The sequence below is a fragment of the Marinobacter sp. EVN1 genome, assembly GCF_000475375.1.
Lineage (GTDB): Bacteria > Pseudomonadota > Gammaproteobacteria > Pseudomonadales > Oleiphilaceae > Marinobacter > Marinobacter nauticus.
This window is the reverse complement of the sequence record NZ_AXCB01000020.1, coordinates 1-112489: the sequence shown is the minus strand read 5'-3', so window position 1 is coordinate 112489 and position 112489 is coordinate 1. Positions and strand designations below refer to the sequence as shown.

112 protein-coding genes, 2 tRNA genes and 1 pseudogene (1 of these 115 cut by a window edge) are annotated in these 112489 nt (G+C 57.7%); 66 read left to right on the top strand and 49 right to left on the bottom strand.

What is annotated here, in order from left to right:
• From rnr to alr, 8 genes are all read left to right on the top strand, one after another.
• Positions 1-979, top strand: the 3' portion of a protein-coding gene (rnr, locus tag Q674_RS30915) for a ribonuclease R (protein WP_023008882.1). It extends 1469 nt beyond the left edge of the window; the window shows 979 of its 2448 coding nt (coding positions 1470-2448); the start codon falls outside the window, past its left edge; the stop codon is at positions 977-979.
• Positions 980-1004: 25 nt separating this feature from the next.
• Positions 1005-1742: a 23S rRNA (guanosine(2251)-2'-O)-methyltransferase RlmB gene (gene rlmB / locus Q674_RS30910; protein WP_011785850.1), complete on the top strand. Its 738-nt coding sequence runs from the start codon at positions 1005-1007 to the stop codon at positions 1740-1742.
• A 245-nt stretch (positions 1743-1987) separates the two neighbouring features.
• Positions 1988-2401: a 30S ribosomal protein S6 gene (gene rpsF, locus Q674_RS30905; RefSeq protein WP_011785849.1), complete on the top strand. Its 414-nt coding sequence runs from the start codon at positions 1988-1990 to the stop codon at positions 2399-2401.
• A 24-nt stretch (positions 2402-2425) separates the two neighbouring features.
• Positions 2426-2656 (top strand): 30S ribosomal protein S18, encoded by a 231-nt coding sequence (rpsR, locus tag Q674_RS30900; protein WP_011785848.1) that lies wholly within the window; start codon positions 2426-2428, stop codon positions 2654-2656.
• 25 nt (positions 2657-2681) lie between these two features.
• Positions 2682-3545, top strand: coding sequence for a hypothetical protein (locus tag Q674_RS30895; RefSeq protein WP_014420682.1), 864 nt, complete (start codon positions 2682-2684; stop codon positions 3543-3545).
• Between the two features lie 20 nt (positions 3546-3565).
• Positions 3566-4012 carry a 50S ribosomal protein L9 gene (rplI, locus tag Q674_RS30890; RefSeq protein WP_011785846.1) on the top strand — a complete coding sequence of 149 codons (447 nt, stop codon included), beginning with the start codon at positions 3566-3568 and terminating at the stop codon, positions 4010-4012.
• A gap of 149 nt (positions 4013-4161) precedes the next feature.
• Complete coding sequence (dnaB, locus tag Q674_RS30885; RefSeq protein WP_014420683.1) at positions 4162-5568, top strand: replicative DNA helicase; 1407 nt, start codon at positions 4162-4164, stop codon at positions 5566-5568.
• Complete coding sequence (alr, locus tag Q674_RS30880; protein WP_023008880.1) at positions 5568-6641, top strand: alanine racemase; 1074 nt, start codon at positions 5568-5570, stop codon at positions 6639-6641. The genes dnaB and alr overlap by 1 nt, the downstream gene beginning before the upstream one ends.
• On the opposite strand, the gene Q674_RS30875 is transcribed toward alr, so the two are convergent.
• A complete protein-coding gene (locus tag Q674_RS30875; RefSeq protein WP_022991953.1) occupies positions 6610-6972 on the bottom strand; it encodes a hypothetical protein in 363 nt (120 codons plus the stop codon). The genes alr and Q674_RS30875 overlap by 32 nt on opposite strands.
• Before the next feature lie 169 nt (positions 6973-7141).
• On the opposite strand from Q674_RS30875, the gene Q674_RS30870 reads away from it, so the two are divergent.
• Entirely contained in the window at positions 7142-8014 is an 873-nt protein-coding gene (locus Q674_RS30870) for an SDR family oxidoreductase (RefSeq protein WP_023008879.1), read from the top strand.
• A 30-nt stretch (positions 8015-8044) separates the two neighbouring features.
• On the opposite strand, the gene fnr is transcribed toward Q674_RS30870, so the two are convergent.
• Positions 8045-8791: a fumarate/nitrate reduction transcriptional regulator Fnr gene (gene fnr / locus Q674_RS30865; RefSeq protein ID WP_011785841.1), complete on the bottom strand. Its 747-nt coding sequence runs from the start codon at positions 8789-8791 to the stop codon at positions 8045-8047.
• A 267-nt stretch (positions 8792-9058) separates the two neighbouring features.
• A complete protein-coding gene (gene ylqF / locus Q674_RS30860; RefSeq protein ID WP_023008878.1) occupies positions 9059-9979 on the bottom strand; it encodes a ribosome biogenesis GTPase YlqF in 921 nt (306 codons plus the stop codon).
• Between the two features lie 236 nt (positions 9980-10215).
• Between ylqF and Q674_RS30855 the strand changes: the two genes are divergently transcribed.
• A complete protein-coding gene (locus tag Q674_RS30855; protein WP_014420689.1) occupies positions 10216-10665 on the top strand; it encodes a Spy/CpxP family protein refolding chaperone in 450 nt (149 codons plus the stop codon).
• A gap of 62 nt (positions 10666-10727) precedes the next feature.
• On the opposite strand, the gene Q674_RS30850 is transcribed toward Q674_RS30855, so the two are convergent.
• The 5 genes from Q674_RS30850 to Q674_RS30830 all read right to left on the bottom strand — a co-directional run bounded on the left by Q674_RS30850 (position 10728) and on the right by Q674_RS30830 (position 18168).
• Entirely contained in the window at positions 10728-13205 is a 2478-nt protein-coding gene (locus Q674_RS30850) for an efflux RND transporter permease subunit (protein ID WP_023008876.1), read from the bottom strand.
• Between the two features lie 48 nt (positions 13206-13253).
• On the bottom strand, positions 13254-14474 hold the full coding sequence (locus Q674_RS30845) for a methyl-accepting chemotaxis protein (protein ID WP_023008875.1): 1221 nt from the start codon (positions 14472-14474) through the stop codon (positions 13254-13256).
• A gap of 9 nt (positions 14475-14483) precedes the next feature.
• Positions 14484-15530, bottom strand: a complete 1047-nt coding sequence (gene lipA / locus Q674_RS30840; protein ID WP_011785836.1) for a lipoyl synthase — start codon at positions 15528-15530, stop codon at positions 14484-14486.
• Positions 15531-15660: 130 nt separating this feature from the next.
• A complete protein-coding gene (locus Q674_RS30835) occupies positions 15661-16938 on the bottom strand; it encodes an O-acetylhomoserine aminocarboxypropyltransferase/cysteine synthase family protein (protein WP_023008874.1) in 1278 nt (425 codons plus the stop codon).
• Between the two features lie 117 nt (positions 16939-17055).
• Positions 17056-18168, bottom strand: a complete 1113-nt coding sequence (locus Q674_RS30830; RefSeq protein ID WP_022991946.1) for a serine hydrolase domain-containing protein — start codon at positions 18166-18168, stop codon at positions 17056-17058.
• On the opposite strand from Q674_RS30830, the gene Q674_RS30825 reads away from it, so the two are divergent.
• Positions 18145-19071, top strand: coding sequence for a substrate-binding periplasmic protein (locus Q674_RS30825; protein ID WP_227501212.1), 927 nt, complete (start codon positions 18145-18147; stop codon positions 19069-19071). The genes Q674_RS30830 and Q674_RS30825 overlap by 24 nt on opposite strands.
• A gap of 25 nt (positions 19072-19096) precedes the next feature.
• On the opposite strand, the gene Q674_RS30820 is transcribed toward Q674_RS30825, so the two are convergent.
• Complete coding sequence (locus tag Q674_RS30820) at positions 19097-19279, bottom strand: hypothetical protein (protein ID WP_022991944.1); 183 nt, start codon at positions 19277-19279, stop codon at positions 19097-19099.
• Between the two features lie 74 nt (positions 19280-19353).
• On the opposite strand from Q674_RS30820, the gene Q674_RS30815 reads away from it, so the two are divergent.
• Complete coding sequence (locus Q674_RS30815; protein ID WP_227501211.1) at positions 19354-20256, top strand: hypothetical protein; 903 nt, start codon at positions 19354-19356, stop codon at positions 20254-20256.
• 207 nt (positions 20257-20463) lie between these two features.
• On the top strand, positions 20464-22104 hold the full coding sequence (locus tag Q674_RS30810; RefSeq protein WP_022991942.1) for a methyl-accepting chemotaxis protein: 1641 nt from the start codon (positions 20464-20466) through the stop codon (positions 22102-22104).
• A 126-nt stretch (positions 22105-22230) separates the two neighbouring features.
• Here Q674_RS30810 and Q674_RS41325 read toward each other — a convergent pair whose 3' ends face one another.
• The 10 genes from Q674_RS41325 to Q674_RS30760 form a co-directional block, all read right to left on the bottom strand.
• On the bottom strand, positions 22231-22533 hold the full coding sequence (locus tag Q674_RS41325) for an excalibur calcium-binding domain-containing protein (protein ID WP_031210121.1): 303 nt from the start codon (positions 22531-22533) through the stop codon (positions 22231-22233).
• Positions 22534-22731: 198 nt separating this feature from the next.
• Positions 22732-22808, bottom strand: a tRNA-Met gene (locus Q674_RS30800).
• A gap of 91 nt (positions 22809-22899) precedes the next feature.
• Positions 22900-23991 (bottom strand): redox-regulated ATPase YchF, encoded by a 1092-nt coding sequence (ychF, locus tag Q674_RS30795; protein ID WP_022991940.1) that lies wholly within the window; start codon positions 23989-23991, stop codon positions 22900-22902.
• Positions 23992-24074: 83 nt separating this feature from the next.
• Positions 24075-24665 (bottom strand): aminoacyl-tRNA hydrolase, encoded by a 591-nt coding sequence (gene pth, locus Q674_RS30790; RefSeq protein WP_022991939.1) that lies wholly within the window; start codon positions 24663-24665, stop codon positions 24075-24077.
• Positions 24666-24686: 21 nt separating this feature from the next.
• A complete protein-coding gene (locus Q674_RS30785) occupies positions 24687-25325 on the bottom strand; it encodes a 50S ribosomal protein L25/general stress protein Ctc (protein ID WP_011785829.1) in 639 nt (212 codons plus the stop codon).
• A 165-nt stretch (positions 25326-25490) separates the two neighbouring features.
• Complete coding sequence (locus Q674_RS30780; RefSeq protein ID WP_011785828.1) at positions 25491-26441, bottom strand: ribose-phosphate diphosphokinase; 951 nt, start codon at positions 26439-26441, stop codon at positions 25491-25493.
• A gap of 52 nt (positions 26442-26493) precedes the next feature.
• A tRNA-Gln gene (locus tag Q674_RS30775) sits at positions 26494-26568 on the bottom strand.
• 22 nt (positions 26569-26590) lie between these two features.
• The gene (ispE, locus tag Q674_RS30770) at positions 26591-27454 is read right to left on the bottom strand and encodes a 4-(cytidine 5'-diphospho)-2-C-methyl-D-erythritol kinase (protein ID WP_023008872.1); all 864 of its coding nucleotides are present in this window, start codon (positions 27452-27454) and stop codon (positions 26591-26593) included.
• Between the two features lie 3 nt (positions 27455-27457).
• Positions 27458-28084: a lipoprotein insertase outer membrane protein LolB gene (gene lolB, locus Q674_RS30765; RefSeq protein WP_022991936.1), complete on the bottom strand. Its 627-nt coding sequence runs from the start codon at positions 28082-28084 to the stop codon at positions 27458-27460.
• Entirely contained in the window at positions 28081-29838 is a 1758-nt protein-coding gene (locus tag Q674_RS30760) for a tetratricopeptide repeat protein (RefSeq protein WP_023008871.1), read from the bottom strand. Before Q674_RS30760 ends, lolB begins: the two co-directional genes overlap by 4 nt.
• A 234-nt stretch (positions 29839-30072) precedes the next feature.
• Here Q674_RS30760 and hemA point away from each other — a divergent pair, with 234 nt between their 5' ends.
• The 4 genes from hemA to Q674_RS30740 are packed head-to-tail and all read left to right on the top strand — an operon-like array spanning position 30073 to position 34052.
• Positions 30073-31362, top strand: a complete 1290-nt coding sequence (gene hemA, locus Q674_RS30755; protein WP_014420702.1) for a glutamyl-tRNA reductase — start codon at positions 30073-30075, stop codon at positions 31360-31362.
• Positions 31359-32450 carry a peptide chain release factor 1 gene (prfA, locus tag Q674_RS30750; protein WP_014420703.1) on the top strand — a complete coding sequence of 364 codons (1092 nt, stop codon included), beginning with the start codon at positions 31359-31361 and terminating at the stop codon, positions 32448-32450. Before hemA ends, prfA begins: the two co-directional genes overlap by 4 nt.
• Positions 32437-33294: a peptide chain release factor N(5)-glutamine methyltransferase gene (gene prmC, locus Q674_RS30745; RefSeq protein WP_022991933.1), complete on the top strand. Its 858-nt coding sequence runs from the start codon at positions 32437-32439 to the stop codon at positions 33292-33294. The genes prfA and prmC overlap by 14 nt, the downstream gene beginning before the upstream one ends.
• An 11-nt stretch (positions 33295-33305) precedes the next feature.
• On the top strand, positions 33306-34052 hold the full coding sequence (locus Q674_RS30740; RefSeq protein WP_022991932.1) for a HesA/MoeB/ThiF family protein: 747 nt from the start codon (positions 33306-33308) through the stop codon (positions 34050-34052).
• Positions 34053-34195: 143 nt separating this feature from the next.
• Here Q674_RS30740 and phrB read toward each other — a convergent pair whose 3' ends face one another.
• The gene (phrB, locus tag Q674_RS30735) at positions 34196-35587 is read right to left on the bottom strand and encodes a deoxyribodipyrimidine photo-lyase (protein ID WP_023008870.1); all 1392 of its coding nucleotides are present in this window, start codon (positions 35585-35587) and stop codon (positions 34196-34198) included.
• Between the two features lie 151 nt (positions 35588-35738).
• Here phrB and Q674_RS30730 point away from each other — a divergent pair, with 151 nt between their 5' ends.
• The 11 genes from Q674_RS30730 to Q674_RS30680 all read left to right on the top strand — a co-directional run bounded on the left by Q674_RS30730 (position 35739) and on the right by Q674_RS30680 (position 48951).
• Positions 35739-36551 carry a hypothetical protein gene (locus tag Q674_RS30730; RefSeq protein ID WP_023008869.1) on the top strand — a complete coding sequence of 271 codons (813 nt, stop codon included), beginning with the start codon at positions 35739-35741 and terminating at the stop codon, positions 36549-36551.
• A gap of 20 nt (positions 36552-36571) precedes the next feature.
• Positions 36572-37459, top strand: coding sequence for a mechanosensitive ion channel family protein (locus Q674_RS30725; RefSeq protein WP_023008868.1), 888 nt, complete (start codon positions 36572-36574; stop codon positions 37457-37459).
• Positions 37440-37931 (top strand): ATP-dependent zinc protease, encoded by a 492-nt coding sequence (locus Q674_RS30720; protein WP_011785817.1) that lies wholly within the window; start codon positions 37440-37442, stop codon positions 37929-37931. The genes Q674_RS30725 and Q674_RS30720 overlap by 20 nt, the downstream gene beginning before the upstream one ends.
• A gap of 2 nt (positions 37932-37933) precedes the next feature.
• Entirely contained in the window at positions 37934-38839 is a 906-nt protein-coding gene (rimK, locus tag Q674_RS30715) for a 30S ribosomal protein S6--L-glutamate ligase (RefSeq protein WP_011785816.1), read from the top strand.
• A gap of 6 nt (positions 38840-38845) precedes the next feature.
• Complete coding sequence (locus tag Q674_RS30710) at positions 38846-39913, top strand: succinylglutamate desuccinylase/aspartoacylase family protein (RefSeq protein WP_011785815.1); 1068 nt, start codon at positions 38846-38848, stop codon at positions 39911-39913.
• A gap of 18 nt (positions 39914-39931) precedes the next feature.
• Positions 39932-40357, top strand: a complete 426-nt coding sequence (locus Q674_RS30705; protein ID WP_014420709.1) for a secondary thiamine-phosphate synthase enzyme YjbQ — start codon at positions 39932-39934, stop codon at positions 40355-40357.
• Between the two features lie 222 nt (positions 40358-40579).
• Positions 40580-41557, top strand: coding sequence for a TAXI family TRAP transporter solute-binding subunit (locus tag Q674_RS30700; RefSeq protein WP_011785813.1), 978 nt, complete (start codon positions 40580-40582; stop codon positions 41555-41557).
• Positions 41558-41641: 84 nt separating this feature from the next.
• On the top strand, positions 41642-43837 hold the full coding sequence (locus Q674_RS30695) for a TRAP transporter permease (RefSeq protein WP_023008867.1): 2196 nt from the start codon (positions 41642-41644) through the stop codon (positions 43835-43837).
• 107 nt (positions 43838-43944) lie between these two features.
• A complete protein-coding gene (locus Q674_RS30690) occupies positions 43945-45759 on the top strand; it encodes a sensor histidine kinase (protein ID WP_023008866.1) in 1815 nt (604 codons plus the stop codon).
• Positions 45756-47108 carry a sigma-54-dependent transcriptional regulator gene (locus Q674_RS30685; protein WP_011785810.1) on the top strand — a complete coding sequence of 451 codons (1353 nt, stop codon included), beginning with the start codon at positions 45756-45758 and terminating at the stop codon, positions 47106-47108. The genes Q674_RS30690 and Q674_RS30685 overlap by 4 nt, the downstream gene beginning before the upstream one ends.
• A 148-nt stretch (positions 47109-47256) precedes the next feature.
• Entirely contained in the window at positions 47257-48951 is a 1695-nt protein-coding gene (locus Q674_RS30680; protein ID WP_023008865.1) for a methyl-accepting chemotaxis protein, read from the top strand.
• 71 nt (positions 48952-49022) lie between these two features.
• Here Q674_RS30680 and Q674_RS30675 read toward each other — a convergent pair whose 3' ends face one another.
• Genes Q674_RS30675 through Q674_RS30665 form a run of 3 tightly spaced genes read right to left on the bottom strand, consistent with a single transcriptional unit; the run spans position 49023 to position 53483 of the window.
• Positions 49023-50681, bottom strand: coding sequence for an acetolactate synthase large subunit (locus Q674_RS30675; protein ID WP_023008864.1), 1659 nt, complete (start codon positions 50679-50681; stop codon positions 49023-49025).
• Entirely contained in the window at positions 50678-51865 is a 1188-nt protein-coding gene (locus Q674_RS30670; RefSeq protein WP_023008863.1) for an L-lactate dehydrogenase, read from the bottom strand. The genes Q674_RS30675 and Q674_RS30670 overlap by 4 nt, the downstream gene beginning before the upstream one ends.
• Before the next feature lie 4 nt (positions 51866-51869).
• Positions 51870-53483, bottom strand: a complete 1614-nt coding sequence (locus Q674_RS30665) for an FAD-binding dehydrogenase (RefSeq protein WP_023008862.1) — start codon at positions 53481-53483, stop codon at positions 51870-51872.
• Between the two features lie 90 nt (positions 53484-53573).
• Here Q674_RS30665 and Q674_RS30660 point away from each other — a divergent pair, with 90 nt between their 5' ends.
• Positions 53574-54581 (top strand): AraC family transcriptional regulator, encoded by a 1008-nt coding sequence (locus Q674_RS30660; protein ID WP_031210119.1) that lies wholly within the window; start codon positions 53574-53576, stop codon positions 54579-54581.
• 3 nt (positions 54582-54584) lie between these two features.
• Here Q674_RS30660 and Q674_RS30655 read toward each other — a convergent pair whose 3' ends face one another.
• The 3 genes from Q674_RS30655 to Q674_RS30645 all read right to left on the bottom strand — a co-directional run bounded on the left by Q674_RS30655 (position 54585) and on the right by Q674_RS30645 (position 57295).
• On the bottom strand, positions 54585-55970 hold the full coding sequence (locus tag Q674_RS30655) for a PhoH family protein (RefSeq protein WP_011785804.1): 1386 nt from the start codon (positions 55968-55970) through the stop codon (positions 54585-54587).
• Between the two features lie 24 nt (positions 55971-55994).
• Positions 55995-56486, bottom strand: coding sequence for an HPP family protein (locus tag Q674_RS30650; protein ID WP_014420722.1), 492 nt, complete (start codon positions 56484-56486; stop codon positions 55995-55997).
• Positions 56487-56569: 83 nt separating this feature from the next.
• Positions 56570-57295 (bottom strand): START domain-containing protein, encoded by a 726-nt coding sequence (locus tag Q674_RS30645; RefSeq protein ID WP_011785802.1) that lies wholly within the window; start codon positions 57293-57295, stop codon positions 56570-56572.
• Positions 57296-57432: 137 nt separating this feature from the next.
• Between Q674_RS30645 and Q674_RS30640 the strand changes: the two genes are divergently transcribed.
• On the top strand, positions 57433-58440 hold the full coding sequence (locus tag Q674_RS30640) for a DUF2804 domain-containing protein (RefSeq protein WP_011785801.1): 1008 nt from the start codon (positions 57433-57435) through the stop codon (positions 58438-58440).
• A gap of 14 nt (positions 58441-58454) precedes the next feature.
• Here the strand turns inward: Q674_RS30640 and minE are convergent, their stop codons facing one another.
• From minE to Q674_RS30615, 5 genes are all read right to left on the bottom strand, one after another.
• On the bottom strand, positions 58455-58706 hold the full coding sequence (gene minE, locus Q674_RS30635) for a cell division topological specificity factor MinE (RefSeq protein ID WP_011785800.1): 252 nt from the start codon (positions 58704-58706) through the stop codon (positions 58455-58457).
• Between the two features lie 3 nt (positions 58707-58709).
• On the bottom strand, positions 58710-59522 hold the full coding sequence (gene minD, locus Q674_RS30630) for a septum site-determining protein MinD (protein ID WP_011785799.1): 813 nt from the start codon (positions 59520-59522) through the stop codon (positions 58710-58712).
• Between the two features lie 65 nt (positions 59523-59587).
• Positions 59588-60337 carry a septum site-determining protein MinC gene (gene minC, locus Q674_RS30625; RefSeq protein ID WP_022991017.1) on the bottom strand — a complete coding sequence of 250 codons (750 nt, stop codon included), beginning with the start codon at positions 60335-60337 and terminating at the stop codon, positions 59588-59590.
• Positions 60334-60723, bottom strand: a complete 390-nt coding sequence (locus tag Q674_RS30620; RefSeq protein ID WP_011785797.1) for a HopJ type III effector protein — start codon at positions 60721-60723, stop codon at positions 60334-60336. The genes minC and Q674_RS30620 overlap by 4 nt, the downstream gene beginning before the upstream one ends.
• Positions 60723-61001: a DUF1244 domain-containing protein gene (locus Q674_RS30615; protein ID WP_011785796.1), complete on the bottom strand. Its 279-nt coding sequence runs from the start codon at positions 60999-61001 to the stop codon at positions 60723-60725. Before Q674_RS30615 ends, Q674_RS30620 begins: the two co-directional genes overlap by 1 nt.
• 112 nt (positions 61002-61113) lie before the next feature.
• On the opposite strand from Q674_RS30615, the gene dinB reads away from it, so the two are divergent.
• Entirely contained in the window at positions 61114-62175 is a 1062-nt protein-coding gene (gene dinB / locus Q674_RS30610) for a DNA polymerase IV (RefSeq protein WP_023008860.1), read from the top strand.
• Between the two features lie 161 nt (positions 62176-62336).
• Entirely contained in the window at positions 62337-63746 is a 1410-nt protein-coding gene (locus Q674_RS30605) for a pectin acetylesterase-family hydrolase (RefSeq protein WP_022991020.1), read from the top strand.
• On the opposite strand, the gene Q674_RS30600 is transcribed toward Q674_RS30605, so the two are convergent.
• From Q674_RS30600 to Q674_RS30590, 3 genes are all read right to left on the bottom strand, one after another.
• The gene (locus Q674_RS30600; RefSeq protein ID WP_023008859.1) at positions 63734-64396 is read right to left on the bottom strand and encodes a hypothetical protein; all 663 of its coding nucleotides are present in this window, start codon (positions 64394-64396) and stop codon (positions 63734-63736) included. The genes Q674_RS30605 and Q674_RS30600 overlap by 13 nt on opposite strands.
• Positions 64397-64462: 66 nt before the next feature.
• The gene (locus tag Q674_RS30595) at positions 64463-65011 is read right to left on the bottom strand and encodes a phosphatase PAP2 family protein (RefSeq protein WP_031210116.1); all 549 of its coding nucleotides are present in this window, start codon (positions 65009-65011) and stop codon (positions 64463-64465) included.
• Positions 64977-66224, bottom strand: coding sequence for a glycosyltransferase family 4 protein (locus tag Q674_RS30590; protein ID WP_081432101.1), 1248 nt, complete (start codon positions 66222-66224; stop codon positions 64977-64979). Before Q674_RS30590 ends, Q674_RS30595 begins: the two co-directional genes overlap by 35 nt.
• Positions 66225-66328: 104 nt before the next feature.
• Between Q674_RS30590 and Q674_RS30585 the strand changes: the two genes are divergently transcribed.
• From Q674_RS30585 to Q674_RS30570, 4 genes are all read left to right on the top strand, one after another.
• Positions 66329-67366, top strand: a complete 1038-nt coding sequence (locus tag Q674_RS30585; protein ID WP_023008856.1) for an NADP(H)-dependent aldo-keto reductase — start codon at positions 66329-66331, stop codon at positions 67364-67366.
• A gap of 233 nt (positions 67367-67599) precedes the next feature.
• Positions 67600-67953 (top strand): hypothetical protein, encoded by a 354-nt coding sequence (locus tag Q674_RS30580; RefSeq protein WP_011785789.1) that lies wholly within the window; start codon positions 67600-67602, stop codon positions 67951-67953.
• A 141-nt stretch (positions 67954-68094) separates the two neighbouring features.
• Complete coding sequence (locus Q674_RS30575; protein WP_023008855.1) at positions 68095-70308, top strand: acetyl-CoA hydrolase/transferase C-terminal domain-containing protein; 2214 nt, start codon at positions 68095-68097, stop codon at positions 70306-70308.
• Positions 70308-70784 carry an FKBP-type peptidyl-prolyl cis-trans isomerase gene (locus tag Q674_RS30570; RefSeq protein ID WP_011785787.1) on the top strand — a complete coding sequence of 159 codons (477 nt, stop codon included), beginning with the start codon at positions 70308-70310 and terminating at the stop codon, positions 70782-70784. Before Q674_RS30575 ends, Q674_RS30570 begins: the two co-directional genes overlap by 1 nt.
• On the opposite strand, the gene Q674_RS30565 is transcribed toward Q674_RS30570, so the two are convergent.
• Both Q674_RS30565 and Q674_RS30560 read right to left on the bottom strand, forming a co-directional pair.
• Positions 70744-71562 carry a lysophospholipid acyltransferase family protein gene (locus tag Q674_RS30565; RefSeq protein ID WP_031210115.1) on the bottom strand — a complete coding sequence of 273 codons (819 nt, stop codon included), beginning with the start codon at positions 71560-71562 and terminating at the stop codon, positions 70744-70746. The genes Q674_RS30570 and Q674_RS30565 overlap by 41 nt on opposite strands.
• Before the next feature lie 15 nt (positions 71563-71577).
• The gene (locus Q674_RS30560) at positions 71578-72339 is read right to left on the bottom strand and encodes a GNAT family N-acetyltransferase (protein ID WP_022991028.1); all 762 of its coding nucleotides are present in this window, start codon (positions 72337-72339) and stop codon (positions 71578-71580) included.
• 242 nt (positions 72340-72581) lie between these two features.
• Here Q674_RS30560 and Q674_RS30555 point away from each other — a divergent pair, with 242 nt between their 5' ends.
• From Q674_RS30555 to glpK, 3 genes are all read left to right on the top strand, one after another.
• Positions 72582-73316, top strand: coding sequence for a response regulator (locus tag Q674_RS30555; RefSeq protein ID WP_011785784.1), 735 nt, complete (start codon positions 72582-72584; stop codon positions 73314-73316).
• Between the two features lie 58 nt (positions 73317-73374).
• On the top strand, positions 73375-74946 hold the full coding sequence (locus Q674_RS30550) for an ATP-binding protein (protein ID WP_023008853.1): 1572 nt from the start codon (positions 73375-73377) through the stop codon (positions 74944-74946).
• Positions 74947-75190: 244 nt separating this feature from the next.
• Positions 75191-76672 (top strand): glycerol kinase GlpK, encoded by a 1482-nt coding sequence (gene glpK, locus Q674_RS30545; protein ID WP_023008852.1) that lies wholly within the window; start codon positions 75191-75193, stop codon positions 76670-76672.
• Between the two features lie 3 nt (positions 76673-76675).
• Here the strand turns inward: glpK and Q674_RS30540 are convergent, their stop codons facing one another.
• Together Q674_RS30540 and argF are read right to left on the bottom strand one after the other, a co-directional pair.
• On the bottom strand, positions 76676-77752 hold the full coding sequence (locus tag Q674_RS30540; RefSeq protein WP_023008851.1) for an ABC transporter ATP-binding protein: 1077 nt from the start codon (positions 77750-77752) through the stop codon (positions 76676-76678).
• A gap of 3 nt (positions 77753-77755) precedes the next feature.
• Positions 77756-78670 carry an ornithine carbamoyltransferase gene (gene argF, locus Q674_RS30535; protein WP_023008850.1) on the bottom strand — a complete coding sequence of 305 codons (915 nt, stop codon included), beginning with the start codon at positions 78668-78670 and terminating at the stop codon, positions 77756-77758.
• A gap of 200 nt (positions 78671-78870) precedes the next feature.
• Here argF and grxD point away from each other — a divergent pair, with 200 nt between their 5' ends.
• Complete coding sequence (gene grxD / locus Q674_RS0120745) at positions 78871-79197, top strand: Grx4 family monothiol glutaredoxin (protein WP_014420735.1); 327 nt, start codon at positions 78871-78873, stop codon at positions 79195-79197.
• Between the two features lie 8 nt (positions 79198-79205).
• Here the strand turns inward: grxD and Q674_RS30530 are convergent, their stop codons facing one another.
• The 4 genes from Q674_RS30530 to Q674_RS30515 all read right to left on the bottom strand — a co-directional run bounded on the left by Q674_RS30530 (position 79206) and on the right by Q674_RS30515 (position 84491).
• Positions 79206-79940, bottom strand: a complete 735-nt coding sequence (locus tag Q674_RS30530) for a TonB C-terminal domain-containing protein (protein WP_023008848.1) — start codon at positions 79938-79940, stop codon at positions 79206-79208.
• Positions 79941-79975: 35 nt separating this feature from the next.
• On the bottom strand, positions 79976-82183 hold the full coding sequence (locus tag Q674_RS30525) for a DUF1631 domain-containing protein (protein ID WP_023008847.1): 2208 nt from the start codon (positions 82181-82183) through the stop codon (positions 79976-79978).
• Positions 82184-82311: 128 nt separating this feature from the next.
• Positions 82312-83592 (bottom strand): HlyC/CorC family transporter, encoded by a 1281-nt coding sequence (locus tag Q674_RS30520; protein ID WP_023008846.1) that lies wholly within the window; start codon positions 83590-83592, stop codon positions 82312-82314.
• A 92-nt stretch (positions 83593-83684) separates the two neighbouring features.
• Positions 83685-84491: an inner membrane protein YpjD gene (locus Q674_RS30515; protein ID WP_014420738.1), complete on the bottom strand. Its 807-nt coding sequence runs from the start codon at positions 84489-84491 to the stop codon at positions 83685-83687.
• 161 nt (positions 84492-84652) lie between these two features.
• Between Q674_RS30515 and ffh the strand changes: the two genes are divergently transcribed.
• The 13 genes from ffh to ung all read left to right on the top strand — a co-directional run bounded on the left by ffh (position 84653) and on the right by ung (position 98066).
• Positions 84653-86038, top strand: a complete 1386-nt coding sequence (gene ffh / locus Q674_RS30510; RefSeq protein ID WP_014420740.1) for a signal recognition particle protein — start codon at positions 84653-84655, stop codon at positions 86036-86038.
• Positions 86039-86203: 165 nt separating this feature from the next.
• Complete coding sequence (gene rpsP, locus Q674_RS30505; RefSeq protein WP_011785745.1) at positions 86204-86443, top strand: 30S ribosomal protein S16; 240 nt, start codon at positions 86204-86206, stop codon at positions 86441-86443.
• Between the two features lie 30 nt (positions 86444-86473).
• A complete protein-coding gene (gene rimM / locus Q674_RS30500) occupies positions 86474-87001 on the top strand; it encodes a ribosome maturation factor RimM (protein ID WP_011785744.1) in 528 nt (175 codons plus the stop codon).
• Between the two features lie 3 nt (positions 87002-87004).
• Complete coding sequence (gene trmD / locus Q674_RS30495) at positions 87005-87763, top strand: tRNA (guanosine(37)-N1)-methyltransferase TrmD (RefSeq protein WP_014420741.1); 759 nt, start codon at positions 87005-87007, stop codon at positions 87761-87763.
• Positions 87764-87788: 25 nt separating this feature from the next.
• Positions 87789-88145 (top strand): 50S ribosomal protein L19, encoded by a 357-nt coding sequence (gene rplS, locus Q674_RS30490; RefSeq protein ID WP_011785742.1) that lies wholly within the window; start codon positions 87789-87791, stop codon positions 88143-88145.
• A gap of 97 nt (positions 88146-88242) precedes the next feature.
• On the top strand, positions 88243-89148 hold the full coding sequence (gene xerD, locus Q674_RS30485) for a site-specific tyrosine recombinase XerD (protein ID WP_011785741.1): 906 nt from the start codon (positions 88243-88245) through the stop codon (positions 89146-89148).
• Between the two features lie 83 nt (positions 89149-89231).
• Positions 89232-89966, top strand: coding sequence for a DsbC family protein (locus Q674_RS30480; RefSeq protein ID WP_031210113.1), 735 nt, complete (start codon positions 89232-89234; stop codon positions 89964-89966).
• Positions 89967-90106: 140 nt separating this feature from the next.
• Positions 90107-91408, top strand: coding sequence for a homoserine dehydrogenase (locus Q674_RS30475; protein ID WP_031210112.1), 1302 nt, complete (start codon positions 90107-90109; stop codon positions 91406-91408).
• An 11-nt stretch (positions 91409-91419) separates the two neighbouring features.
• The gene (thrC, locus tag Q674_RS30470) at positions 91420-92820 is read left to right on the top strand and encodes a threonine synthase (protein WP_011785738.1); all 1401 of its coding nucleotides are present in this window, start codon (positions 91420-91422) and stop codon (positions 92818-92820) included.
• A gap of 6 nt (positions 92821-92826) precedes the next feature.
• Positions 92827-94560, top strand: coding sequence for a single-stranded-DNA-specific exonuclease RecJ (recJ, locus tag Q674_RS30465; protein ID WP_023008843.1), 1734 nt, complete (start codon positions 92827-92829; stop codon positions 94558-94560).
• Positions 94561-94646: 86 nt separating this feature from the next.
• Positions 94647-95742 (top strand): peptide chain release factor 2 gene (gene prfB, locus Q674_RS30460; protein ID WP_113879872.1). Its coding sequence is split into 2 segments (ribosomal slippage): positions 94647-94718 and positions 94720-95742, totalling 1095 coding nucleotides; the frame shifts between segments, so codons are not numbered across the junction.
• Between the two features lie 52 nt (positions 95743-95794).
• Entirely contained in the window at positions 95795-97330 is a 1536-nt protein-coding gene (gene lysS / locus Q674_RS30455) for a lysine--tRNA ligase (protein WP_014420746.1), read from the top strand.
• Positions 97331-97334: 4 nt separating this feature from the next.
• Positions 97335-98066 carry a uracil-DNA glycosylase gene (gene ung, locus Q674_RS30450; RefSeq protein WP_023008842.1) on the top strand — a complete coding sequence of 244 codons (732 nt, stop codon included), beginning with the start codon at positions 97335-97337 and terminating at the stop codon, positions 98064-98066.
• Positions 98067-98108: 42 nt separating this feature from the next.
• Here the strand turns inward: ung and Q674_RS30445 are convergent, their stop codons facing one another.
• The 5 genes from Q674_RS30445 to nadB all read right to left on the bottom strand — a co-directional run bounded on the left by Q674_RS30445 (position 98109) and on the right by nadB (position 102413).
• Positions 98109-98942, bottom strand: a complete 834-nt coding sequence (locus tag Q674_RS30445; RefSeq protein ID WP_011785733.1) for an HDOD domain-containing protein — start codon at positions 98940-98942, stop codon at positions 98109-98111.
• 100 nt (positions 98943-99042) lie between these two features.
• Positions 99043-100023 carry a YgfZ/GcvT domain-containing protein gene (locus tag Q674_RS30440; RefSeq protein ID WP_023008841.1) on the bottom strand — a complete coding sequence of 327 codons (981 nt, stop codon included), beginning with the start codon at positions 100021-100023 and terminating at the stop codon, positions 99043-99045.
• Positions 100024-100049: 26 nt separating this feature from the next.
• Positions 100050-100511 (bottom strand): hypothetical protein, encoded by a 462-nt coding sequence (locus tag Q674_RS30435; protein ID WP_023008840.1) that lies wholly within the window; start codon positions 100509-100511, stop codon positions 100050-100052.
• Positions 100495-100767 (bottom strand): succinate dehydrogenase assembly factor 2, encoded by a 273-nt coding sequence (locus Q674_RS30430; protein WP_011785730.1) that lies wholly within the window; start codon positions 100765-100767, stop codon positions 100495-100497. The genes Q674_RS30435 and Q674_RS30430 overlap by 17 nt, the downstream gene beginning before the upstream one ends.
• 38 nt (positions 100768-100805) lie before the next feature.
• Complete coding sequence (gene nadB, locus Q674_RS30425; protein ID WP_183580615.1) at positions 100806-102413, bottom strand: L-aspartate oxidase; 1608 nt, start codon at positions 102411-102413, stop codon at positions 100806-100808.
• 208 nt (positions 102414-102621) lie between these two features.
• On the opposite strand from nadB, the gene rpoE reads away from it, so the two are divergent.
• From rpoE to Q674_RS30400, 5 genes are all read left to right on the top strand, one after another.
• Positions 102622-103239 (top strand): RNA polymerase sigma factor RpoE, encoded by a 618-nt coding sequence (gene rpoE / locus Q674_RS30420; RefSeq protein WP_023008839.1) that lies wholly within the window; start codon positions 102622-102624, stop codon positions 103237-103239.
• Positions 103240-103254: 15 nt separating this feature from the next.
• On the top strand, positions 103255-103821 hold the full coding sequence (locus Q674_RS30415) for a sigma-E factor negative regulatory protein (protein ID WP_014420752.1): 567 nt from the start codon (positions 103255-103257) through the stop codon (positions 103819-103821).
• A gap of 17 nt (positions 103822-103838) precedes the next feature.
• Positions 103839-104882, top strand: coding sequence for a MucB/RseB C-terminal domain-containing protein (locus tag Q674_RS30410; protein ID WP_023008838.1), 1044 nt, complete (start codon positions 103839-103841; stop codon positions 104880-104882).
• Positions 104879-105328, top strand: a complete 450-nt coding sequence (locus Q674_RS30405) for a SoxR reducing system RseC family protein (protein WP_023008837.1) — start codon at positions 104879-104881, stop codon at positions 105326-105328. The genes Q674_RS30410 and Q674_RS30405 overlap by 4 nt, the downstream gene beginning before the upstream one ends.
• A 112-nt stretch (positions 105329-105440) precedes the next feature.
• Positions 105441-106889, top strand: coding sequence for a DegQ family serine endoprotease (locus Q674_RS30400; RefSeq protein WP_152526069.1), 1449 nt, complete (start codon positions 105441-105443; stop codon positions 106887-106889).
• Positions 106890-107140: 251 nt separating this feature from the next.
• Here the strand turns inward: Q674_RS30400 and Q674_RS41670 are convergent.
• Both Q674_RS41670 and Q674_RS40875 read right to left on the bottom strand, forming a co-directional pair.
• Positions 107141-107314: pseudogene (locus Q674_RS41670) on the bottom strand (tyrosine-type recombinase/integrase); the annotation flags it as partial.
• Complete coding sequence (locus tag Q674_RS40875; protein WP_023008835.1) at positions 107278-107616, bottom strand: site-specific integrase; 339 nt, start codon at positions 107614-107616, stop codon at positions 107278-107280. The gene Q674_RS40875 and the pseudogene Q674_RS41670, both read right to left, overlap by 37 nt.
• Positions 107617-107971: 355 nt before the next feature.
• Between Q674_RS40875 and Q674_RS30390 the strand changes: the two genes are divergently transcribed.
• The 8 genes from Q674_RS30390 (at position 107972) to Q674_RS30355 (ending at position 112368) form a co-directional block, all read left to right on the top strand.
• Positions 107972-108403, top strand: coding sequence for a hypothetical protein (locus tag Q674_RS30390; protein WP_152526068.1), 432 nt, complete (start codon positions 107972-107974; stop codon positions 108401-108403).
• A gap of 103 nt (positions 108404-108506) precedes the next feature.
• Positions 108507-109040, top strand: a complete 534-nt coding sequence (locus Q674_RS30385; protein WP_023008833.1) for a hypothetical protein — start codon at positions 108507-108509, stop codon at positions 109038-109040.
• Positions 109041-109132: 92 nt separating this feature from the next.
• Entirely contained in the window at positions 109133-109456 is a 324-nt protein-coding gene (locus tag Q674_RS30380; RefSeq protein ID WP_023008832.1) for a barstar family protein, read from the top strand.
• 108 nt (positions 109457-109564) lie between these two features.
• Positions 109565-109792: a hypothetical protein gene (locus Q674_RS30375; RefSeq protein WP_023008831.1), complete on the top strand. Its 228-nt coding sequence runs from the start codon at positions 109565-109567 to the stop codon at positions 109790-109792.
• A 72-nt stretch (positions 109793-109864) separates the two neighbouring features.
• Complete coding sequence (locus Q674_RS30370; protein ID WP_081698934.1) at positions 109865-110566, top strand: DUF4145 domain-containing protein; 702 nt, start codon at positions 109865-109867, stop codon at positions 110564-110566.
• A 100-nt stretch (positions 110567-110666) separates the two neighbouring features.
• A complete protein-coding gene (locus Q674_RS30365; RefSeq protein WP_023008830.1) occupies positions 110667-111443 on the top strand; it encodes an FRG domain-containing protein in 777 nt (258 codons plus the stop codon).
• 106 nt (positions 111444-111549) lie between these two features.
• A complete protein-coding gene (locus tag Q674_RS30360) occupies positions 111550-111921 on the top strand; it encodes a hypothetical protein (protein ID WP_023008829.1) in 372 nt (123 codons plus the stop codon).
• A gap of 102 nt (positions 111922-112023) precedes the next feature.
• Entirely contained in the window at positions 112024-112368 is a 345-nt protein-coding gene (locus Q674_RS30355) for a hypothetical protein (protein ID WP_031210109.1), read from the top strand.
• The last annotated feature ends 121 nt before the right edge of the window (positions 112369-112489 follow it).

The window sequence follows — 112489 nt, the reverse complement described above, 5'->3', positions numbered from 1 at the left end:
TCCGGCGCTTTACCGGGTGCACGACGGGCCTTCGGAAGAGCGTTTGGGCAATCTCCGCTTGTTCCTGGGTGAGCTGGGATTGCAGCTGGGCGGCGGCGACAAGCCATCATCGGCGGATTACCAGGCCTTGCTGGGTCAGGTGGCCGACCGCCCGGATGCCAATGTCATCCAGATGGTGATGCTGCGCTCTCTGAGCCAGGCAGTGTACAGTCCTGAAGAAGCCGGGCATTTTGGTCTTGGCTTTGCCAGTTATACCCACTTCACCTCGCCAATTCGACGTTACCCGGACCTGATTGTGCATCGGGCCATCAAGTCCCGGATCCATAATCCCGAGGCGACCAAAGATCTGGTGTCCCCGAAGGTGCACGATCCCGAATTGGCTGAGTATCCCTACGATTATGCCCGTATGGAGCAGTTGGGTGAGCATTGCTCCATGACCGAACGCCGGGCCGACGATGCCACGCGGGATGTCATGGCCTGGCTCAAGTGCGAGTTCCTGCGCGATCACGTGGGCGAGGAGTACGATGGCATTATCGGCGCGGTGGTGCCGTTTGGCTTCTTTGTTGAGTTGTCCGATATCTACATCGAAGGTCTGGTACACGTGTCCACGCTCAGTGGTGACTACTTCCATCACGATGCCGTCAAGCATCGTCTGATTGGTGAGCGCACGGCCGTCAGCTTCCGTCTGGGTGACGAAGTGCGAGTCCGCGTGGTGCGTGTCGATCTGGAAGACCGCAAAATCGATCTTGAGCTGGTAAGTACCCCCAGGCGCCGGAAGGCAGACCGCGATGCGCTGGAAGTGTCCAAGCGCGAGCCGCGGGGCAAAGGCAAGGGTGATCGCTCCGGTAAAGGGCGAAAAACCGGTAAGCCGGCCAGCGCCAAGGAAAAGCTGGCCGCAGAGGCTGCCCGGGAGGCCCGGTCCAAATCGGTCAAAGGTAAACCGTCAGGCTCGGGCCGTAAGCGCAAGAGTCGCAAATAACACGTTACGCAGGAATTGATTGTCAGTGTCTCAGGAATATGTATTCGGCTGGCATGCCGTAGATGCCGTGCTGAAAAGAGAGCCGGAGCGGTTGCAAAGGGTCTGGATTCAGACCGGTCGTCAGGACAAGCGGGTGAAGTCGGTTACCGATGCCCTTGACGGTCTGGGGGTGCCCTGGAAAGTGGTGCACCGGAAAGAGTTGGATGAGCGGGTGTCCGGTGTCCACCAGGGTGTTGTTGCTGCCGTTGCGGAAAGCCGGGAGTGGACCGAGGATGATCTTCTTGCCCAGTTGGCCGCCAGCGACAAGCCGCCATTCCTGCTGGTGCTGGATGGCGTGACGGATCCCCATAATCTGGGTGCGTGCATGCGCACCGCCGATGCGGCGGGAGTGCAGGCCGTGATTGTGCCCAAGGATAAATCTGCCTCGTTGACGCCGGTTGCCCGAAAGGTCGCCTGTGGGGCGGCAGAAACGGTGCCGTTTGTCCGGGTGACCAATCTCGCCCGTTTTCTAAGGGAGTTGAAGGATCAGGGCGTGTGGTTAATTGGTACGGCAGGTGAGGCGGATGCCACCTTGTATCAGGCTGATTTCAAGGGGCCGGTTGCTCTGGTGATGGGCGCCGAAGGTAAAGGCATGCGCCGTCTGACCCGTGAGCATTGTGACCAGTTGATCAACATTCCGATGCTCGGCCACGTCGACAGTCTGAATGTGTCGGTGGCGACCGGTGTCTGTCTGTACGAGGCACTGCGCCAGCGCCTCGGTTAAACCTTGCACAAACAGGCCTGCGGGCCTAGAATACGTCACCCCTTTTTCAAGGGGTGGTTTTTTATTGCCTGTTACATGGCAATAATGAGCTTCGCTTTTGATCAAGCCTTTCTTGTAAAGCCTTATTGATAAAGCAAAAAAGAAACCGGCAGCACTTGCTGTCACCTCCTTGCTTTCATGCTCCGGCCACAACCACTGGTATGGCCACCGGGAGAAGGAAGCTGTTTAAACCGTAGGGAGAACTCATGCGTCACTACGAAATCGTTTTCATGGTACATCCGGATCAGAGCGAGCAGGTGCCCGCGATGATCGAGCGTTATACCAGTGTCATCACTGAAGATGGCGGCAAGGTACATCGCCTGGAAGATTGGGGCCGTCGTCACCTGGCTTACCCGATCAACAAGATCCACAAGGCTCACTACGTGCTGATGAACATCGAATGTTCACAGGCCGCGATGGACGAGCTGACTCACAACTTCCGGTTCAACGACGCCATCATCCGCGACCTGATTCTGCGTCGCGACGAGGCCGTTACCGACCTGTCTCCGATGAAAGCCGCTGAGTCCCGTGAGGACCGTCGTTCCGGCGGAGACGATCGTCCACGTCGTTCAGCTGACTCTGAAGAGCGTCAGAGCGCATCCCAGGACGAAGAAGAGTAATTAACCGGAGTTAGGAGTTACGTTATGGCTCGTTTTTTCAGACGTCGTAAGTTCTGCCGCTTCACGGCAGAAGGTGTTAAAGAGATCGATTACAAGGATCTGGACACCCTGAAAGGCTACATCACTGAAACCGGCAAAATCGTGCCCAGCCGCATCACCGGCACCAAAGCACGTTATCAGCGTCAGCTGGCTACCGCTATCAAGCGTGCCCGCTACCTGGCACTGCTGCCGTATACGGACGGTCACGACCACTAAGTTTTAACGGACAGGACCCGGGACCATGCGTGCACTGGCACAGTATGTAATGCGCGGTCCCCTGCAGGCTGGCGGGGTTGCAGCGGTTACCACCGCAGTACCCTTACTGTTCTGGATTGGCGCAGCGGTAACTGGCCTGGTCGTTCTTCGACTGGGCATTCGCCAGGGGCTCAATATTGGCCTCTGGGCTTTGATTCCGGCGATCGGGTGGGCCGTTTACGGCCAGGATCCCACGGCGCTGGCGGTGCTGCTGCAGGTGATGCTGATGGCATCCATTATCCGGACGACGCTGTCCTGGGAAAGAGCGCTGTTGTCCGGTGCCTTTCTGGCGATACTGACCGGGCTGATGTTGCCTGTGATGTATCCGGCGCTGCTGAACGATCTGGTTCAGGCTGGTGTCGAGGTTTACGAGCAGTACAACACTGAAATGGCCCGTGCGCTGGGTGGTGAACTGGAACAGGTTATCCGGGACACCATGAACGCCAGCATGGCCGGTACCTACTTTGCCACCGCCATCGGTATGACGATGCTGGCAAGGTCGTGGCAGGCGGGGTTGTATAACCCCGGTGGATTCCGCAAGGAATTCCATGGCCTCAGGTTATCGCCGGCGGTAGCCGTAGTGTGCGCCATCACCATGGTGGTCGGCCCGATTCTTGGGCTGAATGCCATCCTGCTGGCCTGGGCTGCGGGCACCCCGCTGGTTCTGGCCGGGTTGGCTCTGGTGCACGGTGTGTTTGCTCGAAAGCAGTGGAGCGGAAACTGGCTGGCAATGTTTTACGTTGCTCTGGTTCTGCTGGGTCCCAATCTGTTGATGCTGTTAGTGGTTCTGGCTTTTGTGGATAGCTGGCTGGATATCCGGGGGCGTATACCCGCCGGTCCGGCTGAATAAAGCACGAAGAGGTTAACGAGATGGAAGTTATTCTGCTCGAGAAAGTCGCAAACCTTGGCTCCCTGGGTGACAAGGTAAAGGTTAAGGCCGGTTACGGTCGTAATTTCCTGCTGCCGTACGGCAAGGCCGTTCCTGCTACGGAAGCAAACGTAAAGGCGTTTGAAGAGCGTCGCGCTGAGCTGGAAAAAGCTGCTGCTGAGAAGCTGGCTGCTGCCCAGGCCCGTGCCGAAGCTCTGGAAGGCGCTTCCTTCACCATCACCTCCAAGGCCGGTGAAGAAGGCAAGCTGTTCGGTTCTATCGGTGTTCGTGACATTGCCGACGCAGTGTCTACCGGTGGTACTGAAGTCGAGAAGAGCGAAGTTCGTCTGCCGGAAGGCCCGATCCGGGTGACTGGCGAGTACGACATCGAATTGCAGCTGCACACAGACGTTGAAGTGACCATCAAGCTGGCGGTTGTTGCCGAGTAATCGGTAGCCCAGTGACAGGTCGATTCAACCAGCACTGAAGCCGCAGGTTTCTGTGCTGAAAAACGGGCCCGAGCCGGAGACGGTTTCGGGCCCGTTGCTTTCTGGTATTCTTGTCATCTCGTTTGTTCATTTCCCTGATGTCGGTGTCTATGGCCAATCCCACTCTGAAACCTGCTTCTATTGATCCGGAAACCAGTCGCATCAAGGTCCCGCCGCATTCGGTCGAGGCTGAACAGGCGGTGCTCGGCGGCCTGATGCTGGACAACCGTCGGTTTGACGAGATCGCCGAAATTATTTCAGCGGCTGATTTTTACCGGCAGGACCATCGTCTGATTTTCGGCGCCGTGGAGCGCCTGGCCAGCGAGAGCGAGCCGCTGGATGTGGTTACCCTGGCCGAGTTTCTGGAACGGGCCGGCGATATTGAGGATGCTGGTGGTCTGTCTTATCTGGCGGAACTCGCCGAGAAAACACCCGGCGCCGCCAATATCAGAGCCTACGCTGACATTGTTCGCGAACGCTCCATTCTGCGGCAGCTGGTGGAGGTGTCCGGCAAGATCTCCGATTCAGCCTTCAACCCGCAGGGGCGAAAAAGTAACGATATTCTGGACGAAGCAGAACGCAGTGTGTTCCAGATCGCCGAGGCACGTACTAAAGAAGGTTCCGGTCCCAAGGCCATCAACCCCATTCTGGCGACCACACTCAGCCGGATTGAAGAGCTGTTTGAATCCGGCGAGCAGACGACCGGTTTGACCACTGGTTTCCGGGACCTGGACGACCAGACCTCCGGTATGCAGCCGGCCGACTTGATCATTGTGGCGGGGCGGCCCTCTATGGGTAAGACCACCTTTGCCATGAACATTGTTGAGAACGCCCTGATCAGCACCGGCACCCCGATACTGGTGTTCAGTATGGAGATGCCCGCAGATGCGCTGGCCATGCGTATGCTGTCGTCGCTTGGTCGCATTGATCAGACCAAAGTGAGGGGCGGCAAGCTGGAAGAGGATGACTGGCCCCGGCTTACCTCTGCCGTCAGTCTGTTGAAGGATAAGCCGCTTTATATCGATGACACTCCGGGGCTGAGCCCGACAGAAATGCGCTCCAGGGCCCGTCGGGTGGCGCGGGAGAACGGCGGCAAGATTGGCCTGATCATGGTCGACTACCTGCAGTTGATGCGGGTGCCGGGTAACACTGAAGGCCGGACTGCGGAGATTTCTGAAATCTCACGCTCACTCAAGGGTATTGCCAAAGAACTGGGCTGCCCGGTTGTGGCGCTGTCCCAGTTGAACCGGAGTCTGGAGCAGCGCCCCAACAAACGCCCGGTCAACTCGGACCTGCGGGAATCCGGTGCGATCGAGCAGGATGCCGATGTGATCATGTTCGTATACCGGGATGAGGTCTACAACGAGGATACGCCGGATAAGGGCATTGCCGAGATCATTATTGGTAAGCAGCGGAATGGCCCGATCGGTACCATCCGTCTCGCGTTCATCGGTAAATACACCAAATTCGAAGACCTGGCGCACGGCGATTACAGCGATTACGGTGGGGATTATTAATGCCACGCCCCACCGTTGCCCGCATAGATCTTGACGCCCTGAAACACAATTTTCGACGGGCCCGGGAACTGGCTGGAACCGCCTACGCCATGGCGGTGGTCAAAGCCGATGGCTATGGCCATGGCATTGGCTCGGTTGCTGATGCTCTGGCTCCGGAGACCAGCCGGTTTGCGGTGGCCTGTATCGAGGAAGCCATAGCCATTCGCGGTGCCGGCCATCGGCACAGCGTGGTGCTGCTGCAGGGCACCCATCAAAAGGATGACCTGGCCGAATGTGAGCAGTCGGGTTTTGAGCCCGTGCTCCACTGTCAGCAACAGTTATCGTGGCTCGGTGCGGGGCGTTCTCCCAGATTCTGGATCAAGGTCAATACTGGTATGAACCGTCTGGGCTTCCGGCCCGAAGAGCTGCCGGAGGTGATGGCCGGGCTTGAGGAAACGGGTCTGAAGCATCTTGCGATTGGTTTTGTCACTCATTTTGCTTGTGCCGATGATCCGGACAGCGAGATGACCGGGCTCCAGACCCGGATTTTTGAGCGGGCGGTAGCTCCCTGGCCGGATTTGATGCGTAGCGTGGGTAATTCCGCGGCTCACTTTCGCCCGAATCAGCCGCTGTACGAGTGGAGCCGCCCGGGGATCATGCTCTACGGGGCGTCGCCCATGGAGGGTAAAACCGGTGCGGAGCTGGGGCTTTGCCCCGCGATGACCTTGCAGGCGCCTCTGATTACCACACGCGTGGTCCGTGCCGGGGAGTCGATAGGGTATGGCGCTTCCTGGACGGCCAGTCAGGATACCCGAATGGGCATGGTGGCCATTGGTTATGCCGATGGCTACCCGCGTCACGCGGGTACCGGAACGCCAGCCGCTGTGCGCGGCCAGCGAATCCGTTTGTTGGGGCGGGTCTCCATGGACATGCTGGCGGTAGACCTGAGTGCTGTCCCTGAAGCCCGCGAGGGCGACCTGGTGGAACTCTGGGGCAAAACCGTGAGTGTCGACGAGGTGGCCGGTTACGCCGGTACCATTGGCTATGAGTTGCTCACCGGCGTTACGTCGCGGGTGCCTCGGGTTCATGAATGATTTCTTCGATGAAATCGAGAATCGCCGCCAGGCTTCGGTCGTCCAGTTTCTTGAGGACTTTGTGAATCACCATTTTGCTGCCCTTGAGCATGCTACTGATGCCCATTTTGGCCATTCCCATCATCATGCTGCCGGCATTCAGGCGGCGTAGTGGCTCAAGGAAAAAGAAATCCAGCCCGGATTCGGTCAGTTCAACGATGAGTTCATACAGCTGGTCGATGGCCTGCTTGTCGGCTTTGCCGCGGCCTTTGAGCTCACTGACGGTATAAAGAGCCCGGGTTCTTAGTTCATCGGGGATAGGGGCCACTATATGGCTCTGTTGTTTCAGCATTGGGATTCCCGTTGTTGTATGCTTGTCGATCCGGGAGCGTTCACCGGCTCCCCGTAAGGCTGACGTTTCAGGCTGCATGATACTGCAGTAAAGTAGTGTTCCGAGCCATTGGCCCGAGTGTTTCCTGACATCCGTCACATCAGTGATATTCCGGAGGCGTTGTTTCCCCGTGCATGTACTTGTTGTTCACGACTATGGCCCGCTTGGCAAGGTGCTGTTGGAGCGCCTGCGGGAAACGCATCTGCGGATCAGTCCTTTGCTGGTCAGCGATCCTGCCAATGTCGACCTGCATGCCCTGGATAACTGGATTCCTGAAGACACCGCGCTGATTATCAATGCGCTGTGGCTCGCGGATCCGGAAAAGGCGGAGAAAAACCGGGAGGCGACTCACGAAGCGGCGTTTTCCTTGCCGTTGGCGCTGGCCGAGCATGCCCGTGAGCGCAACATGGCTTTACTGCAGCTTTCTTCCTGTTATGTGTTTGATGGCCGTAAACAGGGTGCCTACATTGCGTCGAATCCGGGGCAGCCTGTTAACGAGCTGGGTCGCTGGCAATGGGAATGTGAGCAGGCCCTTAGAACGCAGCTCCCGCGGCACCTTATTCTGCGCACCGGCTGGAGCCTGGCCCGGTTTATCGGCAAGGTTCAGCGAAGTACGGCGCAAGGTGGCCTGTCTTTGCCCGGCCGCTGTCAGGGGCAGCCGGTGGCGGTGAAGGATCTGGCGAGGGTGATCGTGGCAGTGGCGCTCCAGATCGATTGTGGTGCTGAAGTCTGGGGTACCTACCAGTATGCCGGGGCAGAAGAGATCAATCTGTATGAACTGGGGTTGGCGATCGCCGGCATGCCTGGCATTCCTGAAGGAATCAAGGTGGTGGACGAGGTGCCCGACTGGGGCCACATCGAACCGGTAAACACCACTATGGTCTGTACCAAGATCCGCAATACCTTCGGCATAAAACAGATGCCGTGGCGCACCTGGTTGTCTGAAGAGGTGGCGATGTTGAAGGAATCGAACAGCGCTGAGCGGGTTCCGGCAAATTCCTGAACCCGCTCAGGGTGTGTGGCTGGTTGGTGCTTACTGGCCCTGACGGGCGAAATCCCGCGTTACCATCTGCAGCGCTTCCACATCCAGCAGTTCCACTTCCCGCCCGCGAGCGCGGATGATGCCCTGATTCTGGAAGCGGGTGAAAACCCGGCTCACGGTTTCAACTGCCAGGCCCAGGAAGTTGGCAATGTCGTTCCTGGCCATGGGCAGGCTGAAATTGGTAGCCGACATACGACGACGGCGGAAGCGGCTGGAAAGCGAGAGCAAAAGCGCCGCAATGCGCTCTTCGGCGGTATTCTTGCTGAGCAGCATCGCCAGCTGATGGCTGTTCTGAATTTCCTGGCTCATCAGGTGATACATGTGGTGCTGCAGTTCCGGCAGCTTGCCCGTGAGTTCCTCAAGCCTGTCGACCGGGAATTCACATACGCTGGTACGTTCCAGCGCTTTGGCAGTGCAGGCATAGTTCTCGCTGCTCATGCTGTCCAGCCCCACCAGTTCACCAGGCATGAAGAAACCGGTTACCTGTTCTTCACCGCCTTCGGTAATAATGGATGTTTTGATGGAGCCGCTCTTGACCGCAAAGCAGGAGCGAACCGGGGTACTCTGATCGAAAATATGCTCGCCGCGGTTATAGATTTTCCCCTGCTGGACAATATCCTCAAGGCGATCAAGATCGTTCTCTTCAATGGCCAGAGGTAGACACAGGTTGCTCAGGCTGCACTGATGACAGGAGGCCTTGAGAGGGGATACTTGGTGAAGTCGAATTGCCTGGGCCATAGTTGACGAACCATCCGGGTTGATCCATTCAAAACCGCACCGAAGCGTGTGCGGTGCGTCCTCAGCCCCAACAGGTAAGGCTTTTGCCTGCGTTCGGGGCGGACACCCTGGGCGATCCGGATACCTGGGCATGCGGCGGATTCCCATGGGTGCCAATGCTGAAACATCTGGTTTCAGTCACCTTGATTTAAATCAAGTATAGCAAAAAAGGCTAGTCTTATGCCCAAACTTTAGTCTTTGCGGGTTTGGCTTTTACGCCGACTCCGGCTAGCGTTTCTTCTTGCGCTGCTCGTCTTTTCTGGCTTTCTCTTCCGCCTCGGCCTGTTCCCGGGCTTGGGCTTCGACCAGTTCCTGTTCCACCATATCCGGCGTTTCCAGCGAGATCCGGCCCAGCGTCCCGGCCCGGAGTTCGTTCAGCAGCACTTCGGAAACCTTGTGCAGATCCGGTACCCCGCCGCGGCCCAGGAAACGGCGTTTTACGGCGATGGCATCCATCAGTGCCAGCCCATCTACGGGTGTTTCGTCCAGCCCGTAGCGGTTGACGACGAGCTCCGGGTAGTGGGCAATCAGATAATCCGCCTCGAATAGCGCAACATCCTCGAAATCCAGTACAGCACTGCGGATTGCGCCGGTTACTGCCAGGCGATAGCCGCATTGCACTGGCGAAAGCTTGGGCCAGAGGAAGCCAGGGGTATCGTAGAGCAGAACGTTATCCGGCAGTTTGATGGCCTGTTGTGCCCGGGTAACCGCCGGCTCGTTGCCAGTCTTGGCGGCGGGCCGGCCAGCCAGGGTATTGATCAGTGTGGATTTGCCGACGTTCGGGATGCCCAGGATCATCACCCTCAAGGCGCTTTTCTGTCGATCATGCCCGGGCGTCATCTCTTCCGCCAGCTTGAGGATGCCCAGGGCTTCCTGGCGTTGATTGTGTGTGAGCGTGACCGCACGTACACCCCGTTCCCGCTCCAGCCAGGCCAGCCATTGCTCGGTAATGACCGGGTCGGCCAGGTCTCGCTTATTAAGCACCTTGATCAGCGGGGTATCGCCACGCAGCGAAGGCACCAGTGGATTCTCACTACTGAAGGGAATCCGGGCGTCCACCACCTCGATGATGAGGTCCATCTGGGGCATGACTTTCTTGATCTCCTTTCGGGCCTTGTGCATATGCCCGGGAAACCAGTTAATGGCCATGGTGTTTACTCCGCTGATTGATTGAGGGCGCCATTATGCAGGGGAATGACTAAATTTTCACATTCATCAAATCCCGCCAGTGCCGCGCCCTCAGAGCGAATCAAACTGAGAACCTGTACAAATTGAAGGGATATCGGGGTGAAATGAAGCAGGAGAATGCTTTAGGGTGTCACTTCAAACGATTAAAGCCAATCCGTGGTGGCTCCCGACAGGCCGCCTCAATGATGGAGAACAGTATGAAGCTCGCAAAATTCATCGGTTCCGCACTTGTCGCCCTGACTATCTCAGCGCCGGCGATCGCACAGCAGTCGCCGGGTGGTCAGCCGGATCAGGTTGCCCAGCTGGCCCAGATGGTGGGGCTGTCTGAAGAACAGCAAACCGAGATTCGCGGCATCATCGACGACATGCAGGGCGAGATCGGCGAACTGCGTCAGGATGCCCGCTCGCTGCAGGAAGACCTGCAAGAGCAGATCAAGCCGGATTACGACGAGTCTGCCATTCGTGACAATGCCGCCAAACTCGGTGATGTGACCGGTGAAATTGCAGCGCTTTCTGCCCTGATGCAGGCGAAGGTGGATGCGGTGTTCACCCAGGAGCAGCGTGATGAGCTGGATCGCCGCATGAAGCAGATGCAGCAGCAGATGCAACAACAGCGTCAGATGATGCAGCCTCAGGGCCAGCAGTAATCCGCTGAGTCTGTGTGTTTGCGAGAAACCCCGCCGGAGCCTGGCCCCGGCGGGGTTTTTTGTTATGGGGTATTAAACGGGCGAACCAGAATGATCAGCCTGGGCAGCAAGGTGAGTGCACCCAGCAAGGCCATGAACATGGCAAAACCGGTGAACAGGCCAAAGTAAATGGTGGGAATGAAGTTCGACAGCACCAGTATGGAGAAACCGGCAATGATAGTCAGCGAGGTGTAGAACATGGCCTGGCCAATGCTGCGATGACAACGGTGCATGGTGGCCAGGTAGTCGCCGTCTTTGGCGAACTCGGTTTTGAAGCGATGGATGTAGTGGATGGTGTCATCTACCGCAATCCCGACGGTGATGGCCGCCACGGTAATGGTCATCATATCCAGTGGAATGCCCAGCCAGCCCATCAGCCCCAGTACTGAGCCTGCGGCAATCAGGTTGGGAGCCATACCCACCAGCGCCAGCTTCACGGAACGGAACAGGATCAGAAACATGACCAGGATAGCGCCAAACACCACGCCGATGGTTTTGATCTGGGAATCGAACAGGCTCTGGAGCATGTTGTTGTACATCACTGTCATGCCTGAGAGCAGTATGCGATCCCGGTCGTAACCGAGTTCGGTGCTCAGGTGGTGGCGAATGTCATGCAGCAGCTCCTGTCGACGCAGGTCCGGCATGGTTTCCAGTATGCGGATGCTGAATCGCGCCTTGTCCTGCTCCTCAGAAATGTAAGGGGTCAGCAGAATGTCCTGAAGGTCGTCCGGCACGGCGGCGGGCACGAAGGCCAGCTCCAGGGCGTCCAGGGGCTCACCGCCGTTAACCTGGGCCAGCAGGTCGAGTGTGGTCTGTATGGACAGGACTTTGCCGGTCTCCGGCAGGCTTTGCAGGTAATCATGCACCTCACCGAGTTGGCGCATTTTCTGGTAGGTGTACCAGGTATCCCGGTATTCCTCGTCACCGCAGTCTTCTACAAACGGGTCGCAGTCACTGGCGAAAGGATCCGCGTTGGCGTTTTCCGGGGCGGGTTGATCGGTGATGACCACATCCAGCGGCGTGGTGCCCCCCAGCCGGTCGTCTATGGTGACCATACCCTGATGGATTTCGGTGGAGGACTTGAAGTAGTCGATAAAGCTGTTCTCCACCGTCAGCCGGTTCAGGCCAATCACGCAGAGCACGGCGATGACCCCGGAACTGACCAGAACCGTCCCGCTGAAGCGCTCGGTGAAGCGGGCGAAGGCATCGGTGAAGGGCACCTTGTCTGAGCTCACGCGCTGGTCGATCGGGGGTGGCAGCAGGCTCAACAGGGCCGGGAAGATCAAGAAGGTAATGAGAAAAGCCACGCTCAGCCCCAGGGTCATCATCCAGCCAAAATCGATGACCGGCCGGATGCCGCTGAAGGTGAGGGAGCCGAAGGCAACAATGGTGGTGATCGCCATATAGAAGCACGGTCGGATCATGGTCATCAGGGTGTTGCGCAGGATGTTGTTTGGCGCAGCCTCGGGCTCGTCATGCTGGAATTCCCGGTAGCGCACAATCAGGTGGATAGTGAGCGACAGGGTCATGATCAGTAACAGCGAGATAAAGTTGGACGAAATCACCGTCACCGGCCATTGGGCCCAGCCCAGAAATCCGACCATCAGCCAGACGGTAAAACCGCAGCACAACAGTGGTACCACGACCCAACGCCATTGCCGGAAAATAATCGCCAGGGTGAGCAGCAGGAAAGCCAATACCCCGAAGCCGAAAGTGGAGAGATCGTTTTCAATAAACCGTATCATGTCGGCGACAATCATGGGCACGCCGCCCAGATGGATGCTGGCGTGGTCGCGGTATTGCTCCAGTATGGCGCGAACCTGATTGATGGTGGCATCACGCTCTTCACCCAGTTGCTCGGTGTAGCGGATAAATTCGTCGCTTGTCTGCTCAAGTTGCGTCCGTTCGGCCTCGCTGGCCTCGCCCCGATTCACCTTTTCCCGGAGTTCGTTGCGCTGGTTGAGTAAGTCAAAATAGCGGTCCGGGGTTGGCAGGTTGACCTGGATGGCCGTGGTCTTGCCGTCCTCGCTGATGAGCAGGTTGGGGTACATGGGGTTGTCCAGCAACGCCTGTCGGCCGGTCGCCGGAGCCACATCGTGTTCATCCAGCGTTTTGATCTCGCTGTCGACGGTGTCCAGGGTAAGGTCCGGGCTGTGCAGCAGCGGTACATTCAGAATGCTGTTGGTGGAACCGACGGCCTCAAGAGCCTGCAAGTCGTCGCGAAGAGCCCTTAACCGCGACAGGCCTTCGGTGGTGAACAGGGGGTCGTTGGGGGTGTAGGTGACCACCAGGAAATCGTCAGAGGTGGTGAAGGTCTGGTTTACCTGTCGGTACTGCTCCAGCGAACGATCGTTTTCCAGCACCAGGGATTCTGCCGAGGCATCCAGCCGGAACTGATCAAAACGCAGCGCGGTCACTGCCAGTAGCAGGGCAAACAGGGCCAGGACAATCCAGGGGTGGGGCAGGATAAAACGGTCGTAGAAGGCGCCAAGGCGATTCATGGGTTACAACTCTGCAGTCAAAAACGAGTGCAGAGTGTGCCACAAACCTCAGCGAACTGTGACCTTTGCCGAGGCTTCTTCCAGTGAACGGATCAGTTGCTCCAGACGTTGCGTCATATCTGCGCTTTCCGAGAGCTGGACAACCATGTTCCGAGTGGTTTCCCGGATGTCCTGAACATTGGCCAGAACCTGATCGGTATCGGCGGTCTGTTCGGCAGACATATCCGCGATTTCCTGATTGGTCCGGTCGATACGACCGACCACCTCGTTAATGGCTTCCAGGGCCTGGCGCCCCTTCTCGGATTCTTCCACGCATCGCTCGGCGTCGTCTGAGCTGCCTGTCATCTGTTCGACAGCGGTATTCATGGAGGCCAACAGGCGATCCAGGGTGGTCTGGATCTGGTCAGTGGAGTCCTGAACCCGGCGCGCCAGGTTACGGACTTCTTCGGCAACCACCGCAAAGCCCCGGCCCTGTTCGCCCGCGCGGGCGGCTTCTATGGCGGCATTGAGGGCCAGCAGGTTGGTTTGCTCGGCAATGCCCTTGATTTCGGTAATGGTCTGGCCAATCTCATGGCTGTTTTCGGCCAGTGACTGTACGCTGCCAGCAGACTGGCGAACCACACTCGCCAGCCTGCGAATGCTGTCGGCGCTCTGGCTGACCCGTTGGCTGCCATTTACCGCAGTTTCCCGGGCTTCTGTTGACAGGGTTTTGGCAATGCCTGCCTGTTCGGCAATGCCGACAAAGCTTTGCAGCATGGCCTCAACGGATTCGGCTGAGCGGTTGGCGCCTTCCTGTTGCCGCGTGAGGCTGTCCCTGCGTGCGGCGGCCCGCTGGGTGAGAGATTCGACCTCCTGGTGCAGGTGCTCGGTGGCCGTTTTCATGCTGCGAACGACATCAGATGTACGATCCTGCATCGCATTGAAGGCAGCGGCCATTTCGCCAATTTCATCCCGGGAGTCGACGTCGGCCCGACGGCTCAGGTCGCCGCTGGTCTGCACCGCAACCATGGTGTCCTTGAGCCGGTTAACATGGCGTTCGATAAAGGAAATCAGCAGTTGGGAACCGGCCATCTCCAGCGCCACGAGCACCGCCACGATCAGTGCAAAGCCCGGCGCGGTGTCTGCAAATACCTGGCTGAAGCTGGATTCGGTCTGGCCCGCGATCACCTGCATGGCATAAAGCACCAGCAGACACAGCACCGCAAACACGAGAATATTCAGCAACCAGAATTTGTACTTCAGCCGGATATTTCGCAACAGGGTCAGCATTGGCGGCTCTCAGTCAACGGCCTTGACCGGAATCTGCATCGCCTTGTCGGGCACGGGAACCTCCGGCACGCTCAGGCCCAGATTGTTCTTGTCGAATACCCGGTCGGCCCGGTAGCTGGAGCGAACCATGGGACCGGACGGCACTTCCATGAAACCTTTTTCCAGACCAATGTCGCGGTAACGGTTGAATTCTTCCGGGGTGACGTAGCGCTCCACCGGCAGGTGGTTCGGCGTGGGGCGCAGGTACTGGCCCAGGGTGAGAATATCCACACCAATGGCGCGCAGATCGTCCATGGTTTCAAGGATTTCCTCTTCGGTTTCACCCAGACCCAGCATCAGGCTGGTTTTGGTGAGCACATCTGGCCGATGTTTCTTGGCGTGGGCCAGTACGCTCAGGGTTTTTTCGTAACCGGCACGGGGGTCTCGCACACGACTGGTCAGGCGCTTGACGGTTTCCACGTTCTGGGCGAAAACGTCCAGTCCGGAATCCACCACTTTTTCCACGTCGCTCATTACTGCATCAAAGTCCGGGGTCAGGGCTTCTACCGCCACCTCCGGGGTACGCTGTTTGATGGCCGAGACACAGGCCGCGTAGTGCGCGGCGCCGCCGTCGGGCAAGTCGTCACGGTCTACCGACGTCAGCACGATGTAGCGCAGGCCCATCAGTTCCACAGACTTGGCGGTGTTTTCAGGCTCTTCCGGGTCAAGCCAGCCTTTCGGGTTGCCGGTGTCGACTGCGCAGAATTTGCAGGCCCGGGTGCACACAGAGCCCATCACCATGATGGTGGCGGTGCCGTTGGTCCAGCATTCGCCAATGTTGGGGCAATGTGATTCCTGGCAGACGGTGCTCAGGCGGTGCTCGGTCACGTTCCGGCGCACGGCATCGTAGCGCTCGCCGCCCGGCATGCGCGCCCTCAGCCATTTCGGCTTGCGCTCCAGAGATTTGCCTTCCGTGTTTGATGATGAACGCTTGACGCCGTCCTTGATGGCGGAGAAGCCGTGTTCGTTACGGAATTTGGAACCACTGGTAATGCGGGGCTTTGCGCTTTCGCTCATTGGCCAGGAACTCTCGGATAAGGGTGTGGTGAACCTTTAAGAGTAATCGGCAGGCAGGGCAGTTACAAGGCAGGTAGGGGCAATCACGGGGTTACCGGGCACGACTTTGGTCGTACCCGGTTGAGGGATATCAAGCCTGGGATTTTTCCAGGGCCTGAGTGATATCGGCGATGATATCGTCGGCATCTTCAATGCCGATCGACAGCCGTACAAGGTCTTCGCTGACCCCCGCACTTTTCAGCTCGTCAGCATTGAGCTGGCGGTGGGTAGTGGTGGCCGGATGGCAAGCCAGGGACTTGGCATCGCCAATGTTCACCAGTCTCAGGATCAGATCCAGGGCATCGATGAATTTGGCGCCGGCTTCGCGGCCACCTTTAATGCCGAAACTGAGAATGCCGGAGGCCTTGCCGTCACAGATCTTGTCGCAGGTGGCCTTATAGGGGCTGTTCGCGAGGCCGGCGTAGTTGACCCATTCCACGGCGGGATGATCCTGCAGGAACTGGGCAACCTTCTGGGCGTTGTCGCAGTGGCGTTCCATGCGCAGGGCCAGGGTTTCCAGCCCCTGCATGATCAGGAACGAATTGAACGGCGACAGGGCGGAGCCGGTGTTGCGAAGCGGTACCACCCGACAGCGGCCGATAAAAGCGGCTTCGCCCAGGGCTTCGGTGTAAACCACGCCGTGGTAGGAGGGGTCGGGCTGGTTCATCATCGGGAACTTGTCGGCGCTGGCTTTCCAGTCGAACTTGCCGGAGTCCACCACAATCCCCGCCACCGTGGTGCCGTGGCCGCCGATGTACTTGGTCAGGGAGTGAATCACGATATCCGCGCCATGCTCGAACGGGCGGCACAGAAACGGCGTGGCGACAGTGTTATCGACAATCAGCGGAATGCCGTGCTTGTGGGCAATCTCGGCCCACTTCTGGATATCCACCACATTACCGGCCGGGTTGCCGATAGATTCACAGAACAGCGCCCGGGTCTGGTCATCGATGGCGTTCTCTACCGCCGCAAAATCATCGTGGGGCACCATCTTGCATTCGATGCCCTGGTTCGGCAGCGAGTGGGCAAACAGGTTGTAGGTGCCGCCGTACAGCTGGCTGGTGCTGACGATGTTGTTGCCCACCTTGCAGATGGTTTGCAGGGCATAGGTAATGGCCGCCATGCCGGACGCTACTGCCAGTGCGCCAATACCACCTTCCAGCGCTGCCATACGCTCTTCCAGAACCGCGTTGGTGGGGTTCATGATGCGGGTATAGATGTTGCCCTGTACCTTCAGGTCAAACAGGTCGGCACCATGCTGGGTGTCGTCGAAGGTGTAAGACGTGGTCTGGTAAATGGGCGTGGTGGCGGCCTTGGTGGTCGGGTCGCTCTTGAAGCCGGCGTGCAACGCGAGAGTAGCTGGTTTCATCACAACATTCCTTGCTGGTGGATTGTTCGTTATTGGTTTAAGGAGCCGAGTATGCCACAGGCATTCGGGCTTCGGCACAGTTCCAGCGGTTATACCGATATAAGGTGGAACGCGGAGTCAGTCCAGGACACCGTATACCAGAGCTCTGAGCTCTTGTCGGATGGGATAGGACGAAGACGGCATCAGCTGGGTCATAAAAATCACCACCAGATCTTCCACCGGGTCGATAAAGAAGCTGGTGCTAGCCAGGCCGCCCCAGCCGAATTCTCCCGGCGAACCAATCGTGGCGGATTTGGCGATATCGGTTTTGACCGAGAACCCTAATCCGAAGCCGCTGCCGGCATAAGGTGTTTCAGTGAAGCCGCCAATAGACAGGGCAGGGAGATCCTGGCCGCCCGGCAGGTGGTTCAGGCGCATAAACTCCAGGGTTTTGCGGCCGATGATGCGCTGGCCCTGATATTCGCCACCCTGGCACAGGGCCTGGGCGAAGCGGAAATAATCATCTATGGTGGAGACCAGCCCGCCGCCACCCGACAGGAATTTTGGTTCCTTCAGATAGCGCGACCGCTCCGGATCATCCTGGAGTTTCATGGTATTACCGGATTGATACAGATAGCAGGCGGCAAAGCGTTCCTGTTGGTCTGGTCGCACATGAAATCCGGTATCGGTCATGCCCAGGGGGCCAAAGATGTGCTCCTGAAAGTAGCTGTCCAGAGACTGGCCGGAGAGCAGCTCAACCAGGTAGCCCAGGACATCGGTGGACACAGAATAGTTCCACGCGGTACCGGGAGAGAACTCCAGCGGTAACTCGGCCAGCCGGTCGACCAGCTTGTCCAGAGTCAGAATGGTGCTGCCATCCAGTTTCAGCTTGCGGTAGGCGGCATCCACCTCGGTTCGCTCGGTGAAGCCATAGGTCAGCCCGGAGGTGTGGGTCATCAGATCCCGGATGGTCATGACTGAGGCCGCGGGTTCGGTCTCGAAATCCGGATAACGGCCTCCCTTGTAGACGCGTAGATTGCGCCAGCCTGGAATGTATTTGTGGACCGGGTCGTTAAGCAGGAACTTGCCCTGCTCGTACAACTGCATCATGGCAATACTGGTGACGGGTTTGGTCATGGAGTACACGCGGAACAGGGTGTCCCGGTTCATCGGTAAGTTTCTCTCCACATCCCGCAGGCCCTGGGCGTGACACCACAGAATCTCGCCATGCCGGGCTACCAGGGTAACCATTCCAGGAAGCTTCCCCGGCTGAAGGTAATGGGTGTCAAAGAAAGAAGCGATTGGTTCGAATTTTCCGGTATTCCGTTTTGGCATAGTCACTGTGCACAGGTATTGAAGAGGTTAGTTCCATCAGCGTGTTGCCAGCAGACTGGGCATTTCTGTACTACCCTGAAACCACCGTTCGAGTTGCACGGGCAGGGAGCAGCTGACATGGGCAGGATACCGCACTGGCTTGCGCCGGTTTTAATCTACTTTCTCACTATACCTTCATTATCGGGTGCCGTAACTGACAAGACCGTCTATCCCGTTGGTGTTTTTGAGGGGATCCCGCGGGAAATTGGCGTTGAGAACGGCTCGCTGGTTGGCCGCTTTGCCGACATTTACCGCTGCGTCTTTGATCGGGTCGAAGGAAACTTCCAGTTTATCGAGATGCCGCTGGCGAGAATTCTTTTTCAGTTGGAGAAGGGAGAATTGGCGATTGGGTTGCCTCTTGTGCAAACGGCAGACCGCGACCAATATGCCGATTTTGGTGGCAGGCTGTTCCAGACCGAGTACGTGTATCTGTTTTTGGAGCAATATCCGCCTTTGCGCCAGGTGTCCGGCCTGCGTTATGCCTTTGTGCGTCGGTTCATAGGCAACCAGTTTCTTCAGGGAGACAACGCCAGTGCGGTCATCGTGGCTGAATGGAAGCAGGCCGTTGATATGGTGAAGCTTGGCCGCGCTGATGTCGTGGTTTTACCGGCGGTTCTTATCGACCATTTGATGGCGGGGTATGAAAAGCCATTCTACGTACGAACCGCGGCGTGGGTAGATCTTTCGTTGTATGTGTCACACCGCTTCGGTGCGGGGCGATTGGCACCGGAATTCCGCAAAGCTGTTCGTGATTGCGAATCCTATGATGACCGCGAGTAATGGCTGACCTGGATTCGAGTATCCGTTACGGGCCTTTCTTGCGCTGCGTCAGATAGCTCCGGATTTCACCGTAAAAGAAGAGGGACAGGGCGCCCCAGAACACTCCGATAGACAGCAATGCAGCTTTGACGGTTGCTGCGGCAAAGGCGAGCACCACAGGGACGAAAACGACGGCCAGCCACACCACCATCTGCGACTTGAGTTGCATGGCATCAGCGCCTTGATGAAAACAAAGCTGAATGATAACGGTTTTCGTCGCGGCGGAATGTCAAAGGTTGTTTAATGGCACCGCTTTATCCGCTTATCCTTTTTTTGTGGAGCAATCGTTCAAAAAGAAGTACTGTATTCGGTAGCGGCATAAACTGTTTACCGGTGGCCTATCCCTTGATACCAGACTCTCTGTACCGTTTTCTCTTCTATGTCCTGCTGTTGATTCCTGGTGCAGTGAAGTCAGACACGTTCCCACTGGCTCCCCTCATCGTCATGGCGCCCGACATACCCGGGATGTCGGAGCCAGGAGAAAGTGGCCGAGATGTAGAATTGGTGAATGCTGTGCTGGAGGCCTGCGGCTGGGAAGCCGAATTTGTCTACCAGCCCTTCGGTCGCCACATCCGCACTTTTCGCGACCTGAGTGCCGCCGATGCCGTTATGACGGTCCCGCTATCTTTGGACATACCGGGGTTCTCCACGTCCGCTTATATCTGGTACCACAACGGCGCTTTCTATAACGCGTCGGTGGCTGGTCCCATAACGACAATTGATGATCTGGCAGGGTTAAGAGCGGTTACGTTTCAGAATGGCATCGACATACTCAGGCTTTCTGATCGCGTGGATGAGTTTGAGCTGTTGCTGGAGGTGACTGACCAGACGATCCACGCCCGGATGCAGTTAATGGGCCGCGTTGATGTCATTCTTGCCGACGGTCTTGTGGTGGCTACTCTGGACAGGCGGATCCGTTCAGACCGTCGTTTTGGGGAGAGTTGGCCAAAAGAGCTGGACGATTTTGTATTCTATCCGGTTTTCAATCCTACTCCTTACAAAGTGGTTTTCCGAAGTGAGGAGGTTGCCACTCAGTTTGACGAATGCTTTGATCGCCTCAGTGCGAAAGGCCGGATAGTTGAAATCAACAGCAAGCACATTGATCAATATCAGGAGCTGTTGCTGCACCGGTATCTGGGGCTCTAGCCAGTTCGCATCACGGTATCGTTGGGAATCTTCCAGTGTGGCGCCAGTATTATGTCGAAAAGTGCAGAGCTTCGCCTATTCGACTTTGGTGAGCTTGGGTATCAAATAAATAAATTACAAACAGTTAATCCGAATGTAATGAACTAGTGTATGATTTCAGTACTGGAAATTCATTGCGAAAGGGAGGTCGGCGCATAGGATAGAATAATGAACCTCCTTAGTACTTTGTCACTCAAGTTGCGATTGGTTTTCTTGGTATCCATTCCGCTGGCCGCTATCGCAGGCCTTTCCATATACGCTCTCGTGGTGTTTGCTGACATTAATCGTGGCGTTTCAAGTATCTACAATGATCGAGTTGTACCGCTCAAGGATCTCAAGCTTATCTCCGATGATTATGCTGTTCTCGTCGTTGATGCAATCAACAAGGCAAATGCAGGACAGATATCACCTCGTGAGGCGCTCCGTCAGATTGAAGAGGCTGAGTCCAGCATCGAAACCAATTGGGAGCGATACACGCAGACGTCCCTTACTCCGCGTGAAAAAGAGCTGGTTAGGGAGGCGGATTCGCTTTTTGACGGAGCGAGCCGGGGGATCCAAGAAGCAAAGGCGGTCCTTCGTAGCGCTCCTTCCAATGCTCAAGGCCAATTGAATCGAATTGACGGTCCCCTCTACGAGCTTATTGACCCTGTGACTCAGAAAATTGGCGAACTCATCGAGCTACAACTCGATGTTGCGGCTCAGGAACGACAATCGGTTGGGGAACTCTACGCTCAGAGTCAGGTGCTCTATCCATCGACCGCTGTCGTTGCGGCTGTGCTTTCAATTGGTGCAAGCATTTTGATCATCTTGTCGGTCACTGGTCCCATCAATGCGATGAGAAACCTGATGCGATCCGTTGCAGAACAATCAGATCTCTCCCAGCGTCTCCACGTTGACGGCAAAGACGAACTTGCCCAACTGGGGCACTCTCTGAATCACATGTTAAATGAGTTCGACCAGGTCATCAGTCGCCTCTCCGCCGTGTCTGACGAGGTGGCGACGGCGTCAGAAGAGCTTTCTTCAATAAACTCAAGTGTTGAGCGAAATATTGAATCCCAGTCTGATCAGACTGACCAGGTCGCAACAGCGATGAATCAGATGAGCGCGGCTTCCAATGACGTGGCCAGGAGCGCAGAAGAAGCCCAATCTGCTGCGCGGTCAGCCAAAGAGCAAGGCGTGGAAGGTCGCGTGCGTGGTGAAAAAGGGCGAGAAGCACTGCATCGGCTTTCTGAGGATATCCGGCGAGTCGCGAAACAGATCAGCTCCCTGGAGAACAGGAGTTTGGAAATACAGAAGGTCACGGAGGTCATCAATGACATTGCTGATCAGACGAATCTTTTGGCACTGAACGCGGCAATTGAAGCAGCAAGAGCTGGAGAGCATGGACGTGGTTTCTCTGTTGTAGCTGATGAAGTCCGCTCCCTTGCTAAACGCACGCAGACATCAACGGCGGAAATTGCCGATGTGATTAAAGGCCTGACTGAGGAAAGCAAAGCAACCGTTGCGGTAATGCAGTCCGGGCTAGAGCAAGTGGAAGAAAACCGCATGTTGATCGACGATGTGGCCGAAACTCTGAATTCGATCGGGGACGCCATTGATCACATTGTTCAAATGGGCGAACAGATCGCGAGTGCAGCGGAAGAACAGTCAGTTGCTGCGGAGCAAGTGAGTGGAAATCTTACTCATATTGTCGATCTCTCCAGTCAGAACCTCGACGGTGCCAAGCAATCATCAGAAGCCAGTCACGAGTTGGCGCGATTGGCGGCAGAAATGAAAGATAGAGTCTCATCTTTCAAAACAAGCGCATAGGCAATGGGGGCAAGCCTCAGGAAGCCTGGGGCTGCTTTTAAACCGCACTTTTGTATTCGCCATCGGATTACCTGGCGTCAGGCGGTGCGGTCGTCACTCGTTGTGAAAAGCGGAGCCCTGTAGTTGTTAGAATCGGGAGTCGTTTTCACATGGGATGCCGTCATTGTCGCCGTCCATCTTCGTATTTGGGCAATACCGATTGAAGTACTCCGCCTCCGCGCGGGATGTCATTTCGCTGCAATATTCCCGACCGTTGCAGGTGAAGCGCATAGCATTGGTTGCCTCACGAGTCATTGCTTCCGGCGTTTGGTACTGGATGAAGTTTTGGGTCTCAGAATTTGACCACTCTACAACGGGAGTTGGTGCGTACTGCTGGTAGATCTTCCATCCAGTAAAGGCGATGGCTACGAGGATGATGAGCTTCTTCAAAGCGATATTCCTATTAAGCGCATAGACAAAGCCGGCCCTGGGCCGCTCACATTGATTGGCCATCGTCTTGGCAGGAGCTTTTTTGTTTTGATGAAGGGATCTTATCAGCTAGAGGAGGGCGGTTTGTCTACGGTGTAGTCAACTTGTAGTCAACCCATAAAAAAAGGGCTACAGCGTGAGCTGTAACCCTTTGAATTCTGGTAGCAAGGGGCGGAGTCGAACCGCCGACCCCAGCATTATGAGTGCTGTGCTCTAACCAACTGAGCTACCTTGCCATTTCGCTTCGGGACACGCCCCAAACGAGGCGCGTATTTTCGGTATTTGGGCTCATCCTGTCAAGGCTTTACGGCCAAAAAATACCGAAAATTACACGTTGAACCGGAAGTGAATAACATCGCCGTCTTTGACGATGTAATCCTTGCCCTCCAGGCGCCATTTGCCGGCATCTTTGGCGCCGGCTTCGCCGTTGTACTGTACGAAATCGTCGTAGCTCACCACCTCAGCCCGGATGAAGCCGCGTTCGAAGTCGGTGTGGATAACGCCAGCCGCCTGAGGGGCTGTGGCGCCGATTCTGACGGTCCAGGCACGCACTTCCTTCACGCCGGCGGTAAAATACGTTTGCAGGCCAAGCAGGCCGTAACCTGCGCGGATCACACGGTCCAGCCCAGGTTCTTCCATGCCCATTTCGTCCAGGAACATGGATTTCTCTTCGTCTTCCAGTTCAGAGATCTCGGCTTCCAGCTTGTTGCAGATGGGTACCACGACTGCGTTTTCAGAAGCGGCAATCTCACGCACCTTGTCCAGGTGGGGATTGTTCTCGAAGCCGTCTTCGTTCACGTTGGCGATGTACATGGTGGGTTTGACGGTAAGCAGGCAAAGCTCGCGAATCAGTGCCATCTGGTCTTTGTCCAGGCCCATGCTGCGCACTGGCTTGCCTTCGTTCAGTACCGGCAACAGTTTTTCAAACATTTCCAGTTGGGCCTTGGCGTCTTTGTCGCCACTCTTGGCGACGCGCTGGACGCGTTTGATGGCTTTCTCTACGGTGTCGAGATCGGCCAGGGCCAGCTCGGTGTTGATCACTTCGATGTCGGAAGCGGGATCTACCTTGTTGGCCACGTGGATGACGTTTCCGTCTTCAAAGCAGCGCACCACGTGAGCAATGGCATCGGTCTGGCGGATGTTGGCCAGGAACTGGTTGCCCAGGCCTTCGCCCTTGGAGGCGCCGGCGACCAGGCCGGCGATGTCGACGAACTCCATGGTGGTGGGCACCACCCGTTCCGGCTTGACGATCTCCGCCAGTTTGGTGAGGCGCGGGTCGGGCATGGCCACCACGCCGGCGTTCGGCTCGATGGTGCAGAACGGGAAGTTTTCCGCGCCGATGCCGGCTTTGGTCAGTGCGTTGAACAGGGTGGATTTGCCGACGTTGGGAAGGCCGACGATGCCGCAGTTAAATCCCATGGAATGCCTCTGCTGGAACTGAAAAATTTGGGCGGATTATACCGGTGTATCGGTAAGGGTGCGAGTAAGGGGATGTGCCTTGCTCAGGGCGTTGGTTTGAAGCTGTGCAAACGGTTCATGGCGGCAGCCAGTTTGCCGTTGGCGGCATCCGGTAATACCCGCATGACTTCGTCAAACACGGCGGTCAATTGTTCGGTTTCCTGTTTGCCGAGTCGGCCCAGTACAAAACCGGTGACTTTGCGGCTGTCGCCGGGGTGGCCTATGCCAAGGCGCAGGCGCTGGAAATCGTTGGTGCCCAGATGGGCGATGGTGTCGCGCAGCCCGTTGTGGCCGCCGTGGCCGCCGCCTTTCTTGAGTTTGGCCGTGCCGGGAGGCAGGTCAAGCTCGTCGTGGGCAACCAGAATCTGTTCAGGGGAGATCTTGAAGAAGTCCGCCAGGGCCTTGATGGCAGTGCCGCTGCGGTTCATAAAGGTGCTGGGGGTCAGTAAGTGCAGGTCCAGGCCCTGCCACTGAATGCGGGCGTATAGCCCGTGGTACTTCTTTTCGGGACGGAGCGTCTGACCCGCTTCGCGGGCCAGCGCTTCGACGAACAGGGCGCCGGCGTTGTGGCGGGTATTCTCGTAGTCGGAACCGGGATTTCCCAGTCCAACCACCATGACAATATCCTGTGCCATTCGCCGTTGCCCCCGGAGTTATTACTCCTCGCCGCCTTCTTCGCCTTCCTCGCCTTCAGCGTCGTCCGCCTTGGCGCCTTTCGGCTTGTGGATAGAGGCAACTGGCAGGTCGTGGTCTTCGCCCTGCTGCAGAGCGGCAACTTTAACGCCTTTCGGCAGTTTCAGGTCGCTCAGGTGAACTACCTGGTCCATCTCGACTTCGTTCAGGTCGACTTCGATGAACTCGGGCAGGTTCTGCGGCAGACAGATCACTTCAACTTCGGTCATGGTGTGGGAAACAATGCCGCCCTGGAGTTTCACGGCCGGAGCTGTGTCTTCGTTGATGAAGTGCAGCGGTACGTTAACGTGAATCTCGTGGTCCTTGTCAACGCGCAGGAAGTCGGCGTGAGTCAGGATGGGCTTGTACGGATGACGCTGCAGATCCTTCAGGATCACGCTCTCTTTTTTGCCCTGAATGTCGACGGTCAGGATGTGAGAGAAGAAGGCTTCGTTTTCGATGGCCTTTTTCAGCTCATTGTGCCAGATGGCGACCGGAGTTGCGTCTTTGCCGCCACCGTAGATGATGGCCGGAATCTTACGCTCTTCGCGACGCAGGCGGCGGCTCGCACCTTTCCCCTGATCGTCACGAGGAAATGCTTCAATAACAAAATCCTGAGACATGGTAATTACCTCGTTGGTCATCTGAGCGGCCCGCGACCAGGCTCTGAACAGATGAGCATTTCAAAAAGACCGGAGTTTTCCGATCGACTAAAAGAGTCGGGAGCCCTGTTGGACTCCCGACCCGGAAACTGCCTTTAAGTCTGAGGGTTACAGCGATAAGGCTGTTCAGACGTTCTCGAACATGGCACTGATGGACTCTTCGTTGCTCACGCGGCGAATGGATTCGGCGAGCAGCCCAGCCATGCTGAGGGGGCGGATTCTATCACAATTTTTGGCTTTGTCACCCAGCGGGATGGTGTCGCACACCACCAGTTCGTCCAGCTCCGAGTTGTTGATGTTCTCGATGGCCGGGCCGGAAAGTACCGGGTGAGTAATGTAGGCAACCACGCGGGAGGCGCCGTGCTCTTTGAGCGCGTTGGCTGCTTTGCACAGTGTGCCGGCGGTGTCGACGATGTCATCCACCAGGATGCAGGTCTTGTCGCGGACGTCACCGATGATGTGCATTACCTGGGAAACGTTGGCCTTGGGGCGACGCTTGTCGATAATGGCCAGGTCTGCATCATCCAGGCGCTTGGCAACAGCGCGGGCGCGGACAACGCCGCCTACGTCCGGAGATACGACGACAAAGTTCTCGAACCGCTGTTTTTCAATGTCTTCAAGCAGTACGGGGGTGGCGTAGATGTTGTCCACCGGGATATCGAAGAAGCCCTGAATCTGGTCGGCGTGCAGGTCTACGGTCAGCACACGATCCACGCCAATGCTGGAGATCATGTCGGCGACCACTTTGGCGCTGATGGCTACCCGGGTAGAGCGAACGCGACGATCCTGACGGGCATAGCCGTAGTAAGGAATAACGGCGGTGATTCGTGTGGCGGATGCACGACGCAGGGCGTCAGCCATCACGATCAGTTCCATCAGGTTGTCGTTGGTGGGGTAGCAGGTGGGCTGGATAATGAAAACGTCGTGACCACGAACATTCTCATTGATTTCAACGGTGGTCTCGCCATCGCTGAAGCGGCCTACAGTGGCCTGGCCCATGGGAATATGGAGTTTTCTGGCAATATCACGCGCAAGTTCGGGGTTGGCATTGCCAGCGAAAATCATCAATTTGGACACGACAGCATCCTTCTCAGTATCGGCGTTTGATTCAGAAGAAGCGGGAGAAAGGTGGCTGGGGTGGCAGGATTCGAACCTGCGCATGACGGGATCAAAACCCGTTGCCTTACCACTTGGCGACACCCCAATATCATCGTGCTTTTTTGGCATCATTTCAGCTCTGTCAGCTTTTTGTGCAGAGGTGACTGGTTCACCCCTTTAGCTACGAACCCCGTGATGCCGGAGGGTTTGCTTTCCCAGATAATCCGGGCTGCGGATTCTGTCGGGAAACGTCCAAAAATGCAAGCCCCGGTTCCGGTTAATCTTGCAGGTCCGAATTGTGAAAGCCACTCCAGGCTCTGGTTAACCTCAGGATACAGTTTTCGAACTACATCCTCACAGTCGTTTCGGTACCTCGAGGCGTCTCCCTCAAAAGCGGGGCGTATTTTGATTTTTGGTGTGTCCCTTGTCAACCCTTCGGCTGAAAAAATCTTTCCGGTGCTGATGTTGCACTCGGGTTTGAGCACCACAAACCAGTCTTCCGGCGGGTTTGTGGGGGTCAGTTTTTCGCCGACACCCTCGCCAAAGGCTGCATGGCCACGCACAAATACTGGCACATCGGCGCCCAGGCGCAGGCCGATTTCTGCAAGCTGGTCTTCGCCCAGATTCAGTCCCCAGAGGCGGTTCATTGCAAGCAGGGTGGTTGCGGCGTTGGAGCTGCCGCCACCCAGGCCGCCGCCCATGGGCAAGCGCTTGTGGATGTGAATGGTAACGCCGGGGAGCGTGTTCTCGGTGGTTGCGGCCAGGGCTTTGGCTGCCCTGATCACCAGGTTGTCACTGTCCGGAACACCTGGTACGGGTTCTGCCAGTCGTATGCCGGGCTGCTCCGGAGTCAGTGTGAACGTGAGTTCGTCGCCATAGTCCAGAAACTGGAACAGGGTCTGGAGCTCGTGGTATCCGTCCAGGCGCCGGCCAACGATATGCAGGAACAGGTTGAGTTTGGCGGGTGAGGGCAGGGTAATCCAGGTTAACAATACTCAGTCCTCTTGTTGCCATTCGCTGATGACCACGCGTACCCGTTTGTCGCCGTTCAGGGCTGTGATCCGGGCAGGAAGCGCGGGCAGGCTGTCAATGAATGGCTGCCAGCGGTCATAGCGAATTTCCCAGCCATCCTGCCGCAAGATGGCCAGTTGGTGCTGTTCGTCGAACAGCAGGCGGAAATCACCCTCCGGCGCCGGCAATCCTCGAACCCACCAAGCGAGGTTGTCGATGGGCAGGTTCCACCCTGTAGCGGCGGCCACCAGGGTTTCCGGGTCTGAGGACTGGTAGGTCTCACCATTGGCCAGAGTCAATTCTATGAAGCCCGGAACGCCCGTGAGTCGTGTTGTGCCCATGCCCAGGAATGAGGATGACAGCGAGAGGTCGTAGCGTTCACCCTGCTGGCGCCAGCCATTGATAATGGCAGTGCCGCTGTCTGAGGGTTGTTTTACCGCCAGCTTTCCTCTCAGTTGCCATTGGTCAAAGCGGCTCAGGTGGTTGCTGCGCTCGGCCCAGTCGGCGGGCGGCTGGTTGGTCATGCCCTCGGGCAAAGGTTCCAGCTGGATGGTGGTGCAGCCGGTCATGGCAGCGGTTAGCAATGCCATGCCAAGTAATCTTCGGATCATTGGTCAGCCCCATCACTGGTCAGCCGGTCGATGGTTTCCCGAAGAATTTCATGGTCTGGGTTCTGATCCAGCCCTTCTTCCCAGATGATACGTGCCTGTTCTTCATTGCCGGTTACCCACAGGACTTCGCCATAGTGTGCCGCTACTTCCGGGTCCGGGTAGGCTTCCCAGGCGCGGGCCAGAAAGTCGAGGGCCTGATTCGTTTCGCCCTGGCGGAACAGTATCCATCCCATGCTGTCGAGAATGGCCGGGTTTTCCGGGTCCAGCGCGATGGCTTTCTCAATATAACCGCGGGCTTCATCCAGGCGATCAGTACGTACCGTCAGAATGTAGCCCAGGGCGTTCAGGGCAACGGCATTGTCCGGTTGCAGTTCGAGGATGGTTTTCAAATCCTGCTCTGCGCCAGCCGGTTCTCCCATGGTGTCCTGTAGCATGGCCCGCGCATAGCGAAGTTCAACGTTGTTCGGGTAGCTTTCCAGTGCAGCATCGGCTGCGGCAAGGGCTTGCTCATTCCGCTCCTGATCGATCAGCAGATTCACCTCCAGCAGCCAGAATTTCTCGGCGTGATCAGGGGCTCGCTCACGCAGGTTCTGGATGTGGGCAATGGCCTGGTCCAGTTCGCCGGCCTGGGCCTGCAGTTCGCTGGCACGGGCCAGCGACGGGAAGAAATAGTTTCCCCGTTGCACGCTCTGGTAATACTCGATCGCCTGGTCGGTATTGCCGGCATCTTCCTCAATGCGTCCCAGATAGTAGCTGGCTTCATCTTCGTGGTGGCCCTGCTCGATCAGGCGGGTCAGTTCCTCCCGGGCCAGTGCGGGTTGCTGGTTTTCCAGGGCTACCAGGGCGTGTGAGAGTCTCAGCCCCGGGGTGTCCGGATAGCGTTTTACCAGCCGTTCAAATTCGTCCTGGGCCGCCTGCAGCTCTCCCTCGTTAATCAGCATGCGGCCATAGAGGGTGCCCATCTGGCGGTTGACCGGGAAGCGCCGGGTATTGGTCGTCAGGTAATTCAGAGCCTCACGTTTCTGCCCGGTCTGGTAGAGCAGATCGCCCTTGAGGATGATGGCGGGCTGGAAGTTCGGCGCCTGCTCAAGCAACTGGTTAATCTGCCGGAGGGCGACGGTCGGGGTGCCGGTAATTTTTTGCAGCAGGGCAATGCTGTACTGGAGTTCCGGGTTATCCGGGTGCTTGACTGCCAGTTGACTGTAAAGCGTCAACAGCTCCTGTTGCTGCGCGGGCGGCAGTCCCGCGGCCATGGCAGCGAGGCTGTCAAAATCCGCGTCTTCTCCCTGGTCCATGATCTGCTCCATATGGAACAGGGCGTTTTCCAGTTTCTGGCGCTTGACCGCCTGAATGGCCGATATCCGATGTGCTTCCAGATTGTCGGGGTCCACGTCCAGCCAGAGTGTAGCCAGTTGTTGCTGGGCATTGTCTGCATTCAGAGACTGGGCGATCCGCATGGCCCGCTCAATCACGCCGGTGTCCCGTGAGGTTTTCGCAGCCTGGAGGTAATTGACCAGGGTGACATCGTAACGGCCACGCTGGCCGGCCACTTCAGCCGACAGAAGCTGGTAAAGCACTTCCGGTTCGAATTCGGCATAGTTGATGGGCGTGGCAGGCGGGGTAGCTGCTGGGGTATCGGTCCCGGTTACCTCATCGGCGGGTTCCGGGGTACCGGAAAATACGGCGCAGCCCGGAAGTGTGACGAGAGTAAGTCCCAACAGGCAGGTAACCAGATACGGTGCGGATTTTTGCATGCAACTTCCTGTGTGCTATCGGCGATAGGTCAGTGAAAACCGTTTTCTGCCCGGTAATTGAGGCAGATCGGGTTGCGGCCACGGCCAAGGCCCTATAATGGCATAAGCGTCTGAACTTGCCCAACCTGTCCGCACTTGCCGAAGGCGACGGGTTTTCGGGTGGCGACTGAGCAGTTGCCCCGGTAGAATGGCGAGTGATTATCCATAATCAGGGCAGGGTTTTCTGTACTCCAAATGGCACTAGTAACGCTGGGAATCAACCATCGCACCGCACCCGTGGAGATCCGCGAGCGTGTGGCGTTCACGCCGGAGCGAATGGCCGAGGCCTTTTCAGAACTCCGTGCTGCCTCCGGTGCCAGCGAGGCGGCTATCCTGTCCACCTGCAACCGGACGGAACTCTATCTGGCCGGCGATGACGACTGTGCCCCCTCGGTGTTGCGCTGGCTGGCCGGGTTCCACGAGCTGGATGTGGCCGACCTTGAAAACGTGCTCTATGTGCATCGGGATTCCGATGCGGTGCGCCATATGATGCGGGTGGCCGCTGGCCTGGATTCCATGGTGTTGGGCGAACCGCAGATTCTGGGCCAGCTCAAAGATGCCTATGCCCTGGCGCGGGAACACAGCGCCACTGGCTCCTTCCTATCCCGGTTGTTCGAGCAGACCTTTTCAGTAGCCAAGCGGGTACGCACCCAGACGGCCATTGGTGAAAACCCGGTGTCGGTTGCCTATGCCTCGGTTAGCATGGCGCACCACATTTTTGCGGACATGTCCCGCAACAAGGCGCTGCTGATTGGTGCCGGGAAAACCATTGAACTGGTCGCCCGACACCTGGCAGAAGCCGGTGTGCGCAGTTTCCTGGTGGCCAACCGTACGCTGGAGAAGGCCCAGGCGCTGGCAGAAGCCCACGGTGGTAAAGGCATTCTGCTGTCGGAAATTCCGGATCATCTTTCCGACGTGGATATCGTGATTTCCTCCACCGCCAGCCCCTTGCCCATTCTGGGCAAAGGAGCGGTGGAAAGGGCGTTGAAGAAGCGCAAGCACCGGCCCTATTTCATGGTCGATATCGCCGTGCCCCGGGATATTGAACCGGAAGTGGCCTCGCTGGCCGATGTCTACCTCTATACTGTAGACGACCTGCGCCAGGTGATTGAAGAGAATATTCGCTCCCGGGAAGGCGCGGCCCGGGAGGCGGAAAACCTGATCAGCAGTGGCGTTCAGGATTTTCTGGATCAGCTGCGTGCCCTGGATGCGGTTTCCACCCTCAAGGTGTTCCGTCAGCGTGCAGAATTGCTGCGTGATGCGGAAACCGAGAAAGCCCTGCGCGCCCTGCGCAACGGCACCGATCCTGAGACGGCTCTGCGCTCACTGGCGCGGGGCCTGACCAACAAACTTCTGCACCAACCCTCGGTTCAGGTACGCAAGGCGATGGCCGAAGGCCGTACCGAAGTGACCGAATGCCTGAGGGAGCTTTACCAACTGGACGCACTGGAAGCTGACGAGCCCACCACCACGGAAAAACTATGAAACCATCCATCCAGTCCCGCCTCGAACAGCTTGTTGAACGGTTCGAGGAGGTGAATGCGTTGCTGAGTGATGCATCGGTGATTGCCAATCAGGATAAATTCCGGGACCTGTCCCGCGAATTCGCCGAGATTGAACCGGTGGTCAAGTGTTTTCAGGCTTGGCGACAGTCTCTGGAGGACATCGATGCGGCCACGGAGCTGGCCAAAGACGGCGATGCAGACATGCGGGAAATGGCCGAAGAGGAGCTGGCCAGTGCCCGGGCTCGCAGTGAAGAGCTGGACGAAGAATTGCAGCGTTTAATGCTGCCCAAAGACCCCAATGACACCAAGAATGTGTTTCTGGAAATCCGTGCCGGCACCGGGGGCGATGAAGCCGCTATCTTTGCCGGCGACCTGTTTCGCATGTATTCCCGCTATGCCGAGAAACGCCGGTGGCAGGTCGAGGTGCTCAGCGAAAATGAAGGGGAGCACGGCGGTTTCAAGGAAATCATCGCCCGCCTCTCTGGCGATGGCGTTTATGGCACCCTGAAATTTGAATCCGGTGCGCACCGGGTGCAGAGAGTGCCGGAAACCGAATCCCAGGGCCGTATCCACACCTCGGCCTGCACGGTTGCCGTGATGCCGGAGGCCGACGAAGCCGAAGCCGTTGAGATCAACAAGGCCGACCTGCGGGTGGATACCTTCCGCTCCTCCGGTGCCGGTGGTCAGCACGTGAACAAAACTGACTCGGCCATCCGTATCACCCACCTGCCCACGGGCATTGTGGTGGAGTGCCAGGAAGAGCGTTCCCAGCACAAGAACCGTGCCAAGGCCCTGAGCCTGCTGGCCTCCCGCCTTCAGAATGCCGAGCTGGAAAAGCAGCAGAAGAGCGTGGCGGAAACCCGCAAGAGCCTGGTGGGCAGCGGTGATCGTTCCGAACGTATCCGCACCTACAACTTCCCCCAGGGCCGGGTAACGGATCATCGTATCAACCTTACTCTGTACAAGCTCGACGAAGTCATTGCCGGAGATCTGGATGCCGTGGTGGTTCCCTTGCAGCAGGAACACCAGGCCGAACTGCTGGCAGATATGGCCAATGAGCAACAGTGAATGTTCGCTTACCTGTGAGGCCTTGCTGAGGGAAGCGGCAGGCCGGATTGGCGGTGAGTCTCCCAGGCTGGATGCCGAACTCCTGTTAAGCCATATCACCGGCCTGACCCGCACCAGTTTCCGGGCGTGGCCGGAGCGGGACGTGCCGGTGGACCAGGCAGAGCGGTTTTTCGCGTTGGTGGGCGAGCGTGCCAGCGGCCAACCCGTTGCCTATCTGCTGGGGGAGCAGGAGTTCTGGTCTCTCCCTCTCAAAGTCAGTCCGTCCACCCTGATCCCCCGGCCAGATACGGAGTGCGTGGTAGAGGCGGCGTTGTCGCTGGAATTACCTGCCAGCGCAAACGTGCTGGACCTCGGCACCGGCACCGGTGCTATCGCGCTGGCGCTGGCCAGTGAACAGCCTGGCTGGCAGATTATGGCCAGTGACCGCGTGCAAGACGCGGTCGACCTGGCCCGGGAAAACAGCCAGCGTCTGGGATTGCCTGTTACCGTGGTCAAGAGCCACTGGTTCGACCAGATTCCCGCCGGTACTTTCGACCTTCTGATTTCCAATCCACCGTATATACCGGCCAGCGACCGTCATTTAAGGGAAGGCGATGTGCGCTTCGAGCCTGAATCTGCCCTTGTGGCCGGAGACGACGGTCTGGACGATATTCGTCTGCTGGTGACCGAAGGACTGAACTGGCTCAATCCCAATGGCTGGATGCTGCTGGAGCACGGCTACGACCAGGGCAGCGACGTACGGGATTTGTTTGCCAAAGCCGGATGGCGCAACATGGAAACCCGCAAAGATTACGGCGGCAATGATCGCATGACCCTGGCCCGAAAACCGGCCAGTGACCAATAGCGAGAACAACTATGCTCAGCGACGAAGAACTCCTCCGCTACAGCCGGCAAATCCTGATGCCCCGGTTCGACATCGCCGGCCAGGAAAAACTCAAAGACGCCCATGTACTGGTTATCGGCGCTGGCGGCCTGGGTTGTCCTGTGGCTCTCTACCTGGGCGCCGCAGGTGTTGGCCACCTGACTCTGGTTGACGATGACCAGATCGAGCTGGCAAATCTGCAGCGCCAGATAGCCTTTGAGCAAAGCTGGCTGGGCAATTCAAAAGCCGAGCGTCTGGCCGAGCGGGTGAGGGCGATCAATCCGGAGATTATCGTTAACGCAGTCAATCGCCGGGTGGATGGTGATGATCTGAGTCAGTTGGTGAGCGAATCCACACTGGTGCTGGACTGCACGGACAACTTCAATACCCGGTTCGCCCTGAACCGGGCTTCGGTTTCTTCGAAAGTGCCCCTGGTTTCGGGGGCTGCAATAAGAGGTGAAGGCCAGCTTTCTGTTTACGATCCCCGCCACCCAGAAAGTCCTTGTTACCATTGCCTGTATCCTGAACAGGGCAACGAAGACCTGACCTGCTCGGAAGCCGGCGTCATCGCTCCGCTCGTCGGTATGATCGGCTCGGCTCAGGCGATGGAAGCTGTAAAGGTCATCTCAGAGGTTGGTAAACCATTGGTAGGCCGTCTGCTGATTCTGGATGCCTGGCAGATGGAATGGCGAGAGATGAAGCTGGCAAGAGATCCCGAGTGCCCAGTCTGCGCAAGTTAACTCCAGGATAGGTCAGGGTTGGGGGAGGTCTTTCCAAAACCCTGTGGAGCCATGGATGGCGGAACGGAGCCTACATGGATGTATTTACGGCGTGTTTTGGAAAGACCTCCCCCAACCCTGACCGGCAACGAGACTCCAAAGTCTCAATCCTTCAGCGCCTGAAACCTGGCGATGGCTTCTTTGCGGGACTCTTTCAGGTCCACAATGGGTCTGGGGTAGCCTTTCGGGATAACACCGCCCTTGGAAGGATCATGAATCCGCTTGTTGTCCAGCTTTGCCAACTCGGGCACCCAGTTCCGAATAAACTCCCCCTTCGGATCAAACCGCTCACTTTGGGTCACCGGATTGAACACCCGAAAGTAGGGCGCAGCATCGGTACCCGTTGAGGCACTCCACTGCCAGCCACCGTTGTTAGACGCCAGAAAGCCATCCACCAGATTCTGCATAAACCAGGCTTCACCAAGCCGCCAGTCGATAAACAGGTTCTTGGTGAGGAACATGGCAGTGATCATCCGCAGGCGATTGTGCATCCAGCCGGTGGCTTTCAACTGGCGCATGGCTGCATCCACAATAGGGATACCCGTGCGGCCTTCCTTCCAGGCTTCGAAATGCTCGCCCGGCGTATTCCAGGCCAGAGCCTCGGTTTCCTCCTTGAACGCACGCCCCATACTCACCCGCGGGTAGTGATAAAGGATATGGATGTAGAAATCCCGCCAGGCGATTTCATTGATCCAGGTTTCCACGCCTTCCCCGGAAAGGCCTGATTGCTTTGCCGCAATCAGGCACTGGCGCCCGGAGAGCACGCCATTGGCCAGGTAGGGGGAGAGCTGGCTGGTGCCATCCAGCGCCGGGAAGTCCCGGTTATCTTTGTAGTCCTTGGCGCGCTCCGCCAGAAACGCCTCCAGCTGCTCGTGAGCGGCATCCTCTCCCGTTGGTACCAGGGGCTTCGGTGCCTCTCTGAACGGCGCAGGCAGGGTGTCGGTCTGTTCGGGTTTGACCGCGTTGCCGATCGCGGCGGGCCTGGGGTGCAGAGTGGGCCGTGTTTCCTCTATCCAACTGCGCCAACGACGGGAGAAGGGCGTAAACACCGAATAGGGTTCGTTCTGCTGGGTCAGAATCTGGCCGACCGGGGCGACGGTCTGATCCCGGTACTTGCTCACCCGGATGCCGAAATCCACCAGGCGATCGCGCAGTGCTTTATCCCTGCGGCGTTCGTTAATGCCGTACTCCTCGTTGAAATGGACGTCGGCAATGTCACTGTTCTTGCAGAACTGCAGCAGTGCATCACTGCCATCCGAAAAACGCTCGGCGTTCAGGAACGTTAGTGGAACGCCAAGCTCAGCCAGTTCCCGGGCCAGGGCGTTGGCGTGTTCAAGAACAAAGCGTACCCGGGCGGCAGACCAATCGTGTTCCTGCCATTGCTGAGCGGTGACTACAAAACACGCGCGCACCGGTTCTCCTGACTGGCACGCGGCCGTCAGGGCAGGGTTGTCGGCAAGCCGAAGGTCATTACGGAACCACACCAGTTGTGTCATCGGGTCATCCAGGTCGTTGACGGGTGCATATAAGGGTAAATACAACCCAAAAAATCATAGGCTTGTATATTCGCTGCGACTACCGGATTGGATTATAGTTAAAACCAGCCGCCACCGAATCACGCTGACAACAAGGAGCCGTTTCGCAGGCATGACCGAGCAAACCGAAAGCCAGCGCGAAGGTGTCTGGGCACACCCCTATCAACTGGCTTCCGGCCAGACGCAACAGCATCAGCTCGGGCATACCCGGGTGTGGATTACCCTGCTGGATCTGGAGTGGCAGGTTCGAGAGCAAAAGCTGGATATTCATTCCGACCCGCTCCACTGGCAGGAAATCCTGGGCCATACCTTGCCATCCGCCGATATCCCGGTGCAGCGTTTTGTGCGTATGGATGATAACGGTATCGTCCGCTTCAACCCGGCTATGGGCGGCCTGCCCACGGTCATACGTCCGTTCCAGCCTTTAACCATTCCCGCCGGTGGGCGCTGTTTGCTTTACGTGGGAACATCCTTGTGGATGAAAGTGTGTGTGGGCGATGGGCAAACGGAGCTGACCGAGATCCCGCTGGCCGTGCCATCCATGACCTGGCTTGGCCGTAACACCATGGAGGGCGAGCTTTGCTACGCTTCCTCCACCTTTGGCCGGTTGGCGCTGGAAGCAGTGCCGAAACGGCCCTGGCGCGCGGTCACCCCGGTGACCATTATCAATCGCCGTGAGCAGGCACTCCTGCTGGAACGGTTCAGCCTGCCCACGCCATTGCTGGCCCTTTATCGTAACGAACGTGGACAGCTGTGGACGCCGGGTGTCACGGTAGAGTGTGAAACCGATATGAATTCTGCCAGCCTGCATATTGAGCAGTCGGTGTCCGCCTGTGCCGGTCAATGCCAGCTGGTGGCGCCGGCCAGGGAAAAACTGGCCAAAGGGCGCCGCCTGGTGCGGGCATTTGACCGGATGTTTGGCTGACAGAATCAGGAGCAACTCTGTTGATTGAGGCTATTGAGGCTACGTTTATTCAATTGATCAGTGGCATTGCCTGGGGGCAGTGGCTGGCGGCGGGCTTTTTGCTGGTGCTGGGTATCTTCCTGGGTACCATGCTGGCCCGGAGCGTCGGGCGGCTGGTCGAAAGCCGCACTTCACGGCACCACCAGGTGCTCATCCGGCGCCTGGTGTTCTATGTGATTTTCGTGCTGTTTGCTATCGCAGCACTGCGGGAAGCCGGGTTTTCACTGGAAGTGGTGCTGGGGGCGGCCGGTATTCTTACGGTAGCCATTGGCTTTGCTTCGCAGACATCGGCCTCCAACATCATCAGTGGCCTGTTTCTGGTGATGGAGCGCCCGTTTGAGATAGGCGATGTCATCGAAGCGGATGCCACCATTGGTGAGGTGGTGGCGATTGATCTGCTCAGTGTAAAGCTGAGAACACCGGACAACCTGTATGTGCGTATCCCCAATGAAACCCTGATCAAAACCCGGGTGGTGAACCGGTCCCGGTTTCCGATCCGGCGGATCGATTTGGTGATCGGTATCGCCTACGCTGAAGATGTGGAGCGGGTGCGGGATCTGTTGCTCGGGCTGGCGGAGACCAATCCGCATTGCCTGGAAGAGCCCCGGCCATTTGTGCTGGTGACCGGTTTCGGGCCTTCGTCTGTGGATCTCCAGTTTTCCTTCTGGGTGGCACGGGAGGATTTCCTGGAAGGTAAAGGCGGCATGATGGTCGCCATCAAGAAGGCACTGGACGGGGCCGGTATTGAAATACCGTTTCCCCACACCAGTGTCTACGCCGGCAGTCATTCCGAACCTTTCCGCATACAGCTGGTCGGGTCGGAACAACAGCAAGAAAAGGAATTACCGGATGTCGACAATAAAACCTGAAGCCATCAAAACCACTCCCCCGAAAGCCGCGGAGAACAAGGTTAGTCTGGGGTGGCGGGAATGGGTGGCGCTGCCGGATCTTGATATCCAGCGTATCAAGGCCAAGGTGGATACTGGCGCCAGGACATCCTGTCTGCACACGTTCCGAACCGAGCCCTATACCGAAAACGGCGAACGTCGTGTGAAGTTCTGGGTGCACCCGGTTCAGAACGATCTGCACCATGTGGTGGAATGCGATGCCCGGGTGCTGGACGAGCGCACGGTATCGGATTCCGGTGGCCACAAGGAACAACGCCTGGTGATTGAAACCACGCTGGTCCTGGGCGACCAGAGCTGGCCCATTGAAATGACACTGACCAACCGGGACTCCATGCGGTTCCGGATGTTACTTGGGCGCACCGCCATGGCGGGACGCTCAACGATTTACCCCGAAGCTTCTTATCTTGCCGGTGAGCCGGCACCAAGGACCTGACTATGAAAATTGCGGTACTGTCCCGAAACCGTCACCTGTATTCGACCCGGCGTCTGGTGGAGGAAGGCATTAACCGTGGCCACGAAGTGAAGGTCATCGACTGCCTGCACTGCTCCATGAACATCACCTCTGCTGACCCGAAAATCCACTACCACGAAGAAGTGCTGGAGGATTTCGATGTTGTTATCCCCCGCATTGGTGCCTCGGTCACGTTTTACGGCACTGCGGTGCTCAGGCAGTTTGAGATGATGGGCGTGTTTCCGGTGAATGAATCGGTCGCCATCACCCGTTCCCGGGACAAGCTGCGCTCTTTGCAGCTGCTGGCCCGTAAGGGTGTAGGTATGCCAGTGACCGGCTTTGCCAATAAACCGGACAACGTGCCGGAGTTGCTGAAGATGGTGGGTGGCGCGCCAGTGGTGATCAAGCTGTTGCAGGGTACCCAGGGCATCGGCGTGGTGCTGGCGGAAACCCGTAAGGCGGCAGAAAGTGTTATTGAAGCCTTTATGGGCCTGAAAGCCGACATTCTGGTGCAAGAGTTCATCAAAGAGGCGGGCGGTGCCGACATCCGCTGTTTCGTGATTGGCGACAAAGTCATTGCCGCCATGAAGCGCCAGGGCGCCGAAGGCGAATTCCGCTCCAATCTGCACCGCGGTGGCACCGCCTCGCTGGTGAGAATTACTCCGGAAGAGCGCCGAACTGCCATTACTGCCGCCAAAGCCATGGGCCTGAACGTCGCCGGCGTGGACCTGCTGCGTTCCAGCCGAGGTCCGTTGGTGATGGAAGTAAATTCCTCGCCTGGCCTGGAGGGTATTGAAAATGCCACCGGAAAGAACGTGGCGGGCATGATCATCAACTGGACCGAAAAGAACTATAAACCCTGGAAAACCAAAACCCGGGGCAGGGGATAAGAAGGCATGGCCAGAGCTCCATTTGAGATTGCCGGCGTAGAGGTGAAAGCCGGTACCCGGGAGACCGTGGAAGTCCCGGTGGCAAAACTCTACACCCATACCCCGCTGCATATTCCGGTGGAAGTGGTACACGGCCGCCGGGATGGCCCGGTATTGATGGTCTGTGGCGCCATCCATGGCGATGAGATCAACGGTGTTGAAATCGTCCGCCGTGTATTGAAGAACTCCGCGCTGCGGCACCTGAGGGGCACCCTGGTGGCGGTCCCGATTGTCAATATCTTCGGGTTCGTGCAGCGTACGCGCTACCTGCCGGACCGGCGGGATTTGAATCGGTGTTTCCCGGGCTCAGAGAGTGGTTCTCTGGGTGGGCGTATTGCCTATCTGTTGCGCACCCAGATCATGGAAAGCGTCACCCACATTATCGATCTGCATACCGGCGCCATTCACCGGTTCAATCTGCCGCAGATCCGTGCGGAACTGAAAAATCCCGAAACCTCTCGAATGGCTGAGGCTTTCGGTGCACCGATTATCATCAATGCCGGTTTGCGCGAAGGTAGCCTGCGTGCCTACGCCGATTCACTGGATATTCCGGTTATTACATTTGAAGGCGGCGAAGCCCTGCGCTTTGACGATGTCGTCATTGCCAGCGGCGTGAAGGGCATTATCCGGGTAATGCGGGAACTGGAAATGGTGCCGGCCAAGAAAGGCCCCAAGGCGCCGAAAAAGCGTTCGGAAACGGCGGCCAATTCGCAGTGGGTGCGGGCAGACATCGACGGCATCATGCGGCCGGTGGCCAGGCTGGGCCAGAAGGTCCGCAAGGGGCAGCGGCTGGCCATGGTAGCCGACCCCTTTGGCGAGACTGAAGTGGCTATTACTTCACCCTGTTCCGGGATCGTCATCTGTGTGAACAACCTGCCCTTGGTGAACGAAGGTGAGGCCATCTACCACGTGGCGCGGTTTGATGAGTTGGGTGAGGCCGAGAAGGCCATGGATTACTTCCGCAGTTCCTTCGAGAGCGAGATGTCGGAAGAAGCGGTGGTGCCGGTACACCCCTGGGATGAACTTCAGAAATAACCGACTGTTGGAGCACGTATGATCTGGCACCAGAACACTATTGAGCTGGCCCCGCTGCCCAGGGGATTTAACCTGGTGACCAACGAAATCCTGGCCCAGGCGCCGGAACTGACTAACTGCGAAGTGGGGTTGCTGAACCTGTTCATACAGCACACCTCCGCTTCTCTTGCCATCAATGAAAACGCCGACCCGGACGTGCGTGGCGATCTGGAGCGTCACTTCAATGTGATGGTGCCGGAACACGCCGACTATTACGAGCACACCCTGGAAGGCCCGGATGACACCACCTCCCACATCAAAAGCGTGATTATCGGGCCGTCGCTGACCATCCCCATCAGCCATGGCCATCTGGCTCTCGGTACCTGGCAGGGCATCTACCTTTGCGAACACCGGAATCATGCCGGTGGTCGTAAAATTGTGGCGACTTTGCAGGGTCGTTGGTAAGCGTTCAGGCGCTCCCCATAGGGGTGGGTTTCCACCCATAGGCGATTCTTCTCTGGGTGGAAATCCACCCATTAATTGCATGTCCTTCCGGCCAATCCGGCTTAGAAATCTGTTTTATAAGTAGTTTCCCGAACTGGCCCGGCCCTTGCTGAATGCTCCCCCAGCGAGGCCGGGCAGGTCTCATCAGCACCCAACCAACAAGATGAATCGGGAGCATTTCTTATGAAACTTCAAACCATTCTGGCGGCTGCGATCGCCTCCTCCGTTGTTGCTGGCCCTGTGATTGCCCAGGATCGTGCCGGCTGGCCTGAGAGCTTTACCGTTGGCACGGCAAGCCAGGGCGGCACCTACTTTGCCTATGGCTCCGGCTGGGCGAACTTTGTGGCGGAGAATCTGGGGGTGTCTGGTGGCGCTGAAATCACCGGCGGCCCGGTTCAGAACATGGCGCTGGTCCACACCGGAGACCTGAAGTTTGGCCTGACTACCATGGGTCCCGCCCGCGAGTCCGTCGACGGGCAGAGCCCGCTGGCACCGGGCATGAAGATGGACAACGTCTGTGCCATGTTCCCGATGTATGAAACCCCGTTCTCCATTGCCACGCTGTCCAGCTCCGGTATTACCAGCATCTCCGAGATTCCGGACGGCGCCACCATTGGTTTCGGACCGGCCGGTTCCACCTCAGATACCTACTTCCCGCGCATGATGGAAACGCTGGGCGTCAAGTTCGAGCGCCGTAACGGTAGCTGGTCAGACCTCGGTGGCCAGCTTCAGGACGGTCTGATTGATGTGGTGGCCTTCGCTGCCGGTATTCCTATTCCGGCGGTCAGCCAGCTGGAAGTCCAGACCGACGTTAACGTGATTGGCATGAACGACGACGAAGCCAAGAAGATCGTCGATAACTTCCCGGTGTCTGAATTCGTGATTCCGGCCAGCACCTACCAGTCCCTGGATGCCCCGTCCCGTGTGGTCTCCATGTGGAACTTCGCCATGGTGAACTGCGATATGCCGGAAAGCTTTGTGTATGAAATCACCAAGCTGACCATGGAGAATAACGACAAGATGGTGTCGATCCATAAGGCAGCGCGCCACTCCGTCCCCGAGAACTACACCAAGAACAAGGTACTGCCCTGGCATCCGGGTGCAGCACGCTGGTTCAACGAGAACGGCTATCCCATCGAAGACGCTGCCATCAAGCAGTAATGAACCTGGCCGAAGGGTCGCCTGACGACCCTTCGGCATCCGGTCGATACCGATTCACCGCCTCTCAGACAGGCAGGACTTATCATGACCAAAGAACAATCCCATGCCAGCGGTGAAATCCAGCTGGCAGAAAACCTGACGGTCAATGAAGACCATGTATTGGCCCACAATGTGGACGAAGAGCCGGTGGAGGCGAACCGCCGCCTGTACACCGGTATTTTGCTGAAGTTCGTCGTGTTGCTGGCGATTGCCTATTCGGCGTTTCACCTCTACACCCTGAACGTGTCGCCCATGGAAACCTGGTCGTTCCGTATTGTGCACGTGGCCGGTGCCCTGGTGTTGGGCTTTATCCTGTTTGCCGGTGCCCGCTTCGTTTCCGGTGAAGAAGGTGCTGCGCGGCATCGCTGGACCACCTGGTTTGCAGCAGTCGCGCTGATTCCCGCGCTCTATGCGCTGTACCAGACTTATGCCTTTCACCAGATGATTCTGGGTGGCACCCTGCGGATTCCCGCGGAACTGGAAACCTGGCATTTTGGCTGGCCGCTGCTGGCGGCTTCCGGTGTGGGTATTGTCATGAGCTGGTTCCACCAGCGCGATCGTGCCCGGTTCAGCGTGCCGGATCTGGTTCTCATCATCTGCTCTGTGGCGGCTGCTGCCTACCTGCTGGTGGTGTTCAACACCTCCATGCGGATGACCACCGGCACCGCGTTCGCCCCCGTGGGTATTTCTTTTGCCGCTGTGGCCGGTACCGCGCTGATTATGGAGCTTACCCGCCGGGTAGCCGGTATGGCTCTGGTGGTGATTGCACTGGTCTTTCTGGCCTACGTCTTCGCCGGCCCCTACCTTCCGGGCTTTCTGGGGTATCCCGGGCTGTCGGTGCAGCGCTTCTTCAGCCAGGTCTATACCGATGCGGGTATTCTCGGGCCGACCACGGCGGTGTCTTCGACCTACATTATCCTGTTCATTATCTTTGCCGCGTTTTTGCAGGCGTCGAAGGTAGGTGACTACTTTGTGAATTTCGCTTTTGCGGCGGCTGGCCGGTCCCGGGGTGGTCCCGCCAAAGTCTCCATTTTCGCCTCTGGCCTGATGGGTATGATTAACGGCACCAGTGCCGGGAACGTGGTATCCACCGGTTCCCTGACCATCCCCTTGATGAAGCGGGTTGGCTACAGCAAGGAATCCGCCGGCGCGGTTGAAGCAGCAGCGTCTACGGGCGGGCAGATCATGCCGCCGATCATGGGTGCGGGCGCCTTCATCATGGCGGAGATTACCGGTATTCCCTATACCGAAATTGCCATTGCGGCGATTATTCCGGCGATTCTGTACTTTGCCTCGGTCTACTTCATGGTCGATTTCGAGGCCAAGAAGCTGGGGATGCGCGGCATGCGCGAAGACGAGCTGCCCAATTTGCGCCTGATGCTGCGCCAGGTATACCTGTTTGTGCCCATCATCATTCTGATCGTGGCGTTGTTCCAGGGCTACTCGGTGATTCGTGCCGGTACTCTGGCCACGATTTCCGCGGCGGTGGTCAGCTGGATTTCCCCCAACAAGATGGGCCTGCGGCAGATTCTGCATGCGTTTGAGATAGCGGCCTATATGTCGATTCAGATCATCGTGGTCTGTGCGGCCGCCGGTGTCATTGTGGGTGTGATCTCACTCACCGGCGTTGGCGCTCGGTTCTCAGTGCTGTTGCTGGATGTGGCGGCCCACAGTCATCTGCTGGCTCTGGTGTTTGCCATGTTTATTTCCATTCTGCTGGGCATGGGCATGCCGACCACCGCAGCTTATGCCGTTGCAGCTTCGGTCGTGGCTCCGGGCCTGGTGCAGTTGGGGATTGAGCCGCTGACGGCGCACTTCTTTGTATTCTACTTTGCCGTGGTCTCGGCCATCACGCCGCCTGTGGCACTGGCGTCCTATGCGGCGGCGGGTATTTCCGGTGCCAACGCCATGTCGACATCGGTGGCGTCGTTCCGTATCGGCATTGCGGCGTTCATCGTGCCCTTCATGTTCTTCTACAACAGTGCGCTGTTGATGGAAGGAGGGTGGTTCGAAATCGGACGGGCGCTGATTACCGCTACCTTTGGCGTGTACCTGCTGTCTGCCGGTGTGCTGGGCTGGTTCGCACGGTCGTCCGCCCCGGTTCTGGTACGGTTGTTACTGGTGGCCGCAGCCCTGCTGACCATCGAGGGTGGTTTGTGGACGGATCTGGCCGGTATCGCGCTGGCGGTAATCGCCATGCTCATCCAGCGCAAGCGTGCGCCGGCTCTGGCCGCAGCCTGATCTGGCCAGTACCCGGAGGACAACCTGCCGCTGAGCGGGTTGTCCTGCCGGTCCGGGGGCGCTAGGCTTGGCCGAAGCCCCTCTTTGATGTTTCGGAACTGAATTCCATGCTCCAGCGCTTCAGCGTCGTTGTGATTCTGGTTGTCATCATGCTGCTGTCCTGGCTTCTGGGCGGTTGGTACGGTTATCGCCAGCTGGAGCAGGAGGCCCTGCAAGAGGCTTTCCGGTACCGACAACTGGTTGCGAATGAGCTGAACCGGTATCTGCCGGTACCGGCTCTTATCGCCGAACACCCCCTGTTAGCCGACGCGCTCAAGCAACCGAATGATGCCGTGACCCTGCTTCGCGCCAACGAGCAGATGCAAAGAATGGCCACCATTGTCGGCGGCTCAGATATCTACCTGATGGATTTGTCTGGTTTGACGATTGCGGCCAACAATTTCGGCCAGCCGGACACCTTCGTTGGCAATAATTACGCGTTTCGCCCCTACTTTTCTGAAGCCGTGCAAACCGGAGATTCAGTGGCCTATTTCGCCTTGGGTTTACGGTCCCTGGAGCGTGGTCTGTACTTCACTCATCCGGTGCGCGATCAGCGGGGCAAAATGCTCGGGGTCGTAGCCATCAAGATATTGGTCCATGAGCTGGAGTCGCAGTGGCACCGGCCAGAATCGACCCAGCAGGCGCAAATGGTGGTGCTGGACGGCGACGGCATCAGTTTTCTGTCCAGTCGCAGCCAGTGGTTGTATCGGGACTTTCGGCCAGGTGACAAGGCCGAAAAAACCGCCCGCGTGCGGCAGCGTTACCCCGAGCGGGATTTAGCGCCTGTTGACTTCTCGGTCACTGGCAAGCCTTGGGGGCTGGCGGATTATTCCACACGGATTCAGTTACGGGACAGCAACAGTGTCGGCACGTACCTGACCGTCGAGGTGGACCTGCCCAGGCTGGACTGGAGCCTGATGGTACTGACCGAGACGCGATCAGTACTCTGGACCCGCGCCGGTTTCCTGGTCAGCGGGCTGGCCTTGTTCCTGGCCGGGTTCCTTACCTGGTTGTATCTCCGCGAACGATACCGGCGGGAACGTGAACTGGCCTTGAGGGGAGAGCAGTTGGAGCGTCGCGTTGCTCAGCGGACAGCCGATCTTAAACGTTCCAATGACCAACTGCTGGAAGAGATACAGGAGCGGGAGAGAGCCCAGACGGAGTTGCGTGAAACCCAGCAAGAGCTCATCCAGGCTGCCAAGCTCGCGGTGCTCGGGCAAATGTCGGCGGGTCTGAACCACGAGATCAATCAGCCCCTGACCGCTATCCAGGGTTATGCCCGCAACAGTCGGAAGTTTCTGGAGCGGGGGGCCACCGATATGGTGGATGCCAACCTGGGGGAAATTGTCGCCCTGTGCGACAAGATGGCGGAGCTCATCCGACAGTTTAAGGTGTTCGCGAGAAAGTCCGAGGGCCCCCCGTCGGTGGTTGATCTCAGATTGGCGGTGGATGGAGCCCTCAAGATTATTCGTGCCCAGCACAGCAGTAGCGGCATTGTCATCGATTGGCATCGTCCGGAGCAGCCGGTCATGTGCCACGGCGATCTGATCCGGATCGAGCAGGTGATGGTCAATCTGGTGGCGAACGCGGTTCAGGCGGTTGAAGGCCGTGACGAGCCGTTGATCGAGATCATGATTGATGAGGAAGAGGGGAGCTGGCGTTGCCGGGTTCGAGACAATGGGCATGGCCTTCCCGGTAACACAGAGAAGGTGTTCGAACCGTTTTTTACCACCCGCTCTGTCAAACAGGGGTTGGGCCTGGGGCTTTCCATTTCCCGTCAGATCGTTGAAGCTCTGGGCGGAAACCTGGTCGGCCACAATCGTGACGATGGTCCGGGTGCCGAGTTCGTTCTCAAATTGAAACAGCGTAGGGCAGAGGAATGACAACCGCTTCAGTCATTTTTGTCGATGACGACCCGGATATCCGGCCACTGATGGAACAGACCCTGGAGCTGGAGGATATCCCGGTGGCCTGTTTTGCGGATGGTGCGTCAGCCTTGCAGGAGGTTCATCCGGATTTCGAGGGCATCGTCCTGTGTGATTACAACATGCCGGGCATGGACGGCCTGGATGTGTTGCAGCGCATCCGGCAGATTGATGAAGATATTCCGGTCATTCTGCTGACTGGTCAGGGCGATATCAGCACGGCGGTATCGGCCATGCAGCAGGGTGCCTACGATTTCATCGAGAAACCGTTTGATCACGAGGAGTTGATTGAACTTCTGCGGCATGCCCTTGAGAAACGGCATCTGGCGCTTGAGAACCGGCGGCTGAAAGCTCAGCTCCGACACCTTGCCCGCCCCGGCCCCCGGATGCTGGGCGATTCGCCGGCTATGCAACGGGTGATGGCGACCATTGATCCGGTATTGGATATCTCCGCAAACGTGCTCCTTCATGGTGAGACGGGGTCCGGTAAGGACGCGCTGGCCAGATATATCCATGAAAACAGTCCACGCAGCAGCCACAATTTTGTTGCGATCAATTGCGGCGCTGTACCCGAGAATCTGATCGAAAGCGAGCTGTTCGGGCACGAGGCCGGTGCCTTCACAGGTGCTGACAAACGACGTGTTGGCAAGATAGAACACGCTCATCGGGGAACCCTGTTCCTGGATGAGCTGGAAAGTATGCCCATGCCGTTGCAGATAAAACTGCTCCGGGTTCTTGAGGAGCAACGGGTTGAGCGGCTTGGCAGCAACCAGGTCGTGGACGTGGACGTACGTATTATCGCCGCCACCAAATCCGATCTGAAAGAACTGAGTGACAAGGGAGAATTCCGGTCCGACCTTTATTACCGACTGAATGTGGTGAAAGTGGATATTCCGCCGTTGCGGGAGCGAAAGGAAGACATCCCCAAACTGTTCCATCACTTTGTCCTGATTGCTGCCGCTCGCTATGACCGCGAGAGTGTGCCTTTGGACGCACGTCAGGCTGCCCGGCTGATGCAGCATTCCTGGCCCGGCAACGTTCGGGAACTGCGTAACCTGGCTGAGCGATATGTCTTGCTGGGCCCGGCAGCCCTGGCCGAAGGGGATTCCGCCAGCGGACCGAACATTGCCAGCCGGCAGACGTTGTCGGAAATGATGGATGGCTTTGAACGCTCGGCTATTGTCAGTGCTCTGAACGCCTGCCACGGTAGCATCAAGGACACCATGGTTCAGCTCGGGATTGCCCGCAAGACGCTGTATGACAAAATGAAGAAACACGGGCTGGACAAAGCCGAGTTCAAGGACTGACCGTTACAAAAGATAACGCCCTGGTTGCACTGGTTTTACAAACTACGAGGTTTCCTCGATAAATCTGTCGTGTGTTTTTCTGTAGGATTGCTAATCTTTTTTTAGCGGACTTCTCCGACAGTCATTCCAACCACGGAAAACACACCACATGAAGAATCTGACCATCCAGGCGAGGGTGCTGTTGCTGGCACTGGTGCCGGTTATTGTTCTGACTGCATTGCTGACCACTTACAACCTGAATCAGGCCCGCTCGATCGGAGAGCAGGCGGTTGCAAGCTTCTCGGAAGACATGGAGGCCAGCAAGCGCCAGGAGCTGCGCAACTATCTGGAGCTGGCAAAAACGTCCATCCAGCATCTTTATGAGCAGCCGGGCTCGGCCAATGATCCTGAGGTCCAGCAGCAGGCCTGGGACATCTTGCGGCAACTGCGTTTTGACGACTCCGGCAGTGAGGGCTATCTGTTCGCTTATACCACGGAAGGTGTTTCGGTGATGCATGGTGTCAATTCCGCCCTGGAAGGCCGTAACCTCTGGGGCTTTCAGGACCCGAACGGCACCTACCTGATTCGCGAACTGATCGAGGCTGCGCGCAATGGTGGCGGCTATGTACCCTATGGCTGGAAACACCCGGAAACCGGTAACGTAGCCCCCAAGTTAGGCTATGCCGAAATGCTGCCGAAATGGGGCGTGATGATTGGCACCGGATTCTGGATTGACGGCCTGGAGTCTCAGGTTGCTTCCATGGAGCAGCGGGTGGGAGATTCCCTGGGTGAGGCAATCATTGGTTCGGTGACCACCTCCCTGATCGCCCTGGCCATTATTGTCTTCCTTGCCCTTGTCGTGGTTCGGGGCATTATCCGTCCGTTGAAGTCGGCGGTGACGGCGATGAATGGCATTGCCAGTGGCGACGGGGATCTTACCCGTCGGCTGGAGGTCTCGGGTCGGGACGAGCTGTCGCAGCTGGCCACGGCGTTCAACAGTTTTGCGGATCAGGTCCATGGGCTGGTCCGCCAGGTCCGCCAGTCGGCCGAGACATTGAATGACACCACCGGCGAGTTGAACGAGGTCATGGTGGAGGCCGAGCAGGGCGTTGAGCGCCAGAAATCGGAAAGTGATCAGGTAGCCACCGCCATGAACGAGATGACCGCCGCAGCCCAGGAAGTGGCCGGTAATGCCAGTGAAGCGTCGGATTCGGCTGGCCACGCTACCGCTCAGGTAACCGATGCCCAGGGGCTGGTGTACCAGGCCATCGAGGTGATTGGCGGGCTATCCAAACAGGTGGAAGAGGGGGTTCAGGTCATTGAAAAACTGGGCACCGACTCCCGCCAGATCGACAGCGTGCTGGAGGTTATTCGGGAGATTGCCGACCAGACCAACCTGTTGGCCCTGAATGCTGCCATCGAGGCGGCTCGGGCCGGAGAAGCCGGCCGTGGCTTTGCCGTGGTTGCCGACGAGGTACGTACGCTGGCAAGCAGGACCCAGAAGAGCACTCAGGAGATCCAGGCGACCATCGAGCGGCTGCAGAAAGGTGCCCAGCAGGCGGTAACGCTGATCGGCGCCATCAGCCAGCGCAGCGAGGAAACCGTGGAGGAAACCCGCCAGGTGAACGAAGCGCTGCAGCGTATTTCCCAGGCCGTGAACACGATTACCGATATGAACACCCAGATTGCCAGTGCTGCGGAAGAGCAGACCAGCGTGTCGGAAACCATCAACCAGAATGTCCACGAAATCGTGGCAATCTCGGAACAGACTGCTCAGGGAACCCGTCGCGCCGGCGAAGCGACCCAGCGCCTCAAGGCACTGGCCGGTGAGTTGACCGACGAGGTCAGCCGCTACCGGGTCTGAGCAGAGTTACCTATCCAGTCGAAGGAAAAGGCGCAGTCACGAAAGTGATCTGCGCCTTTTTTTTGCCCGGATCAGGGCGCGATTTTCTTTTTCAGGGCTTTGGTCAGCGGCCTTGGCAGGCTCGGCAGCGACTTCAGCAGCCAGGGCAGAACCTTTCTTTTTACGCCATTCAGGGATTCCGGCACCACCGCTTCAATCAGGTGCGGGCCGGGGTTGTGTTTGGCGTATTCCATGGCTTTGATCAGCTCTTCCGCCGTGGTTACCCGGGTGCCGTGCACGCCCATGCTCTGGGCCAGCAACGCGTAGTTGGTGACCGGGCCACTGATGTCGAGTTGGGATTTCGCCTTGGCACCGGCTTCTTCTGCGCCAACCCGTTCCAGTTCTACGTTCAGGATCGAGTAGGAAGCGTTGTTGAAGATGATGGTGGTCACGTTCAGATTTTCCCTCGCCATGGTCCACAGGGCCTGGTTGGTATACATGGCGGTGCCGTCACCGATCAGTGCGTAAACCTGGCGATCCGGACAGGCGATGGCTGCACCGACGGCGTTGGGCATGCCTTGCCCGATGGCCCCGCCGGTGAGGGTGATCAGGTCGTGCCGTGGCGAGCCTGCGGTCATGGCGTTCAGCATCAGGCCGGAGGTGATGGCTTCATCCACGATAATGCTGTTCTCGGGCATCAGTTCGCCCACCGCCCGGCAAACCTTTTCGGCGGTGAGTTTACCTTTGGGCAGGCCGGGGCGGCCGGGCGCCTGCAGCTTGGGTTGGGCATTGCTGGCACCGAGAGTATCGGTCAGCTTTTTCAGGCTGGCGGTGGCATCCTGCTCCGGCGTGCTCAGGGTGTGAGCAGTGCAGTTGTCTGGCACCAGGTAGCTTTGTTTGCCCGGATAGGCGAAGAAGGATACCGGGGCCTTGGCATCCACCAGAATCAGGTGGTCAAACTCGGAGAGCTGCAGAGTGGCCAGTTCCGCCAGGTAAGCGATCCGCTCCACCGGCGGCAGGCCGGCGCCCCGTTCAATGCGGGTTGGGAAGGTTTCGGCAAACAGGGTGACACCGTTGTGGGCGGCAATGCGTGCCGCCTCCAGCAGAGCGGGCTCACGCAGGGCGCGGCCACCCAGCAGCAGGGCGGTTTTCTTACCGCTCTTAATGGCTTCTGCGGCCGCTTTAACAGCGCTATCTTCAGCTGCTGGCGCTTGCGGTTGAGTGGGTGCGGCACAAGGCTTGCCGCCTTCGCCCCAGGACACATCCGCTGGCAGAATCAGAGTGGCTACCTGCCCTGGCAGGCCCCGGGCGGCGATGATGGCTTCGGCGGCATCCTGGCAAAGGGCTTCTGTGCTTTGTGACGTGCGCACAAAATTGGGGGAGATGTTGCGAGCGACCGTTTCGATGTCAGACTGCAACTGGGCGTCGTATTTCACATGGTAGGTGGCATGGTCGCCAACAATGTTGACCACCGGTACCTTACCCTTGCGTGCATTGTGCAGGTTGGCCAGGCCATTGCCCAGGCCACAGCCCAGGTGCAGCAGGGTAGCAGCGGGTTTGTCCGCCATCCGGGCGTAGCCGTCGGCGGCACCGGTGGCGACGCCTTCAAACAGGGCCAGTACCGCCCGCATTCCGGGTTCGCTGTCCAGGGCGGCGACAAAATGCATTTCGCTGGTGCCCGGGTTGGTAAAACAGACTTCAACACCCGAATCCACCAGGGTTTTCATGAGTGCCTGAGCGCCGTTGGTCATTGTTGTTCTCCAGCTTGGGTCAATTCGTTTGTATTGGTCCGGTCGAGATGGGTCTCGTTGATATCGGCAATTCTGGTGACGCCGGTCAGGGTCATGGCCAGTTTCAGTTCCTGCTGCCAGGTGTTCAGGAGTCGGGTTAATCCGGCCTGACCTTCTGCCGCCAGGGCCCACGCCCAGGGGCGACCAATCATCACGCCGTTGGCCCCCAGCGCGAGGGCGCGGAAAACGTCTACGCCGTTGCGGATGCCGCCATCCACCAGGATCTCGGTGTCGTTGCCGACGGCGGCCACGATATCCGGGAGTTTGCGGGCGGTGGCGGCCACACCATCCAACTGACGACCGCCGTGGTTGGAGACCACGATGCCATCGGCGCCTACGTTGACGGCTGCTTTGGCATCATCCACTTCCAGTATGCCTTTCAGGATCAGTTTCCCTGGCCAGCGTTCCCGCAGCCATTCGATGGCCTGCCAGGTGACGGAGGCATCGAACTGGGTATCGACCCAGCGCTTGAAGGAGTCCAGGTTACTGGCCTCTGGTACCGCGTCGCTCAGGTTGCCAAAGGTCAGGGGTTTACCTTTTATCGCTACCTGCCATAGCCACCCGGGCCTGGATAGCAGTTGCTGCGCTTTGAGCGCAACGGAACGGGCGCCGGCGCTGTTCAGGCCGTTACGGGTGTCCCGATGCCGGGGGCCGGGCAGGGGCAGGTCGATGGTAAAGATCAGCGTCTGGCAGCCGGAATCCCAGGCTTTTTTTAGCAGGTTTTCTACGTAGCCCCGGTCACGAATCATGTACAACTGGAACCAGAAGGGCGCCGTGGCGGCTGCTTTCACTTCTGCCAACGGGCATATGCCAACGGTGGAGAGGGTGAAAGGCACCTCGGCCGCATTGGCGGCTTTTACGGCCTGGGCTTCTCCCCGTTGTGCCATCATTCCGGCCAGCCCCAGAGGCGCCAGGGCGATAGGCATGCTGCAGGATTGCCCGGCCAGCTCGGTGCGGGTGTCCACGTTATCGACATCAATCAACACACGTTGGCGCAGGGCGATATCCTTCCAGCCGCTGACATTGGCCCGCAGGGTTTGCTCTTCGGTGGCACCGCCGTCCAGGTAGTCTGCCAGGAAACGGGGCAGTTTACGGCGGGCGAGGATCTGGTAATCGGCGGCGGTGGCCGGATAACTCAGCGGCATGGTGTCAGCCTCCGTTGGTGATGGAACGGGCGGCCGCCCGGGCCGTCAGTATGCAACCGGGCAGGAAGGTGCCTTCCAGTGACCGTTTGCCGTTGCTTCCTCCACCACCAAAACCGGCCGCTTCGCCCACGCAGTAAAGGCCTCGGATGGGCTGGCCGCTGGCATCCAGCACCCGGCTTTGCAGGTCGGTGCGTAGGCCGCCCAGGCTCTTGCGGGTGGTCAGTTGCATGTGAATGGCGATGAAGGGGCCGGCCCCTGGTTTTTGCAGTGGCGCCGGTTTGCAGGTACGCAGCCGGTCCGGGCCCCATTGGCGGGCGTGGCGTATCATGCGTATTTGGGCATCGTTGTTCAGTTGATCGCCCTTTCTGAAATTGGCATCGAAAGCATCGGCAGTGGCCTGCAGGGTGGCGGCGTCAATGTCCAGAGAGCAGGTCAGGGCGTTCATTTTCTTCGCCAGCCCTTCCAGGGTGTCATCCACCAGGAAGTGACGGCTTTCGTTCTGCATCTGATTCACCAGCGGTTTGTTGCCCAGCAGCAGTTCTTTCAGGAACAGCGGGAATTGTTTGTCCCGGATGCGGGCGTTGTGTTCAGCGCCGGAGATGGCAAATTCTTTCAGAGCGATGCGCCGGTTCAGCAGGTGCCAGGTCCAGGGCTTTTCCTGCTCGGCTACCCGTTGGCACAGCCAGTGAGTATCAAAGCCGGTCACCAGGGGTTCCGGCCCGATACGTTCGCCCCGGTGGTTCAACCAGAGTGCGGATTTACACGGTATCGTAGACAGGCCGTGGCCCGGGAAATGCGGATAGGGGTGGGGAAAGCCCGCGGCATAGTTCCACATTTCGCCGGCGTGAGTGATGCGTGCGCCCAGGTGGTCTTTGGCCCAGTGATGCAGTTTGCCATCGGCAAACGGGTGGGCACCGTTAAGCATGGTGGCCGGTTGCGGCCGATGTCTGGGCCAGTTGGCCCGGCACTCGGCGTGGCTGCCGTTGATACCGCCCATAGCCAGCACCACATTCGCAGCCTCAAATCGCACTTCTTCGCCGGTTTCCTCGTTGATGGCAACGGCGCCACAGACCTCACCGGCCTGATGGTCGAGTGCGGTAATTCGGTGCCGGTGATGAATGGCCAGTCTGCCACCGGTACTGGCTTCGTGCAGGGCATTGACCATGCAGCGCACCAGTTCCCGGGAGGTGCCCCAGGTGATGTGGTAGCGGGGCACGCTGTTGCCATCGCCAAAACGGCCTCGCTCCACCCAGTTCACCGCCGGCATGAATTTGATGCCCTCGTTGGCGAGCCAGTCGTGCACCTCGGTACGGGAATGCTCAACGTAGTAGCGGGCCCATTGCATGGGCCACTCATCGTTCGGGTCCAGTTCGCCGAAACGCAGCCAGTCGTTCAGCGCCAGTTCCGGCGAATCGGCGATTCTCATGCGCCGCTGCAGCGGCGTGTCAATCAGCATCATGCCGCCGAAGGCCCACAGCGCCAGACCTCCGAAGCGTTCGGGGCTGTCACGATCAACAATGGTTACGGACTTGCCCGCCCGCAGCGCTTCCAGGGCGGTGACAATGCCCGCCAGGCCGCCGCCGGCAATCAAAAGGTCTGAGCTAACAGGTTTCACCATGATGCGTTTCCGGATTGTATTTTTGGTTTTGTTGTTACAGACCATATAACGCTATGATCGGTTCTGAATTGACTTCAGAGGCCATAATAATTGACGTTAGAAGCCACCGTATCCATGGGCTGGGTCAATACCGTGATCGATGCCGCGAGGAATCTGGGCGTTCCGGAGAACCTGTTGCTGGAAACCGCTGGTCTGCCGGCCGGGGCCCTGTCTCTCGAACGATGGCCCATCGACTTCATTACCCGTCTCTGGCACGCCGCGGAGCAGTGCACGCGGGATCCCGGGTTTGGTCTGAAAGTTGGCGCCGGGGTGCGGCCGGCCAGTATTGATGCGGTCAGTTTCGCCATGCAGAGCGCCGCCACGCTGCGCGAAGCCATCACCCTGGTCCAGAAATACCAGCGGCTGATCTCTGATGGCGGTCGCTTCCAGATGATACCGGGTAGCAGGGGCACCTGGATTGTCTACCACCCCCGGCAGGGGCGTCTGGCGTTCAGTCCGCATCAGATTGAAGCGGTGCTGTCGGCCGTGGTCAGCCTGACCGACTGGATTGCCGGTTCTGCGGTTGGGCCTGTGCGAGTGCAATTCAGTCAGGCCCGTCTGGGGCCGCTGTCAGGGTACCGGGAGGTGTTTGGTTGCCCGGTGGAGTTCGAGCAGGCGTTCAGTGGTTTGCTGGTGGGTAATGAGGTGCTGGACAGGCCTTTGCCACAGGCAGATCCGGCCCTTGCCCGTGTACATGAACAGTACAATGCAGGACGGCTGGCGGCGCTGGAAAAGGGCGCTGTGTCGGCAGAGGATCTTCGACAATGGCTGGTCGCCCGGATGGGGCCAAACCTTCCACGACGGGCAGAAGCGGCCAGGATGTTGGGGCTCAGCGAACGTACGTTGGCCCGTCGGCTGGAGGCACAGGGCTATACGTTCAACAGCTTGTTGGACGAGGTGCGCCGGGAGCTCGCCCTGGCGGCGGTGCGGGAATCGGGGTTGTCCCTGGCAGAGATCGCTTTATCGCTCGGATTTGCAGAGGCCAGTACCTTTTACCGGGCATTCCATCGCTGGACGGGCATGCCCCCGGCTCGCTGGCGCAAACAGGGGGCGCACTGAAATCTACAGATTGGCTTCGGCAAACTCTGCCAGTACCGAACGGGGCACGCCTTGCAGATGGATGTGACCGCCGTGGCGGAAGCCCTTGAAGCGCTCAGTCATGTAGGTCAGGCCGGAACTCAGGGGGCTCAGATAGGGGGTGTCTATCTGCGCCAGGTTGCCCAGGCAGATCACCTTGGAGCCGTTACCGGCCCGGGTGATGATGGTCTTGATCTGGTGCGGGGTCAGGTTCTGCGATTCATCGATGATGATGAGGCTGTGCTGGAAGCTGCGGCCCCGGATGTAGTTCATGGATTTGAAGTGCAGAGGCACTTTGCTGAGGATGTAGTCGACGCTGGCGGTCATGTTCTCATCGTCTTCGTGCAAAGCTTCCAGGTTGTCCACGATCGCACCCAGCCAGGGTTCCATTTTCTCGGCTTCGGTACCGGGCAGGAAACCGATATCCTCATCCAGGCCCTGGGTAGAGCGGGTCGCGATGATGCGTTTGTAGAGTTTGCTGGCCACGGTCATTTCAATACAAGCGGCCAGGGCCAGAATGGTTTTACCGGAACCCGCCGAGCCGGTCAGGTTCACCAGGTGGATGTCGGGGTCCAGTAACAGGTTCAGGGCCATGGCCTGATAGATATCCCTGGGCACCAGGCCCCAGACTTCTTCATTCATCAGGTCATGCTGGTGCAGATCCTTGAGCACCAGTTGGTCCTCGGAGATATCAACTACCTTGCCGATGAAGCCCTGCTCGTCAATCACGAACTCGTTGATGTTCAGTTTCGCCAGTTCCCCTTCGCGTTTGAGCAGGTGTTCCGTCACTCCCTCCCGCTGGATGGTTTCCACCTTGGCGATACCGTCCCAGAACGAGTTCGGGAACTCCTTGTAGCCCTTGGGCAGCAGGTCAATGTCGTCAAGTAGCTGGTCGTTGTGGTAGTCCTGGGCTTCGACACCAAAGCCGCGGGCCTTTAACCGCATGTTGATGTCTTTACTGACCAGGATGATATCCCGTGACTTGTGGCGTGCCTGCAGGGCGGCGAGGGTGTTGATGATCTTGTTGTCGTTCAGGTGCTCCGGCAGGGAATGATTGCCGGCACCTTCGGTGCTCATGATGATTGAGAGGGTGCCCAGTGGGTCCGCTTTCTTGCCGCGCAGAATCGGCACGCCTTTCTCGATGTCCTTGGGGCTGGCATCACCCAGCAGTTTGTCGATGTTACGAATGGCCTGGCGGCAGTCGGCAGCAACCGTCTGTTTGCCGGATTTCAGGCTGTCGAGCTCTTCGAGGACAGTCATCGGAATGATGACATCATGTTCTTCAAAGTTCAGGAGGGCATTCGGGTCGTGAATCAGGACGTTGGTGTCGAGGACATACATTTTCCGGCGAGCTTGCGGTGCTCTTGGCATAGGGGGCGCTACCTCTCTGGTGGCTCAGTCGGTCTCGGCGCAGCGTTGCGTCAGGTCTCTGTCGGAGATCAGTTTCAGCATGTCATAAGTGGTTATGATACCGGTGATTTTTGAATCCCGGGTGACAAAGATCCGGTGCAGGTGCTCTCGCATCATGATATTGGCAATGTCTCGCACTGGCGTGTCTTCGTCAACCGACAAAACAATGGGCGTCATGATGTCCCGGACTTCAACCGGAACCTTGCCCATCTCTTCGAAGATGACCATACGCAGACGCCGGGCCTCTTCCTGCTCCTCTTCGGTCAGCCTGGGCTGATCGCCGGAACGGGAGGCATTCCAACGGAATTCGGTAATGTCCTTGAGGGTGGCTATGCCGATGATGTCGCCGTTGTCGTCGGTAACCGGGCTGCCGGTGATTTCGTTGTCGGTGAGGAACCTGGCGAGGCGATCCATAGTCCAGTTGTGGGGGACGGCCTTGATGGTCGGGGTCATGATCTCATGGGCGAGAACACTCATGTGCGGGCATCTTCCGTTTGCTGTGCTTTTGATGAAGCTTAGCCGTTCCGTGGCCTGCCGTCACCCCTGCATTGTGGGTCGGGTTAACGGGCTTCCGGGCTTACGCCCTGCAATGTGCCGTCTTCGCCCCATTGCAACTGGTAACCCTGATAGCGATCCTGTTTGGCGACGGCTTCCAGTGCGAGGATGGATTTGACCGGTATATCGACAATCAGGCTATTGACCAGCCACCCGGGCAATGCGCCGTTGGGTTCGGTGTGCTGCACCCAGACCATTCGGGTTCGGTCGCCCTCCGGGGTAAACCGGTAGAGTGTGTCGGAGCGGTCCACCCGCACGCGACTGTTGAACTCGGCCCGCATGTTGGGAGTGGCGTTGAGGTCCATGATAATCTCGCCGGTGGACGCGTCGCCGCGGGTACGGATGCGCAGTACATAATCCCGGTCGGCTACCGGCCACGGCATATCGTTGACCGAATAGGCATAGCGATCGTGGAAGTCCCCCTGGCCAAAGGCATGGGATTCGGTGCAGTTGTGTACCCATTCCTCACAGGATTCCGGATTGACCATGACGGCCATCAGGTTCTCGATAGGAACGTCCAGTTCCGCTACTGCCTTGAAAGCCTCGAACCCCGAGCCTTCCCGCGCCATGGTGTATATCCGCACATTGTCCACTTCCTTGCGCAGTGACCAGGCCTCGGCATCTTCCGATGGCAACGGGCCGGTTTCACTGGCGGACACAGACAAGGTCATCAACAGGCCCATAATGCCGGAAATCAGGCGGCTAACGCCGTGGGCTCTGGTTGTGGTCATAGGCTAAACTTCCGTTGTAAGAGTGAGCCGAGTCTACCACGGGGCGCAATGGCCCCCGCCTGTGAATGCGGGGGTTTGTGAACCAGGTAGCTTAGTTACACAACGCACACCACGATTGGCCTGATCTGACGAACATTATGACAACACAGAAACTGGTAGATGCCCGCGGACGAATAACGCCAGGGCTGATGGAGCATCCTGTCGACACCATCAACTATCTCGACTACGACCTGCGCACGGTGATGGACAAGCCTCGGACCCGCCTGGCCAGACACTGGCGTTTCAATCAGTTCCAGTTTGTCAGTGCGATGGCACCGGGCTGGGTGTTTGGCCTGGCTATTGTGGATCTGAACCTGGTGGGTAATGGCTTTTTCTATCTGTTCGATTTCGAGAGCGGACAGATGTTCGAGCATTCGTTTTTGCAGCCTCTGGCCAGGAACACGAACATAGAGCCCTATCCTGAACGCGGTCACGCCCGGTTCCGCAAAGGCGACTTGAGCATGGCCATTGAACCGGCCACCGGCGGTCGGAATGTGAGAGTGAGCGGACCCGGTAATATCCGGGTGGATCTTGAGTTGCGGGACACCGAACAACCCTTGCGGCTGGTGTCGCCGGCCGGATACAACGGCTGGGTGTTCACCCGGAAATCGGCCGGGCTGACGGTGGACGGTGAAGTGCGCCTGGGCGATGTGGTCTGGCGTTGCGATGAGTCTACCCGTGGGTCCATCGACTGGAGCTGCGGCTTCATGCGCCGGGAGACTGCCTGGAACTGGGCCAGTCTGGCTGGGGTTGCCGACAATGGTGTTTCAGTGGGGCTGAACCTGGCCGCTGGTGTGAACGAGACCGGGATGACCGAGAACGCGCTGTGGCTCGACGGACGTCGCATTCTGCTGGGGCCGGCCCGATTCGAGTTTGATCGCTATCAGCCCGGGGCAGACTGGCGGGTCACCACCGACGATGGCCGCGTTGACCTCCGTTTCGTGCCCGCTGGCGCGCGCCGGGAAAAGCTCAACGCCTGGGTTATTGCCTCCAATTTCCGTCAGTTTGTGGGCACTTTTCAGGGTACGGTTGCGGATGAAAGCGGCAAAAAAATCCCCGTAAACGGGTTACGGGGATTGATGGAAGATCACTTTGCCCGGTGGTAAACCGGGCATAGCCATCACTTTTCGGGCAGGGTGACGTTCAATTCCAGCACGGAGCAGTGGTCATTGCGATCCACCTCCACCTGTACCATGTCGTCGCTGATCTGAACGTACTTGCGGATCACCTGCAACAGCTCCTGCTGCAGCTGGGGCAGGTAGTCCGGCTGTTCACGCTGGCCCCGCTCATGGGCCACGATAATCTGCAGTCGCTCCTTGGCGACACTGGCCGTACTGTTTTTCTTGCTTCTGAAGTAATCGAAAAAACTCATCCCTTAGCCCCCTTTGAACATCCGTGAGAAGAAGCCTTTTTTCTGGGACGTCATGAAACGGTGTTCCCGTTCCTCGCCCAGCAGCCTCGCAACGGCATCTTCATAGGCCTGGCCGGCATCGCTTTGCTCCTCCAGAATGACCGGCAGGCCCTGGTTGGAGGCATTCAGTACGATCTGGCTCTCGGGAATTACGCCCAGCAGGGGAATGGCCAGGATTTCCTCAACATCCTGTACCGACAGCATCTCGCCTTTTTCTACCCGGTCCGGGTTGTAGCGGGTCAATAGCAGGTGTTCCTTGACTGGGTCCTGCCCCATTTCCGCTCGCCGGGATTTGCTCTGCAGTATGCCCAGGATGCGGTCTGAATCCCGTACCGATGAGACTTCCGGGTTGGTTACGACAATCGCCTCGTCGGCATAGTAGAGCGCCATCAGGGCGCCATGTTCGATGCCGGCCGGGGAGTCGCACACGATGTAGTCGAAGGTTTCGGACAGTTCGTTGATGACCTTCTCCACACCATCTTTGGTGAGAGCTTCCTTCTCGCGGGTCTGGGAGGCAGGCAGGATGTAGAGCGTTTCTACCCGCTTGTCCTTGATCAGGGCCTGGTTGAGAGTCGCTTCGCCCTGAATGACGTTAACGAAGTCGTACACCACCCGGCGTTCGCAGTTCATGATCAGGTCCAGGTTGCGCAGACCCACGTCGAAATCAATCACGACGGTCTTGTGGCCACGCTTTGCCAGACCAGTGCTGATGGAGGCGCTGGTGGTGGTTTTGCCCACGCCGCCTTTTCCTGAGGTAACGACAATGATTCTAGCCAAGGTTCAGTTCCTGTTTCTCGGTGGATTCGTCATGGTTTCAACTGTTGTTATCGGTTGTCACAACATCAGGCCTTGTCCAGTGGCGTCACCACCAGCACATCGTCCCTGAGCTGGATCTGCACAGCGCTTTTCCAGCCAATGTCCTGAAGATCTTCGGAGATTTTATAGTGTCCGGCGATGGACACAAGCTCCGCCTCAAGTGACTGGCAGAACACCCGGGCAGACTCGGCACCGTGAATGCCGGCCAGCGCCCGTCCGCGTAACGGGCCGTAAACATGAATATTGCCGGCAGCCAGAACTTCGGCTCCGGCCTGCACCGGCGCAAGGATGATCAGATCGCCTTCCGGCGCGTATACCTGCTGGCCCGATCGAACCGGCTGATTGACGATTTTCGCCGGTGCGGGTTCGTTTGCAGGCTCCGGTGCGGTTGCCGTTTCCGGTTCTGCTTCTGCCGGGGCTTCCGGCGCCGGCCTTTCTTTCAGGCTGCCGCCGGGCAGCAATGCCAGGGAGGCTCCCCGGGCAAGCCGGCGCTGATCGTCGTTGGCGGCACGTACGCCAATCACATGGATGTTGTGGCGGCGGCAGGTCCCGATCATCTTGAAAAAATCGAGTTCGCTGTCCAGGCCTTCATATTTCTCCAGGCTGATAATCAGCGGAATGTCTTTGAAGAAGCCCGGCGCCTGGCTGATCTTGTCCCGAAGATTGGCTTCAAATTCGTCGTTGTCGAAGTAGTAAAGCTCAAGGGCGGTCAGGGAAACACTGGCACTCTTCAGTTGAAAGCTCTGTTTTGTGTCGGTGGCTGCGGAATCGCTCATGGATGGACCTGTTCTCCGGTGTCTGAGGCATGGGCATCTCCGAGGGCGCGCAGCGGAGGGGCATCGAAACGGATGCCGGACCAGCCCGTGCTGATAAACTGGCGAATGTTACCATGGCTGTCCCCGGCAGGGTCGCCGAGCACCTGCTCGTAGTGTTGGGCGAACAGGCGCAGGGTGTCGGTCTCGCTCAGATTACAGTACTGACCCAGGCCGAAGACCCGGCAGGAGCCAGCGTTTTCGCCAGTCTCGTTGCGAAGCGGGCCGTTGCTGAAACCGGTGGGCCGAAATTCGAAATACTGATTGATCAGTTTCAGGGTGTCGTCGAAATCGGCATGACCGGCCTGCACTGAGGCCAGGTGGATACGAACCGCTTCATTAACATTCATTATTTGTGATCCTGCTTGGGGCCGGTCTGGTAGTTGGCTTTCCATTCTTCGTACGGCATGCCGTAGATTTCTTCCCGGGCGTCCGGATCTGAAATGTCGAACCCCCGCTCTCCCGCTTCGGCCCGATACCATTTGGACAGGCAGTTGCGACAGAAACCCGCCAGATTCATCAGGTCGATGTTCTGGACGTCGTTGTTTTCACGCAGGTGCTGCACCAGGCGCCGGAAGGCGGCGGCTTCGATTTCGGTGCGTTCAGACTCGGGAATCGGGTTGCTCATGGGGCCTCGCTGTTGCTTGCCGGGACTATCGGGATTTCCTGACATTCTCGGCATGTTACCGTAAGATACAAGGCTGTATAAACGTACAGATAGTTAACGTGAGCCCGCCCCTATGGCCCAGCGCAAGATCATTCATGTGGACTGCGACTGCTTCTATGCCGCCGTCGAGATGCGTGACGACCCAAGCTTGCGGGATGTTCCGCTGGCGGTGGGTGGCGAGGGCGGCCGTGGTGTGGTGACCACCTGCAACTACCGGGCCCGGGCTTTTGGCGTGCGTTCGGCCATGCCCGGCAGCGAAGCCCGGCGGTTGTGCCCCGGCCTGGTCACGGTACCGCCGGACATGGGCCGTTACCGGGCAGTTTCCCAGCAGGTGATGGCGATACTGCGGGAGATGACCGATCTGGTTGAGCCCTTGTCCCTGGATGAGGCGTTTCTGGATGTGACCGATGTTGACGCGTTCAAGGGCAGTGCCACCTTGATGGCGCGGCACCTGCGGGAGCGGGTGAGCAGGGAAGTCGGCATTACCATTTCCGCCGGCGTGGCCCCCAACAAGTTCCTTGCCAAAATTGCCAGTGACTGGCGCAAGCCCGATGGTCTGTTTGTGATTACGCCGCCGGAGGTGGCCGACTTTGTAAGCGAGCTGCCGGTGGAAAAGCTCTTCGGTGTAGGGCAGGTGACCGCGGCCCGGCTGCACGCCCTGGGTGTGAAAACCTGTGGCGATATGCAGGCGCTGGGTGCCGACGTGTTGATCGAGAAGTTTGGCAAACAGGGCTATCGTTTGTTTGAAATGGCCCATGGCCGGGACAATCGCCCCGTTGTGGTGTCGCGGGTGGCCAAGTCGGTGAGCGTCGAGCGTACCTTTTCCCAGGACCTCCCTGACCGGAGCGCCTGCGATACCGTGATGCCGGCCCTGGTGGCCGACCTCAATCTTCGCCTCTCGCGCAAGGGGCTGCACAAGCCGATACACAAGCTGTTCGTGAAAATCCGCTACAGCGATTTTTCCACCCACACGCTGGAGCGGGTTCGGGAGTCCGTTACCGAGCCGGCCCTGGTGGATTTCCAGCCACTGCTCGAAGAGCTGATGCCCAAAGACCGCCCGGTTCGCCTGCTGGGAGTGGGTGTCCGGTTCCGCAATGACGATGCTCCGGTCACCCAGTTGCGCCTGTTTGACTGACTTCGGTCCCCGCGGGCATATCCGCCATTTTTTTAGGTTAAAACGGTATGGCTGCCGCTTTGACGTGACAGTGTGTCACCTCTAGCTTTTAGTTGACGCTATCCTGCTGTAAGCGTTGCGGGCCACGCCCGCCCCGAAACAACAATCGCAGGAGAACAAGAATGAACAAAGCTGGCTGTTGTGGCCCCTGGCGCTCCGGTGCGCTGGCGGGCTTGTTGTTATTGTTGCTGTCGGCTCCGGCATCGGCGGAGCTGGGGGATTATGGATTCTGGCGAACCCTGGGTAACCTGGCGTCGCCGCCCGGTGCCGATAATCCGGTGACATCGGATCAGCGCCAGGGTGCCTACCCTTTGTTGGCCAATCCCGATGGCTACGAGAATTTCTCGGCGGGGGCCTACTACCAGTGGCAGACCATCGCACTGGCGCCGGAAACCGGCGCTGTATGCGGTAACGGTTCGGAGTACAAGTTCTTCGTGAACCGGGTGCCGAACACTTCCAATACCGTGGTTTATTTTGAAGGTGGCGGTGCCTGCTGGGATTACGAGAGTTGCAGTGGCCAGACCGGGATCCGGGGGGCTCGTAATCCCGATGGTATCCCGGATGATTACATGTCTCTGTTGAATCCCGGCGCCAGCCTGGTGAGCCCGTTTGTGGTTCGTCTGCATCCCTGGACCCGGGTAAAAACCCAGAACTGGAACATGGTCTACGTGCCCTACTGTACGGGGGATATCTATTCCGGTGACCGGGTGGCGGTGTATGAAGATCCTGAAGGCGAGGCGGAACCTCTGATCTGGCATCACAACGGCCTGAGGAATACCCGGGCGGTGATCAGCTGGCTCAAGGACAACCTGCAACGCCCCGGGCAGATGCTGGCGACCGGTTGCAGTGCTGGTGGCATTGGTGGCTTGACCAACTATCACCCAACCCGGCGGGACATGGCGCCAACTCGCAGTTTCCTGATCAACGATTCAGGCCCTGCCTTCAGTGCGCCGGTTGGCGCCGACCCTCAGCAGTATCCTTCGGTGCTGCTACAGAGCTTCATCAGGCAATCCTGGGGGCTGGACCAGCCGGGCGGCCCGCTGGCTTACCTGAAGTCCGGTTTACCGGCACTGAACCTGAATGACCTCGGCAGCCTGTATCCTGCGCTGGCGACGGCGCTGCCACAGGACCGTATGGGGCATACGCATTTCTGGCGGGACCTGAACTACTCCTCCTATTCCTATGAGCGCTTCTTCCCGGAGATCGAGAATGCGCCGGATCAGGCCACCAAGGAGGCTTTGCTGCATCAGAAGTGGGCCGTGGATACCGAACGGTTGACGCAGACGCTGGCTGGGCTGGATAACTTCGGCTATTACCTGCCCATGTTTCGGGACGTGAATGAAAGTCACTGCACGTCCATTATCGAGTTCGCCAATTCGGATATTCAGGAGTTGGGCCTGGAACTGGGGGATTTCGTCAATAACGTGATGAATGGCAGCGGTGCGGTGATGCAGGCCTCGGAGACCGATACGGTGGCCGATTACAACAAACCGTTCAACCTGTTGTACTGGTCGCTGGATCAGTTGCTCTGATTATTGCCGGCGGACCGGCCCATGGCCTCTACCCGAGCTTCCTGAAGGCGCTCACGCAGGTATTGGTCCCGGGTCAGTCCGCCGGGAATATCATCCATGGCCATCACTTCTTCCACAATTGCCTTTTCCCGGGCCTTGTAGCGTTCGAAGTCCGGCCTGGGTTCATCCAGCCAGGCCTGCAGTCTGGCTCCGGATTCAGCCCGGTACCGGTCCATGAGTTGCTGTGCGGCGGCTTTTGCTGCCTCCTCATCCGGCTCCAGAATCTGGATCATCGCCAGTTGAATCAACGCGGCTTCCGGAGCACTCACCTGCGCAGATCCTTCGTATTCGTTCATACGCTCTTGCAGGGCATCGGCCTGGGCCCGGCGCTTCTGTTCGGGGAGAGATGGGGCGTTGGCAAAGAAATCGTGCAGGTCATCTTCAAATTCAAGCCGCTGGGCGTAAGCCTTGACCTTGGGGTTGTCCAGCAGTGCCTGTTGTTCAGGTGTCAGGGTATCGGAAGAGGGCGGGGGTGCCTCGTCCGGATCTGAAGCGGTATCCGGAGCGTTTCCGGCTGGTGGTAACTCGGGTGGCGGGGTATTGGTCGGCCACAGGAGCGCCAGCGCCAGAATAATTGCGGCCCCGGTGACCAGCAGGATCTTTGTGTTCATGACTCACTCCGGCAGGATTCTCCGGAATCAGTGTAGACCAGAATGCGGCAACTGCCTGGGTTGGGCTCAGCCGGCCAGCCACTGCATAGAGGCCCAGCCCATGGTGCCACCAATCAAGGCGCCGGCCAGGACATCGCTGGGGTAGTGGAGCCCGAGAATGACCCGGGATGCCGCCACTGACAAGGTGAATGGAAGCACACACCAGGCCAGGGCCGGGAGCGCAACGAACAGCATGGCCTGAAAACACACCGCGTGCAGGGTGTGGCCGGAGGGAAAGCTGTACCGGTCCAGTGGCGGCGTTGCACAGTTAATAACCGGAAACGAAATAAAAGGCCGCTCGCGGATCAGCCAGCGTTTGAGGGCCTTGTAGGTCAGCGTGCAGGTGAGCCCGGTAAGCGCCATTTGAAGTGCCAGGGCCGGGCCAGAGTCCCCGGCGTAGAAAGGCGGTAAGAGAATCAGCGCGTACCAGAACCAACCGTCGCCAAGTCGGCTGACGACTCGGAAATACCCCAGAATCGGCCGGAACCGTACGCTGCGATTAATGGCCTGGCAGACCGCGAATTCTCGCTGGTCTGCCAACTCAAAGAAGCGAGATGCCTTGCTTGTTAATGCCATGGTATCGGGCCTGTGCAGTTTGGTTTAAAACCAGCTGTTCAAACTGGTCGATCTGGCTGCTCCAATTCAATTCAAGAGCGTCCAGGCGAGCCTGGGCGCGGACTCGGTTCAACAGTGAGGGCTGGTCGGCTAGTCTCAGGGCGTGATTGACGAAGGCTTCGTCGTCTGTCAGTTCAGCCTTCATGCCGTTTTCGTCATGTCGGATATGTTCTGCGGCTGCAGCATCGTCGAAGGCGACGATGCCCAGTCCGCTGGCCATGGCTTCCAGCACCACGTTGCCGAAGGTGTCGGTTTTACTGGGAAACAGGAACAGGTCACCGGAGGCATAGTGCCGGGCCAGATCTTCGCCCCGTCGTGTGCCACAGAATATGTAGTCCGGGTGCCGGTCTTCCAGGGAGCGGCGCATGGGGCCATCCCCTACCAGCACGAAGCGGGCATTAGGATGCAGGCCGCGGATACGCTCGAAGCAGGCAACAGCCATGCGCAGGTTTTTTTCCGCAGCCAGGCGCCCGACATAGAGTACGGCACGTTCGTTGTCGTGCAGCCCCCATTGCCGACGCAGGGATTGGTCGCGTTTGTGGGGGGTGAAGCGCTGGCAATCCACGCCCCGGCTCCAGAGGCCGGTGCAGGTGATCCCCATGTCCCGGGTCACCCGCTGCATGCGACCGGTAGGCACCAGGGTGATGGCTGTTCTGTTATGGAACCAGCGACCGTAGGCACACAGTAACCGTTCGAGCAGGCCCGCTCCGTAATAGCGAGAATACTGATGGAAGTTTGTATGGAACCCGGAACTGACAGGCAGGGCGAGGCTGCGAGCCGCGTTCACGGCCGCCACGCCGAGTGGCCCCTGGGTTGCCACATAGATGCCGTCGGGCCGCTGTTTCTGCCAGAGCTTTTTCAGGCTCGAGGGGCGGGCGGTACCGAAGCGCAGATCTGCGTAGCCGGGAAGAGGCAAGCCATTAACCACCAGTTCGGTGGAAAACAACCCGCTCCCGGTACTCTCAAACAGTCCTTTCTGTTCGTGGGGCTGCCGGGGGCGCACCACGGTTACATGGTGGCCCCGTTGCATCAGCCCCTGACACAGGTGCCGCATGGTGTTGGCAACACCATTGATTTCCGGCGGAAACGTCTCGGAAACAATGGTAATGTGTTGCGGTCGCCGTTCGGTCAACTGGGCTTCGGTCACGGGGGTTCCTGAAGGTTCTGCTGTCATGCCTTTACTATGGAAAGACGCCATGACAGAAATGCGACAACTCCGTGACATTCCGTTTACGTGTTTATACCCCGTCTCTTATCGACCTATTGCAAGGAGATTCCATGCAAACGCGAAAACTTGGCTTTACAGATATCGAGGTCAGCCTGATCTGCCTGGGAACCATGACCTGGGGCGAGCAGAACAGCGAGCAGGAAGCCTTTCAGCAGCTCGACTATGCCATGGAGCAGGGCATCAATTTCATCGACGCCGCTGAAATGTATCCAGTGCCACCCAGGGCAGAAACCCAGGGCCTGACCGAGCAGTATCTGGGCAACTGGCTGGCCCGCCGTGGCCAGCGTGATGACATGGTGATCGCCAGCAAGGTGGCCGGGCCGGGTAATGGCCTCGGGTATTTGCGCGGTGGCCCGAGGCTGACCCGGGAGCATATCCGCTCTGCCTGTGAGGGCAGCCTTAAGCGCCTGCAGACGGATTACATCGATCTTTATCAGGTGCACTGGCCGGACCGGAGCGCCAATTTTTTTGGCAAGCTCGGTTATGACCGCAATCCCGATGAGCAGATGACGCCCATTGAGGAAACACTGGAAGCGCTGGATGAACTGGTGCGTGAAGGAAAGGTCAGACACATCGGGCTTTCCAACGAGACACCGTGGGGCACGATGCAGTACCTGCGCCTGGCGGAGCAGCGTGGCTGGCCCCGGGTGGTCTCTATCCAGAACCCCTACAACCTGTTGAACCGTTCCTTTGAAGCAGGCCTGGCGGAGTTCGCCCATCGTGAAGGCACCGGCCTGCTGGCCTATTCACCACTGGCCTTTGGCATGCTGACCGGCAAATACCTGGGGGGAAAATGGCCGGAAAAGGCCCGGCTGACTCTGTACGAGCGGTTCAGTCGCTATACCAATGACCGGGCGGCGGACGCCACGAGGGCCTATGTTGAGCTGGCTCACCAGCATGGTCTCACGCCGGCCCAACTGGCACTGGCCTGGGTGAACAGTCGGGAGTTCGTAACCAGTAACATCATTGGTGCAACCACCATGGAGCAGCTCAGGGAGAACATCGGGGCAGCCAGTGTGACTCTGAGCCCCGACCTCGTGTCCGCCATCGAGGCGATCCATGCCGAGTTCACCTATCCCTGCCCTTGAAGACTGTATGCATAAGGGCTTGCAGTAGCCAGGTGCGATCCTGCCGCTCCGACCAGCGGCAGAATCGTTACATACTGCAATATAAGTGATCATTTATTGACAAAAAAGCTGGTGCCAGGCGACGGAACGCTGGCGAAATTGTGTGCAAAATCACACCAATCTTCGTCGCAATCATTAGACTTTGGTACTGTGAATTAAATAAAGCCAATGTCGATACCGGATTTCCTGTTGCCATGATTCTTCGCCTGTTCGTCGTCCTTCTAGCCCTGAATAGCGTCGCCTTTGCGATGCGGGCTGACGCTGCGCAGCCCATGTTGTCGGAACCGATGCTTTCCGAGCGCATGATGGCCGAGCGCGACGAAATGACGACGGCGGAGGATGTTTACGAACTTCAGGAATGGATGTCCGGCGATTATGAAGACGACCGCAGCGATGCACTTACCGCTATCGGCTCCCGTCTGCTCAGCCTGAGCCTCAGCCGCTCCCGCACTGCTGAAAAGACCTATGCTTCCGATCCGGCTCAGCCTGACCACGGCATCGCCCTGTTGAACGAAGGTGCCTGCCTGAACCTGCGCTGGAAGTTCTGACCGCTGTTCCTTGGCGTGCCCGCCATCTTTCTCCCGACCTTCCGCTTTGTCAAAATGTCATGACCTGACGCATTGTCAGCTTGAATCTGCCGTGTGATCATCCACCTTAAATTGAGATTCTCAAGCGACGAGGAGCCGGTAATGGCAGCAGAGAACGGAGTCTATTGCGACGACGCAGAACGGTGTGTTGATCGGGTGATTGAACGGGTTGGCAAGCGCATTACCCTGGGCTTGCCGCTTGGTCTTGGCAAGCCGGTGAGGTTTGTGAATGCGCTCTATCAGCGTGCCAAGGATGATCCGGACATTGAGCTGCATATTGTGACCGCGCTCTCCCTGTTAGCGCCTGAGGGCAGTTCTTCACTGGAAAAACGTTTCATGGGGCCCTTCGCCAAGCGCCTGTTTGGCGATATTCCGGAACTGGCCTATGCCCGTGATGTCGCCAATAACCGCTTGCCAAGCAATGTCCAGGTGTCTGAATTTTTCTTCAAAGCTGGCAGCTACCTGAACAATCGCAACCAGCAGCGAAACTATGTATGCACCAACTACACCCATGCCGTTCGCGATCTGATGGCGCAGGGTGTGAATGTGGTGGGGCAGATGGTTTCCCCAGGCGAGCCCAATGGCTTTCCGGGCCAGGTGAGCTTTAGCTGTAACCCGGACCTGTCACTCGATATCCTGCCGCTGCTGCGGGAGCGTGAACAGCAGGGCGTACCGGTGGCCATGGTGGCTGAAATCAATCAGTACCTGCCCTGGTTTGGCCATCATGCAGCCGTCGAGGAACAGCAGTTTGATCTTCTCTTCAGTCATCCATCGACAGACTATCCGTTATTCTCGGCTCCTCAGATGGCCATCAGTCCGTCTGATCACCTCATCGGATTCTACGCCAGCTGCCTGTTGAAGGATGGCGGAACCCTTCAGGTTGGCATCGGTTCACTGGGAGCCTCGCTGGTTCACAACGCCATTCTGCGCCACAAGCACAATGATGCCTGGCGCGCAGTTTATGACCACCTGGATGTGGGATCCAGGTTCCCTGTGGTTGACAGCTGCGGCGGTACCGGTACGTTCGAGACCGGCCTGTATGGCTGTAGTGAAATGATGGTGGATGGCTTCCTGTATCTGATGCAGGAGGGCATCCTGAAGCGGGAAGTATTTGATCATGCCGGTTTGCAGACTCTGATCAACCGGGGCGAGATTACCCTGACGCCGTCGCTCGACATGCTGGATGTGCTGGTCCGGGAAGGGCTGATCGACTCGCCATTGCGGGCGCGGGATGTCAACTGGCTGATTCAGTACGGCATTCTGCGGGACACAGTGGAATTCCGTGGCGGACGCCTGCGCCTGAGTGAAGATCACGCTGTAGAAGCAGACCTCAGCCAGGATCAGACCCGTGAGGCGCTGGCGGCCCTAGGTCTTGGTTCAAGGCTCACCGGTGGTATTGCCATGCACGGTGGCTTCTACGTGGGGCCGGAGGCCTTCTACCAGGCTCTGAGAGATCTGTCGCCAGAGAAGCGTGACAAGATCTGCATGACCAGTGTCAATTTCATCAACCACCTTTACGATCACCGTTTCGGAGATCAGAAGCTCAAAGCCGCCCAGCGTTTGCACGGTCGGTTTATCAACTCTGCGATGATGTACACCCTCAATGGCGCGGCAGTGTCAGATGGGCTGGATGATGGTCGCGTGGTCAGTGGTGTGGGGGGGCAGTACAACTTTGTTTCGATGGCCCATGAGTTGCCCGGGGCGCGCTCCATCCTGGCTCTCAGAGCCACCCGCATGTCGGGTGGGCAGGTAGTGTCCAACATTGTATTCAACTATGCCCATTGCACCATTCCAAGACATCTCAGGGACATTGTGATCACGGAGTACGGCATTGCCGATTTGCGGGGGCGGTCCGACGAAGATGTGTTCCTGGCGCTGATCCGTATTGCCGATTCCCGTTTCCAGGCGGATTTGCTGAAACAGGCCCAGAAGGCGGGCAAGGTCCGTGACGATTTCCGCTTGCCTGCGGACTGGCAGAACAATACGCCGGCGTCGGTTCGCCAGGCTTTGGCTGCACCCGGTAAGGGCGACTGGTTCCCGGCGTTCCCGTTCGGCCGGGATTTCACCGATGAGGAGCTGACCCTGGGGAAAGCCCTTAAAGGACTGAAAGCCGCAACCGCCACTCCCCGTGGTAAACTGGCGACCCTTTGGCAGGCCATCCGGGCTGAAGACGATACTGGCCAGTACGCGGTGCTGCTCGAACGCATGGGGTTGAACAACCCCTCAGGCATTCGGGAGAAGCTGGATCGCAAACTGGTGATACATGGCCTGCAGCAACTTGAACCCGCGACAAAGACAGGAAGCGAAAACAGCTGATGCAAGCCGATAACCCGAACACCCGGCCGGATGTTTTTACCGTCCATTACGTGCTCAAGAACCGCATCGGTGAGCTGGTGGATACGTCTGAAGGCAGCGAGCCTCTGCACTTTATCTACGGCAGCCCCGAGATCATTGCCGGCATTCAGGAGGCGGTGAAAGACCGAAACGTAGGTGATTGCCTGGAAGTGACCGTGCCACCGGAAATGGCCTATGGCGAATACCGCGAGGACTTGGTGCGCAAGGTGCCCCGTTCCTTGTTTGAGGGCGTTGAAAACCTGGATGTGGGCATGAAGTTCCAGACTAACTCCGGCGATCAGGCCCAGGTGGTACAGGTGGTGGCGATAGACGGCAATCTGGTCAAAGTGGATGCCAATCACCCTTTAGCCGGTTTCACCCTCTATTTTGATCTGGAAATTGTGGGTCGTCGCGAGGCTACTGAAGACGAGGTAGCTCAGGGTCGCCCGCTGTTCTGATAGGGCGTTCGGGTACCTGGTCGAGCTCGCCCGAGTGAATGCGTGCGAGGCCCTGGCTGATCTGCTGGTGTATGCTCCCGGTCAGCTCATTCAGGGATAGATCCGGATCCGGTCCAAGGGGCGGATGCAGTATTACGATGATCTGCCCCGGCGGCTGTCGCAGCAGCCTGAAAAGATGGCAGTGGAAACTGTCATCGCCCACAAAGGGCGCCAGTGCGTCAGGGCGCCGTTCTCGCCGATAGCCGATGGACACTGGCTGTATGGCCGTGCTGCTGTCCCTGGCGGCGCTCATCAACAGTCCGTGCATGGGCAACACGGCTACCCCGGTGCTGGTGGTTCCCTCGGGATAGACCATCACCGATTCTCCAGCCTGCAGGCATTGCGCGATACTGGCTTTGATAGCCCTGGCCTGACCGCCGCCGCGTTTAATGAACAGCGTGCCGGCCTGCCGGGCCAGCCAGCCGATCACCGGCCATTGACCCACTTCCGCTTTTGACAGAAACCGCATGGGCGTAATGCTGCCGAGAACCGGGATGTCTGACCAGCTGATGTGGTTGGCGACGAACAGGGCGTTTTCCCGGCAGGGCTGGCCATAAACCTGAACCTGCCAGCCCAGGCACTGACATGCCTTCCGAAAACAGATTGTGGCCCAGGGATTCCTGTCCACCGGTCTGGTCCGGGCCAGATCGGAGATCCGGAGCAAAGCCGCCAGCGCGCAGGCTCCGACAAGGAAGCCGGCGAACATTGCTAACCGAAAGCTCAGTCGAAGCCAACTCATCGGCGATCCTCCGAATCAGGCGGGGCGGCGCAGGAAGTGCCGGCTGTAGCGGCCGGCCAGGTTACTGACCTCCAGCAGCACCAGCATGTCGGCACAACGGAATTCAGGATCCCAGCAAGGCTCGCCACAGACCCTTGCGCCCAGGCGCATGTACGCCTTGATCAGGGGCGGTATGTCCACAGAGCGTTCTGATTCCGGATGGGCAAGATGTGGCAGTTGGCGCTTTGGCGTTACCCGGCAATGCGGCTCAGACAGATGCTGTTGTTGCAGAAGCCGGGCCACATGCCAGGCTTTTGCCCCGCCGTCGGCCATGCTGATACTGGCACAGCCGATCAGATGGGTAACGTTGCGTTGCACCAGGTACTCCGCCACCGCTGACCACAGCAGCGTGATGGTGCCGCCATTGCGGTAGTCCGGGTGCACGCAGGTGCGGCCGAGTTCAGCCAGTGTTCCAGGCAGGGCTTCCAGAGCCGCGAGATCAAACTCGCCTCGGGAGTAGAAGCCGCCAACTGAAGCCGTATCGTCCTGGTGAAGTATGCGGGTGGTGGCCACCAGTTCACCGGTGTCTGCGTCGGTGACGATCAGGTGATCGCATGCCGCATCATAAGCATCGGCATCAATACCCGGGATTGTGGCGCCGAGATCGCTGCCATACTCCTCGGAGAATACCCGGTAACGCAGGCGCTGCGCCGCTTCTATGAGCTCCGGGTCACGGGTCAGTTCGGTGCTCAGGTTACGGCCCCGGCGGGGTTGAAGGCTCGCGGTGGTTGCAGTCATGGCTTGGCCTCTGTGTTTCTGTTTCAGGTCAAGGCTATGAAGCGGGTATGACAGATGGGTGACGCCGGGGTGACGTCTCTGTGACAGTGCGAGACCCTTTTCAGGAAAACGGATATGTGTCACAGGCTGTAACCCTTTGGCGGTTCCATGTATATTTCTGAATAGCATGTATAATTGCTGTAACTGAACGTTGCCTGTATCGTCGGGTGTACAACCCTGAAACCGGAATAAAATAATCAGAGATGGATGGCGTGGAACAAACAAACGAGAGTTGGCGAATCCTGATCGTAGAGGACGATGAGCGGCTTGCGGATCTGACCCGCGAGTACCTTGAGAACAATGGCCTGACAGTGTCGTTGGAAACCCACGGGGGAGCCGCTGTTGAGCGGATCCGCAACGAGCAGCCTGATCTTGTGGTTCTGGATCTGATGCTGCCTGGCGAAGATGGTCTGTCCATCTGCCGGCGGGTACGGCCGTTCTTCAATGGCCCTATTATTATGCTCACCGCCCGGACAGACGACCTGGACCAGGTCCTGGGCCTGGAAATGGGCGCGGATGACTACATTGGCAAACCGGTCCAACCGCGCGTTCTGCTCGCCCGCATCCGTGCCATGCTGCGCCGGGTAGAAACCTCGCCCGTTAGCGGGCAGGAGACGTCCGGGGAGGAGCCGGTGCGTTTGCAGTTCAACGACCTCGTGGTCGATCGTTCCATGCGTGAAGCCTGGTTAAGTGACGAGAGTATTGACCTCACCAGTGCTGAGTTCGACCTGCTCTGGCTGCTGGCCAGTAATGCCGGGCGGGTGCTGAGCAGGGAAGAGATTTTCACCGCACTCCGGGGCATCGAGTACGATGGGCAGGATCGTTCCATTGACGTTCGCGTGTCCAGGATCCGCCCGAAAATCGGTGATGATCCCATCCACCCGCGCCGTATCAAAACCGTTCGCAGCAAGGGCTACCTGTTCGTCAAGGAAGCCTGATCGCGCCTGAGGCGTTGCCGCCCCGAAGGTGGCAACGCCGGTTACCAGGGTTGGCCCGATGTCCCTGAAATTTTTCCTGAAAGCCTACGCTCGTATTGCGGCCATTGCGGCGGCGGTCGTGCTGGTGTGCGTCCTGCTGTTTAACGGCATCAACTCCGTTCGCGAACAATACTGGCATGAGCAGGCCATGACACCGGTTATGCGTTGGCTGGCGGCGGCCCCGGATCCGCTCAGTCAGTATCACTGGATGGCCCCGATGTTTGGTCTGCACAGTGGCGTTGCGGCCGACTTCGGGCTTTCCCGGGTTGCGCTTGAGCGCCTGGGCTATGGCCAGGTCGTGGCGCAGTCAACCGATAGCGGGTATGGCTATTATGTCCTTGGTCTCGGGGGCGAGGTACTCGGCATACACCTAGAGCAACCCTACCGGGATCTGGCCCGGGCAATCTCGTTGATGGTGCGTTGGCATCTGGATACCAGCCCTGCGGCTCAGCGTGCGGATGTGGCGCAGCAATTGGCTGAATCTCTGAATCTCGATATCCGTCTGGTTCAGAAGGCCGAGGATCTGCCGGATCAGCAGGCACTTGAGCGGCTTGGCGACACCGGGCTGGCGATTTTTGAACACGGTGATAACCGTGCCAGGGCGCTGGTTCGTTTGTCGGAAGGCGCATTGGTTGTGGTGACATTGCCTCCCCCCTTCAATCCCTGGGGTTGGCCGATTATCTTGCTGCTGACCGCTGTTGTCGGTGGCGTGCTGGCAGTGGCCCTGTTTCTTGCGTTGCGTTTTGTAGAGAGTCATCTGCGCAAGGTTGAGTCGGTAGCGATTCGTATTGCCCGGGGTGAGATGGGAGCCCGGGTGGAATCCGAGCAGGGCACGCTCGTGTCCCGGCTGGGGACTTCGTTCAATGGAATGGCGGAACATATCCAGCGCCTGGTGCAGGTGCAGCGGGAAATGATTCACGCGGTTTCCCACGAACTGAGAACGCCGGTGGCCCGTATCCGGTTCGGCGTCCAGATGATTGAATCCGGTAGTACCCAGGAAGTGCTTGAAAAGCAGCTCGAGGGCATTGATGGCGACATCCAGGAGCTCGACGAACTGATTGACGAGATCCTGACCTATGCCCGGCTGGAGCAGGGCGGGCCGGTGTTCAGTCTCCGGGAGGGATCGGTCACGAATATAGTCAGGCAGGTTGTCTCCGAACAGCGGCTTATCCGGGAGGGAGTCGACATTGAGTGTCAGATTGACGAAGCTTCGGAGCGCTGGGCACAGGCCGATATGGAGCCTCGTTACATTCACCGGGCGGTTCAGAACCTGGTCGGCAATGCCGCGCGCTATGCCGCAGGCCGTGTGCAGGTGAGTTGCCATCTGGATGAAGATAATTGCCGGATTGATGTGGAAGACGATGGCCCGGGCATTCCGGAACAGGATTGGGAAAAAGTGTTCACCGCCTTTGCCCGGCTAGATGACAGTCGTACCCGTACCTCAGGCGGCTACGGGTTGGGCCTGTCCATTGTTCGCAGGATTCTGTACTGGCACGGCGGGCAGGCGTTTGTGGGCCGCAGTGATGTTTTGGGTGGAGCCCGGTTCAGCCTGGTCTGGCCGCGCCTGAAGCCCGCAGACCCGGATTTGTGAACCAGTGCTCGGTGCCTCACCTGATGTAACAAAGCTCTACACAACCACAACTGAACCCTCTGCAGCCCTGGGTAATACTTCAAAGCGTAAGGGATGACTTTTGAGGTTGTAGTTCTTACGAACTTTCCTTGTTTCATTCGTCATTTGAGGGCCGGTTTTTCCGGCCCTTTTTTTATTTCCGCGCCGCGTCACACCGCTCGATCTCCGTCCTGTTAGAATCTCCTGAAAACAACAGGAGGTTTTGATGTCCCGATATCTGCTTGCCATAGACCAGGGTACCACCAGTTCCCGCGCCATCGTGTTTGATGACAAAGGCGCTCAGGTAGCCGTTGCCCAGCAGGAGTTTCACCAGTACTTCCCCAAAGATGGCTGGGTTGAGCACGATGCCATGGAAATCTGGGACAGTACGCTGGCGGTCTGTCGTGCAGCGCTGAACAATGGCAAGATCAAGGCATCTGACCTCGCAGGCATCGGCATTACCAACCAGCGGGAAACCACTGTGATCTGGGACAGGGCGACGGGGCAGCCGATTCATCACGCCATTGTCTGGCAGGATCGCCGTACCGCGTCCTGGTGTACCAAGTTGCGCCAGGATGGCCACGAATCCCTGGTGGTTGACCGCACCGGATTGTTGATTGATCCCTACTTCTCTGCCACCAAGATAGCGTGGATTCTGGACAATGTTGACGGTGCCCGCCAGCGCGCGGAAGCAGGCGAGTTGGCCTTTGGCACCATTGATACCTGGTTGCTCTGGAATCTGACCGGCGGCAAGCACCATCGTACCGATGCCACCAACGCGTCCCGCACTGCGCTGTTCAATATCCATACACAGCAATGGGACCCGCAGCTGCTCAAGCTGTTTCGGGTGCCTGCTGCCCTGTTGCCGGAGGTATTCGACAGTGCAGCTGAGTACGGGTTGACGGAACCCGAATGTCTGGGCGCTTCGGTGATGATTGCCGGTATTGCCGGTGATCAGCATGCCGCTTTGATCGGCCAGGCCTGTTTTGAGCCGGGGATGGCCAAGAGTACCTATGGCACAGGCTGTTTCCTGATGCTCAACACCGGCCAGCAGGCTCTGCGCTCTGAAAACCGGTTATTGACGACAGTAGCCTACCGCCTCAACGGCAAACCCTGCTATGCCATTGAAGGCAGTATTTTTGTTGCCGGTGCCGCCATGCAGTGGCTCAGGGATGGGCTTCGGCTGATTTCCCATGCCCGGGAATCGGCGGAGCATGCGGCGATGGTCGGTGTGAATAATCCGGTGTATCTGGTGCCCGCGTTCACTGGCCTGGGGGCCCCGCACTGGGACCCGAACGCCCGGGGTGCAATCCTGGGACTGACGCGGGATACCGGCATTGCCGAGATTGTCACGGCGGGTTTGCAGTCGGTGTGCTATCAGACCAAAGACCTGGTGCGCGCCATTCGCAACGATGGCGCCCGGCTGGAATCGCTGCGAGTCGACGGAGGCATGGCGGTGAACGACTGGGTGATGCAGTTTTTATCGGACATTCTCAATGTGCCGGTTGACCGGCCGAGCGTGACCGAAACCACGGCGCTGGGGGCGGCGTATCTTGCGGGCTTGCAGACCGGGGTTTTCGATAGCCTGGAGCAGATTACGTCGCTTTGGGAATGCGAGCACCAGTTCCGGCCGGATATGGCGCCGGGGCTGCGGGAATCACTCTATGCCGGCTGGCTGGATGCTGTTGAGCGAGTCTGTAATCACTGAGGTTCAGTGGCCGGTGCGTTCGAAGGCGATCAGGTGATCAGCCTCCACCCGGACCGGTACCTGCTCACCCAGGTTAAAGTCCAGGTGGCTCCGGAACAGGGCCTCAAATTCAGTGTCTTCTGAACACCGGAAACGATAGAGCGTGGAGGTTCCGGCAAAGGTTTTTTCCACCACCTTTGGCTTCAGCTCTGAGTCTTCATCGAAAACAATGTCGTCCGGCCGGATCAGGACGTCCAGCAGGGTGCCTGGTTGCCATTTGTAGGCCCGGTTGCCATGGATGACGCCCAGTTCCGATTCTATGGTGTCAGGGCCCAGGGCCTTGCCGGGAATAAACCCACCTTGCCCGACAAAACTGGCCACGAACCGGTTCGCCGGCTCATGGTAGAGGTTGTAGGGCACATCCCACTGTTGAATCTGCCCGTCCCGGAGAACCGCCACCTGATCACACATGGCAAAGGCTTCCTGCTGATCGTGGGTAACCAGGATGGCGCTGATGCCGAGGGTCTTGAGGATTTCCCGCACATCCAGGCTCAGCCGGCGGCGCAGATCCGTGTCCAGGTTGGAGAAAGGCTCATCCAGCAGGATCAGTGTTGGCTCTGGTGCAAGTGCCCGGGCCAGGGCCACCCGTTGTTGCTGGCCGCCGGACAGCTCGTGGGGATAGTTGTCTGCAAGGTCCTGGAGGTGCACCAGGTTCAGCAACTCCATGACCTTTTGTCGACGTTCCGCTTTGCTTAATGACTTCAGACCGAAGCCGACGTTATCGGCAATGCTCAGATGCGGAAAAAGGGCATAGTCCTGGAACACCATGCCAATCTTGCGCTTTTCCGGTTGCAGTGCCCGCCCGGGCAAGCTGATGGCCTGTGACTGCAGGCGGATTTCACCTCGGGAAATCGGCAGGAAGCCAGCCAGCGCCCGGAGAATGGTGCTCTTGCCACAGCCGCTGGGGCCCAGCAGGCAGCCAATATCACCGTGGCTGAGGGCAAAGCTGACGTCCTTGACGACGGAATCACCGCCGTAGCCACAGGACAGATTGTTTACTTCCAGCAGCCAGTCTGCGGGGTGCACCAGGGCTTCGGGCATGGATCAGTCCAGACGATTGAGAATCAGGAATTCCAGCAAGGCTTTCTGGGCATGCAGCCGGTTTTCCGCCTCATGCCAGACTGCCGAGCTTTCGTGGTCCATCATGTCTGCCGAAATCTCTTCACCCCGGTGGGCGGGCAGGCAGTGCATGAAGAGGGCGTCTTTGTCGGCCTGAGCCATCAGAGCCGGGTTGATCTGATAGCTGCGGAAGGCTTTTTCCCGGGCTTTCTGCTCGTCTTCCTGGCCCATGGATGCCCAGACATCGGTGACCAGCAGTTGGGCGCCCCGTGCTGCCTCTTCTGGCGCGCGCACAACGGTCACCCTGTCAGCATGCTGTTCGATCAGCTGTTGATCCGGTTCGTAACCCTCTGGGCAGGCAACGTTCAGGTGGAAATCGAAACGCTCTGCAGCGTTTATGTACGAGTGGCACATATTGTTGCCGTCACCAATCCAGGCCACGGTGGCACCACGGATGCTGCCGCGAAGCTCCCGATAGGTCTGCATGTCGGCCAGCAGCTGGCAGGGGTGGAATTCGTCGGTTAGAGCGTTGATCACGGGCTTGCTGGAGGCAGTGGCAAAGCGCTCGACCGTTTCGTGGGCAAAGGTACGGATCATCACCGCGTCGACCATGCTGGAGATCACGATGGCAGAATCCTCGATCGGTTCGCCGCGGCCAAGCTGTGTATCCTTGGGCGAGAGGAACATGGCGCTACCCCCGAGCTGGGTCATGCCGGCTTCGAAGGAAACCCGGGTCCGGGTGGACGATTTTTCAAAGATCATTGCCAGCACCCGGTTTTTAAGGGTGTCCCTGGTCTGGCCTGAACGCCACTCTTTGCGCAATTTGGAAGCATGATCGAGCAGATCTTCCAGTTCTGCTGTGGTCATGTCGTTCAGTGTCAGAAAATGTCTCGCTGCCATGAAAGGCCCCTGTTTCAAGCAAACTGCCCGTTCGGAAAAGCCAACAAGTCTAGCCCGTCGCTACCCTGAAAACAACGCCGCGCGCGGTGCTGTTGTTCTGGGTCAAAACGGACGGTTTGTTGAGGCCTGAGGCACCCGTGTACAATAAGCGCAAAGGCCGTTTGGCGGCAAAGCTGACTCCCAACCAGAGGAATGAGTTCATGGACATCAATGAAACCATCAAGAGCCAACTTGAAGAGAACCCGGTTATTCTTTACATGAAGGGCACCCCGCAAGCTCCGCAGTGCGGTTTCTCGGCACGTACTGTTCAGGCTCTGATGGCGTGCGGTGAGCGCTTTGCGTTTGTGAATATTCTCGACAATCAGGAACTGCGTGAGGCCCTGAAAGTCTATTCCAGCTGGCCAACCTATCCGCAGCTCTACATCAACGGTGAGCTGGTGGGTGGTTGCGACATCGTTCTGGAAATGTCAGAAAGTGGCGAGCTGGCCAAGATGGTCAAGGATGCTGCGGGTCAGGCCGAAGCCTGATCATTCTGCTACTCGTAACGGTATTTAAGCTTTATCGTAAAACGACCTCCTATCCCGCTCTCTGGAGCGGGATAGGGGCTTGCCTCTAAAGCCGCCCGGTATATTGCGGCGTCTACATCCTTTAGGTCCGTTGATTTAACGATTTTCGCGCCCGTCACCGCGCCATTTCCCATTAATCTGAGTTCTATTTCTGCTATCCATGTCTTTGATCCCTCCGAGTCTACAGGCACCCTAATCGTCTCTCGGAAGAGATATTCCGACAAATGACTTGAGAGTTTTGCGACAAAAGGGTCTCTTTCATCGGGAGTCTCAGTCTTTTGCTTTACTGGCTCCGGCGTTTCTACGGCCTCGCTTGCACGTGCAGTCAATGCAGGTGTAGCAACTGATGCAGGGGATTCGAAGGATGTTGCCCGGGTTTGGGTGCTTTCGGTTGTCCGCTTCGGGGAATCTGGCTGTGTCGCAGTGACGGTTTGCGATTCGGACGGAGCACTGAACGTAGATTCTGTCGAGGTTACCACCGGCTCGGCCGGCGGGATCTCGAACTCGGAGTGCCTGGGCTTTGGCGGTTCCGGGCTTGCCACGCTCTCTGGTGTCGGGACGGCCGCCGGGCTTGTCAGCGTAAAAACCAGCCGGTGAGTCAGTTCCCGGGCCTCCTTCAGAGGCGATGGAAGCCCGGCCAGCACCAGAGTGTGAGCCAGTATGGCCAGGGAAACCGCCAGCAGGAGCCGATAGGATGCCGGCATTGAGGGTGAACGAAAACCCGTGTCCGGCATCTATATCAGGCGGTTTTTGTGCGCAGGTTGCCCACGACGGCATTCAGGGCCCGGTCAATCAAGGCACCCTGTTCGAGCAGCGTCAGGCGGCCACGGCGCATCTCATGAGCCAGCTCAACACGGGTTTTCTCAATGACTTTCAGGCCCATACGGTTGACGAACACAAAGCAGTCCGCTTCATCAATAATGGCTGAGAGCTTGCAGCGGAAGCTGGTGCCGTTGACCAGGCGGAACTCCACCCAGTTGCCAATTTCGATAGTGTCGAGCTTGGCCACATATTCGGCAATCGCGGCATCTTCCAGTTCCTGTTGCCGTTCAACGGCGGTCTGGTGCACGGTAGGGGCTTCGTCTTCGGCATCCGACGGTGCATCCTGACGGGCTTCGATGGCGGCGTTGGTCCGGAAGGCCTCAGCCAGCTCATGCTTCAGGTGCCCCATCATCTGATCAAGCCGGGTGGCGTTGTAGGAGACTTCCTCGAGTCCTGCCCGCAGTGATTTCAACAGACCGGGCACAACCCGAACCCACTGGTCACGCTCTTCATCTTCTTCATGGGGGTGCAGGCACCAGATCAGGTCATCCACGACCCGTGCTGTTTCGTGCCAGCGATGTTCGGTGTCGTCCTTCAGGTAGGCCAGGAACATAACCCGGCTCCAGCCATTCATCAGAATATCGCTGACCGAGTCCGGAAGCCGGTAACGGGATACTTTTTCCCGTAACAGCCGGTCCACCTCTTCCTGGGCCTTCTGGGATTTGATGCGACCACGTTCCGATTCTCGTGTTCTCTGTTCCACCAGGGAGGCCTTACGGTTTTCTCGCTCCAGGAATTGCTCAAATTCTTCGTTCAGGGTTTCGAACAACTGAATGTTGCCATCGAATTCATTGAGGATTCGTTGCACCACGTTGTGTATCTGACCGTACAGCTTGTCTCGGGTTTTCTCATCGCTGCTGCTCCAGCCAATGCCCGCGCGGGCGAGGGAGTTGAGCAGCTTGCGGGCCGGGTGGGTTGCCTTGCTGAAGAAACTCTTGTCCTTGATCACAACCTTCAGAATCGGAATCTGCAGGCGACTGATCAGCACCTGAACCGGGGCGGACAGGTTGTAGTCATCAAGGATGAACTCGAACAGCATGGAGACCAGATTGATCAGATCTTCATCCACTTCATTCAGTGCGGGCTGGCGACCATCTTGAGCGTCGGCCTTGGCCAGCAGTTGCTGAACGACCTGGCGCAGGTCGACGGTTACGGGCTCACCCGTGCTAAGGTCGTCGGTTTCCGGCCAGTTTTGCTGAAGCGGAATGGCGTTGAGCATATCGGCCAGTTCCCGGCCTCCGACCACTCTCAGAGAGGGATCGGTGCTGCGTGGGGGTATGCCGGCATTGGACCTTTGCAGAGCCAGCATCTGACGGATCTGGTCAAACAGTACGGTGTCTTCCGGGCGTTGATCGTAGCCGGCAGTCGTCTCGCTGGGGCTTTCGGCAGAGCTGTCTGCTGTTGCAGATGGCTTCTGGTTCTGGCTCTTCTTGCCGTGATAACGGAAGTTCGGGATAACGCCGGCCTGGATCAGAATGCGATTGGCTTCATCCAGGAGCATGCCCAGGTTGGAGATCACGTAACGGTCAAATTGCTTGAGCAGGATGAGCCGTTCGCGAATCTGGATATCGAGGGCCTGGATCGCTTCGGTAAAAGCGCTGCACAGGTGCTCCGGTGCCATCGGGTTGACTGGCTCCTGCTCGGTGGCGTCCGGATAGATCTCGGTAAAACGGGCCTGCAATTGCAGTAAAGGGCCTTGGAAGTGCGCCTTGGCCTTGGTGGTCATGGCGTTGAAGGCAACCTGTTCTTCCAGATCGTCATTGCCAACCAGCGAAAGAGTGTCGGCACTGGCCTGCGGGCTGGCTTCGGTTGAAGGAAGCTGGCCGGCGTGGGGCGGGTTGGCAAAGAACTGGGCAACCGTATTCTGAAAATGACGCTCTACGCCCTTGCGCTTGATGCGAATCTCGCGCATGGCTTCGAAGTAGCGGTTTTGTTCATTGTTGCTGCGGGCATTGTTGGCCAGTTCGAAGAGTGAATCATCGACGGCATCGAAAGCCCCCTGCAACAAATCACCCAGCCCCGCAACAACGGTGTCGCGGATGCGGGCTACCTCCGCAGGAACCGGTCGGGTGCTTGCCGCTTCCCTGTGCTCGCGGAGGTAATGTATGCCGGACTGCTTGTTCATGGCCGACTCCTGTTTACGCCTCAACCGGATACATGACCGAGCCTGATTCTTGTCTGTTCTGATTATTGGATAAATTTAGCGCATTTTGATCTGCATTAACATGAATAAACGCTAACCTGCGATCAGGTTCATAAACTCCGGCCACGCTTTTTCTTGCGTTTGGGGTGGACAATGGCGGCTTTAACCACGTTGTCCTTGATTTGCAGGACTTCAATACGATGACCGCCAACTTTCAGACACACGTTGGTGTCCGGAATATTTTCCAGAGTTTCGGTGATCAGTCCGTTCAGGGTTTTCGGGCCATCGGTTGGCAGATGCCAGCCCAGGGTCTTGTTGATCGTCCGCACGGCGGCACTGCCATCGATGATAAAGGTGCCGTTGTCCTGGGGAATGATGTCGGGCGAGGTGGCGGCATAATCGGTGGTAAATTCCCCGACGATCTCCTCAAGAATATCCTCAAGCGTAGCCAGGCCCAGTACATCGCCGTATTCATCCACCACAATGCCGAACCGGCGTTTGCCTTTCTGGAAGTTCAGTAGTTGGGTATTGAGCGCAGTGCTCTCCGGAATGAAGTAGGGTTCCTGGCACAGCTGCATGATCATCGCCTTGTTGATGTCTGTCTCCTGCAGCAGCCTGGCCGCGCTGCGAAGGTGCAGAATGCCCTGAATGTTGTTGATGTCACCCTTGAAGATAGGCAGCCGCGTGTGTTGGCTGCTTCTGAGCTGGCGCAGGATAGTGTCTGTGTCGTCTTCCAGGTCGATGCCGACGACTTCGTTTCGGGGCACCATGATGTCATTGACGGTGACATTCTCCAGATCCAGGATGCTGACCAGCATGTCTTTGTGCCGGGCCGGAATCAGTGCGCCGGCCTCGTTCACCACGGTTCTGAGTTCTTCACGGCTGAGATGATCTTCCGAGGCCTGGGCCGAGGAGACGCCCAGAACGCGAAGAATGCCGGTCGTAAACAGGTTGACCGTCCATACCAGCGGGTACAGAAGTTTCAGCAACGGCCCAAGAATATGACTGGCCGGGAAGGCAATTTTTTCAGGGAACAGGGCTGCGAGAGTTTTCGGGGTGACCTCGGCAAAAATGAGGATAACGATCGTCAGCAGTAAGGTGGCAATTGCGATACCGGCGTCGCCCCAGAGGCGAATTGCGATGACCGTGGCGATCGATGACGCAAGAATGTTCACGAAGTTATTGCCGATCAGGATAACGCCGATCAACTGGTCGGTTCGGTTAAGCAGGCCTTGCGCTCGCTGGGCCCCTTTGTGGCCGGTGTTCGCCATGTGTTTCAGGCGGTAGCGGTTCAGGGACATCATGCCGGTTTCAGAGCTGGAGAAAAACGCAGAGAGGATGATCAGTCCGACAAGTAGAATAAACAGCGCGGTGAGCGATGTTTCGTTCAAGAGAGCAGCCCTTATATTGAGGATAAGTTGCGAAAATAGGATTTGAAGGTAACAGGTGTCAAGCGGGTTAGGTCAGTAAGGGGGTTCGGGTCTCAGACGCCCCGGTGGAAAACCAGCTCGAGAACAAACTTGCTGCCGTAGAAGGCCAGCATCAGCAGTGCGCAGCCTGCCAGTGTCCAGCGACTGGCGGTGATGCCGCGCCAGCCTTTGGTGTAGCGGCCTACCAACAGTCCGACAAAAACCAGCAGGGACAGCAGGGAAAAAATGGTTTTGTGGGCCAGATCCTGAGCAAAAAGGTCTTCAATGAAAACAGCGCCAGTGACAATGGCGAGTACCAGCAGCACAACGCCCGCCCAGACCATTTCAAACAACAATGACTCCATGGTTTGCAGCGGTGGCAGGTTCCTTACCAGCAGGCTGTTGTAGTTGCGCTTGAGCTGCCGGTTCTGTACGTAAAGTAAAACCGCCTGTATGGCTGCCAGGGTAAACAGGCTGTATGCCGTGACTGACAGGGCAATGTGAGACAGCATGCCGTAGCTTTCTTCGGACACCAGGCGAGACGGCGTGTGGGTAATCAACGCCATGACAATGGTCAGTGCTGCAATCGGATAGGCCGCAATGAACAGGCTTTGTACGGGTTTGCTCAGATTAAGTCCCAGAAGCAGAAAGACAATGAGCCAGGAGATCAGAACGGAGCTCTTGAAGAAACTGAAGTCGAAGCCGCCGTCCAGGTGCACGGTCTGGGCAATGAGCAGACCATGGCCGATCAGGGCAAGCACGCCAATCAGTGTCGTAACCGCCAGGTTGCTGTGCACCTTGCCACGTAAATGGAGGGCCTGAAGCGCGGTTCCAACGCTATAGAGGAAAAGTGCGGTAACCGCGAGAATCAGCGTTCCCATGACATCCTTAATCGTGTTGCCTGATGAAGTGAAATCGGCGCGGAGTTGTTCAGAGGCTCCGTAGTCTGGGTATAATGTCGCGATTATGCAACAGGAATCAAGCAGGCCGAGCTGGCTTCTTGATCTGTGTGAACAAATTCTCCGGGGTACGGAAGAGCAACATGTTTGAGAATCTCCAGGACCGGCTATCCGGTAGCTTGCGCAAGATCTCGGGCCAGGCGCGCCTGACTGACGACAATATCAAGGACACGCTCCGTGAAGTGAGGATGGCCCTGCTGGAGGCTGATGTCGCCCTGCCGGTGGTCAAGGCCTTTATTGAAGGGGTTCGTGAGCGTGCGATTGGCCAGGAAGTTCAGCGCAGCCTGACCCCGGGCCAGGTCTTCGTTAAGGTTGTCCAGCAGGAGCTGGAACGGGTCATGGGGGAGGGCAATGAATCCCTGAACCTCGCCACGCGTCCGCCCGCGGTCATTATGATGGCGGGCCTCCAGGGTGCGGGTAAAACCACCACGGTGGCCAAGCTGTCCCGTTTCCTGAAAGAGCGTGAGAAAAAGTCCGTGCTGGTGGTCAGTGCCGATATTTATCGGCCGGCGGCCATCCGTCAGCTGGAAACGCTTGCCGGTGAAGTGGGCGTTGAATTCTTCCCCAGCACCACCGAGCAGGATCCGGTGGATATTGCCAATGGTGCCATCGAGGCTGCCCGCCGCAAGCACATTGATGTGGTTATCCTGGATACCGCGGGTCGTCTGCACGTGGATGAGCAGATGATGGGTGAAATCGGTCGCCTGCATAAGGCGGTGAATCCGGTTGAAACCCTGTTTGTGGTTGATGCCATGACGGGCCAGGACGCGGCCAATACCGCCAAGGCATTTAACGACGCGTTACCGCTGACCGGCGTGGTGCTGACCAAGACCGACGGCGATGCCCGTGGCGGTGCGGCGTTATCCGTGCGTCACATCACCGGCAAGCCCATCAAGTTCCTGGGTATTGGTGAAAAGTCAGACGCTCTGGAGCCTTTCTATCCCGATCGTGTTGCCTCCCGCATCCTTGGCATGGGGGATGTGCTCTCCCTGATTGAGGAAGCTGAGCGCAAGCTGGACCGAAAGAAAGCCGAGAAGCTCACCAAGAAGATCAAGAAGGGTAAAGGTTTTGATCTGGAAGACTTCCGCGACCAGCTCCAGCAAATGAAGAATATGGGCGGTATCGGCGGACTGTTGGACAAGTTGCCGGGCATGGGGCAGATGGCCCAGATGGCGCAGGCACAGGTTAACGACAAGTCGGTTGGTCAGATGGAAGCCATTATCTGCTCCATGACGCCAAAAGAGCGCCGCTATCCGGACGTCATTAATAACTCTCGCAAGCGTCGGATTGCCGCCGGTTCCGGCACCCAGATCCAGGACGTGAACCGTCTGCTCAAGCAGCACAAGCAGATGCAGAAGATGATGAAAAAGTTTGGCAAGAAGGGCGGGGTGGCTAACCTGATGCGCGGTATGGGTGGTATGATGCCGCCCGGCGGCGGTGGTGGCATGCCTCCGTTTGGCCGTATGTAAAAAGCCTTACATATAAAATGGGGAAACCGGTGGTTTCCCTGTTTTCATTGGCGCTTTTTTCGCATAGAATAGCGCCCCTTTCGAGTATGGGTCTTCCCGTCAGCCGTGAAACGGTGTGTCGGGAATCGTACAAAGTTCGTACAACAGAACAGGATATTGGTCGAAATGGTAACAATCCGTTTGGCTCGTGGCGGCTCCAAGAAGCGCCCGTTCTACCATCTGACAGTCACTGACAGCCGTAACTCCCGTGACGGCCGTTTCATTGAGCGTGTTGGTTTCTTCAACCCGATTGCCCGTGGTCAGGAAGAGCGTCTGCGTGTTAATCGTGAGCGCGTTGATTTCTGGCTGGGCCAGGGTGCACAGGCCAGTGAGCGTGTTGCTCAGCTGCTGAAGGCTGCTCAGTAATAGCATTGTTGGTACCGGGGTTGTAAAGGCATGACGCAGAATTCGCAGGAAACTGTGATCGGCCGGATCACCTCGGTGTTCGGGGTAAAGGGTTGGCTTAAAGTCTTCTCTTACACAGACCCGAAAGACGGAATACTGAACTACCGTGACTGGACTCTGCTCTTGGACGGCAAGCGTATTCCGATCAGGCTTGAGGAAGGTCGCCGCCAGGGGCAGGGGATCGTCGTCAGGCTTAAAGGTATTGATGATCGTGAAGTAGCCCGCACCTATTGCGGAGCGGAGATCCGGGTTCCCACCGAGCAACTGCCGGAACTGCCCGAAGGGGAGTTCTACTGGCATCAGCTGGAAGGTCTGGATGTCTTCACGGTAGAAGGTGAGTGCCTGGGTAAGGTGCATCACCTTCTGGAGACAGGCTCCAATGATGTCCTGGTGGTGCACGCTACGGCGGGCTCTATTGACCAGCGCGAGCGTCTGATTCCCTATCTGCCGGATCAAGTGGTTCAGCAGGTGGATCTCAAAGGCTCTCGCATGGTGGTTGACTGGGATCCGGAGTTCTGACGGGTGTGGATTGGCGCAGTCAGTCTGTTCCCGGATATGTTTTCTGCGGTGACGGATTACGGGATTACCGGGAGGGCAGTGCGTGAAGGTCTGTTGACCTTTCAGAGCTGGAATCCTCGGGATTACACCCACGATCGTCATCGCACGGTGGATGACCGGCCTTATGGTGGTGGCCCGGGGATGCTGATGAAAATTCAGCCTCTGCGGGACGCAATCCAGGCGGCCAGGGCATCGGCACCCGGCAAGGCCTGTGTGGTCTATCTTTCGCCGCAGGGTGAAAGGCTGGATCAGTCGGTGGTGGAGTCACTCGCCGCCGAGCAGCAGCTGATTCTCGTTGCCGGTCGTTATGAAGGCGTGGATGAGCGCCTGATTGCGGCAGAGGTCGACCGGGAGGTATCCCTTGGGGATTTCGTTCTCTCGGGTGGCGAGCTGGCAGCGATGGCTGTAATTGATGCGGTAACACGCCTCATCCCCGGAGCGCTGGGTCATGCGCAGTCGGCAGAGCAGGATTCCTTTGCCGACGGATTGCTGGATTGTCCGCACTACACCCGGCCCGAGGTTTACGAAGGTCAGGCGGTGCCGGAAGTTCTGTTGGGCGGTCACCATGAACAGATCCGGCGTTGGCGATTGAAAGAATCGTTGAGGCGAACCAGTGAGCGGCGCCCCGACCTGCTGGAAAAGCGGGAACTTACGGAAGAAGAGCGTCAGTTGCTGGAAGAAATTTTGAACGAACCGGGTGCCTCTGAGTCATCAGGGCATTGAAAGATTGGGTATCAGGAGCATTACGATGAGCGGCAAGAACAACATCATCAGTCAACTTGAAGCAGAACAGATGACCAAGGAAATCCCCGCGTTCGCGCCGGGCGATACCGTGGTTGTACAGGTTCGCGTAACTGAAGGTAACCGTGAGCGTCTGCAGGCGTTTGAAGGCGTGGTTATCGGCAAGCGTAACCGTGGCATGAACTCTTCCTTCACTGTTCGTAAGATCTCTTACGGCGTGGGCGTTGAGCGTACTTTCCAGACCTACTCCAAGCTGATCGACAGCGTCAGTGTGAAGCGTCGTGGTGACGTGCGTCAGGCCAAGCTTTACTACCTGCGCGACCTGTCTGGTAAGGCAGCTCGTATCAAGGAAAAGCTTAACTGATTCGGATTCGTCTGTTCAGTACCAAAAAAGCAGCCTCAAGGGGCTGCTTTTTTTATGGTTTAATGCCTGCGATGACTCCGGAATCGAAGAGGGTGCTGTGCCAAGGCCAGAAGATGAGCAGTTGATAGAGCGTTTCAGTGATGCGGTCTGGCTTGAGGATGGCCTTGGCGAGAAAACCCGGCAGGCCTATGCCAGTGATCTGTACCGTTTGTCCGGGTGGCTGGAGCAGCAAGCTGGGGCGCCAACCCTGCGCAGCGCACGACGCACAGATCTTCTGGCCTGGATGTCGCGGGGCTTGTCCGACGGCCTGAAAACCAGCACGGCGGCCCGCCGCCTGTCTGGTGTAAGGCGCTTCTATCGTTTTCTTTTGCGTGAAGGCATTATTGCCGAAGACCCAACGTTGCGGATTGACAGCCCTAGGTTGCCCCGGCGCTTGCCGGATACCCTGACCGAGGCCGACGTGGAGTCGCTGCTGACTGAGCCGGACCCGGAGCTGCCGGTAGAATTGCGGGATCGGGCCATGCTGGAGATTCTCTATGGCTGCGGACTTCGGGTTTCGGAGTTGACGGGGCTGACGGTGGACCAGGTCAACCTGAGGCAGGGCGTGGTTCGCATACAGGGCAAGGGCGGCAAGGAGCGTTTGGTGCCGCTGGGTGAAGAAGCTGTGGACTGGTTATTACAGTATATGCGGCAGGCCCGGGGCGAGCTGCTGCGAGGCAAAACCAGTGATGCCCTGTTTCCGGGCAATCGTGGCACCGCCATGACCCGGCAGGCCTTCTGGTATCGAATCCGGCATTATGCGATCCGCTGCGGAATCACCAAGCACCTTTCTCCTCATACGCTCAGGCATGCATTTGCCACCCATTTGCTCAATCACGGGGCGGATCTTCGGGTGGTGCAGATGCTGTTGGGGCATTCAGATCTGTCGACCACCCAGATCTACACTCATGTTGCGCGGCAAAGATTGCAGGATCTTCATCAGGCCCACCACCCCAGGGGTTGACTGCGGCCGCTCCGGAGGCTGAACTAATCCGATTTTCCGGTGTCGCAGACACCACACAAACCGACAGAGGTAGTTTCAAGCTCATGAACATCAAATCAGTAGCAGTGTCCATTGGACTGGCGCTGACCCTGGTCGGGGCACCAGCCTCCCAGGCAGGCGAAGCCGAAGACCGCATTGCCCAGCGGCTGACCGAGGCGGTTCCCGGTCTAAAGGTAAACTCTGTTCGCGAATCTGAGGCAAAAGGGTTGTACGAAGTTCAGAGCAACAACGGCGACACCATCTATACCACGGAAGACGGCACCTATCTGCTGACGGGCGATCTGCTGAAAATCACCAAAAACGGCATTGCCAACGTTACTGAAGAATCCCGTGCGGGTTCCCGTAAGGACCTGATGGCGGATTATGGTGGCAAGGGCGTGATTTCGTATCCGGCCAAGGGTAAAGAGAAGGCGGTCGTTAATGTGTTTACCGATATCGATTGCCCCTATTGCCGGAAGTTGCACGATGAAGTGCCCCAGTTGAATGAGTACGGTATTACCGTCAATTACTACGCGTTTCCCCGTTCCGGGCCAGGTACGGCCTCCTTCAATAAATATATCTCGGTCTGGTGCGCTGACGATCAGCAGGCCGCTATGGATGCCGCCAAAGCGGGGCGTTCGGTAGAGCAGAAGAGTTGTGAGAACCCGGTGGCAGAGCAGTATCGTCTCGGCGGTCAGGTGGGTGTGACCGGCACGCCGGCTATTTTGCTGGAAGACGGCAATATGGTTCGGGGTTATGTGCCGGCCCGAAATCTGGCTGAGGGTCTCGGTATTCTGTGACCCTGTCGGTGTTCGTCGCCAGTCGTCATCTTTGTTGAAAGCGTGACCGATTCAGGGCTTATTCAGCCGGCCCTGAATCGGTATACTATGCCCCCTTATTGCAATCCATCAGCACCCCCATCGGGATCAGAGGTGAGAGCTTGAAAGACGTCAATGTCGGAATTTGCGGACTGGGAACCGTAGGCGGCGGTACATTCAATGTCCTGACTCGCAACGCCGAGATTATTGCGGGTCGTGCCGGCTGCAACATCCGGATTGCCCGGGTGGCGAGCCGCCATAGCCGCGATGACCTTGATCTGGGCAATGTCCCGTTCAGTACCGACATTTATGACGTGGTGAACGATCCTTCGATTGATATCGTGGTGGAGCTGATTGGTGGCTACGATGCGGCCAAAGAGCTGGTGCTGGCGGCCATTGCCAACGGCAAGCATGTGGTGACTGCCAACAAGGCCCTGATTGCCGTGCACGGTAATGAGATTTTCGACGCAGCGGAGAAGGCTGGCGTCGTGGTTGCCTATGAAGCCGGCGTTGCCGGCGGCATTCCGGTGATCAAGTCTGTGCGCGAGGGCCTGGCCGCCAACCGCATTGATACCATTGCCGGCATTATCAATGGCACCGGCAATTACATTCTCACCGAAATGCGCGCGGGCCGGGAATTTGGTGAAGTTCTCAAGGAAGCGCAGGCACTGGGCTACGCGGAAGCGGACCCGACGTTCGATGTGGAAGGCATTGATGCCGCTCACAAACTGACCATCCTGGCGGCGTCCGGGTTCGGCGTTCCCCTGCAGTTTGAGAAAGGTTTTACCGAGGGAATTTCCGGTATTACTCCATATGATATTTCCCACGCAGAGTTGCTGGGGTACCGGGTGAAGCACCTGGGCATCGCCCGTCGTCGTGAAGACGGTATTGAACTGCGGGTGCATCCGACGCTGGTGCCACAGAGTCATCTGATTGCTCAGGTTGATGGCGTTCTTAACGCAGTCCTGGTGGATGGCGATGCTGTTGGCCAGACCATGTATTACGGTCCTGGTGCCGGGGATGAGGCTACAGCATCTGCGGTCATCGCAGACATCGTGGACGTCGCCCGCGCGGTGTCCAGCAACAGCCAGCAGCGCATTCCCTACCTCGGATTTACGCCGGACGCCCTGGAAGACCTGCCCGTGCTGCCAATGGAAGATGTCCAGTCGGCTTACTACCTGCGAATCCAGGCCTTTGACCATCCGGGTGTGTTGGCCAAGATTGCTGCCATTCTAAGTGAGCATGGCATCAACATCGAATCGATCATGCAGAAAGAATCCGAATTCAAGGATGGCCGGATTCCGGTCATCATCCTGACCCACACGGTTCAGGAGCGCCAGATGAACCTGGCCATTGACGAGATGGAATCCCTCGCCGACATCGATGGCAAGGTTGTCCGTATTCGCGCAGAAAACTTTAACTGACAGGTACGCACGTGAGATACATCAGTACACGGGGCGAAGCTCCCGCACTGGGCTTTGAAGACGTTCTTCTGACCGGACTGGCCACCGACGGTGGCCTCTATGTGCCGGAATCGTTGCCGCACTTCAGCCTGGAAGAAATTCGTAGCTGGCGCGGGCTTCCCTATGCGGAGCTGGCCTACAAAGTGATGTATCCGTTTGTAGAGGATGCCATCCCGGCGGACGACTTCCGCAAGATGCTGGATGAAACCTACAGTGTGTTCAGTCATCAGGCGGTGGCGCCGCTGGTGCAGCTGGACACCAACGAATGGGTGATGGAACTGTTCCGTGGCCCGACGCTGGCGTTCAAAGACTTTGCCCTGCAGCTGCTGGGCCGCTTGCTGGACTACGTTCTGGAGAAGCGCAACCAGCACGTTGTGATCATGGGGGCCACCTCCGGTGATACCGGTTCTGCTGCCATCGAGGGCTGCCGCCGGTGCGAGCACGTGGATATCTTTATCCTGCATCCGCATCAGCGAGTGTCTGAAGTGCAGCGCCGCCAGATGACTACGGTGCAGGGCGACAACATCCATAACATCGCAGTCAAAGGCAACTTCGACGACTGTCAGCGCATGGTGAAGGAGAGCTTCGGCAATCAGTCCTTCCTGGGCGGCAAAACCCAGCTGGCGGCGGTGAACTCCATCAACTGGGCCCGGATCATGGCCCAGATCGTGTACTACTTCCAGGCGTCTCTCGCTCTGGGTGGCCCGGACCGCAGCATGGCGTTCTCTGTGCCCACAGGCAACTTTGGCGATATTTTCGCCGGCTACCTGGCCAAGAAAATGGGGCTGCCCATCAGCCAGCTGGTGATTGCCACCAACCGCAACGATATCCTGCATCGCTTCATGAGCGGCAACAAGTATGAGCAGCACCAGCTGGAGCATACCCTGTCGCCGAGCATGGACATCATGGTGTCCAGCAACTTCGAGCGTCTGCTGTTTGATCTGCACGGCCGTGACGGCGCGGCGGTCAAAGCCTTGCTGGAAAATGCAGCCAAAGGCCCGGTCAGCATTGAAGACTACCGCTGGAAGCACGCCCGCAAGCTGTTCGACAGCGATGCGGTGGACGATAAAACTACCTGCGACACCATTCGTGACGTCTACGAGCAGAACGAATATCTGCTGGACCCGCACACCGCCATTGGCGTACGCGCTGCCCGCAACTGCCGCCGCGACTCTGCTGTGCCCATGATCACCCTCGGTACCGCGCACCCGGCCAAGTTCCCGGATGCGATTGCCGAATCCGGCCTGAGCGTGAAGCCGCAATTGCCGGCTCACATGGCTGATCTGTTCGAGCGGGAAGAGCGCTACACCGTGCTGGATAACAATGTGTCCGAGGTGCAGGGCTTTATCGCCAAGCATTGGAAGAACGCCTGATCCGGCATGACTCCTAAAAAGATCCTGCGTCGCCCCCAGCCGTCCGATGTGACGGGGTGGGGGCAAAACCTGCCCCCCATCCTTCGCCGTCTCTACGCCGCCCGCGGTGTGCAATCCGACGACCAGCTCCAGTACACCCTGAAACACCTGGCTTCGCCGATGCAGCTTCGCGGCATTGATCGCGCAGTTGAACTGCTGGCCGAGGCCATAGTGCAGAAACAGCGGGTAATGGTGCTGGGGGACTTCGATGCCGATGGGGCCACCAGTACTTCGGTGGCTATGCTGGGTTTGTCGATGCTCGGTGTGGCGGCGATTGATTTCCGGGTGCCCAGCCGATTCTCTGATGGCTACGGCCTGACACCCGGCATCATCCACCGGTTGCAGGAAGACGGGGATTTGCCGGATCTTCTGGTGACTGTTGATAACGGCATCTCCGCCATCGAAGGCGTGCGTGCTGCCCGGGAGCTGGGCATCAAAGTGGTTATCACCGACCATCATCTGGCCGGAGAAGAGCTGCCAGATGCCGATGCCATTGTGAACCCCAATCAACCCGGTTGTCCGTTCCTGAGCAAAAATGCGGCGGGAGTGGGCGTGATGTTCTACGTGCTCACGGCGCTGCGTAAGCACCTGCGAGACAACAACCGGCTGCCGGACCCGGAGCCTAACCTGGGTAGCCTGCTGGACCTGGTGGCCCTGGGTACCGTGGCCGACGTGGTTCCGCTGGACCATAACAACCGCATCTTTGTGGAGCAGGGCATCCGCCGCATCCGCAAAGGCGAAGCCAGACCGGGCATCCTGGCTCTGTTGGAAGTAGCCGGCCGCGACTACACCGAAATCAGCGCCACCGATCTGGGTTTTGTGGTTGGCCCGCGCCTGAACGCTGCCGGCAGGCTGGACGACATGAGTATCGGCATCGCCTGTCTGCTCGCCGACAGTCGCGACGAAGCGCTGCGCCTGGCCCGGGAACTGGATAACTTCAACCGCGAACGCCGCACCATTGAAAAAGACATGAAAGCCCAGGCCCAGGACCTGTTGGCCTCCATGTCCCTCGATATTGACGGCCTGCCCTGGGGGCTGGCCCTGTTCGACCAGGACTGGCACCAGGGCGTGATCGGCATCCTGGCGGCCCGCATCCGCGAACAGACTCATCGCCCCACCATTGCTTTTGCGCCCGACGACGACGGCGAACACCTGAAAGGCTCTGCCCGATCCATCCCCGGCCTGCATATCCGGGATGCGCTGGCCGTGGTCGATGCGAAGAATCCGGGCTTGATGAAAAAATACGGCGGCCACGCCATGGCCGCCGGCATGACCATCGCCCGGGACGACCTCGAACGTTTCAGCAACGCCTTCGACCAGGCCGTGCGTGACACGTTGAAACCGGAAGACCTGGAAGCCGCCATCACCACTGACGGCCCGCTGGCCCCGGAAGAGCTGAATCTGGACACCGCCTACCTGCTCAAACGCGCCGGCCCCTGGGGGCAGCACTTCCCAGAGCCGGTGTTTGACGGCGAATTCCGGGTAGTGAGCCAACGCATTGTCGGCGAGAACCATCTGAAGCTCGTGCTGCAGCCGGTTGAGGGCGGGGGCATTATTGATGGTATTGCGTTCAACACCGGGCCTGAAGTACCGGACTTTACCCGGAGTGGCGCGCGGGTGGTTTATAAGCCTGATGCCAATACGTTCCGGGGGCGGACTAATTTGCAGCTTCTGGTGGATTATCTGGAACCTTTGGGCTGATTAGGCTTGCTGATTTAACCCGCAAATTCCGGTAGAATCCGCCCTCTGTTTTTATCGCACCATTTTCCAAAGCGAGACAAGGTTTCATGGAAATTAATCCCATAGTGACGAAGATCAAAGAGCTTCGCGAGCGCACTGAAGCGCTGAGGGGGTATCTTTGACTACGATCAGCGAAGTGAACGCCTGACCGAAGTCGAACGCGAACTCGAACAACCCACCGTCTGGGACGATCCCGAGCGGGCCCAGGCATTGGGCAAAGAGCGCTCAGACCTTGAACTGATCGTTAAAACCATCGACAACCTCACCAACGGCCTGGCCGATGCAGAAAGCCTGCTCGACATGGCGGTGGAAGAGGACGACGAAGGCACTGTCCAGGAAATCGAAGCCGATCTCGAAAACCTTGATAAAGAACTCGAGAAGCTCGAATTCCGCCGCATGTTCTCCGGCGAAATGGACGCCAACAACGCCTACCTGGATATCCAGGCCGGCTCCGGCGGCACTGAAGCCCAGGACTGGGGCAACATGCTGTTGCGCATGTACCTGCGCTGGGCCGAGCGTCGTGGCTTCAAGGCCGAAATCGTTGAACTGCAGGAAGGTGAAGTGGCCGGCATCAAGAGTGCCACCATCCACATCCAGGGCGACTACGCCTACGGCTGGCTACGCACAGAAACCGGCGTACACCGCCTGGTGAGGAAATCCCCGTTTGATTCCGGCAACCGTCGCCATACCTCTTTCTCTTCCGTGTTTGTATCACCGGAAGTGGACGACAGCTTCGAAATCGAGATCAACCCGGCGGATCTGCGGGTCGATGTGTATCGCGCTTCCGGCGCCGGTGGTCAGCACGTAAACCGGACCGAATCCGCAGTGCGACTGACCCACAACCCCACGGGCATCGTGGTGGCCTGTCAGGCCGGCCGAAGCCAGCACCAGAACAAAGACCAGGCCATGAAGCAGCTCAAGGCCAAGCTCTTTGAACTGGAAATGCAGAAGCGTAACGAAGAGAAACAGAAAGCCGAAGACTCCAAGTCTGACATCGGCTGGGGTAGCCAGATCCGTTCCTACGTGCTGGACGACAGCCGTATCAAAGACCTGCGCACCAAGGTGGAAACCAGCAACACCCAGTCGGTGTTGGATGGTGACATCGACAAGTTTATTGAAGCCAGTCTGAAGATGGCGCTGTAGACGGCGCCATCCAAACCAAACCGGACCATTCCGACTTCTTTAGTGAGCCAAGATGACTGAACAGACCCAGAACGCCGCACAGCATGAGGATAACAAGCTGATTGCCGAGCGCCGCGCCAAACTGGCTGCGCTGCGCGAGCAGGGCAATCCGTTCCCGAATGACTTCCGTCGCGATGCCACCGCCGCCGAACTGCAGGCGAAATACGGTGATAAATCCAAGGAAGAGCTGGAAGGTCTGGGCATCAAGGTGGCCATTGCCGGCCGCATGATGCTCGACCGCAAGGCGTTCAAAGTGGTTCAGGACATGACCGGCCGCATCCAGATCTATGCCTCCAAGGACGTCCAGAAAGACACCAAGCACTGGGATATGGGCGACATCGTGGGCGTGCGTGGCACCCTGTCGAAATCCGGCAAGGGCGACCTGTATGTGACCATGGACGAATACGTACTGCTGACCAAGTCACTGCGCCCGCTACCGGAGAAGCACAAGGGGCTGACTGACACCGAAGCCCGCTATCGGCACCGGTACGTGGACCTGATGGTGAACGAGGACAGTCGCCGCGTGTTCCATGCCCGGTCGAAGATCATCAACGCCATGCGCCAGTACTTCGCCGAGCGTGATTTCATGGAGGTGGAAACCCCCATGCTGCAGGTGATTCCGGGTGGCGCCACCGCCCGTCCGTTCGTGACCCATCACAACGCTCTGGGCATCGATATGTATCTGCGCATTGCTCCGGAACTGTTCCTCAAGCGCCTGGTGGTCGGTGGCTTTGAGCGAGTGTTCGAAATCAACCGTAACTTCCGCAACGAAGGGCTGTCTACCCGGCACAACCCCGAGTTCACCATGGTCGAGTTCTACCAGGCCTACGCCGATTACAACGACCTGATGGACCTGACCGAAGACATGCTGCGTACCATCACCCAGAAGGTGCTGGGTACCACCACTGTAATCAACACACGGGTACTGAAAGACGGTAGCGAAGAGACCATCGAATACGATTTCGGCAAGCCGTTCGAGCGCCTCACTGTGGTCGACGCCATCCTGCGCTACAACCCGGACATCACCCGTGAGCAACTGGCTGACGACGCACAGGCCCGAGAAGTGGCCAAGAACCTGGGTATCCACGTGAAAGACATCTGGGGCCTGGGCAAGGTGCAGATCGAAATCTTCGAAGCCACCGCCGAGCATCGCCTCACCCAGCCGACGTTCATCACCGAGTACCCGAAAGAAGTGTCGCCTCTGGCTCGCTGCAAAGACAGCGATCCGTTTGTGACCGAGCGCTTTGAGTTCTTCGTGGGCGGTCGCGAGATTGCCAATGGCTTCTCTGAGCTGAACGATGCCGAAGACCAGGCCGAACGCTTCCAGGCCCAGGTGGCTGAGAAAGATGCCGGCGACGACGAAGCCATGTTCTACGATGACGACTATGTCATGGCCCTCGAATACGGTTTGCCGCCGACCGCTGGTGAAGGTATCGGCATCGACCGCCTGGCCATGCTGCTGACCAACTCGCCATCCATCCGCGACGTCATCCTGTTCCCGGCCATGCGCCCGGAACACAAGGCCGAACAGAAACCGGAAAGCGAGTAAGCCCATGCACCCTGCCGAGGCACTGGCTCAACAATTGAAGCCCGGCCGCGGCTGGGACCAGTGGCTGGCGGACGAGTTCCGCCAGCCCTACATGCGGCAACTGGCCGAATTCCTCGCCGCCGAGGAACAGGCCGGCAAGGTTCTGTATCCCCCCAGCTCCCACTGCTTCAATGCCCTCAACAGCACACCGCTGGCCAACGTAAACGTAGTGATCCTTGGCCAGGACCCCTACCACGGCCCCGGCCAGGCCCATGGTTTGTGCTTCTCTGTGCGCCCTCAGGTTCCGCCACCACCGTCCCTGGTCAATATCTTCAAGGAAATCGAAACCGACCTGGGCATCGCGCCACCGGATCACGGCTGTCTGCAGCCGTGGGCAGAGCAGGGCGTGCTTCTGCTCAACAGTGTCCTCACGGTCGAGCAGAGCAATGCCGGAGCCCATCAAGGCAAGGGTTGGGAGAGGTTTACCGACAAGGTGATCGAAGTTATCAACCGGGAGCGCGACAACGTGGTCTTCCTGTTGTGGGGCAGCTACGCCAAGAAAAAGGGCCAGCACATTGACCGGAACCGCCACCTGGTTCTGGATGGCCCACACCCGTCACCGCTCAGTGCCTACCGTGGATTCTTTGGTTGCCGGCATTTCTCGAAGGCTAACGAATGGCTGAGGGAGCAGGGCAGGCCCTCCGTTGATTGGGCATTGCCAAGCAAAGCTGCGTTGATTGCCAAATATAAACAGTGACGCACTGAAGGCGGTCGGCAGACTCCCGAAGAAAGCCGGAACCTATTGAAGCAGCGCCATAGCTGCTTCCATCTGCGCATTCAGATCCTCTTCCTCGCTCATATCGATATTCGGATCCAGTCCCAGCCGATCGAACGCAGAAATCTTCGTCCAGTCCATCTCGTTCCAGGGATGATCGCTCCCGGCAACCAGCTGCAGGTTGGCCACCATCACCAGATCGGCATAATCTGCTGCCGGCACCTCACGCTGGAAGTTGGCGTATTCCAGAGGCACATTCTGCAGTTCCTTCGGAAAATCCCATTTTTTCAGAATCATAGAGCCAATACGCGGGTGCAGCTCATCAATCACATTGTCCAGCATGATGCTGCTGATCTGGATATCCTGATCCTCCACATAACGCAGAATCGGCAGAATACCGATCAGGTGCACCAGGCCAGCCAGCGTTGCCTGATCCGCCTTCAGGCGGGTGTAATGTTGCGCCAGAACATGGCACACGCCCGCCACTTCGGTGCTGGTCTGCCAGGTGGCACGCAGGCGCTTGTCGATCATGTCTGACGTGGCCTGGAACATCTGTTCCATCGCCAGCCCCATGGCCAGATTACTGGTGTAAGCCATACCCAGTCGGCTGACCGCCATGTTCAGGTTTTCGATGGCGCGACTGCCGCGAAACAGCGGGCTGTTGCACACCCGGATGATACGCGCCGAGAGCGCCGTATCGTTGCTGATGACCTTCACCAGATCGGCAATGGCAGAGTCTTCGGACTCGGCAATCTCCCGCACCTGAAGCGCTACCTCAGGCAGGGTTGGAAGTACCAGCTTGTCGTTTTCAATGGCAGCCGTCAGGTCAGACTTGATGGTTTCAACAATATTGGCCATGGTCAGTTAGGTTCCACTTGTCTGGAGGCATCCCACGTACGGGGATAAAACCGGTATGTGTTTTAATTTATAGCAAATTTTTCCGGTATTTCCTGTCAACTTATGTATCCGGCTGTTCGGCTTTCTCTCGTTCAGGGACCGGATAGGGTATCGGCCGCACCTCAAGTTGCAGGCCCTCATGACCGTCTACGCCCAGATGCTTGCTGGCCGCGTCATGTCGGATCACCGCCAGCATTTCCCCCTGCTGCTCGCCAGTCAGTACTGAGTTAACCACCTCGCCCACGGCACTGCCATCGGCGATCAGGCGGGTACCGGGTGCCGGGGCGGCATCAGTGCCGGAGAAAGCGACCCGGAACAGGCTTTTCTTTAACTGGCCGAGGAAATGCATCCGCGCAATCACTTCCTGTCCGGTGTAACAGCCTTTCTTGAAGTGAATGCCTTGCAGATGCTGAAGGTTGAGCATCTGGGGAACATAGGCTTCCCGGGTTGCCTCGGTCAGCCAGGGTACGCCGGCGCTGATCTCCGAGGCCTGCCAGGTCGGCATGGAAAGTTCGGAGGTGGGCGGCAACGAAGGCTGGGCATCGGTTTGCCAGAGTTCGAAGCGAGCGAGGTGGTTGCTGTCATCTTCGACACGAATCAGGTACCCGTTATCGGTACTTAACACCTGACCGGGGCGGGTCAGTTCGTCTGTGGCCGCGCCGGCAACCTGTCGGGCGGTCTCGATCCCCAGCAGACCGGTGATCCGGCCTGCGTCAAGAACGGCAAGCGATGTGCCCCGGAACAGCATCAGGTACTTGTTCAGGTGCTGAACGGTGTCTTCTGCGGTCTCCCGCTCGAGGCTGAGCAGCAAGTCTTCGCCATCCCGGACCAGTCGGGTAATGCAGTAGGCCCTGCCCTTCGGGGTGCAGGCTGCTGCCCTGAGCGACTGTCCGGCAGTGACTTCGTCCACACTCTGGCTGAACTGGCCCTGGACAAACTTGTCGGTACCCGGCCCGCTGATTCTGGCCAGAACCCGGTCGGTCAGATGAGCCCAACCCTCGTAAGTGGGATTGGCTGGCGTTTCGGTATTGGCGTTAGTCATCGAAAACTCCGGATGGAATCGGGGGTTCACCGTGAAATAGCTGCTGGCCCTGCAAGGAGCCACATGCGCAGCCGACGGAATGCCTGTTCGGAAACATTGCCACGACATAGCCGGGATGGACTGAGCAGGATCGCGGTCATGGTGTCTGATCTGGTGACAACGGACTCTACTTTCAAGATCAGAAAGGATGCACCGAGCGAGCTGCAGCCGCAAACTCTGGCGGTAACTTCCTGGCCATTGGCCAGCTGGCATCGAAGATGCTGGTCGTCAGTGGTCAGGCTGATAATGGCATTGGCTCCACGGAGCCGGCCACAACGACGGAATTCCTGCCAGCCCAGAGGCAGGGAAACCGGTAACAACACCAGTGCCAGCGGGGTGATGGACAGGCTGATTGCCAGTAGTACAGCAGACAGCGCCAGCCAGGGCAGGCTGGCGCAAATACCCGCGGCCCTGGAGGGCGACAGGTTCAGTTCAATCGGGTTGGACACGGTTCAGGATCATGTCAACGATGTGACGAAGATCCGGGTCCTCCGGCTTGCTGCGCTGCATGAACCACTCGAACATGTCCGTATCCTCGCAACTTAACAGCTTGCGGTAACGGGCCTGGTCTTCCGCTGAAAGATCCCGGTATACCTCTTCAAGGAACGGGAGCAGCAGGACGTCCAGTTCCAGCATGCCGCGGCGGCTGTGCCACCACAGGCGATGAAATTCAGTGTGATCCTGAGAAGTATTGGTTTCGGACATAACGGATTCTGCCTTTGGAAACGGAGTAAGGCCCGGTCTCAGGGAGACGGGGTGCGGTAAGTCGTCGGCACCAGCACGGTATCCTGGGCGTCATTCAGCAGGCCCGGATAATCCAGTGTGTAATGCAGGCCTCGGCTTTCCTTGCGTTGCAGTGCCGAGCAGATGATGAGGTCGGAGACTGTGACCAGGTTGCGCAGTTCGATCAGGTCATTGGAGACCCGGTAGTTACTGTAAAACTCGCCGATTTCACGGGACAGCAAATCAACCCGGTGTTTCGCCCGCTGCAGGCGTTTGGTGGTTCGGACGATGCCGACATAGTCCCACATAAAGTGCCGAAGTTCGTCCCAGTTATGGGAGATGATGACGTCTTCGTCGGAGTCCCGCACCTGGCTTTCGTCCCAGTCCGGGGCTGACGGTGGTGGTGGAATGTCAGCCTCCCTGCGGGTGATGTCCTGAGCCGCGGCCCGGCCATAGACCAGACATTCCAGCAACGAGTTGCTGGCCATGCGGTTGGCGCCGTGCAGGCCGGTGAAGGCGGCTTCGCCAACGACATAGAGTTGGTTGATGTCGGTACGCGCCCGTTCATCACTGACAATTCCGCCGCAGGTATAATGGGCAGCAGGCACCACGGGAATCGGTTCGCGGGTAATGTCGATCCCGAAGCTCAGGCACTTTTCGTAAATGGTCGGGAAGTGCTGTTTGATGAAGTCGGCCGGCTTATGGCTGATATCCAGGAACAGGTGGTCTGCGCCCAGGCGCTTCATCTCATGGTCAATGGCCCTGGCAACAATGTCCCGGGGCGCGAGTTCCGCCCGTTCATCAAACCGGTCCATGAACCGACTGCCGTCCGGCAGCCGGAGCACGCCACCTTCGCCCCGAACCGCCTCGGTAATCAGGAAGGACTTGGCGTGCGGGTGGTACAGGCAGGTGGGGTGGAACTGATTGAACTCCATGTTGGCAACACGGCAACCGGCTCGCCAGGCCATGGCAATTCCATCTCCGGAAGCGCCGTCCGGATTGGTCGTGTAGCGATACGCCTTGGAGGCGCCGCCGGTGGCGATGACGGTGAACCTGGCTCGAAACAGTTCCACATGATTGTCTTCGAGATTCAGGATGTAGGCGCCGACGCAACGGTTGCCGGGAAGTGCAAGCTTGCGGTTGGTAATCAGATCCACAGCCACCCGGCCGGCTTTCAGGTCAATATTCGGCCTGGCCTGGGCCTGGCTCGCCAGGGTGGTGGAAACCGCGTGGCCGGTGGCATCGGCGGCGTGGATAATCCGGCGATGGCTATGGCCACCTTCTCGGGTCAGGTGGTAGTCCTCTCCGTCATCCTGCCGGGTGAACTTCACGCCGGAGTCGATCAGCCACTTGATGCTTTCCTTGCTGTGTTCCACGGTAAAGCGGACCGCGTCTTCGTGGCACAGACCGCCGCCCGCGTTGAGGGTGTCCTGTATGTGATTCTCCACGGAATCGGTATCGTCCAGAACCGCAGCGATGCCTCCCTGGGCCCAGAGGGTGGCGCCAGAGCTGATATCGGCTTTGCTGATGACGCAAACCCGCAAGTGCTCCGGAAGATTCAGCGCAACGGTAAGGCCGGCAGCGCCGCTGCCGATGATCAGAACATCGTATTCGTAGGACTGTGGCATTGAGTCGTGGTCGCGGGCCATAATGTGGACGTGTATTGAACTAAACTTTACGCTTGCTGTCTATTTGGGCTAACGGATAACCCTGTCAGCCGGGTGCGGTCTGCATCAAGGGTTAGTGAACGAACGCTGGAACAGCCCAATGACACAAGCCACTCGTATCGAGGCCAGACCACTGGCTCCCAAAACAGGACTTTCTGTTGCTTCGTCCATGACGCCTGACAATGACTGGAAACCCGGTGAGCAGTCCGACAGCCAGACGGATCTGCAGTTGGTTCGCAAGGTCCGGAACGGAGATCGTGCGGCCTTCGATCTGCTGGTGGTGAAATACCAGTCCAGGGTCGCGTCTATTATCAGCCGCTATGTCTACGACAGCCAAGAAGTCATGGATCTGACTCAGGAAACCTTTGTCAAAGCCTTCCGCGCGATTGATCGCTTTCGCGGCGACAGCGCGTTTTACACCTGGTTGTACCGGATTGCCGTAAACACCGCCAAGAATTTCCTTGAGGCCCGCGGCAGGCGGCCCCAGGGATCGGCGGATGTCACCGATGCGGAAAACTTTGATGATGGCGGCCGACTGCGTGACCCGGCCTCGCCGGAGCGGTTGCTGCAGAGGGAACAGTTGCAGAAAGCTCTTGCGGAAGCCATTGCCAGCCTGCCGGAGGAACTGCGGTCGGCGTTCCTGCTCAGGGAATACGATGGCCTGAGTTATGAAGATATTGCCCGGATACTGGAGTGCCCCATAGGTACCGTGCGCTCAAGAATTTTCCGGGCGCGGGACTCGGTGGATCGCCACCTTGGCCCGCTCCTTGATCAGTCAGTAACGTGAATGAGGTTGCATCCTATGGATGAGCGTCTCAGAGAAACACTGTCTTCGATGATGGATGACGAGGCCGATGAGCTATCGGTTCGTCGGTTGTTGTCACATGGCAACCAGGAGGACGTGCGCGGCCAGTGGCAGCGATGGCAGCAGATACGTGATCTGATGCACGAGCAGCACGGTCCTGCCGATGGTATTGATGTTGCCGGCGCGGTGAGGGAAGCGCTCGATGGCCATGCTCGCTCAGAACAGGCCCGGTCGCCGGTGGAGGTGCCCAGGGTGTCGGTCTGGCGCTGGCCGGTGGCCGCCATGGTGTTCATGGCGTTGATTGTGGGCTTCGGTGCTGGAGCCGGCTGGGATACCCGCACCGGAGTACCTGTTCAGGCACTGGCCGGCGGCAGTACTGAGCCTTCAACCTCCGCGGTAACGCTGTCGGCGGCGGTTGAGGAAGTGGCACTACAGCGGCTGGACGAAGACCAGTTGCGCCAGATGCGTCAGTACCTGCTTGAGCATGCCCAGCACAACAGCGTGGGTGCAGGTCGTGGCTCGGTGGGTTACGCCCGCCTGGTCAGCGCCAGTGGTAACTATTGAACCGGGAGCATGGGTTTATGAATAACCGGGTATCCAGCAGGTCGGTATTCGGAGCGGTTGCCGCTCTTGTGGCTCTGCTGTGCCTGTTGATCAATCCGGTGAGGGCCGAGTTGGCCAGCGAGACAAAGAAAAGCGGTGAAGCCCCGGCGGCCATGGCCTGGCTGGAGCGGCTTGGCCCTGCACTCAACATGACTTCGTACCGCGGGGTCTTTGTTTATGCCCGGGGCGATCAGGTACATTCCATGCGCATTGCCCACCGTTACCGGAACGGGCGTGTTGAGGAACGCCTGGTGATGCAGGACGGCGGCAGTGGTGAAATCGTCCGTAAAGGCATGAACGTGGTCTGTGTATTGCCTGACAGGGGCAGGGTCCGGCTGGACGAGGTGATACCTTCGGGCCCGTTCGCAGAAGCGTTTACCAGTCAATTGATGCCGTTTGGCCGCTGGTATCTGCCTGAACTGGCGGGTGAAGACCGGGTCGCCGGCTACGATGTGGTGATCGTGGCGCTCGGGGCCCGGGATGATGATCGCTACAGCCACCGCCTCTGGCTGGAAAAAGAGACGGGACTACTGGTCAAGAGCCAGGTGCGGGATGTAAACGGTGAGGTACTGGAGCATTTTCAGTTCACCGATCTTGAGATCACTGACGATATTTCCGACGAGGAACTCGAGGTTCAGACCCGTGGTCGTGAGATTAGCCGTACCCTGGACGATGGCCGGAAACAGGAGTCATCTGTTGGCCGGATGAATGGCTGGACTTTGTCCTGGCAGCCGGAGGGCTTTGTGCCGGCGGCTGCACCACGTTCGGGCAGTGGCAAGGCCGTGGCGTTCTCCGATGGCCTGGCTGCGTTTTCCGTATTTGTTGAGCCTGTCGGGCGGCTGAAAATGCCGACAGGCGCTTCCCGTATCGGGGCAACCACCATCTACATGCGCGAAGTCATGGTCTCTGATCGCCCCTTCCTGATAGCGGTGGTTGGTGAAATTCCGCCGGGCACTGCACGAAAGGTGGCAGATGCCGTGGAAGTGGATGACGATTTCGTAGCTGAGCTGTCCGGGTCATGATCACGGAAACCGGTAAAGTCGTGGCCCTGGTGGGTGATCAGGTCTGGGTGCAGACGATAAGAACCAGTGCCTGTCAAAGTTGCTCGGCCCGCTCGGGCTGCGGGCAGCGAGCCCTGGCTGCGGTATCCGGTGGCCGGGCGAATCAGGTACTGGTAGATAATTCCGTGGGCGCCCGGGTGGGCGATGAAGTGGTCATCGGGCTGGATGAACAGTCGCTGCTGAATGCCTCGCTGATTATTTACGGTTTGCCGTTGGTGCTGATGGTGCTTGCCAGTGTGATGGCGCATAACTGGGCCGCGGGGTCAGACCTGGGCGCCATAGCCGGAGCGGTGGCAGGCCTGGGCGTCGGATTCTGGCTGGTGCAGCGTTGGCAGGCCGGGGCCGGTGATCGCTACCAGCCGCGGTTGTTGAGGGTAAAGACAATTCCATCCTCGACATGTCCATGATCCCTACCGTTTTTTAAGTTGAAAATTCACGTCCCAGCCCCAGAATAGCTCTATAAACGCAAGTAAAATCAGGGGGTTCTACATGCCAGAAAAAAATATAGAAGCTGCCCGTATGTCTTCCCTGGCCAGGCCCGGAGCCATACTGGGCGTTCTGCTGATGCTGGCTGCCATGGCGTCGGTATTCTGGAGCCAGGGCGTCGCAGCCAGAGGCCTGCCGGATTTCACTGAGCTGGTGGAAGATAACTCCAGTGCGGTGGTGAATATCAGCACTACAACCGATCCGGGCAGCCAAAGCTCTGGCTTCCATGGACTCCCTTTTGATGAAAGGCAACTGGAGCAGCTGCCGCCTTTCCTTCAGGATTTCTTCCGCGGCCCGCAGTCTCCTTTTGGTGGTTCCCCTCGGCCGCAGCAGCCGCGCAGGAGCATGGGCTCCGGCTTTATTGTGTCAGCGGATGGTTACGTACTGACCAACAATCACGTGGTTGAGGGTGCCGATGAAGTGATTGTGCGCCTGAATGACCGCCGCGAGTTTTCCGCCACTATCGTGGGTACCGATCCCCGCTCGGATATGGCGGTTCTCAAAATCGAGAATGGTGAAGACCTGCCGGTGGTCAGCGTTGGACGTTCCGGGGATCTGAAAGTCGGCGAATGGGTTTTCGCGATCGGCTCGCCATTCGGGTTTGACTACACGGTGACGGCGGGCATTGTCAGTGCTCTGGGCCGCTCGCTGCCATCCGAAAACTACGTGCCGTTTATCCAGACCGACGTTGCCATTAACCCCGGTAACTCCGGTGGCCCGCTGTTCAACCTGGAAGGTGAAGTGGTGGGCATAAACTCCCAGATTTACACCCGCTCCGGCGGCTTCATGGGGGTGTCGTTCGCCATTCCGATTGACGATGCCATGAACGTATTCCGCCAGCTCCGTGACAAAGGTACCGTCGCCCGGGGTTGGTTGGGCGTGCTTATTCAGGAAGTGAATCGGGATCTGGCCGAGAGTTTCGGGCTGCGCCGTCCCCGCGGCGCGTTGATTGCCGAAGTGATGCCGGATTCACCGGCGGAAAAGGGTGGCCTTGAGGCCGGTGATATTGTGCTGGAATACAATGGCGAGGATGTTCAGTTGTCCTCTGACCTGCCGCCCATGGTTGGCCGTACACCGGTGGGTGAATCGGCGCGCCTGACCGTGTTGCGAGGTGGTGATGAAATCACCCTCGACGTGGAAATTGGCAAGTTGCCGGAAGACGGCGATGACGCTGCCCAGCCCTCAACCGGTAGCCGCGACAATAGCACGGGCGCACCGCTTGGGTTGTCCGTTGAGCCACTGGCTCCCGAGACTGCTCGCTCCATCGGCGTGGAAGGCGGTGTTGTAGTCGCTGGCGTAGATCGTGGCCCGGCGTTTGAGGCTGGTATTCGTGCCAGGGACATCATTACCGAGATCAACCGCCAGCAGATTCGCTCGGTGGAGGACTTCCGGTCGGTGGTCCGCGACTTGCCGGAAAACCGGGCGGTCTCGGTCCGGATCGTAAGGCAGGGTCGGGCAATCTACCTGGTCATGAAGCCCTGAGTTCGTAACCGGCTTTCAAGTAAGAATGGGCCCCCGGCGTGTGAGGACGCGTCCGGGGGCTTTTGGTTTTTAAGCCTTAGTTTGTCCGTTTTGGGCGAGCACTATAAAAGCCATTCGATGCTTTGTGCCCGCCAAGTCGACCCGGAATTTCTGTCATTAACGATTAAGCCGCTTTTTAAACAAAAGCGAACATTCGGATGGCCTCAGAGATCCCCGGCTCTTTCTGCCTTGGTTGGGCGCTTGGTCATTTCTCAAGAACCCGGCAAACGATCAAATGGACTAACTGTTCCAGCTCTTCGATCGCCAATAATGTGGGTGTAGATTTCAGTCGTCCGAATATCGCTGTGGCCGAGGATTTCCTGGACCGTTCGGATATCACTTCCCGATCTCAGTAGCTCGGTGGCAAAAGCGTGGCGAAAAGTATGCGCCGAGGAGTCTTCGACATCTTGTAGTGCAGGTTTTCGATCTCCCTTTTCAGCACATTCTTGTAAAGGAAAATAATGGCGCAGAGCGCCTGGTTTTGGGTGGCGGGGCTGACCCCTCGATTTACGGCGAGATGATTCAGGAAACGCTCAATTTCGCGATTACCCATCACCTCAGGGTGCTTCTTGTCATTGAACAGAATGAACTGGCGGACCCAGTAGAGATAGGTTTTCTCTGTTCGATAGCTGTACTGCTTCGTCCTGATTTCTGTGCGAACCGATTGCAGAAACGGTGATTTTGACACAGTCGCCCCTCCGTGGCTGAGTGCTGTATATGTATACAGTTATAATGAAAAAGCCTCGGGAATGCCAAAAATTCTGCGGTTTGATTTGCATAAGGCCGCACACTTTTCACAGAGCACCCTAGTAGCCCATTGATTTAGAGACGGAAATTTTTGGCCTTTTGGATTTCACTTGCAGAAACGTGCAACAATAACTTGCTTGCAAACTTTTCACAGAAGCAAGACAGGAAAAGCGCTTGGGAGCCGGATGGTAAGGGTTTGAAAAGTCGAGATTATCCGGGCCGTGACTCAGTTTTGGACGGGGTGGTGGCGTTGCGGTTTAATAAGAATTCAAACCAATAAGCTGTTAGAGCTACAAATGAAGATCTGGCCTATAGCAAAAGTCTCGCTGATCGCTATAGCGGGAATCAGCACTGTATACGACACCTCCTACGCAGAGGTTGGCCCCCAGATTGGTTGGGCGCCTGTTATCTCGGGGTTGGTGTTTTTCCCTGCTTTGATACTCGTTGGTCTATTCGTTTTGAAAGCTATTCTCAGGCGCAAACTCAACTTCGAGAAGCCAACCTTGGACTCGAACCCGTTGGACTTTTCTCATCCTGAGCATTTCTTTCATCTTGCAGGGATGGTCATGATGGCGAGCGGAATGTGTGGTTTGGTGGCAACATATATAAGGTCTGGTGAGGTATGGCCAGTGCAGGTTGCTACTGTAACGTTAGGAATCGGCGTACTTTTCGGGCTATGGATATTGCAGGTTGTTCATGCGGGGCAATTGGCAAGCTCTAACAAGTAGTTGCAGTACGTTCCGGCCCTGGCGGGCCTCCACCGGACCGGTTTTCCGTTGCACTCCAAACCGGCCGCTGAACATTGGCGTTAGGTGTTCACGAGGAATCTAGATGGATCCAATATTAAAATACATTGTTACCGGATTGGTTAGCTTAAGTGTTGGGCTATTGCTTCAGCGATTTCAAGCAAGACCTAATCTTAAGTATTTCCTTCCCGGCACTTTTCTTTTTGATGTGACAGATCCAAAAGTAAGTATTCGAACGGACTCTCTGACAATACAGAATTTTGGACGTAAAGCAGCCCAAAATATAGAGATCATTCACAAAGAGCGCCCAGACCATTTTCAGTTTTCTCAGGCTATGGGCTTTGAAGAAGAACATGCACCCGATGGGAGTCATATCACCAAAATTTCTAGCTTGGGCCCCAAGGAATTTATTAATATCCAGTATCTAAGCCATATAAAACCCCCAGTATTACTAAATGTTAGATCTGAAGATGGGCCAGCGAAGCTGATTCAAGTTCAATTCCAAAGGCTTTATCCACAGTGGTTTAATTTTTCTGCGGCTGCCCTTCTGCTAGTGGGTTTAGGTACCATCTTATATGGCATAGTAAAACTCGGTATTAAATTATATGGCCTACTTTAAGAGTCCACACCTAACAAGAAAAGGCAGCATCGCCCTGCGGGCTGGACGCGCTAACGCGCGCCGCTGCTTTTGGCGTTAGCACTCAGGAAACTATGAACGACGAGTTGCTCATCGACATGTCTGGAATCATGGACGAAGAAACATTCCATGAGTATGTATCTAAGAAGCTCGACTTCCCTGAATACTATGGCTACAACTTGGACGCATTCTGGGATTGCATCTCAGATGAAGATCAATCCGCTATGCCCAGAAAGCTGGTGGTTGAGGGGTTGGCCGCCTTAAAAAATTTTCTGCCCGAGCTAAATGATCGTTTCGTTGAGTGTCTGCGAGACTATGCAAAAGAGCACCCTGACCGAGAGGTCGTCATGCGGCAAGACAGCCCCTCGGGGGAAGGAATTGAGTTCGAGCATGAATAGCTATCTAGCCACGAGTATAGGTGCTAACCAGACGGTCAACCGGACGCTTTGTTCCGCTGCCGCTCCACAAATCGGCCCGTTACGCCGGCGTTATGTGTAGGAGTATCCATGAGCGACGAAATCGAGATTAAGCTCACAGAGGACGAAGCTTGGGTGCTTTTCGAGTTTGTCCGCAGGTTTAGTGATACAGATCGGCTCTCTATTGCAGATCAGGCTGAGCAAAGGGCTCTTTGGAATTTGTGCTGTATTTTTGAGAAGACGCTGCATCAAGCTCAAGACATTAGCTACGAAGAGTTCATTGCGCAGCGTAGGGATCGACTCCGAGATGAGTTCTGAACTCCAGCACATAACAAACCGCGTAAGACGGACGGCTTTCAGCCGCCGCTTCGCTCCGCGTTAGGACTATCTATGTATCGGCTGTCGAATGATCAAATCCCGAGGTGGAAAAAGGAAGCTTCCGTTTTTCTGCCGTCGTCAATCGACTCTCAGTGTCCAGAGTGCGGGCGTCTAGTCTCATTCGCGACAGCCAAATGGAGTCCTGCGCCTCAGAACACAAGAATAGCGGTAGTTCGATGCCCGGCCTGCCAAACACCTGCCATGTTCTTCTTGCTAAATCATAAAGGGGAAGCGGGAACCCTTGGCAGTGGCGAGCAGCTTTACATACATGCTAAACCACCAGGAAGAGAAGCTCTCCCCGAAATTGTTGATGGTGAGGGCTTGGATGACCCACTCAAGCGAGCTTATGTCTCAGCGGTAAATGTATTCAATACCCAAGAGTGGGGAGCGACAGCTGTACTAACACGCAGGCTTCTGGAGGGTGTAACCAAATCCTTACTCCCACCGGAATACCAGTCGCTTCCGCTAGCCAAGCAAGTAGCAAAGCTTCCCGAAACAAAGGATCTTTCGGAACCGATACTGAAGATTGCAGATGCTATCCGCAAGGGAGGGAACCTGGGTGCACATTTCGATTTGGAAGCCGAGCCCACACAGGAGGTCTCTCAATTGATGCTGGATTTGGCAGAGGAATTGATCGAATACTTTTTCGTGCTGCCAGCAAGAATCGAAGAGCTACACGATAAGATTGAGGACTTAAATGGGACAAAGTCCTAACCAGTGCAGGCACGGCGACGCCCATTACATTGCGCCTTTGGCTCCATTTCATGGGCGCGCATGCTGCAAGCGTTATGCCCAGTAGAACAGGGGAAGCACTTTGATAAATAGTTGGTCAGGATACAAAGAGTGGGTTTCTCAAACCATTGCTAGCGGTAATCATTTTTATTATCGAGGCCAGCTGAATCCAACCTGGAAGCTACAAACTACTTTTCACCGGCAAGCAGAGAGGACCTACGTTCCTCTTCAGCATTACTTGGACCATATTCTCCCAGAAGTAAGCTACCATGTTTCAGCACATCAAAATGAAGACCTGAACCTTTTTGACGAGGCCCAATTCGGTAATTTGTTGGCCCGGCTTCAGCACCACGGCTTCCCAACGCCGCTTCTAGACTGGACTCTTTCGCCATACATTGCTGCTTTCTTCGCATATAAAAACGTAGACCCTAAGGCGCCTCAAACTCAGTCCGTCACCGTTTATATGTTTGACTTTCAACAGTGGGCGGCAACTTTTCAGCAACCGATGAACCTCCGAGCAGAGGTCAACTTTGTGAGTGCGTTTCGTCCTTTTGCAAAAGGGAATCCCAGAATGCATAGGCAGATGGCGGTCACCACAGTAACCAACGTTTCAGATATGGAGCAGTATTTGCTCCAGCAAGGAAATGCGGCCCAGAAAACATTTCTTTATAAGGCGCTTCTTCCGGTATCGGAAAGAAGACTAGTAATGAATGAATTGAATCTCATGGGGATTAACGCAATGACCATGTTCCCTGACTTTGATGGCATTTGTGCGGCTATGAAAGAAATGTTTTTCAATGACTTAGATGTTAATCCCTTGGTGCCACCACCTCCTGCGCCGGGAGGGTACGGAGCATAACCAGTCATTCCAGTTCGTTCCGGCCCTGTTGGGCCTCCACCGGACGGCCTTTTCTCCGCTTCGCTACAAAAAGGCCGCCGCTGAATATTGGCGTTAGAAGGCAGAGATGGAAACGCATAACCTCGGTTCTACCCGGCAATATAATCAGCCAACATGGACAGGCGCAGGGTTCGTTGAAGCCCCGGCGCAAGAGCTATGGGAGAGGCTCCCCGAGTTGCTACGTGACATAGCTCTAGAGGAAATACGCAGCGGCAACAAGCCGATTGGTATCCTTGAGAATCAAGAAAGAGGGATTGTGCTGTTAAGTCTAGCGAAGGGGCCGTTAATCCCAAGAGACACTGATGAGCGCGTCATCGTCCATACTCATCATGAGTACGGAAACTACTGCTATGACGGCACAACAGCTACATACGAAGACGCACAGTCTGGTAGCTTTTTATCGTTCGAAGATCCAGAGTATGAAGATGAGACCTTCTAACCATACGGTCAACCGGACGCCAAAAGCGTGCCGCTTTTGGTTCCCTTCGCTGCGCTACGGCGCCGGTTACCATCAGCGTTATGAATTTTTAACGAGTACTAAATGACTACAGTAACGTGCTATCGCCCGCTCGGGCAAAAAGAATTGGATTTGGTAGAGGAAAGCGGTTTTACGCGGTGGCCACCTAGATTACCAGAACAACCAATTTTCTACCCAGTTACCAGTGAGGAATACGCCATCGAGCTGACTCAGTGGAACATTACCGATTTTGGGAAGGGCTACGTATCTAAATTCGAGGTGAAAAAAGAATTTATGGATCGTTTCCCAATAAAAACCGTGGGTGCTAAGAGGCACACAGAGTGGTGGGTTCCCGCAGAGAAACTTGAAGAACTCAATGATAATATTGTGGGTAAGATCGAGATAATTGGCGAGTACGGTAATTCATAACAATACGGTCAACGGGACGCCTTGGCTCCGGTGCTGTTTGTGCATTTGCTTCGCAAATTGTCACACAACCATCACCTTCACCAACGCGCCCGTTACCTCTGCGTTAGGTGTAAGGGAATAT

Excerpts from the sequence above, each read along its gene's own strand:
- prfA (WP_014420703.1), top strand. The coding sequence starts at position 31,359 with ATGAAACCATCCATCCAGTCCCGCCTCGAACAGCTTGTTGAACGGTTC.
- Q674_RS30670 (WP_023008863.1), bottom strand. The coding sequence starts at position 51,865 with ATGCCGCTGAGTTATCCGGCCACCGCCGCCGATTACCAGATCCTCGCC.
- Q674_RS30705 (WP_014420709.1), top strand. The coding sequence starts at position 39,932 with ATGATCTGGCACCAGAACACTATTGAGCTGGCCCCGCTGCCCAGGGGA.
- Q674_RS30410 (WP_023008838.1), top strand. The coding sequence starts at position 103,839 with ATGAATAACCGGGTATCCAGCAGGTCGGTATTCGGAGCGGTTGCCGCT.
- Q674_RS30370 (WP_081698934.1), top strand. The coding sequence starts at position 109,865 with ATGTATCGGCTGTCGAATGATCAAATCCCGAGGTGGAAAAAGGAAGCT.
- fnr (WP_011785841.1), bottom strand. The coding sequence starts at position 8,791 with ATGGCCCAGGCAATTCGACTTCACCAAGTATCCCCTCTCAAGGCCTCC.
- Q674_RS30895 (WP_014420682.1), top strand. The coding sequence starts at position 2,682 with ATGCGTGCACTGGCACAGTATGTAATGCGCGGTCCCCTGCAGGCTGGC.
- Q674_RS30540 (WP_023008851.1), bottom strand. The coding sequence starts at position 77,752 with ATGCCCGAAGCCCTGGTGCACCCCGCAGACTGGCTGCTGGAAGTAAAC.
- Q674_RS30665 (WP_023008862.1), bottom strand. The coding sequence starts at position 53,483 with ATGGTGAAACCTGTTAGCTCAGACCTTTTGATTGCCGGCGGCGGCCTG.
- Q674_RS30855 (WP_014420689.1), top strand. The coding sequence starts at position 10,216 with ATGAAGCTCGCAAAATTCATCGGTTCCGCACTTGTCGCCCTGACTATC.
- Q674_RS30655 (WP_011785804.1), bottom strand. The coding sequence starts at position 55,970 with ATGCCAAGAGCACCGCAAGCTCGCCGGAAAATGTATGTCCTCGACACC.
- Q674_RS30730 (WP_023008869.1), top strand. The coding sequence starts at position 35,739 with ATGACCGAGCAAACCGAAAGCCAGCGCGAAGGTGTCTGGGCACACCCC.
- rpsR (WP_011785848.1), top strand. The coding sequence starts at position 2,426 with ATGGCTCGTTTTTTCAGACGTCGTAAGTTCTGCCGCTTCACGGCAGAA.
- minC (WP_022991017.1), bottom strand. The coding sequence starts at position 60,337 with ATGAGCGATTCCGCAGCCACCGACACAAAACAGAGCTTTCAACTGAAG.
- Q674_RS30815 (WP_227501211.1), top strand. The coding sequence starts at position 19,354 with ATGGCACCGCTTTATCCGCTTATCCTTTTTTTGTGGAGCAATCGTTCA.
- glpK (WP_023008852.1), top strand. The coding sequence starts at position 75,191 with ATGTCCCGATATCTGCTTGCCATAGACCAGGGTACCACCAGTTCCCGC.
- Q674_RS30415 (WP_014420752.1), top strand. The coding sequence starts at position 103,255 with ATGGATGAGCGTCTCAGAGAAACACTGTCTTCGATGATGGATGACGAG.
- recJ (WP_023008843.1), top strand. The coding sequence starts at position 92,827 with ATGACTCCTAAAAAGATCCTGCGTCGCCCCCAGCCGTCCGATGTGACG.
- Q674_RS30380 (WP_023008832.1), top strand. The coding sequence starts at position 109,133 with ATGAACGACGAGTTGCTCATCGACATGTCTGGAATCATGGACGAAGAA.
- nadB (WP_183580615.1), bottom strand. The coding sequence starts at position 102,413 with ATGCCACAGTCCTACGAATACGATGTTCTGATCATCGGCAGCGGCGCT.
- Q674_RS30560 (WP_022991028.1), bottom strand. The coding sequence starts at position 72,339 with ATGACTGCAACCACCGCGAGCCTTCAACCCCGCCGGGGCCGTAACCTG.
- ffh (WP_014420740.1), top strand. The coding sequence starts at position 84,653 with ATGTTTGAGAATCTCCAGGACCGGCTATCCGGTAGCTTGCGCAAGATC.
- Q674_RS30845 (WP_023008875.1), bottom strand. The coding sequence starts at position 14,474 with ATGCTGACCCTGTTGCGAAATATCCGGCTGAAGTACAAATTCTGGTTG.
- Q674_RS30810 (WP_022991942.1), top strand. The coding sequence starts at position 20,464 with ATGAACCTCCTTAGTACTTTGTCACTCAAGTTGCGATTGGTTTTCTTG.
- Q674_RS30835 (WP_023008874.1), bottom strand. The coding sequence starts at position 16,938 with ATGAAACCAGCTACTCTCGCGTTGCACGCCGGCTTCAAGAGCGACCCG.
- Q674_RS30760 (WP_023008871.1), bottom strand. The coding sequence starts at position 29,838 with ATGCAAAAATCCGCACCGTATCTGGTTACCTGCCTGTTGGGACTTACT.
- lolB (WP_022991936.1), bottom strand. The coding sequence starts at position 28,084 with ATGATCCGAAGATTACTTGGCATGGCATTGCTAACCGCTGCCATGACC.
- Q674_RS30605 (WP_022991020.1), top strand. The coding sequence starts at position 62,337 with ATGAACAAAGCTGGCTGTTGTGGCCCCTGGCGCTCCGGTGCGCTGGCG.
- lipA (WP_011785836.1), bottom strand. The coding sequence starts at position 15,530 with ATGAGCGAAAGCGCAAAGCCCCGCATTACCAGTGGTTCCAAATTCCGT.
- phrB (WP_023008870.1), bottom strand. The coding sequence starts at position 35,587 with ATGACACAACTGGTGTGGTTCCGTAATGACCTTCGGCTTGCCGACAAC.
- Q674_RS30565 (WP_031210115.1), bottom strand. The coding sequence starts at position 71,562 with ATGAGTTGGCTTCGACTGAGCTTTCGGTTAGCAATGTTCGCCGGCTTC.
- Q674_RS30740 (WP_022991932.1), top strand. The coding sequence starts at position 33,306 with ATGCTCAGCGACGAAGAACTCCTCCGCTACAGCCGGCAAATCCTGATG.
- Q674_RS30695 (WP_023008867.1), top strand. The coding sequence starts at position 41,642 with ATGACCAAAGAACAATCCCATGCCAGCGGTGAAATCCAGCTGGCAGAA.
- rimK (WP_011785816.1), top strand. The coding sequence starts at position 37,934 with ATGAAAATTGCGGTACTGTCCCGAAACCGTCACCTGTATTCGACCCGG.
- Q674_RS30585 (WP_023008856.1), top strand. The coding sequence starts at position 66,329 with ATGCAAACGCGAAAACTTGGCTTTACAGATATCGAGGTCAGCCTGATC.
- Q674_RS30645 (WP_011785802.1), bottom strand. The coding sequence starts at position 57,295 with ATGACCACAACCAGAGCCCACGGCGTTAGCCGCCTGATTTCCGGCATT.
- lysS (WP_014420746.1), top strand. The coding sequence starts at position 95,795 with ATGACTGAACAGACCCAGAACGCCGCACAGCATGAGGATAACAAGCTG.
- Q674_RS30850 (WP_023008876.1), bottom strand. The coding sequence starts at position 13,205 with ATGAATCGCCTTGGCGCCTTCTACGACCGTTTTATCCTGCCCCACCCC.
- Q674_RS30550 (WP_023008853.1), top strand. The coding sequence starts at position 73,375 with ATGTCCCTGAAATTTTTCCTGAAAGCCTACGCTCGTATTGCGGCCATT.
- Q674_RS30875 (WP_022991953.1), bottom strand. The coding sequence starts at position 6,972 with ATGCTGAAACAACAGAGCCATATAGTGGCCCCTATCCCCGATGAACTA.
- Q674_RS30385 (WP_023008833.1), top strand. The coding sequence starts at position 108,507 with ATGGATCCAATATTAAAATACATTGTTACCGGATTGGTTAGCTTAAGT.
- Q674_RS30360 (WP_023008829.1), top strand. The coding sequence starts at position 111,550 with ATGGAAACGCATAACCTCGGTTCTACCCGGCAATATAATCAGCCAACA.
- Q674_RS30390 (WP_152526068.1), top strand. The coding sequence starts at position 107,972 with ATGAAGATCTGGCCTATAGCAAAAGTCTCGCTGATCGCTATAGCGGGA.
- Q674_RS30530 (WP_023008848.1), bottom strand. The coding sequence starts at position 79,940 with ATGCCGGCATCCTATCGGCTCCTGCTGGCGGTTTCCCTGGCCATACTG.
- Q674_RS30580 (WP_011785789.1), top strand. The coding sequence starts at position 67,600 with ATGATTCTTCGCCTGTTCGTCGTCCTTCTAGCCCTGAATAGCGTCGCC.
- Q674_RS30700 (WP_011785813.1), top strand. The coding sequence starts at position 40,580 with ATGAAACTTCAAACCATTCTGGCGGCTGCGATCGCCTCCTCCGTTGTT.
- Q674_RS30405 (WP_023008837.1), top strand. The coding sequence starts at position 104,879 with ATGATCACGGAAACCGGTAAAGTCGTGGCCCTGGTGGGTGATCAGGTC.
- Q674_RS30690 (WP_023008866.1), top strand. The coding sequence starts at position 43,945 with ATGCTCCAGCGCTTCAGCGTCGTTGTGATTCTGGTTGTCATCATGCTG.
- Q674_RS30590 (WP_081432101.1), bottom strand. The coding sequence starts at position 66,224 with ATGACAGCAGAACCTTCAGGAACCCCCGTGACCGAAGCCCAGTTGACC.
- Q674_RS30825 (WP_227501212.1), top strand. The coding sequence starts at position 18,145 with ATGCCGGGCTACCAGGGTAACCATTCCAGGAAGCTTCCCCGGCTGAAG.
- Q674_RS30675 (WP_023008864.1), bottom strand. The coding sequence starts at position 50,681 with ATGACCAACGGCGCTCAGGCACTCATGAAAACCCTGGTGGATTCGGGT.
- argF (WP_023008850.1), bottom strand. The coding sequence starts at position 78,670 with ATGGCAGCGAGACATTTTCTGACACTGAACGACATGACCACAGCAGAA.
- Q674_RS30375 (WP_023008831.1), top strand. The coding sequence starts at position 109,565 with ATGAGCGACGAAATCGAGATTAAGCTCACAGAGGACGAAGCTTGGGTG.
- rimM (WP_011785744.1), top strand. The coding sequence starts at position 86,474 with ATGACGCAGAATTCGCAGGAAACTGTGATCGGCCGGATCACCTCGGTG.
- Q674_RS30680 (WP_023008865.1), top strand. The coding sequence starts at position 47,257 with ATGAAGAATCTGACCATCCAGGCGAGGGTGCTGTTGCTGGCACTGGTG.
- minE (WP_011785800.1), bottom strand. The coding sequence starts at position 58,706 with ATGAGTTTTTTCGATTACTTCAGAAGCAAGAAAAACAGTACGGCCAGT.
- Q674_RS30720 (WP_011785817.1), top strand. The coding sequence starts at position 37,440 with ATGTCGACAATAAAACCTGAAGCCATCAAAACCACTCCCCCGAAAGCC.
- prmC (WP_022991933.1), top strand. The coding sequence starts at position 32,437 with ATGAGCAACAGTGAATGTTCGCTTACCTGTGAGGCCTTGCTGAGGGAA.
- rplI (WP_011785846.1), top strand. The coding sequence starts at position 3,566 with ATGGAAGTTATTCTGCTCGAGAAAGTCGCAAACCTTGGCTCCCTGGGT.
- Q674_RS30595 (WP_031210116.1), bottom strand. The coding sequence starts at position 65,011 with ATGGCATTAACAAGCAAGGCATCTCGCTTCTTTGAGTTGGCAGACCAG.
- Q674_RS30710 (WP_011785815.1), top strand. The coding sequence starts at position 38,846 with ATGGCCAGAGCTCCATTTGAGATTGCCGGCGTAGAGGTGAAAGCCGGT.
- Q674_RS30480 (WP_031210113.1), top strand. The coding sequence starts at position 89,232 with ATGAACATCAAATCAGTAGCAGTGTCCATTGGACTGGCGCTGACCCTG.
- rpoE (WP_023008839.1), top strand. The coding sequence starts at position 102,622 with ATGACGCCTGACAATGACTGGAAACCCGGTGAGCAGTCCGACAGCCAG.
- ylqF (WP_023008878.1), bottom strand. The coding sequence starts at position 9,979 with ATGGCCATTAACTGGTTTCCCGGGCATATGCACAAGGCCCGAAAGGAG.
- Q674_RS30515 (WP_014420738.1), bottom strand. The coding sequence starts at position 84,491 with ATGGGAACGCTGATTCTCGCGGTTACCGCACTTTTCCTCTATAGCGTT.
- Q674_RS30525 (WP_023008847.1), bottom strand. The coding sequence starts at position 82,183 with ATGAACAAGCAGTCCGGCATACATTACCTCCGCGAGCACAGGGAAGCG.
- Q674_RS30820 (WP_022991944.1), bottom strand. The coding sequence starts at position 19,279 with ATGCAACTCAAGTCGCAGATGGTGGTGTGGCTGGCCGTCGTTTTCGTC.
- dinB (WP_023008860.1), top strand. The coding sequence starts at position 61,114 with ATGGCCCAGCGCAAGATCATTCATGTGGACTGCGACTGCTTCTATGCC.
- ychF (WP_022991940.1), bottom strand. The coding sequence starts at position 23,991 with ATGGGATTTAACTGCGGCATCGTCGGCCTTCCCAACGTCGGCAAATCC.
- grxD (WP_014420735.1), top strand. The coding sequence starts at position 78,871 with ATGGACATCAATGAAACCATCAAGAGCCAACTTGAAGAGAACCCGGTT.
- Q674_RS30830 (WP_022991946.1), bottom strand. The coding sequence starts at position 18,168 with ATGGTTACCCTGGTAGCCCGGCATGGCGAGATTCTGTGGTGTCACGCC.
- Q674_RS30445 (WP_011785733.1), bottom strand. The coding sequence starts at position 98,942 with ATGGCCAATATTGTTGAAACCATCAAGTCTGACCTGACGGCTGCCATT.
- Q674_RS30430 (WP_011785730.1), bottom strand. The coding sequence starts at position 100,767 with ATGTCCGAAACCAATACTTCTCAGGATCACACTGAATTTCATCGCCTG.
- alr (WP_023008880.1), top strand. The coding sequence starts at position 5,568 with ATGCCACGCCCCACCGTTGCCCGCATAGATCTTGACGCCCTGAAACAC.
- ung (WP_023008842.1), top strand. The coding sequence starts at position 97,335 with ATGCACCCTGCCGAGGCACTGGCTCAACAATTGAAGCCCGGCCGCGGC.
- Q674_RS30575 (WP_023008855.1), top strand. The coding sequence starts at position 68,095 with ATGGCAGCAGAGAACGGAGTCTATTGCGACGACGCAGAACGGTGTGTT.
- Q674_RS30400 (WP_152526069.1), top strand. The coding sequence starts at position 105,441 with ATGTCTTCCCTGGCCAGGCCCGGAGCCATACTGGGCGTTCTGCTGATG.
- Q674_RS30555 (WP_011785784.1), top strand. The coding sequence starts at position 72,582 with ATGGATGGCGTGGAACAAACAAACGAGAGTTGGCGAATCCTGATCGTA.
- Q674_RS30615 (WP_011785796.1), bottom strand. The coding sequence starts at position 61,001 with ATGAGCAACCCGATTCCCGAGTCTGAACGCACCGAAATCGAAGCCGCC.
- Q674_RS30620 (WP_011785797.1), bottom strand. The coding sequence starts at position 60,723 with ATGAATGTTAATGAAGCGGTTCGTATCCACCTGGCCTCAGTGCAGGCC.
- Q674_RS30570 (WP_011785787.1), top strand. The coding sequence starts at position 70,308 with ATGCAAGCCGATAACCCGAACACCCGGCCGGATGTTTTTACCGTCCAT.
- rplS (WP_011785742.1), top strand. The coding sequence starts at position 87,789 with ATGAGCGGCAAGAACAACATCATCAGTCAACTTGAAGCAGAACAGATG.
- Q674_RS30785 (WP_011785829.1), bottom strand. The coding sequence starts at position 25,325 with ATGTCTCAGGATTTTGTTATTGAAGCATTTCCTCGTGACGATCAGGGG.
- pth (WP_022991939.1), bottom strand. The coding sequence starts at position 24,665 with ATGGCACAGGATATTGTCATGGTGGTTGGACTGGGAAATCCCGGTTCC.
- Q674_RS30600 (WP_023008859.1), bottom strand. The coding sequence starts at position 64,396 with ATGAACACAAAGATCCTGCTGGTCACCGGGGCCGCAATTATTCTGGCG.
- Q674_RS30650 (WP_014420722.1), bottom strand. The coding sequence starts at position 56,486 with ATGAGTGTTCTCGCCCATGAGATCATGACCCCGACCATCAAGGCCGTC.
- Q674_RS30355 (WP_031210109.1), top strand. The coding sequence starts at position 112,024 with ATGACTACAGTAACGTGCTATCGCCCGCTCGGGCAAAAAGAATTGGAT.
- rpsP (WP_011785745.1), top strand. The coding sequence starts at position 86,204 with ATGGTAACAATCCGTTTGGCTCGTGGCGGCTCCAAGAAGCGCCCGTTC.
- Q674_RS30685 (WP_011785810.1), top strand. The coding sequence starts at position 45,756 with ATGACAACCGCTTCAGTCATTTTTGTCGATGACGACCCGGATATCCGG.
- hemA (WP_014420702.1), top strand. The coding sequence starts at position 30,073 with ATGGCACTAGTAACGCTGGGAATCAACCATCGCACCGCACCCGTGGAG.
- rpsF (WP_011785849.1), top strand. The coding sequence starts at position 1,988 with ATGCGTCACTACGAAATCGTTTTCATGGTACATCCGGATCAGAGCGAG.
- dnaB (WP_014420683.1), top strand. The coding sequence starts at position 4,162 with ATGGCCAATCCCACTCTGAAACCTGCTTCTATTGATCCGGAAACCAGT.
- Q674_RS30440 (WP_023008841.1), bottom strand. The coding sequence starts at position 100,023 with ATGACTAACGCCAATACCGAAACGCCAGCCAATCCCACTTACGAGGGT.
- Q674_RS30640 (WP_011785801.1), top strand. The coding sequence starts at position 57,433 with ATGACAACACAGAAACTGGTAGATGCCCGCGGACGAATAACGCCAGGG.